Genomic DNA, 115,343 nt, shown 5'->3' with positions numbered 1-115,343 from the left:
GATAGCTCGAAAAGAGAGTGGTGAAATATGAGACGGTTCACATAACGCGGTTCCCCGTTGCTCTATCCGATCACAATTTCCGGAGGACAAGTCTGCATCGTCGCGAGACCCGGGAGCGCGGGAGCTGAAAGAGCCATCAGTAAACAAGTTGTCCCGCGTCTCGCCGACATCAGATCTATCCACTCATACCATGTTTTGCCCACGTGAATTCCCGAAGCGCGAGCAAGCAATCAGCAGGATCGGACAAGGCAGCGCGGCTTTGGGAAAGACGCCGGCGCTGCACCAGACCTAAAACCTGGCCATGCCGCTCGCGCCGGAGGCCAAGCCATGTCCGAACTTCCCACCCCCGCTGCAACACCCGCCGCGGTCGTCGATGCATTGAAGGCGGTCGCAGGCAATCCGCCGAAGGTGCGCGCGAGCTTCGCCAAGGGTCGATGTGTGCGCGGGACCTATGCCCCGTCCGATCGCGCGGCAGAGATTACGCGATCGCTGAGCTTCACCAGGCCCTCGCGCGTGCTGGCGCGCTTCTCCGTTGGCGGCGGCAATCCCGGGGTGACCGACACCAACAATCTCGTCCTGCGCGGCTTCAGCTTCAGGCTTGGCGACGATGCCCATCGTTCGGACATCCTGACGGAAACCGCTCCGGTGCATTTTGCACGGACGCTCGACCAGATGCTCGCCTTCCTCGAGGCGCGCATCCCGGGCGCGGACGGCAAGCCTGACATCGAGAAAGTCCGGGCCTTTTCCGCGGCCAATCCTGAAACACTGAACCAGGCGAATTACGTCGCGGCACGCCGGCTGCCCGGCAGCTTTGCCGGCACGACTTATTGGGGCGTGCACGCCTTTCCCGCGACGAACGCCAAGGGTGAAACCCGCTTCATCAAGTTCAAGGTCGCGCCTGTGGGCGGTGACGTCACCTTGAGCGAGGACGAAGCGAGGGCGAAGTCGGCTGATTTCCTGCATGACGATCTCGCGCGGAGGATCGCAGCCGGCGATGTCCGCTTCAACGTGATGGCCTTGCTCGACCGTCCCGGCGATCCCACCATGGACGTGACCCTGCGATGGCCGGACGAGGACAACCGTGAGCAGGTGCGGCTAGGGACGATCGTCATCACCAGCCTCGAGGCCAACGAGGCCTGCGACGGCTCCATCTTCAATCCCGCCAATCTTGCCGACGGCATCGGCCATCCGCCGGACGAGATCTTTGCGGCGCGCCGCACGGCCTACACGATCTCGCTGGCGAAGCGCCGGTAAGTTCAAGTCTTGTCCCGTCCGCCATCCGTTTCGCGGCGCCATGCGCCCGGACTGACGCCGACGATGGACGAGAACACGCGCGTGAAATGGCTCTGATTGGCAAATCCGGCCGATATGGCAATCTCGGACAACGGCAGGTCGCGAACTGTCATAAGTTGCTTGGCCGCCTTGACGCGCTGCTGAAGCAGCCATTGATGCGGCGGCAGTCCGGTGGAGATCCGGAACGCGCGTGAGAAGTGGCTGACTGACAGACCAAGCTCGGTCGCGATCAGCTGCAGCGCGATCTTGCCCGAGAGATCGGAATCGAGCCGGTCACACGCACGTTTCACCTGCCATGGCGCGAGACCGCCGCGGCTCGGTTCTGCGGCTGGCTTCAGCCCACCATAGGTCTGGGCGACATGGGCGGTGAGCGCAAGCATCATGTGATCGACGAAAAGCTGGTTGGTCTCGTCGGGCCGGCACAGTCCTTTCCGCAAGGAGGCACCGACATGTCGAACGACCTCGTCGTCATGACCGACACCTGGCTCGTAGCTGAGCTCGCCAACGCGCGGCCCGCCCGGTTGCCTGGCAATGCCGTTGAGCGCCGAGCGCGGCAAATAGAAGAAGAGCGAGTGAAACGGCTTGTCGATCACATAGCGCGGGTCGCGCTTGAGGTCGTACAGATAGGTCGCACCTGCGCGAACATCCGCCTTGGTGACACAGCGGCCCTCCTCCCAGCATTCGCAATCCGGATAGTCGCGGAGTTTCAGGCTGAGGAGATAGGCATCTTCCGCAGCCAGGGAACCGGAAATATCCGGCGTCGGATCGTCATTGCGAACCTCGGTGACCGCGAGCTCGGCGCTGTGCAGCGAACGCGTGATCAGGACCGGTGCTTGCTTGGAGCGAAGGCCCTGCCCGAGCCTCTGCCCGTAGACGCCTGCTTGTGTCATTCTAGTAAATCCATCCGTAAAGGCACGCCTTCGCCAGCCTTCCCGAGATCCGCGCATTATCGGAGATCGACGGCCAACGGTCCAGCTGCAGGCATAGCACGAAGCTGGCGCGGCCGGCCGTCGCACCGGGTCGCGACGCGATGATTTCATTGTGATTTCAGCGTGATGTCACAGGCCCGGCAGGGCGAAAGACAACACCGTTGACCTGCCCGGCAGATCGCTGCGCGACCTCATCGTGCATTTTGGAAAGGATTTGCGGCCTGCGCACGTCAGTTGGACCATTCCTCGCCCCAGATCTGGACGACGTGGCCCGGCGACACCTCGCGATATTGCCGAACGGGTGGCTGGAAGTCGGCCGCGCGCACCGGGCTTCTGATCTCGTCGTTCGCTACCTCGCGCCTGGTGCCGCGGCGCGCTGGATCGGGCACCGGCACGGCCGCCATCAGCTTCTTCGTATAGGGATGCTGCGGATTGCCGAACAAGGCCGCGCGCGGACCGGTCTCGACGATCTCGCCGAGATACATCACCGCGACGCGATGGCTCATGCGCTCGACCACAGCGATATCATGGGAAATGAAGAGATAGGCAAGTCCCATGCTGGCCTGAAGATCGAGCATCAGATTGACGACCTGCGCCTTGACCGAAACATCGAGTGCCGAAACCGCTTCGTCCGCGACGATCAGCTTCGGTCCGAGCGCGAGCGCGCGGGCAATGCAGATGCGCTGGCGCTGGCCACCGGAGAATTCGTGCGGAAAGCGCGCGGCCATGTCGGCGGTGAGACCAACGCGAACGAGCAGGTCGGCGACCTTCTCCCGCGCCTGCGACGCCGTGGCGAGCCCGTTGGCGAGCAATGGGGCCGCAATCGCCGTTCCCACCGACATGCGCGGGTTGAGACTCGCGAACGGATCCTGGAACACGATCTGCATCTGCTTGCGAAAGTCACGCAAGGTGCGGGGGTTCATGGCCAGCACATCCCGCCCGTCGACCAGAACGGTGCCGCTGTCCGGCTCCGTCAGCTTGAGAATGGAGCGGCCCGTCGTCGACTTGCCGCAGCCGGATTCGCCGACCAGCGCCAGCGTCTCCCCGGCGCGCAAGGAGAAGGAGATGTTCTCGACCGCATGGACGCGGCCCGAGACCTTGCCGAACAGGCCCGAGCGGATTGGAAAGCGCGTCGTGAGGTTGGAGACCTCGAGCAGCGGTCGCTCGGCAATCGAGACCGTATCTGGCGTCTCCGCCGGCTCGTCGGAGGTCCCCGTCACCTTGTCCACGATCGGAAAGCGCATCGGCCTGGGGCGGCCGTCCATTGAGCCGAGGCGCGGCACGGCCGCGAGCAGCGAGCGGGTATAGGGATGCGAGGCTGAAGCAAAGATGCGCGCGGTCGCGTCAGTCTCCACCGCCTGGCCGCCATACATCACCACGGTGCGGTCCGCGATCTCGGCAACCACGCCCATGTCGTGGGTGATGAAGAGGATCGACATCTCCTCTTCCTGCTGAAGCTCCTTCAGAAGCTCCAGGATCTGGGCCTGGATCGTGACGTCGAGCGCCGTGGTCGGCTCATCCGCGATCAGCAACCTCGGCTTGCAGGCCAGCGCCATCGCGATCATCACGCGCTGGCGCATGCCGCCGGAGAAGCGATGCGGATGCTCGTGGAAGCGCGATTTCGCCGCGGGGATGCGAACACGATCGAGCAGGCGGATGGTCTCGACCTCCGCCGCCGCACGCGACAGGCTGCGGTGCTGGATCAGTGCTTCTGCAATCTGGAAGCCGATGGTCAGCACCGGATTGAGGCTCGTCATCGGCTCCTGGAAGATCATGGCGATGTCGTTGCCACGAACATCCTTCATGCTCGCTTCGGGCAGCGTCAGCAGGTCGCGACCGGCAAGCCGGACGCTGCCTTCGACGCGACCGTTGTCCTTTGGAATGAGCCGCATGATCGAGAGCGCGGTGACGCTCTTGCCCGAACCGGACTCGCCGACGATCGCCACCGTTTCTCGCGAGGCGACATCGAACGATACGTCGCGGACGACGGGACTCCATTGCCGTTCGCGCATGAAGGACGTCGTCAGGCCGGAAACCGACAGCACCGGCGACCGCGCGTTGGCAGCGACGTGGTCAGGCACGCTTGCGCCGCTGCTCATGCATACCCCCTAAGGCCTGCCGCGGAGACAGCGCGCTCCCTCCCCCGCTTGCGGGGGAGGGTTGGGGAGAGGGTATCTCCGCAGTCGAGAACCCCCAAGAGGAGAGAACCCTCACCCGCGCCTTCGGCGCGACCTCTCCCGCAAGCGGGAGAGGTAAGAGGACCGCGTGGCTGGATCGATGTCACCATCATCATCGCATCCTCAGTAACCGCGCTTACGATCGACACGCCCCGGCAATTCTTCACCGCGGCGGTGGCGCGCGATCACATCCAGCACGAAATCGACCGCCGTATCCGGCGTGGTCATGCTGGCATTGTGCGGCGTGACCAGGATGCGCGGATGGCTCCAGAAAGGGTGACCCGCAGGCAGCGGCTCCGGCTCGGCGACATCGAGGACGGCACCCGACAACGCGCCGCTGTCGAGCGCTGCGAGAAAGTCGGCTTCGACCAGATGCGGGCCTCGCCCGACGTTGACGAGCGACGCGCCGCGCGGCAGGCGCGCGAACAGATCCGCGTTCAGGATGCCGCGGGTCTCATCGGTCAAAGGCAACAGGCAGACGAGAATGTCGGTCTGCGCAAGGAAATCCGGCAACGTCTCCATGCCTGCGCAACAGGCGACGCCCTCGATCTCGCGCGGCGAGCGATTCCAGCCGAGAAGTGGAAAATCGAAAGCTCTGAGCCGTTCGAGCACGGCCTGGCCGAGTTGGCCGAGGCCCATCACGCCGACGCGCCGACGTTTGGCCGGCGTGATCCGGATCTCGCGCCAGACCTGTTCCTTCTGCTGGGCAATGAAGGGCAGGAGGTCGCGATGCAGCGCGAGCACCGCCATGGTGACGTATTCGACCATCGTCTCGGCAATGCCCGGCTCCAGCATGCGCACCAACGGAATGTGCGGCGGAACTTTTGACGCGTCGAACTGGTCGACGCCCGCACCGACCGAGAAGACGAGCTCGAGATTTGGGAAAGTCGTCGCGATGTCGTCCGGCGGCACCCACGCCACGAGATAGCGGACGTCAGCGGGATCGCCGATGTCGGGCCAGAGCCGGAACGGCACATCGGGCGCGCGCTCGGCGAAGAAGCCCGCCCACTCCCCGCCGCGAACCATGTTGGCCTTGTAGAGAAGCGTCATGCCGCAAAACCCTCAGAACGGGCTGACCGGCGCGAGCCGGCGGCCATCAATCAGGCGCTTGTGGCTGTAGGCCGCGGGATCGACCAGCGGCGTCGCTCCCGTCACGATGTCGGCGGCGAGCTTGCCGGCCGCAGGACCGATGCCAAAGCCGTGGCCGGAGAAGCCGGTAGCGAGGAAGAAGCCGGGCATGGCGTCGACCGGCGAGATGACCGGGATGGTATCCGGCGTGCAGTCGATCGTGCCGCCCCAGGCTTCCGCGATCTCGATGTCCTTCAATTCAGGATTCGACTTGATCAGCGAAGCCAGCGCGGCATTGACCAGCGACATGTCAGGCGCGGGATCGCGCACGCGCTCGGTCTCGAACGGCGACGGCTTGTCCAAGCTCCAACTGGTGCCCCGCGTGAGCTGGTCGAAGAAGGATTTGCCGAATGACAGTTTCAACCCGTTCTTGCGATGCAGATAGGTCGGCCAGAAGGTTCGCGCGTAGCGGAACAGATCGGGCGACAGTTCGACCGTGCCGCGGTTGCGCAGCGCCAGCGTAAAGCCGCCGTCGAGGCGGCGGCGGATGCAATAGAAATCGGTGCCGAGCGCACCGGAGGTAATCTCCGGCCCGGGCGTGGTCCGGCACGCGGTCGCATTGACAAGGCCGATCGGCAACTCGATGCCGTGGCGGCGGCAGAATAGCGACGACCAGGCGCCGCCGGACAGCAACACCGATTGCGTGCGAATGGTGCCCTTCTCGGTGACGACGGCGCTCACCCGTCCGCCCTGCGTTTCAAGTCCACGCGCGGCGCAGCCCTGATGAATGGTGACGCCGTGTTTTCGCGCGGCGGTGGCAAGCGCAGGCACGGCCATCGAGGGCTCGGCGCGCCCGTCGCTCGGCGTGTGCAGGCCGCCAACCCATTTTTCGGCGTTGCCGGGCAGACGCTCGGCGACCTCCGCCGGCGTCAGGACCGTGGAGTGGACCTGCATCTCGCGCGCCGTTGCCGCCCATCGTTCCCAGCTGGCGAGCTCGTCCTTGCTCTTTGTCAGGAACAGCACGCCCGTGCGGCGGAAGCCGGCATCGACGCCGGCATCGTTCTGCATGTCTTCCCACAGGCGCAGCGCCTCGCGGGCCAGCGGGATCTCCTCACGCGCGCGACCCTGCTGGCGGCACCAGCCCCAATTGCGGCTCGATTGCTCGCCGCCGACATGGCCCTTCTCGACCAGGGCGACGGAGAGACCCTTCTTCGCGAGATGATAGGCTGCGGAGACGCCGATGACGCCGCCGCCAATGACGACGACGTCCACCTGCGCCGGCAGGCGTTCATCGCTGTTTATACGGGTGAGCGGCGGGGACATGGGGCACTCCAGATATTCAGTTCGATCGGAGCAAGCTTGCTCATCGCTAGTTTGCAGATCATGGGATGTTCATTCGCGGATCGAGCGCGTCGCGCAGGCCGTCGCCGAGAAAGTTGAAGCTCGTCACCGCCAGCGTGATGGCGAGGCCCGGCGCAATCGCAAGCCAGGGCGCGCTGGTAAGATAGATCTGCGCGTTGTTGAGCATGTTGCCGAGGCTCGCGGCCGGCGGCTGGATGCCATAACCGAGATAGCTGAGATAGGATTCCAGCAGGATCGACTTGGCGACGTTCAGCGTCGCCGCCACCACGATGGGCGCGATCGCATTGGGCACCAGTTCGCGGAACATGATCCGCAGGTTCGACGAGCCGAACGCGAGTGCAGCTACCGCAAACTCGCGTTCCCGCAGCGAGCGCACCTGGGCCTCGACGACGCGGGCCACCCACATCCAGGCAGTTGCCGCGATCAGCACGGTGGTGGTGACGAAGCCGGGCTCGATGAGCGCCGCGAGCGCAAGCAGCAGGAAGATGGTCGGAAAGCAGAGCATGGCATCGACGAGCCGCATCAGCACCGCGCCGATGACGCCGCCATAGAAGCCGGCGAAGGCGCCGACGGCGATGCCCACCGCCATCGCGATCACCATCGCGACGAAGCCGATCGACAGCGAGACGCGCGCGCCCATCATCAGCCGCGCCAGCACGTCGCGGCCGAGTTCGTCGGTGCCGAGGATGTGCGCGCCCGACAGCGGCGGTGCGAACCGCTTCATGATATCGATATAAGTGTCGTCGAACGGCAGCAGATAGGGACCAAAGGCCGAGCCGAGGACGAGCACCAGAATGATCACGGCGCCCGCGAGCGCGAGCCGGTGCCGGCGGAAGCGGCGCCAGGCGGCATGGCCCGGCGCGAGCTGAACGGTCGAGAGGGCTGCGCTCGTCATCGCCTAGCCCACCCGTATCCTGGGATCGACGACGGCATAGAGGATGTCGGCGAGCAGCGAGCCGATCAGCACCATGATCGCCGAGAACATCAAAATGCCCATCACCACGGGGTAGTCGCGATAGCCGATGGAATCGAGAAACAGGCGCCCCATGCCGGGCCAGGTGAACACAGTTTCGGCCACCAGCGCGCCGCCGAGCAGCGTCGGAAACTGAAGGCCGGCAACGGTGATCATCGGCAGCAGGGCGTTGCGCAGCGCATGCACGGTGAGAATGCGCCATTCCGGCATGCCCTTGGCGCGCGCGGTGCGAATGTAGTCCTGGTTGATGACCTCGAGCATCGAGGAACGCATGAAGCGGCCCCACATCGCGGTCTCGACCAGCGCCAGCACCAGGGCCGGCGCGATCAGATGATGCAGAAGGTCGAGGAAGGAGCCGTCGCCGACGGTCTCGCGGTTGCCGGCCGGCAACCAGCCGAGCTTCACGGAGAAGATATAAATCGTGACGAGTCCGAACCAGAAGGTCGGGATCGACAATGCGATCATGGCGCCGACGGTCGCGAGCGAATCGAACAGCGAATAGCGGCGCAGCGCACCGAGCACACCGATCCAGCCGCCGAGCAGCACCGCGATGATGGTCGCCGTCGCCATCAGCTCCAGCGTGGCGCCGAGGTGCGACGAGATCACCGACAGCACCGCCTCGCCGTCGCGATACGAGTGGCCCCAATCCCCCCTCAGCATCCGGCCGAACCAGTCGAGATACTGGATCGGCAGCGAACGATCGAGGCCAAGCTGCCTGGTGACGCGATCGAGATCCTCCTGCGTCATCTGCGCGGAGGCCGCGAATTGCGAGAGCGGACCGCCGGGCGCCAGATGCAGAATGGCGAAGCCGATCGCGGACACGATCACCAGCAACATGATCGCCTGCGCCAGGCGATTGGCGACGTAACGGGCCATCTCAGGCGATCTCGCGCACCTGAACCATCAGGCCCAATACCATTCGCGGATGTTCCAGCAGTTGATCGACATGTTGATGTTGGGGCGGAAACCTTGCAGCCCTTCCTTCACGCCTTCGGCGATGAAGCCCTGGAATAGCGGCAGGATCGCGAGGTCGTCGCGGATGAGCTTCTGCAGAGTGCCATAGGTCGTCTTGCGCTGCGCCAGATCGAACTGCTTGGCACCTTCTGCGAGAAGCCGATCGGCCTCCGGGTTGCGATACTGATAGGTGTTGTAGCCGCGGCCACCCTTGGCAGGAATGGCGCCGGAGCCGAAGCGGGGCGTCACGTCGGGGTCGCTGCCGAGCATGAAATTCACCCCCACGATCACCGAATTGAATTTCGATTGCTGCCAGAAGTCGCCCCAGATCACCGCGGCCGGCATGTTGTTCACGCGCATCGCGGCACCGATCGCGCGCCAGTCCTGGATCAGCAATTGCTGGGTCTGCTCGCGCACCGCATTGCCCGACGTCGTTGAATTGGTGAATTCGAGCTTGACGCCGCCCTTCTCGCGCACCCCGCCAGAGCCACGCACCCAGCCGGCCGCATCGAGCAGCGTGTTGGCCTTGGCCGGATCGTATTTGTGCTGCGGCAGCCCCTGCTGGAATGACCAGGCCTGCTGCGGCACGAAGCTTTCAGTCTGCGTCGGCAAGCCGTAGTTCAGCGCGTCGATGATCGCTTGCTTATTAATCGCGAGATAAAGCGCCTCGCGCACGGTGCGGTCCGCCAACGCGCCGAACTCCAGATTGGGAGCGATGTGCTCCACCGACGACGTCGAGGAGACGAAGATCTTGCGCCCCTTCAGCGTCTTCGCCTCCTGCACGAAGTTCGGCAAAATGCCTTGCAGGCCGGTGTAGTCGACCTGCCCGGTGCGGAACTGGGTGTAGAGCACGGTCAGGTCGGGAATATACTTGAACACTACGCGCTCAACGTAAGGTCCCTTGCCGTGATAGCCGGTATGGGCATTCAGCTGAATGTGGTCGCCGGGCACGCGCTCGCCCCAGCGAAACGGTCCGGTACCGACGGGCGCATTGTGGAACGGCGAGGCGTTCGGATCTGTCACCTTCTCCAGGATGTGCTTGGGCACGATGAAGGTCAGCGATCCCAGGATCGACATGTAGGGCGAATAGGGAGCTTCCATGCGCCAGTGAACCTCGTCGGGCGCGACGACCTTGATGTCCTTCACGAGACTATGGCCGACGCGGCTGCGCGCGCGGAAATCGGGATTGTTGATCAGCTCGAGCGAGAACTTCACGTCCTCGGCCGTGAACGCCGTGCCGTCGTGCCATTTCACGTCGCTGCGGAGCTTGATCTTCCAGGTCAGGCCGTCGGCCGACAGGCCGCCATTCTCGATGGTCGGGACTTCGCGGGCGAGGTCGGGAACGAACTTGCCGTCGGGATCGATGAACCAGAGCGGCGAGAACACCTGCCACCAGATGCCCTGATCGACTTCGATGCCCGGCATCAGGGGATGAAAGACCGTCGGCTCCTGCGACAGCGCCGCGATCACCTGCCCGCGCGGCTTGTCCGGCGGATTGGTCGGGCGTTCGGTCTGCGCAAACGCGTGGCCCGAAAGCGTCCATCCCGCCGCGGCGCCCGCGCCGAGCTGAAAGATCTGACGGCGGTTCGGATTGCCGAGATGCAGTGCCCCAACGCCGAACTTCCCGGTGTCGTCCGCCATGACCACTCTCCGTTTTCGCACGCGGCACCGTCTCCCGCGCCCCCGAGATCCCCGGCAAAAGGACAGGAGTGGGCTTTAGTGCTTCTAAATTTTTCTATCAAAAGTTCATCACGACTAAATACAGCTGTCAATCGGATTGGTAGGATGCGCGACCTTTTCACTCCGACTGAAGCTCCAGACCGCCATTGTCCGGGGCTGAGATGATGTATGGGAGAGCGACATGGATGGTCGCGGCGAGATCAACGATCCGAAGGATGCACCGGCGATCGAGGCCGACGATGCGGTCGACCAGCGCCTCGGCGAGACCGTGCGGCTGCTGCGCCAGCGTGCGGGCCTGTCGATCCAGGACGTCGCCAACAAGACCGGCCTCTCCAACGGCATGATCAGCCAGCTCGAACGCGCGCGTGCCATGCCGTCGATCCGCACGTTGCGCCTGCTCAGCATCGCGCTCGACGTTCCGATCTCCTATTTCTTCGAGACCACCGATCCCGCCGACGTGCAGCGCTACATCGTGCGCAAGAACAGCCGGCGCCTGCTGCGGCTCACCGCCAGCGGCGTCGTCAAGGAAGCGTTGACGCCGGCAGACAAAGGCCAGCTCGAACTCTACGAGCTCACGCTCAATCCCGGCGCCTCGTCCGGCACCGACTTCCTGCAGCACACCGGCGAGAAGGCGGGCTATATCCTCTCGGGCAGCCTGCGGCTGTGGCTCGACAACCAGGCCCATCTGCTCGAGGCCGGCGACAGCTTTCGCTTTCCGAGCATCGTGCCGCACATGTTCGACAACCCGACCCAGCAGACGGCACGCGTGATCTGGGTGACGACGCTGCGCCAGACCGATTCGCCGGCAGGTTGAAGCGCCGGCCTACCCGGTACCACCGCAAATTGCCCCTCGACGCCGCCGCGCGGAATCTGTAGCTCACATCTGTAGCTCAGGTGGAGCCGGTCATTGACAGGGCGGACACGAGGGTCTGCGACTGACGCGTTGGTGTGAGACCATGAAACTCAGGGGGCTTCTGACACTCGCGATGGCCGCGCAGGTCATCGTGACCGCGGCGGCTCTCCTCGTCTCCTATGCCGCGATCGGCACCGGGTTCGGCATTGCCCAGATCGTCGCGCTGCTCGCAAGCGGCGCCATTGCGGCCCTGCTGGCTCGTCTGTGCACGCGCGCGATCGAAACGGCGCAGGACAAACGCGCCGCCGCGCAACTGACCGAGCAGGCGCGGGCCAGCGCACAGCTGACGCAAGCCGTCATCAAGACCGCGCTCGATGCCTTCGTCCAGACCGACCAGAACGGCATCGTGCTGGAATGGAGCATTCAGGCCGAGGCCCTGACCGGATGGACGCGCAAGGAGGCGCTCGGCACCGACGTCGTCAACCTCCTCATCGCCGAGCCGCTGCGCGACGGCTTCAGGCAACGCATGATGCGGCTGCTGCCGGAATTGTCGGATACGCCGATCGGCATCCGGTTCGAAGCGACCCTGCTGCACCGAAACGGCGATGACATCCTGATCGAGGCGTCCAGCACGGCGCTCCACCTCGGGGGACGCACCCTCATCAACAATTTCGTCAAGGACGTCACGCGGAAGCGCGCCGCCGAGGAGCAGCTGATCCAGGCCCAGAAGATGGAGGCTGTCGGCCAGCTCACCGGCGGCATCGCGCACGAATTCAACAACATGCTCACCGTGATCACGGGCACGATCGAGATCCTCGCCGACGCAGTGAAGGACAATCCGCCGCTCGCCACCATCACCAAGCTGATCAGCGACGCCGCCGACCGCGGCGCCGCGCTGACGTCGAGCCTGTTGTCCTTTGCCCGCAAGCAGGCGCTCAAGCCGGCCGAGAGCGACATCAACGAACTGCTCGAAGAGCTCGCAAAGCTGCTGCTGGCAACCTTCGACAAGAAGATCGAGATCGTGACCCGGCTCGACGGCAACGTCTGGCTCGCCCTGGTCGATCGCGGCCAATTGAGCTCGGCGCTTCTCAACCTCGCAATCAACGCCCGCGACGCGATGCTGGATGGCGGCAGACTGACGTTGACGACGCGCAACGTCGTGTTCGGCGTCCGCGAGGCGGTGGCGGTCGGGGCCGGCTATGCCGGCGACTATGTCGAGATCGAGATCGCCGACACCGGCACCGGCATTCCGCCGGCCATTCTGGAGCGAATCTTCGATCCCTTCTTCTCGACCAAGGACGTCGGCAAGGGCACGGGGCTCGGGCTCAGCATGGTGTTCGGATTCATCAAGCAGTCCGGCGGCGGCATCAAGGTCGCTTCCGAGGAAGGACGCGGCACGACTTTCACGATCTACCTGCCGAAGGCGGAGGCGAGCACGCTTCGCCCCGCCGGCTATGACGAGCGCAAGGTCGTGGGTGGGACGGAAACCATTCTTTGTGTCGAGGACGACCGCGACGTCCGCCAGTACGTCACGGTCCAGCTCGAAAGCCTCGGCTACAAGGTCATCCCGGCCGCCAATGCGGCCGAGGCGCTCGCCATCGCCGCCGAAGGAACGCCCTTCGACCTGCTTTTCACCGACATCGTGATGGCCGGCAGCTTGAATGGACGAGAGCTCGCCGACGAGATGGTGGCTGCGCGCCCCTCGCTGCGGGTGCTATTCACGTCGGGCTACGCCTACGACGCCCCGCATGCGCAGGGACGCGCCACCAAGGGCGCGCCGCTTCTGACAAAGCCCTACCGCAAGGCCGAGCTCGCGCGCATGCTGCGCCGCTCTCTCGACACCGCCGTCGACGACGCGGGCGATCCGATCCCGACGCCCTATTCCGTGCAGGCCGATCTCGAAGGCTTTCTGCGCAGGCAGGCCGCTGAACGCGACAGGCGGTAGGGCGCGTCTTGCGCATGGACAGCGCATGGCTGCTGCGCAACACTCCGTCTCGGTTACAATCCCATTGGAGGCGAGCCATGACTGCACTCGAAAAGGGCATCACCGCGAACGGTACGGGCTATGGCGGCAAGACCTGGAACATCCTCGGCCAGGTCTACTTCCCGAAGGCCGTCACCGAGTCCACTTTCGCGTTCGAGACCAACAGCGATCCTGGCCAGTTCGTGCCGGTGCACATCCATCCGACCCAGGACGAATTCATCCTGGTGCAGGAAGGCACGCTCGACCTCAAGCTCGACGGCAAATGGGTCAAGGCCCATGCCGGCGATCTCGTGCGCCTGCCGCGCGGCATCCCGCACGGCTATTTCAACAAATCCGACAAACCGGCCCGCGCGTTGTTCTGGGTCTCGCCGATGCAGAAGCTGGAGGCGCTGTTCAATCAGCTCCATGACCTGACCGACCCGGCCGAGGTCGTGCGCATCTCGGCGCTGCACGAGGTCGACTTCCTGCCGCCCGAAGCCAACGACTAGGCTACGATCCCCCGACCGACGAATCGTTGGGGGAACCGGCCATGACTGCACGACGTCAACTCCTCGCCATCATCGCGGCGCTTGGACTGCTCCTTACGACGTTCGTTCCGAGCCAGGCGCAAACGCTCACGGCCAGGCAAGCGGAAGCGGTTGCGACCTACGAGCGTGCGCTCGGCGATTTCAAGGCAATCCTGGCCGAGCGGCGGCGCCAGATCGAGGCGAAGCAGCCGCTGCCGAACCTGCCGGGCCAAGCGCTGTATCTGGCACGCGTCGCCGTGATCAGTGCTTACAAGGATCTCACCGACGCCATGCCGTCCCGGATCGGCAGGCCCAACAAATTCGAAATTCCTCCAGCCTATTTCGACGCCGATATCGAACCGTTGATCGACGAATACTCAATACTGTTCGACATCATGGAAGCGCCGCCGGCGGGCGCGCAGAACTCGGCGACGCCGTTCAAGGACGTGGTCGATCTCGCGGTCGCGATCGCACGCGCGAAGGGGCTGGCGCCTGACCACGCCGAGGCCGCGGGCCGGATCAGCCTCGGGCTGTTCTTCGCCGAAACCAACGGCAAGCAGAACGTCCGCAACGGACGCTCGAACACCTATATGGGCAGCTTCCAGACCGGCCCGTCCGAGGACCGCAACGGCCGCAGGAAGTGGGAAGCCATCAAGGGCGAGATCGCGGCGGCCGATCCCGGGTTGAGTGCGCGCGACGACAAGGAGGAGGCGCGGGCCAGCGGTACCGATCATCGCTTCAATCACTGGACCAACGTACGCGATGGCCTGATGAACTCGCATGCGGATGTTTTCCGGGAGATCCCAGGAATCGTGAAGACGCTGCCCGACCGGATCGAGCAGATGAAGCTGTTCGAGCTGATCCAGATCATTCCTACGCCGACACGGTCGGCGCTCAAGTCCGGCGATCTCCTGAACTACAGGGTGTCCAGTCCGACGATCATGAAGCACCTGCGCAACAACAGCATCTTCGCATTCGGACAGGCCGACCGGGCGCGCACCTCGGCAAGCTTCCGCGAGATCCTTGGCGCAATGTGGCTGTTCAAGCGGAAATTCGAGAAGGCGATGGCGAAGTATGCGGAGATCAAGCCGCGCTGAGGATTACACCCCTACTGGATGCGCACTAGTCCTCCGGCTTGTAGCCGTCCGTCAGCATCTTCAGGAAGGTGATGATGTCGGCTTCGTCCGTTGCACCTGATAGCGTGCCATCGCAACCATCGCCTCCGCGATCACGAGCCGCTGACTATCAGCGCAACCGCCCTGAAGGCGCGCATTTTGGCGGAGGGCTGTCAAAGCCGCTTGGTGAAATGATAGCGACGAATGCCACCACCCACGGTCTTGTTGCTGGCGGCATCGGCAATCTCTTCGCGCTCGCTTCGGTATCCAGAGTTTCGATACAGCGCCAGCGCGTCCTGCTGAAGCTCCGACGTACTGAGTTGCAGTTGCTGCCGATTTCGCCGACGGCATTCATCCTCCGCGAACGCCAGCATCTTTCGCGCAATTCCCTGGCGGCGCAGGCCGGGAGCGACGTACATGCGCCGCAGCTCCATCGCATGCTCGCCTGAGGCCTCCAGACCGAACATGCCGACGATCTCGTCGTCGGCAACGGCGACCCAGAAACCGCCGTTCCGGCTTGCATAGTAATCCGCGAGCCGATCGATCTCTTCGGCGAGAGAGTGGACGATATAGCGTTCAAACGCCTCCGCCATATGCGCTGGTGCCAATAGACGATTCACCCGGACGAACAGCTCGCGCACGGCAGCAGCATCAGGCGGTGCAAAGGCGCGAATCTCAATCTCTCTTGTCATGGAGGCGCTGCCGCCGCTACTCTGTCCTTATCGGCGTGTCCTTCAGGCCATTGCTGTCATACGCCTTGCGCAAGGTGCCGTTCGTCACCGCCTCGTTCATGAACTTGGCGACGAAGGTCAGCGCTTGGGGATGGCCGAGCGGGACGGCGACCGCGGTGACGGTCTTCTTGAAGGTCTCGTCGAGCACTCGCGTGCCCGGAATCTTCTGCGCCATCTTGTTGAGCTGGTCGCGCGACAGCGCGAAGGCGTCGATCTCGCCGCTCTTCAGGAGGCCGAAGATTTCGTCATAGGTCTGGTAGCCCGTGACCTTCGCATTCTTCAGATGGGCAACCGCGCCGCGCATGGTGGTGGTGGCGTTGACGGCCGCGACCTTGATGCCCACCTGGTCGAGCGTGGCGAAATTGGTGACGTTCGAGCCTGATTTGACGATGTAGGTGGCATCCGCGACCTCGTAGATCGGACCGAACGTCATCCTGCTCTCGCGCTCGGGATCCTTGGGGAGCCAGGTGACGTCCCAAGCACCTTTTTCAAGAGTGCCTTTCGATGCGGCATCGGTGATCTGGCCGGAATTCTGGTGCACGACATATTCGACGGGCACGCCGAGCTGGGCGGCCATCTCCTTGCCGAGATCGACCGGAACGCCGGCATAGCCGGCTTCGGTTTTGGTGGACCAGAACGCGCCGCCCGCCGGGCTGATCGCGATCGCGACCCGCAGCCTGCCGGTCGGCGCGATCTCGTCCTTCAGGCCATCGGCTAGCGCGGGCATGGCAACCGCCGCGGCGAGAACGAGGCCGGCAAGGACCGATTTAAGCACCGACTGGAGAGGCGTGGGCATGTCATGATCTCCCGACCTTTTCTTCTTTTATTCTTCTCTTTTTTGTCCCGACCGCTTCGCGCGCCGTCGCTCAGCCTGTGATATAATTCTGGTCGATCGTGCGCGCGATGAAAAGCGGTTTGTGATGGCAAAACTGCCAAAGGCCACAGCGCAGTCTGCAGTGCAACGCCGACGACTGCCATGGCTATGGTGTTCCACGTCCGGGCATTTGTTGATAGCCTCCCGCCCCGACAGACAGCAACCGGGGGCCACCGAATGACCTGCGCGAATCCCGCATCTCCCGCTCGAAGCAACGGAGCGTGGAGACATGTCGGGCGGGCACTGGCCGCCGCGGTGGCCGTGGCCGCACTCACCGGCTGCGAGGACAAGAACAGTTTCGTCGCCCCGCCCCCGCCCAAGGTGGACGTGGCTACGCCCGTACAGCGCCCGGTGACGCGGTATGTCGAGGCCACCGGCAACACCGCGCCGGTCAAGAATGTCGATCTCGTCGCGCGCGTGCAGGGATTCCTGCAATCGATCGACTACCAGGACGGCGCGTTCGTCAAGCAGGGCACCCAGCTTTTCACGATCGAGCCCGAAACCTACAAGCTCAAGCTCGACCAGGCGCAGGCGGCCGAGGCCGGCGCGCAGGCCTCGCTCCGGCAGGCGGAAGCCGACTTCAAGCGGCAGAGCGATCTCGTGCAGCGGCAAGCGGTCTCGCAAGCGACTTTGGACAGCTCGACTTCGAACCGCGACAACGCACAGGCCAACCTCCAGCAGGCCCAGGCCAACACCCGCCTCGCCGAAGTCAACTACGGCTACACCAAGGTGAGCGCACCATTCGACGGCGTCGTCAGCGCGCATATGGTCTCGATCGGCGAGCTCGTCGGGGTCTCCTCCCCGACTCAACTCGCCTCCATCGTCGCGATGGACCCGATCTATGTGAATTTCACCGTCAACGAGCAGGACGTGCTGCGCATCCGTGCCGAGGCCTCCCGCCGGGGGCTCACCGCCGCCGACATGAAGCAATTTCCGATTCAAGTCGGCCTGCAGACCGAGGCCGGCTATCCGCACGAGGGCAAGCTCGACTATGTCGCCCCGACCCTCACCCAGTCGACCGGCACGCTCGCGGTACGCGGTCTCGTCCCGAACGACAAGCGGGTGCTGCTGCCCGGCTATTTCGTCCGCGTCCGCGTGCCCTTCACCCAGGAGAAGAACGCCCTCCTCGTTCCCGACACCGCGCTCGGCAGCGACCAGGGTGGCCGCTATCTCCTCGTCGTCAACGGCGACAACGTCGTCGAGCAGCGCAAGGTGCAGATCGGTCCCGTCGACAACGGCCTGCGCGTCATCGAAAGCGGCTTGAAGCCGGAGGACCGCTTGGTGACCGCAGGACTGCTGCGGGTGATTCCGGGCCAGAAGATCGATCCGCAGGTGACGAAGATCGAGCAGCCGCAGGCGTCTGCCAAGTAAGTAGGAGCGCCTGCCATGATCTCAAAATTCTTCATCGAGCGGCCGGTCCTCTCGAACGTCATCGCGCTGTTGATGATCCTGATCGGCGGCGTCGCGCTGTTCAACCTCGCGATCGCGCAATATCCCGACGTGGTGCCGCCGACGGTGCAGGTCACGACCCGCTATCCCGGCGCCAGCGCCAAGACCGTGATCGACACCGTGGCACTGCCGATCGAGCAGCAGGTCAACGGCGTCGAGGACATGCTCTATATGCAGTCCTACAGCGGCTCCGACGGCACCTATACGTTGACCGTGACGTTCAAGATCGGCACCGACCTCAACTTCGCGCAGGTGCTGGTGCAGAACCGCGTCTCCAGCGCGCTGTCGCAACTGCCCCAGTCCGTGCAGAACCAGGGCATCACTGTCCAGAAGAAATCGACCTCGATCCTGCTATTCGTGACGCTGACCTCGCCCGACAAGACGTTCGACAGCCTTTATTTGAGCAACTACGCCACCATCAACCTCCGCGACGAACTCTCGCGCCTGCCTGGCGTCGGCAACGTCACCGTGTTCGGCGCCGGTCAGTATTCGATGCGGGTGTGGCTCGATCCGAACAAGCTGCAGGTCCGTGGCCTGGTGCCGCAGGACGTCATCCAGGCGATCCAGCAGCAGAGCCAGCAGGTCTCGGCCGGCCAGGTCGGTGCGCCGCCGACGCCGCCGGGCCAGGCGTTTCAGTACACACTCAACGTCAACGGCCGGCTCGACGACACCACCGAGTTCGAGAACATCATCGTCAAATCGGGCACCAGCGGCGACGTCACGCGGGTGCGCGACGTCGGCTGGGTTGAGCTCGGCGCGCAGACCTACAGCCAGATCTTCTCGCTAAACAAGCAGCCGGCCACCGGCATCGGCGTGTTCCAGTCGCCGGGCGCCAACGCGCTCCAGGTCGAACAGGCCGTCGAGAAGAAGATGGCGGAGCTTGCGAAGGCGTTCCCGCAGGGCATGAAGTACGACACGCCGTTCGACACCACCAAATTCGTGCAGGCCTCGGTGCACGAGGTCTACATGACGCTGATCGAGGCCGGCCTGCTGGTGCTGGTCGTCATCCTGGTGTTCCTGCAGGACTGGCGCGCGATGCTGGTGCCGGCGACCACTGTGCCGGTGACCATCATCGGCGCCTTCGCCGCCATGGCGGCGCTCGGCTTCACCATCAACATGTCGACGCTGTTCGCGATCGTCCTCGCGATCGGCATCGTCGTCGACGACGCCATCGTCGTGGTGGAAGGCGCGGCCCACAACATCGAGCAGGGCATGAACGGCCACGACGCCGCGATCAAAGCAATGGACCAGTTGTTCGCGCCGATCGTCGGCATCACGCTGGTGTTGATCTCGGTGTTTTTGCCGGCGTCGTTCCTCGCCGGGCTCACCGGCCGCATCTATTCGCAATTCGCGCTGGTGATCGCGGCGACCGCGCTTCTGTCCGCCATCAACGCGGCGACGCTGAAGCCGACGCAATGTGCGCTCTGGCTGCGGCCGACAGTGCCGCCCGAGCAGCGCAACTTCTTTTATCGCGGCTTCAACGCGGTCTATAACCGCGTCGAGCGCGGCTACATCCGACTGATCGGCGTGCTGTGCAGGAACAGCACGATCTCGGTCGCGATCGCACTGGTGCTGATCGTGATCGGCGGCTATGGCCTGTCCCGCGTGCCGACCGGCTTCCTGCCGATCGAGGACCAGGGCTATCTGATCGCCGCCGTGCAACTCCCTGACGGTGCCGCGCTGGAGCGGACCCAGAAGGTGCTCGACAGAGCGAGCGAGCTGATCAAGGACACGCCCGGAGTCCAGCAGGTCATCACCATCGCCGGCATCTCCGCGCTCGACAACAGCGCCAGCCTTGCCAACGCCGGCGTCGCCTACATCATCCTGAAGGACTGGGACGCGCGCAAAGGACCGGGCGAGGATCTGCGCTCGCTGGTCTACGGGCTGAACGACAAGCTCGCGGTCATCATGGAGGCGCGCACGCTGGTGCTGCCGCCGCCGCCGATCCAGGGCATCGGCAACGCGGCCGGCTTCTCGATGCAGGTCGAGCTGCGCGACGGCAACAGCGATTTCGCCAAGCTCCAGGCCATCACGGGCGCGATGGTCAGCAATGGCCAGAGCCAGAGCGCGCTGCAGCGCGTCCAGTCCTCGTTCCGCTCTTCGGTGCCGCAATTCAACGTCGAAATCGACCGCATCAAGACCCAGACGCTGCATGTCACGACGGACCAAGTGTTCGCGGCGCTGTCGACCTATCTCGGCTCGTCCTATGTCAACCAGTTCAACAAGTTCGGCCGCGTGTTCCAGGTCTACACGCAAGCCGATCCGGCCTTCCGCGTCACCGAGCGCGACATCGCCAACATGATGGTGCGCAACTCGAACGGCGACATGATCCCGATCGGCACGGTCGCCACGATCACGCCGGCCACCGGTCCGTCGCTGATCAGCCTCTACAATCTCTATCCGTCCTCAACCGTCATCGGCCTCCCCGCGCAGGGCTACTCCTCCGGCCAGTCGCTGAAGCTGATGGAGGAGATCGCGGACAAGACGCTGCCGCCGGGCACCGGCTACGAATGGACCGCGATGTCCTATCAGGAGAAGGCCGTCTCCAACCAGATCTACTGGGTGTTCGGGCTCGCCATGCTGCTGGTCTATCTCGTGCTCGCCGGCCAGTACGAGAGCTGGTACGCGCCGATCTCGGTGATCCTGGCGGTGCCGCTGTCGTTGCTCGGCCCCATGCTGATCCTCAATGCCCTGAAGATCGACAACAACCTCTATTGCCAGATCGGCCTGATCCTGCTGATCGCGCTGTCGGCCAAGAACGCCATCCTGATCGTCGAGGTCGGGCTCGAGCTGCACGGCCGCGATGGCAAGCCGGTGCTGGAATCCGCGATCGAAGCTGCGCGCGCCCGCTTCCGCCCGATCTTGATGACGTCGTTCGCCTTCATCCTCGGGGTGGTGCCGCTGGTGATCGCGACCGGCGCCGGCGCCAGCGCGCGGAAGTCGATCGGCATCACGGTGTTCTCGGGCATGCTGGCCTCGACCTGCCTTGCGGTGCTGTTCGTGCCGGCGTTCTTCGTGGTGGTGCAGCGGTTCGAGAATTGGCGTGCGTCGAAGAAGATTCCGAAGGCGGTGGCAGTGGCCGAGGTGAAGTCCTAGGCTTGCTCCGCAGCCACCTGCCGCGCCTCGCCGCTTGAGACCAGAAGCACCGAGACTTTTGCCTGCCTGAGCACGGCGTCGGCGACGCCACCGAAGGAGAGGTGATCGGCCTGGATGCGATCGACGCCCATCACCACGAGATCGACGTCAGTGGTCTCGATCTCGCGCAGGATCGCCGCTTCCGGCGCCCGGTTCGCGCGCAAGGTCGTGGTGATGTCGACCTCGTAGCGGGCGGCAAGATCGCTGGCGTCCTTCAGGATGCCGGCCTCGTGACTCAGACCCCGAGAGGCCCCGCGTTGCGCGCCCTTGTCGCGCGTCGTCGCGACATAGATCACCCGGAGCGAGCCTGATCCCGCCTGCGCCAGCGCGACCGCGACCTCCGCGCCGCGCTTGGAGACGCCGCTGCCGGAGACCGGAACGAGGATGTTGAGCGCCTCGGGCACCGGCTGCTTTAGGTGCTTGCCCTTGGCCGCCACGATCGCGAGCGGTCCTTCGAACTTCGCTGCGATGTCCTCGATCTTCCTATCGAAGCGATCCTTGGCGGCAGCAACCTTGTCGACGCCGATGACCAGGAGATCGAAGCCCTTGCGCGCTTCGTCGGCGATGGCCTCGCCGAGCTCCGCACGCTTTGCCCGGGTGACGACATCGACGCTGCCGGCGTCGCCATCGCCATGGGCGGAGACGGTCTCGGCGGCCTTCTTCACCACGGCTTCGGGGCTCTCCTCCTCGTCGCGTCCCTTCTCCTGATCCTTGGCGCGCTTGCCGATGTGCAGCACCGTGATCGGCAGACCGCGCATGCCGGCGATCAGGCCGGCAATGTGGGCGGCGAAGGTGGCGTTGACACTTTCGTCTACTGCCAGCAAGGGACGTTCGAGATTGGCGACGAAGCCGCGCTTCTCGAACTCTTCGCGCTCCAGGCGCTCTTGCTCCTCCTCGTTCATCGGCAGCTTCGCCAGCGCCGCACGCAGCATCGGCGGCATCGCCATCGTGGTCACGATCGCCATGGTCACGATCATCGTGAACAGGTTCTGGCTGAGCACGCCGATCGAAAGACCGATGGTGGCGATGATCACCTCGGTCGAGCCGCGCGCGTTCATCCCGCTTGCGAGCGCCAGCGACTCCCGTGTGTTCAGCCCGCCCACGGTTCCGCCGACGAAGGCGCCGCCGAACTTGCCGACACTGGCGATCACGACCAGCAGGCCGGTGAGCATCAGCAGATGGGGATCGCGCAGCACCGTGAGGTCGGCGCTCAAGCCGGCCAGACCGAAGAACACCGGCATGAAGAAGCTGGATATCAACCCGCGCAGGCGCTCGTCGATCTGCCGCGTCAGGATCGGGGACTCGCCGACCAGAATGCCGGCGACAAAGGCGCCGAGCACGGTGTGAACGCCGATCAGATGCGTGATCAGCGCCATGGCGCACATCATCAGCAGGATCACCGTGATGACCGGCGCGGTGCTGACGAGATTGTCGTTGGCCCAGCGGATGAGCTGGAACGCGAGGCGGCGGCCGATGGTGAAGCTGATGGCGAGGAAGGCGAGCGTGCCCAGCACGGCTTTCGCCACCGAGGCGATATCCAACGCCCCCTGCGAGGCCAGGCTGAAGATGACCGCGATGATGATCCAGCCGATGGTGTCGTCGATGACGGCGGTGGCGACGATGATCTGGCCGACATTGCGGCGCATGAAGTTCATCTCGCGGACGACCACTGCGACGATCTTCACCGAGGAGATCGACAGCGCCGTGCCCATGAACAGCGACGCAACCAGGCGGGCTTGGGGATTCGGCAACAGCGTGTCCGGCAGGAACTCGCCGAGCGCGAAGCCGCAGGCGAAGGGCACGAGGATGCCGGCGATCGAGATCGCGATCGCGGCCTTGCCGACCTTCCTGACCAGCTTGAGGTCGGTCTCCATGCCGGTCAGCAGCAACAGCAGCAGGATGCCGAACTGGGCGATGCCGTCGATCATCGCTTTTTGCTCGGGCGTCTTGGGGAAGATCGCGTGCTGCGCGTCAGGCCAGACCCAACCGAACAGCGACGGCCCGAGCAGGATGCCGGCGAGCAATTCGCCGATCACCGAGGGCTGGCCGAGGCGCTGCATGATCTCGCCGAGACCGCGGCCGACCGCGATCAACAGCACGATCTGCGCCACCAGCAGGAATTCGGACGGACCGGCCGATTTGCCGCCCTCGGCACTGGCCGCAATTGTGGTGAGGACAAGCGCCGCGGGGGCAAGGCCGACCGTTCGGAGCAGGCTCCACTGCATGCAGGATTCTTCCCCCTTCGTCTGGTCCGGCGAGGTGCCGGGATGACGGGGATAGAACCCGCGGCAGGCAACCGGAGTTCCTTGAGTTCGCGGCCGGGTAAGGGGACAACACCAAAAAACGCGAAAACAACCCCATGCACAGTAGGGATGAGGTTGAAAAGACTGAAGAAAAATTTTGTCTCTGCGAAACTCAAATTTCGTCTTTGCCGAAAATCACTTGCTCCGTCGGGCAAAACACTGGCATGATGGCATCATGAGTGGTCTGCGCAGGGTGCCTCCTCATCCCCCGTCATGGCGCCCCCCGCCAACAAAACCACCCGGCCGCCGCTTAAATATTCTGTATTGCTTCGCTAGGCGCTAATTCACGACGTGGAGAGAGCCGCGCGCCTCACGCCGATCCCTCACACCGCCTGCGGTGTCCTGATCTCGCGCGGGAGAATGATCGCGGCTGCGATCGCGAGCAGGCAGAGTGCGGCGAAGGCATGCAGCATGGTGACGAAGCCGCCCTGCTCGTAGAGCCAGGCGACCAGGCCGACCGAGGCGCCGGCCGCGGTGAAGCCGATGAAGTAGCGCACGGCATAGGCGCGCGAGCGCCATTCCTCGCTGGTGTATTTGCCGACCATGGCGTCGTTGACCGTGACCTGCCCGAACGCGCCCATGACGATGCCGATCGAGACCAGGATCAGCGGCAAATTGGACAGGCTCGCGGCCAGATACAGGAACGGCGCCAGCATGAAGGACAGCGGCAGCGCCACCGTCTTCAGCGAATAGCGGTCGAGCAGCCGGCCGATCGTGTATTGCGTCATCGCGCCGAACACGTAGACGCAGGCGGCAATAACACCAAGCAGCGCCGGGCTTTTGGTGAGATCGGCAAGCCGCTCCGCGAACAGCTTTGGCAGCGCCACGGTGACGGCGTTGAACGTGGTGGAAATCGCGATCACGACGATCAGCAGCGACAGGATCACGCGCCACATGTCCTGCTTGGCGACCCGCGCCTGCGCTGCCGCCTGCTTCGAGCCCTTGCGGTCCTCGTGCACGACCATCATCGCAAAGGCGATGCCGATCAGGATGGTGACGATGCCGGGTACGATGAAGGCGAAGCGCCAGCCGAGATATTGGCCGATCACGCCTGTGACCAGCGCCGATGATGCGACGCCGAGATTGCCCCAGACGCCGTTGATGCCCATCTCGCGGCCGAGCCTGTCGGCGTAGGAGACGATCATTGCGGTGCCGACGGGATGATAAATCGAGGCAAAAATGCCGATCGCGAACAGCGCCGCGCCGAGCTGCGCCTGCGTCTGCACGAACCCGACCGAGATCATGGAGGCGCCGATGCCGACGAAGAAGATCAGCATCATGTGGCGGCGGCTCCAGCGGTCCCCGAGCCAGCCGGTGAGCAGCGAGCCCGCGCCAAAGGCGACGAAGCCCGGCGTCGCATAAGGCAAGAGTTCCGAATAGGCCATACCGAGCGCCGGTCCCATGATGATCACCGCGGCGGCGAAAATCAGCATCGCGTAATGGTCGATGAAATGGCCCGCGTTGACGAAACTGATCACCCGGCCGGGGCTGTTCATTCCGAATCCTCTCCTGCTCCGAAATGAGTTATATGTCGGGCGAGTGACGGGATGCCGCCAATGACTGTCGTCGAGACGCCAATCCTCCGGGCGGTCCGGAGCAATCATCGCTCGCCCGCGGGCGTGCATCTGGTCGCGCGCGACTACCCCAAGGGCATGCGGATCGATCCGCATATGCACCGCGAGGCACAGCTGATCTATGCCGCCAGGGGCACCATGCAGGTGACGACGCCCGGGGGGCGCTGGCTGGTGCCGCCGGACCGCGCGGTCTGGGTCCCCGCCGGGCTCCAGCACGCCATCGATCTGCTCGCCGACATCGAGATGCGCACGCTGTATTTCGACCTCGCCTGGCTGAAGCGCGAGCAGCGCCATGAGGGACTGACCAGGGAATTCGTGGTGCGGGTGTCGCCGCTGCTGAACCAGGCGATCCTCGCGCTGTTCGACGCCCACAATACCGAGGAGCGGACCGATCTGCTGGTTCGCCTGGTGATGCTGGAGCTGGTCCAGGCTGAGGATTCCGCGACCTTCGTGCCGCTGCCACACGAGCCGCGCTGCCGGCGCGCGGCCATGATCGTACTCGACGATCCCACCGGCCTGCACGACATCGACGCGCTGGCGCGCGAGGTCGGAACCTCCGCGCGCACGCTGTCGCGGCTGTTTTCGACAGAGACGCAGCTGAGCTTCAAGAGCTGGTGCCAGCGCGCAAGAATCGCGGCGGCGATCCAGCGGCTGTCGACGGATGCCAATGTATCGGTGAAGCAGCTCGCGACCCAGCTCGGCTATGCCAGCGTGCCGGCGTTTTCGGCCGCGTTCCGTCAGGTGACGGGACGGACGCCGACGGAGTTTGCCACACACTCCGTGTCATCGCCCGGCTTGACCGGGCGATCCAGTACTCTGGGACGGCGCGGCTAGAACCGAAAAGCCGCGGCGTACTGGATGCCCCGGTCAAGCCGGGGCATGACAGCTTTCTTTGGGTTTTCGAACCGCCCGCCCCCGCTAAACTTGCCAAAATCCCCCGCTTGATTGTGATCGGCTTCCGCCCAAATCCCGTGTAAGATTCCCGCACCGCACAAACCTGACACGAAAGCCCCGATGGCCAACGCTTTCTTCTCCGACCTGCTCACCACCATCTCCGAGCGTGGCCGCACGCTGCTTCGCCGCGGGGATTCTGCCGACACCAAGCCGGACGCCGATGGATTGATCGAGCTCTGCGGCGCGCTGCTGTCGGGTCGGGGCGAAGCGTCGGGCACCGCCATGGCGCGTGAGGTGCTCGACATCTACCAGGATTTGGATGCGGCGGGACGTCGCGCCTTTTTCGAAGCACTGGTGCGCGATTTCGGTCCGGATCGGGAACGCCTGTCCAAGGCGATCGAGACATGGCGCGCCAAGCCGGCCGACGAGGATGCCAGCGCGCTTCATTTCGCCTCCGAGCCGCGCCGCCAGGAGCTGATCCGCCGCCTCAACCGCGCACCCGGCGGCACCGGCGATCTCGTCAAGATGCGCGCCGACCTGCTCGACATGATGAACGGGCACGCCGATCTCGCCGCACTCGATCGCGACGTCTCGCATCTTCTCTCGTCATGGTTCAACAGGGGGTTTCTCGTGCTGCGCAGGATCGACTGGTCGACCCCGGCCAACATCCTCGAAAAGATCATCCGTTATGAGGCCGTACACGAGATCAGCGACTGGGACGATCTGCGCCGCCGCATCGATCCGGTCGACCGCCGCTGCTACGCCTTCTTCCATCCCGCGATGGTCGACGAGCCCCTGATCTTCGTCGAGGTGGCGCTGACGGAGACGATCCCCGGCGCGATCGCGCCGCTGCTCGCGGTCGACCGCCCCTCCGTCCCGATCGAGCGCGCCCGCACCGCCGTGTTCTACTCGATCTCCAACACCCAGCGCGGTCTCGGCGGCATCTCTTTCGGCAGCTTCCTGATCAAGCAGGTGGTGGAGGAGCTGCGCCGTGAATTGCCCAAGCTCGACAATTTCGTGACGCTGTCGCCGGTGCCGGGCTTCATGCCATGGGTGAAGCAGGACAAGGATTTGCCGCTGTCGGACGAGGACCGCGAGATCCTGAAGCGCCTCGACGATCCCAAATGGTTCGAGAACCCCGAGACCACGACACTGCTACGTGGCGTGATCGAACCCCTCGCGGCGCACTACTTCCTCAAGGCACGCACGCCGAAAGGCAAGCTGATCGATTCCGTCGCGCGCTTCCATCTCGGCAACGGCGCCCGCCTCGAGCGCATCAATTGGTTAGGCGATCTCTCGCCCAAGGGGGTGCGCGAGTCCGCCGGCGTGATGGTCAACTATCTCTACCGCCTCGACGACATCGAGAAGAACCACGAAGCCTACGCCAATGACGGCGAGGTCGTGGCCTCGAGCGCGGTGAAGAAGCTGCTGAAGGGCGAAGGGCGGCGGCTGCTGGACATGCGGCTGTCGTAGCGACATTCGGCTCACGGCACATCGTCAAGGCGAACCCAGCCGACGACGCTCTCTCCGCCGACATTGCGAGGAGCTCTGCGACGAAGCAATCCAGACTGCCTCCGCGGAAAGATTCTGGATTGTTTCGCTGCGCTCGCAATGACGGAGATTGTGGCGACACCTCGCGCAATCCCAGCAATTCGCCCGCAGCAGCCGAAGCGCCCGTCGAAGCGCTCCCCTCTCGCCACCGTCATTGCGAGGAGCCCTTGCGACGAAGCAATCCAGACTGCTCCCGTGGAAACACTCTGGATTGCTTCGCTGCGCTCGCAATGACGGAGTGTGTGGCGCGGCCGTCGCGCCCCTCGCGTTGCGCTACTCCGCCAGCGCCTTCATCTCCTTGTAGAGATCCGATTTGCCTTCGAAGCCGATGCCCGGGAGATCGGGCATGGTGATGTGGCCGTTCTCGACGCGGACGCCGTCGGGGAAGCCGCCGTAGGGCTGGAACAAATCGGGGTAGCTCTCGTTGCCGCCGAGGCCTAAGCCGGCTGCGATGTTGAGCGACATCTGGTGACCGCCGTGCGGGATGCAGCGGCTCGGCGACCAGCCATGGGTTTTCAACACTTCAAGGGTGCGCTGGTATTCGCATAGGCCGTAGGACAGCGCGCAATCGAATTGCAGCCAGTCGCGGTCCGGGCGCATGCCGCCGTAGCGGATCAAATTGCGGGCGTCCTGGTGACTGAACAGGTTTTCGCCGGTCGCCATCGGTCCCGGATAGAATTCGGCGAGGGCTGCCTGCAGCGCGTAGTCGAGGGGGTCGCCGACTTCCTCGTACCAGAACAAGGGATAATCCCGCAGCATCTTGGCGTAGGCGATTCCGGTCTCGAGATCGAAGCGGCCGTTGGCATCGACGGCGAGCTGCGCGTCGTTGCCGATCTCTTTCAGCACCGCCTCGATGCGGGTGCGATCGTCCTCGATATCGGCGCCGCCGATCTTCATCTTCACGACGTTGTAGCCGCGATCGAGATAGCCGCGCATCTCGCCGCGCAGCATCGAGAGGTCCTTGCCCGGATAATAATAGCCGCCGGCGGCGTAGACGAACACGCGCGGATTGGCTTTGACGCCGTGACGCTCAGCCAGCAGGCGGAAAAGCGGTTTCCCTGCGATCTTCGCCACGGCATCCCACACCGCCATGTCGATGGTGCCGACCGCGACGGAGCGCTCGCCGTGGCCGCCCGGCTTCTCGTTGGTCATCATCGCACCCCAGACCTTGTCGGGGTCGAGATTGTCGCCGGCCGCATTCAGCAGCGATTTCGGATCGGCCTCCAGGATGCGCGAGGCAAAGCGCTCGCGGATCAGGCCGCCCTGCCCGTAGCGGCCGTTGGAGTTGAAGCCGTAGCCGACGACGCGCTTGCCGTCGCGCACGACGTCGGTGACGACCGCAACCAGGCTCGTCGTCATCTTGGTGAAATCGATATAGGCGTTGCGGATCGGCGAAGAGATCGGTTTCGTGATCTCGCGGACGTCGACGATGCGGACGGACATGGGGGACCTCTTGCTTTCGTCATTGCGAGCGTAGCGAAGCAATCCAGAAATGCATCCGCGGAGACAGTCTGGATTGCTTCGTCGCAAGGGCTCCTCGCAATGACGAGGAGAGAGCGCTCGCGATGACGGGTGGAGAGAGCGCGCTCCTACTTCTTATCCCTGAAATACGGCTCGACCGGGCCGTGCACCTTGATGGTCAGCGGGTTGCCGTGGCGGTCCTTGGCGTTGCCGGCGGTGACGCGGACCCAGCCTTCGCTGATGCAGTACTCCTCGACATTGGTCTTCTCGACGCCCTTGAAGCGGATGCCGACGTCGCGCGCCAAAATGTCCGCGTTGTAATAGGGGCTGCTCGGATCGACCGAGAGGCGGTCCGGAAATTCGTCGCTCATGATTGTCTCGCTCATAACAGGGTCTCGATTTGCTGCCGTAATCCTTCGGGCCGCGCGGTCGGCGCATAGCGCGAAACCACCTTGCCGGCGCGATCCACCAGGAATTTGGTGAAATTCCATTTGATGGAGGCGCCCAGCAGGCCGGATTGCTGGCGTTTCAGGTACTTATACAACGGATGCGCATTGCTGCCGTTGACGTCGATCTTCTCGAACAGGGGAAAGGTGACGTCGTAGTTGGTCGAGCAGAACGCCTGGATCTCGCTCGCCGGCCCAGGCTCCTGCGCACCGAACTGGTTGCAGGGAAAGCCGAGCACCGAGAAGCCGCGCGGATTGAGATCGCGATGCAGATCCTCCAGCCCGCGATATTGCGGCGTGAAGCCGCATTTGCTCGCGGTGTTGACGATCAGCAGCACCTGCCCCTCGAAGCGGCGCATGGGCACTTCTTCGCCGAGAAGCGAGTTGGCCTTGAAGTCGTAGATCACGGACATCGCTAACCCACGGGATCGATTGGCGACGGCGGCACGCCGCCCGCCTCGATCGCCTCGCCTGCGAGCAGACAGAGATCCTCGCGATAGCGGCCGGACACGATGTGCACGCCGACCGGCGCCTTGCCGACGAGGCCGGTGGAGACCACGAGGCCCGGCAGGCCCATGAAGGGAGTGGCGATCTGCGGCAGTTGCGCTTCCCAGACCCGCTTAAAGGATTCCTCGTCCTTGCGGTCGAGATGATCCGGGAACGGCAGCTCGCCGGAGACCGGTGTCAGCAGCACGGCATAGGTCTCGAAGAACAGCATCCAGTCACGGGTCAGCGTGGCGCGGCGGGTCAATGCCTTGGCGTAATTCGCCTGGTCCATCGGCGTGACCCTGGCGCGGTTGCCGCGCAGGCACGCCAGCGCGCCGGGATCGCCCTCACGCTCGGCCATCTCGAGCTGCGCCTCATAGCCGTCGCCGAGCCAGAGCTTGATCTGCCACTCGACCGCTTCGCGCATCGGCGGCGTGTTCTCGATCACATCGACCGTCCAGCCCGCACGCTCCAGGCGCTTGCCGGCATCGGTCACGGCTGCCTTCACCTCCGGTGTGGTCGCAAGGCCGTCCGGATTGAGACACAGCGCGGCGCGCTTCGGCCGCGCGGGGCCTTCCAGCGGCGCGGGCACGAACCAGGGATCGCGGATGTCGCGGGCCGACATGGCCGCGAGCGAAATCCTGATGTCGTTGACGGTGCGCGCCAGCGGCCCCGACACCGCCATGATCTGCGGCCCGATCGGACGCTCCGGCAGGGCCGGATTGAAGGCGGGGATGCGGCCGAGCGTCGGGCGCAGGCCATGCACGCCGCAGGCATAGGCGGGATAGCGGATCGAGCCCGCAATGTCGGTGCCATGGGCGATATGGCCGATGCCGGCCGCGACCGCCGAACCGGCGCCGCCGGACGAGCCGCCCGGCGTGAGCGAGGCATCGCGGGGGTTCTTGGTGTCGCCGTGGACCAGATTGGTGGTGAACCAGCGATAGGAGAAGGCCGGGCAATTGGTGCGCCCAAGCAGAACGGCGCCGGCTTTGCGGAAATTGGCGACCACCGGATTGTCCTCGCGCGCGATCAGGTCGCGCTGGAGCTTGAGGCCGTTGGTGGTGGCAAAGCCCTCCTGGTCGACATTGGCCTTGATGGTGACGGGCACGCCGGCGAGCGGGCCTGGGTCCTCGCCCCTGGCGATGGCGGCATCGACGGCGTCGGCCTGCTTGAGCACGTCCTCGGGCCGGTGGTCGATCACGGCGTTGAGCTGGGGATTGACGGCGTCGAGCCGGGCGAGGCCGGCCTGCGCGGCCTCCCTGGCGGAGACCTTTTTGGTTTTGACGAGGGTGGCGAGGTCGGCGGCCGACAGGCGCCAGAGATCTTGCATGGCTTGCTCCGTTTAACCGGCGTCTTTTAGCCCCGGGAACGCGGCAAAGCCATGCGGATTTCGCAGGGGCGAAGGGCGAGAGCCGGGTGACGCCTCATTCGCCGTCATTGCGAGCGAAGCGAAGCAATCCAGAGTGCCTCCGCGGAAGCAGTCTGGATTGCTTCGTCGCAAGGGCTCCTCGCAATGACGGGGAAAGAGCGGCGGACCTCTAATGCCGGGTGGCAGACTGGTCCGGGATGTCCAGCAATGCCTCGGTGAAGGGGAATTCGAGCACGATCTCGCCTTCGCGGTCGGTAACTTCGATCACGGCCTCAAGCAGGGCCGGCTGGGTGCCTTCCGATCTCAGCACCTCCAGAATCATCTGGCGGGCAACCTCCCAGGCACGGTCGGGATTGCGCAGATCCTCTCCCTCAGGATCCACGATCAGTTCGTTGCCGATACGGGTGTTGAAGAAATATCTGGGCATCACGAAGTTCCAGTTGGGTCGCCTGTACCGGATTGAAAGCTGCACTGCACTCACAACTGCTTTATCAGGACAGGGTTCGCGACCGAATGCGCCGAGCGCAGGGCCGCATCACCAGAAAGTACTGTTCCCCACGCTTTTTTCGCGGCGCAATATGCCCGTCCTCGGGAAAATTTCACTGGCGAACTTTTGTGCTCGCAGTAACTTAGCCCCGGGCGGATACGTCCGAAATCTCGAAAATGGAGAGCCGAAATGGCCTGGAAAGCCCCGAAGATCGTCGAAGTGCCCTGTGGCATGGAAATCAACATGTATGTGAGCGCTACCCGCAAGTAAGCGGTTGGTGAGTTCGCGTTCTGCGCAGGTGGATCTTTCGGTCACGATGCATGTCCGGAAGACAGGATTTGTGTTGGCGTGAGGTCCACCTCGCGACATTGCCTCCAGGAGACGGATCATGCTTCGCGTCGTCGTCCTGGGCGCCGCAGCCGGCGGCGGAGTGCCGCAATGGAATTGCGGCTGCGAGGGCTGCCGGACGGCCCGTGATAACGGCCAAGAGCTGCAACGGACCCAAGCCTCGGTCGCCTTCACTGGCGACGGCGAGCACTGGTTCTTGATCAACGCCTCCCCCGACCTCCGCCAGCAATTGAATGCGACGCCACAGCTGCATCCGAAGGCAGGCGCGCTGCGCCATACGCCGATCGCAGGCGTGATCCTGACCAACAGCGAAGTGGACGCGGTGGCAGGCCTGCTGTCGATGCGCGAGGGCTCGCCCTTCACGGTCTATGCGCATGAGAAGGTGCTGGCGATCCTGAAGGCCAACAGCATCTTCAACGTGCTGAACGAGAAGAACGTGCAGCGCCAGCCGGTCGGCATCAACGAGCCGTTCGAGCCGCGGCTGCCGGACGGGGCGCGCTCAGGACTTGAGGTGCTGCCCTTCGCCGTTTCGGGCAAATCGGCCTGGTACCTGGAAGGCAAGGCGCATCCGGGCGGCGACACCGGCGAGGGCGATACGCTGGGGCTGAAGATCACCGACAAAGCGACCGGCAAATGCTTCTACTTCATCGCCGCCTGCGCCGAGGTCACCGACGCGCTCAAGGCCGAGATCGACGGCGCTGCGCTGGTATTCTTCGACGGCACGGTGTGGCAGGACGACGAGATGATCAAGGCTGGGCTTAGCCACAAGACCGGCAAGAGCATGGGCCATGTCGCGATGTCCGGCGACCACGGCGCCATCGCGCGGCTCGCCGACCTCACACTCGACAGGAAGATATTTCTGCATATCAATAACTCGAACCCGGCGCTGCTGCCCGCTTCCCCCGAGCGCAAGGCCGCTGAAGCGGCGGGCTGGCAGATACCCGCCGACGGAACGGAGATCGTGCTGTGAATGCCGCGTCACTGACTGGAATGACCGCGCTCTCGGTCGGCAAGGACATCAGGCTCACTAGCGCCGAGGAGCTGGAGGCGGCGCTGCGCCATATCGGGGCGACGCGCTATCACAGCCTGCATCCGTTTCATAAGCTCCTGCACGGCGGCAAGCTGAACAAGGGTCAGGTCCAGGCCTGGGCGCTGAACCGCTACTATTATCAGAGCACCATCCCGATCAAGGACGCGGTGGTGATCTCGCGCTTCCGCGACCGCGCCACGCGCGTGGAATGGCGCCACCGCATCGAGGATCATGACGGCGATATCGGCTCCGAAGGCGGTATCGAGCGCTGGCTGAAGCTGACCGACGGCCTCGGGCTGGACACGGCTTATGTGGAATCGACCGAGGGCATCCTGCCCGCGACGCGCTTCGCGGTCGAAGCCTATGTGCACTATTGCCGCGAGAAGTCGCCGCTAGAGGCGATCGCCTCCTCGCTCACCGAATTGTTCGCGCCGAACCTGCACGAAGAGCGCATTGCCGGCATGCTGGAGCACTATGACTTCGTCAATCCTGACATCATGAGCTACTTCAAGCGCCGCCTGGCACAGGCGCCGCGCGATGCCGGCTTTGCGCTCGACTATGTCAAGGCGCATGCCACCACGCCCGAGCAACGCGCGTCGGTCTGCAACGCACTGATCTTCAAGACCAGCGTGCTGTGGGTGCAGCTCGACGCGCTCCAACACGCCTATGTCGAGGGCCACATTCCGCCGGGCGCGTTCGTGCCCCAAGAACACCAAAAAGCGAGCTGAGGAACAACCGATGGCGGGGCCGCGTCACATCAGCGTCAGCGAGACCAGCCGGCCGGTGCTGCCGCGGCACGCCAAGCTGAAATATGACGAGACGCGAAAAGTCTGGGTGATCCTCGCGCCCGAACGCGTACTGGCGCCGGACGAGATCGCGGTCGAGGTCTTGCAGCTCTGCGACGGCGAGCGCAATGTCGGCGACATGTCCGACCAGCTCGCGGCAAAATACGCCGCGCCGCGCGAGGCGATCCTGGCCGACGTCATCGTCATGCTGCAGGATCTCGCCGACAAGGGCTTTCTCACGGAGGCCCGGGAGAAGACGTCATGAGCGATGTGCTCGGCAATCCCACCATTCCGCCCGACGCCAGTGACAGCCTCGCGGTGCTGGAGAAGAGCCGCTCGACGGCGGAGACGTTCGGCATTCCGCTCGCCGTGCTGCTCGAGATCACCCACCGCTGCCCCCTGCAATGCCCCTATTGCTCCAACCCGGTCGAGCTCGACCGCTCGGGCAAGGAGCTGACCACCGAGGAATGGAAGCAGGTGCTGAGCGAGCTCGCCGAGATCGGCGTGCTCCAGGTGCATTTCTCCGGCGGCGAGCCGACGGCGCGCAAGGACCTCGTCGAGCTGGTCAAGCATGCCAGCGACGTCGGCCTCTACACCAACCTCATCACCTCGGCCGTGCTGCTGACGCGCGAGCGGCTGAGCGAGCTGGCCGATGCCGGGCTCTGCCACGTGCAGATCAGCTTCCAGGGCGTTGAAGAAGGCTTGGCCGATCGCGTTGGCGGTTACAGAGGCGGGCACCGCAAGAAGCTCGAAGTGGCAAAATGGACGCGCGAGCTGGACCTGCCGCTCACCGTGAACGCGGTGATGCACCGGCAGAACCTGCACCAGCTGCCTGAGATCATCCAGATGTCGATCGATCTCGACGCCGACAGGCTCGAGGTCGCCAATGTGCAATATTACGGCTGGGCGCTGAAGAACCGCGCCGCGCTGATGCCGACGGTGGCGCAGCTCGACGAGTGCACCCGCATCGTCGAGGAGGCGCGCGAGCGGCTGAAGGGCCGGCTCACGATCGACTATGTCGTGCCCGATTATTACGCGCTGCGGCCGAAGAAGTGCATGGGCGGCTGGGGCCGGCAGTTCTTCAACATTTCGCCGGCCGGCAAGGTGCTGCCCTGCCACGCCGCCGAGAGCATCACCGGGCTCGACTTCGAATCGGTACGCTCCAACCATTCGATCGCCTGGATCTGGCAGAACTCGGACGCCTTCAACCGCTATCGCGGCACCGGCTGGATGAAGGAGCCGTGCAAGAGTTGCGAATTCCGCGAGATCGATTTCGGCGGCTGCCGCTGCCAGGCCTTTGCGCTGACCGGTGACGCTGCCAACACCGATCCGGCCTGTGCGCTGTCGCCGCTGCACGAGACCATCTTCAAGCAGGCCGAGCGCGAGGCCGAGGGCGAAACCAACCGCTTCGTCTATCGCAATTTCGCCGGTGGCACTCTGGAATCCGGGAATGATGCCTGACGCCGACGCGGCCAGCTCAGTCAAGCGCGCCGATCCTTTTGCGCCGCTGACCTCCGAAACGCTCGACGTCGGCGACGGCCACGAGCTCTATGTCGAGAGCGTCGGCCGCGCCGACGGAATCCCCGCGGTCTACCTGCATGGCGGCCCCGGCAGCGGCTGCCAGCCCGACCACCGCCGGCTGTTCGATCCCGACCGTTTCCATGCCGTGCTGTTCGACCAACGCGGCTGCGGCCGCAGCCGTCCGAAGGGATCGCGCGAGCACAACACCACGCAGCATCTGATCGCGGACATGGAAAAGATCCGCGAGAAATTCGGCGTCGCGCGCTGGATGGTGGTCGGCGGCTCCTGGGGCGCGACGCTGGCGCTGGCTTATGCGCAGGCGCATCCCGCGCGCGTCTCCGGGATTGCGCTCCGTGCGACGTTTCTCGGCACGCGTGCTGAAGTCGAGATCGCCTTCACCTCGCGCCTGTCGCAATTCTACCCCGCGCTCTACGAGGATTTTCTCAGCGTGCTGCCGCTCGAGCAGCGCGCGCGGCCGGTGGAAGCCTATTATCGCCGCATCCTCGATGCCGATCCGGCCGTGCATGGCCCGGCATCGCGCGCCTGGTACGATACCGAGCGCGCCTTGTCCGAGCACAAGGCGGCCAAGACCCGGCTGGACCTGGCGTCGCTGAACGTCTGGCGCACATTGCCGGCGACGCCCTTCATGGAGGCGCATTATTTCGTCCAGGACAGCTTCATGACGGAGAACGAGTTGTTGCGGAACGCCGGCAAGCTCGACGGCATTCCCGGCATCATCGTCCAGGGCCGCTACGATCTGTTGTGCCCTCCCGAGACATCGCAGGCGCTCGCGAAAGTGTGGCCGGGTTCCGAGATTCGCATCGTGGAAGAAGCCGGCCATTCGCTCTATGATACCGGCGTGCGGGACGCGGTCATGAAGTCGATCGCAGATATCGCTTCGAAGATTTCGCGATAGCGGGACAAGAAAATGCCACTCGCCGGGAAGGGCATGTTGCTCACGTCGATGAACATCGACGTTTCAGATGAAGCCGATTTCAATCGCTGGTACGATCGCGAGCATCTGGAAGAGCGCGTCGCGATCGAGGGATTCCTCGAGGCGCGGCGCTATCTCGCGCACGCCGCAAATCCCAAATATCTCTCGCTGTATTCGACCGCGACGCTCGACGTGCTCGATAGTCCCGCCTACCGGGCGCGGCTCGCCAATCAGACCGAATGGTCGCGGCGCAGCATGGCGCATTTCAAGGACATGCTGCGCGTGGTCGCCCGCATCACGATCAGCAACGGCACCGGCCGAGGCGCGGCGCTCGGCCTCGTGCGGTTGCGACCGACGCCGGACAATGCGGCCGCGTGGCGTGACGCACTGCAAGAACGGCTGGCGCCGGAAAAGCACGACGGCATCATCTCCATGCATCTGCTCGAAAGCGAGCCGGAATTGTCGGGCGCGACCGCGGACATTCCGGCAGTGCGCAACGAAGGCGCACGCGACTGGTTCGTGCTGATCGACGGCACGCATGTCGGCGCGGTCTCGGCCGTGATCGCCGCGCGCTTCACCGGCCCTGCCGCCTCGCCATTCCCGCTTCCCGTGTCGGTCGGCACCTACAGCCTGATGTGGGACCTCGCGAAGAGCGACATCGCGCGCAACTAAGACGCATCGCAACATGTTGCACCGCCGCATACTGCGCGCGGCAATTAATGATGTGCGCGCTGGGCTCCCATGAAAGCCGGTGATCACCCAAATTTGCCGTTGTACTTCGGACCGGTTCTAATAAGCTAACCCAATGACGTCATTCAGAAACCAGATCGCCGCGCGTTAGCGTTCGCCAAGCTCAAGAAAAGGCCGCCGGGTCTTTGAGCCTGCGCGGACAGGGTAGGAATGAAACCGACCGACATTGCGGCCCCCGACTACTTTCACAAAGTGGTCGATTGCCAATGGGCCTGTCCTGCGCACACCCCCGTTCCCGAATACATCCGACTGATCGCCCAAGGCCGCTACAGCGACGCCTATATGATCAACTGGAAATCGAACGTGTTTCCCGGAATTCTGGGACGCACCTGCGATCGTCCATGCGAGCCGGCGTGCCGCCGCGGACGCGTCGAGGAGACCCCGGTCGCGATCTGCCGCCTGAAGCGCGTCGCCGCCGATTTCAAGGACGACATCACGCAACGCCTGCCGCGGCCGTCGGCCAAGAACGGCAAGCGCGTTGCCTTCGTCGGCGGCGGTCCCGCTTCGCTGACGGTGGCCCGCGATCTCGCCCCGCTCGGCTATCACTGCACGGTGTTCGACGGCGATCCACGAGCCGGCGGCATGATGCGCTCGCAGATCCCGAAATTTCGCCTGCCGGATTCAGTCATCGACGAGGAGACCGGCTACATCCTGGGTCTCGGCGTTGACTTCAAGGGCGGCCACCGCATCGAAAGCATGAAGGCGCTGCTCGCGGAGAAGTATGACGCGATCTTCGTCGGCTCCGGCGCACCGCGCGGACGCGAGCTCGACATCCCCGGACGCAAGGAAGCAGCCGCCAACGTCCATATCGGCATCGACTGGCTGTCCTCGGTCTCGTTCGGCCATACCGACAAGATCGGCAAGCGCGTCATCGTGCTCGGCGGCGGCAACACCGCGATGGATTGCTGTCGCACCGCGCGTCGCCTCGGCGGCGAAGAGGTGAAAGTGGTCGTGCGCTCCGGCTTCGAGGAAATGAAGGCCTCGCCCTGGGAGAAGGAAGACGCGCTTCACGAGGACATCCCGATCCTCAACTTCCTCGTGCCCACAGCCTTCGTCCACGACAACGGCAAGCTCACCGGCATCACCTTCCAGAAGGTGAAGGCCGAATACGACGCCAAGGGCCGCCGCAACCTCGTGCCCTCGGGCGAGCCGGACCAAACCATCGAATGCGACGACGTGCTGGTCGCGGTCGGCCAGGAGAACGCCTTTCCCTGGATCGAGCAGGACTGCGGGATCGAGTTCGACAAATGGCACATGCCCAAGGTCGATCCGCAAACCTTCGTCTCGACCAACCCGAAAGTATTCTTCGGCGGCGACGCCGCGTTCGGGCCGAAGAATATCATCTGGGCGGTGGCGCAGGGCCATGATGCCGCGCTGTCGATCCACAAGATGCTCTCGGGCGAGGACGTCACCGAGCGTCCATTGCCGGAGGTGCACATCTCCTCGCAGAAGATGGGCATCCACGAATGGAGCTATGACAACGACATCTCCAACGACAAGCGCTACAAGGTGCCGCATCGCGACAAGGTGATCGCGCTGAAGGACATCCGCACGGAGGTCGAGCTCGGCTACGACGTCAAGCTGGCGCTGGGCGAGGCCGAGCGCTGCCTGAACTGCGACGTCCAGACCGTGTTCTCGACCTCGCTCTGCATCGAGTGCGACGCCTGCGTCGACATCTGTCCGATGGACTGCATCACCTTCACCGACAATGGCGAGGAAGGCGATCTCCGTCAGCGCCTGAAAGCGCCCTCGCTGCATCCGGACCAGGATCTCTATGTCTCGAGCGACCTCAAGACCGGGCGCGTGATGATCAAGGACGAGGATGTCTGCCTGCATTGCGGGCTGTGTGCCGAGCGCTGTCCCACCGGCGCCTGGGACATGCAGAAATATTTGATCGAGATGACTCACGCAGGTTCAGCATGTCCGACAAAAAGCCGATCAGCAGCGTAAACGACTTCGTCGTCCGCTTCGCCAACGTCAACGGATCGGGCTCGGCCAGCGCCAACGAGATGTTTGCGCGCGCGATCCTGCGCCATGGCGTTCCGGTGAGCCCCCGTAACATCTTCCCCTCCAACATCCAGGGCCTGCCGACCTGGTACGAGGTGCGGGTGACCGAACAGGGCCATCTCGGCGCCCGCGGCGGCGTCGACATGATGGTGGCGATGAACCCGCAGACCTGGGACAAGGACGTCGCCGGCATCGAGCCCGGCGGCTATCTGTTCTACGATTCCACCAAGCCGATGCCGTCAACGAAATTCCGCGACGACATCACCGTGATCGGTGTTCCCCTGACCGCGATCACCAACTCGACCTACACCGATCCGCGCCAGCGCCAGCTGTTCAAGAACATCATCTATCTCGGGGCGCTCTCGGCGCTGCTCGACATGGACCCGAAGCTGATCGAGCAGCTGATCGGCGAGCAGTACAAGCGCAAGGAGAAGCTCTTGTCCTCCAACGTCCACGCGCTGCATCTCGGCCGCGACTGGGCGCTGCAAAACCTGAAATGTCCGACCGGGCTGCGGGTGAAGAAGTCCGACAAGGTCGGCGACCGCATCTTCATCGAGGGCAACAGCGCCGCCGCGCTCGGCGCCGTCTATGGCGGCGCCACGGTGTGCGCCTGGTATCCGATCACGCCGTCCTCGTCCGTGGCCGAGGCTTTCACCGCCCACTGCAAGAAGTACCGGCACGATCCGGAAACCGGCAAGGCGAAATACGCGATCGTGCAGGGCGAGGACGAGCTCGCTTCGATCGGAATCGTGATCGGCGCCTCCTGGAACGGCGCGCGCGCCTTCACCGCGACCTCCGGCCCCGGCATCTCGCTAATGACCGAGTTCATCGGCCTGTCATATTTTGCCGAAATCCCGGCCGTGATCATGAACATCCAGCGCGCCGGTCCCTCGACCGGCATGCCGACCCGCACCCAGCAATGCGACATCATCGCCTGCGCCTATGCTTCGCATGGCGACACCAAGCATGTGCTGCTGTTCCCTGAAGATCCCGCCGAGGCGTTCGAGTTCGCAGCCGCGGCTTTCGATCTCGCCGAGCGGCTCCAGACCACGATCTTCCTGATGCTCGACCTCGACATCGGCATGAATCACCGGCTCTGCCGTCCGCTGAAATGGGACGACGCCAAGCAATATGACCGCGGCAAGGTGATGACCGCGGAGATGCTGGAGGAAGGCCGCGATTTCGGCCGCTATCTCGACGTCGACGGCGACGGCATCCCCTACCGAACCTATCCCGGCACGCATCCGACCAAGGGCTCATATTTTACCCGCGGCACGTCGCGCGACCGCTATGCGCGTTACTCCGAAGAAGGCTCGGTCTACGCCGACAACATGCAGCGGCTGATGCGCAAGTTCGAGACCGCGCAGGATTTGGTGCCGCGGCCGCTTCAGGCTAATGCGGAACGGCCGACCAAATACGGCGTGATCTATTTCGGTTCGACTACGCCGGCGATGGACGAGGCGATCGGATTGTTGGAGGCACGAGGCCATCAGCTCGATCGCCTGCGCATCCGCGCCTTCCCGTTCCACTCCAGCGTGGCGAGCTTCCTCGCCGAGCACGATTTCGTCTACGTGGTCGAGCAGAACCGCGACAGCCAGCTGCGCCAGCTCATCGTCAACGAAAACGGCATCGACCCGGTGCGGCTGGTGCCGATCGTGCACTACGACGGCTCGCCGATCACCGCCCGCTTCATCGCAAAAGCCATTGGCGACCACCAGGATCACCTCAAGGTGACCCCGCTCCGCAAGGCAGTGTCATGATGGTAAGGCGCAGGCATCGGATGCAATCACCTCTCCCCGCGTGCGGGGAGAGGTCGGATTGCGCAGCAATCCGGGTGAGGGGGACTCACCACGAGTCGAGCTCGTCGAAAGAGCCCCTCACCCCGACCCTCTCCCCGCGAAGAGCGGGGAGAGGGAGCAGAGAGAGACGGTCATGACCTACATCGCAAAGCCGAAATTCCACCATCCCGGGCTGAAGAAGAACGAGCTCGGCTACACCCATCGCGACTACGAAGGCAAGATCTCGACGCTGTGCGCCGGCTGCGGCCACGATTCGATCACGGCCTCGATCATCGAGGCCTGCTATGAGCTTTCGATCGAGCCGCACCGGGTTGCGAAGATCTCGGGCATCGGCTGCTCGTCGAAGACGCCGGACTATTTCCTCGGCAATTCGCACGGCTTCAACTCCGTGCACGGCCGCATGCCCAGCGTGCTGACCGGCGCCAATCTCGCCAATCGCGACCTGATCTATCTAGGTGTCTCCGGCGACGGCGATTCCGCCTCGATCGGCTTCGGCCAGTTCGCCCATTCGATCCGGCGCGGGGTGAACATGACCTATATCGTCGAGAACAACGGCGTCTACGGCCTGACCAAGGGCCAGTTCTCGGCGACCGCCGACCGCGGCTCGAAGTCCAAGAAGGGCGTCACCAACACCGACAACGCCATCGACCTCGTCGCCATCGCGCTGCAGTTGGGGGCGACTTTCGTCGCGCGCTCGTTCTCCGGCGACAAGACCCAGCTCGTGCCGCTGATCGCGGCCGCGATCCGCCACAAGGGCGCGTCGTTCATCGACGTCATCAGCCCCTGCATCGCCTTCAACAATCATGCCGGCTCGACCAAGAGCTTCGACTATGTTCGCGAGCACAATGACGCGGTGAACCGGCTCGACGTGCTGGTCGGCCGCGATCCGATTGCGGTGGATTACGCACCGGGCACGGTGCAAATGGTCGAGCAGCATGACGGCAGCAGGATCGCGCTGCGCAAGATCGATGCCGACTACGATCCGCATGACCGGCTCGGCGCCCAGACCTTCCTGCAAAAGCACGCCGCAAAGGGACAGATCGTCACGGGGCTGCTCTACGTCGATCCCGACGCGGAAGATCTGCACGAGCATCTCAACACGGTCGAGACGCCGCTCAACACGCTGGAAGCGGACACGCTCTGCCCGGGCTCGGCGATGCTGGACAAGTTCAACGCCAGCCTGCGGTGATCGCTACCGCGCCGCAGCCGGCTGCCGGACGCGTATGGTGATCTTCTCCGACACGATGGGCGGCTCGAACGGATAGTGCTTGGCATCGCCCAGCACGAGTTGGAGCGTATGCGTCCCGGGCGGAAGCTCGAGAAGCGTTTCGGTCTGCCCTGCCCCGAAATGCAGATGCGACTTGTCCTGCAGGATCGGCTCCTTGGGATCGATGGGGTCGTTGACGTCGATCAGCAAATGATGGTGACCGGCGTTCTGATACTCGTCGCCGGCATGGGTCACTCCCATGTTGCGCAAGCCGAACCGGACCCAGAATCCGCCGCGGACCTTCTGCCCGTCATGCGGGGTGATGAAATAGAGCTTGGCGTCCTTGGGCGCTGCCTTGCCCTGCGAAAAGGCCACCCCCGGGAGCAATGCGAGCGCCGCCGCCAGCGCGACGCAACGAAGGATCTGCATCAAACCAACTCCTCCACTCAAGGGCTGAGCGCCACGCGGAATCCGTGCGTCGGATAACGAACGTTGGTGTCGTAGCCATCGCGGTTGGACGGCCGCACATATCTCGAATCGTTCTTCCAGGAGCCCGAGCGCAGGACATGAGCGCTGCAGTCCCCGCTGCTCCATGCCGAGCCGTCACCGGGCGCGCCCTGATAGGTCTTATGCCAGCAGTCCTCGACCCATTGATCGATACCGCCGCCCATGTCGTGGAGCCCGAACGGATTAGGCCTGAAGCTGCCGACCTTCGCCGGTTGCTCGGCCGCGAGATCACCGCAATCCTTGCAACCGGCCATGCCCGGCTGCAGCTTGTCGCCCCACCAATATTTGGTCTGCGTTCCGCCCCGCGCGGCATATTCCCATTCGGCTTCGCTCGGAAGCCGATAAGTCTTCTTCGTCGCCTGAGCGAGATAGGCCGCATATTGCTGCGCGTCGGTCCAGCTCACATTGCTGACCGGCGCATCGTCCTTGCCGATGGCCGTGAAGCCGCACGCCTTTGCAGCGGCGCACTCATTCCATTCCTGCACGGTCACCGGATATTTTCCGATCGAGAACGGCTTGACCGCCACCTGATGGACGGGACGCTCGGTCGGATCGTCATTGCTTCCCATCGCAAAGCTGCCGCCGCGAATGGCGACCATCTCGGGTTCGCGGACGGCCGTTGCCGATTGAGTTGGCGCCGGAGCGGGCGACGGAGATGACGAAGCCGACGAGGGAGAAGGCTGCGGCGTCTGCGGCGCTGCTTCGCGCGACGGAGGCTGCGGGCTCGGTGATGCGGCAGGCGAAGCGGTGGGAGAAGCGGTGGGCCCGGTGGCCTGCTCGCTCACCCTGCCCGGTGTCTGAGCCAGCAGATACCACAGCACACCGGCGGCAATCACCGACAGCGTGATACCCAGGAGAAAGATCAGAGTATTCTCGCGCCGCCCCCGCGTCCTGCCGACCGCGTCTGCATCCGGCAGCACTTTATAGACGCGCACGGGATCGGTGATGTTCTTGACCTTGCGGTCCCCGAGCGACTCGTAACCGCACACGACCTTGTGCTTGATCTGCTCGTAGATCGCGCCGGAGATAAAGACCTGGCCTGGCTCGGCGATGCCCTCGATGCGCGTGGCGATGTTGACGCCGTCGCCGTAGACGTCGTCCGGCTCCACGATGACATCACCGAGATTGACGCCAATCCGGTACTCGATCCGAGTGTCCTTCGGAAGCGAGGCGTTGCGGCCGATGAGATTCTGCTGGATGACGATGCTGCATCGGACGGCCTCGACCGGACTGTCGAAAATCGCGATGAAGCCGTCGCCCGTCGTCTTCACCAGACTTCCATTGTGCTCGACGATGCTGGGCTGGATGAGATCCCGCTCGATCCGCTTGACGCGGACGTGCGTGCCCTCCTCGTCGGCCTGCATCAGGCGGCTGTAGGAAGCGATGTCACCGACAATGATGGCCGCGAGGCGACGAGGCATAGGGCCGTGCGAAGGCGGCTCGTCATTCCCGGATCTGAAGCTGCGAATTTCGCCCATTGCGGGGACTCCACAAACTTACAAAGGCAGACCCCAACCTACGACTGCCAAAGGCGATCGTCTGTGAAGGCTATCACATCGACGAAATCGGGCAATGTCCGTGGGGATCGCAGGAGTCGAGTTCCGAAAGGCGAAGGCGTTACATCGAATGAACCTTTATGACCCCACCGATGACTAACGCCCCGCGTGGAACTAATCACCTCGCTCCGCCCTGCGATGCTCGTGTCATTGATGTGCGAACCATGAACGCGTCGCACCGGGTTCGCGTCTAAAGTACAGCTCAGTTGCTGCACGCGAGGCCATCATGAAGTCTTTTCTCGTTGCTGCCGTCTTCCTTGCCGCGCTCGGCGGCGCCGCTCAGGCCGAGGAGGCCGACGATATCCGTGAGGCCAGCAAGGCCGAAGCCGAGACCTTCAACGCGCGCATGTATGCGGGCGTACCCGGCAACAAGGCCTATGCCTGCTTCGTGCGGCGCTACGATGCCGAGCACCTGGCGCGTCATCCGAAGCAGAAGGTCGCCGCGATGAAGCTGCTGATCTCGGCGGAGATGGACACCGAAGACAAGCAGCTCCACAACTCCTTCCGCCTCGGCTTCAGATATCGTCACCGCTCCGGCGATTTCGATTCCAGCGGCTCCTGTCATCACGCCGTGTTCACCAAGGACGGCACCGAAATCCGCCTCGGTTGCGGCGTCGACTGCGAGGGCGGCGGCATCGGCGTCGCGCTCTCGAAGGACGACAAATCGGCGATCGTGCGGCTGGCGCGGGTCAGGGTCTGGCAGAACAACAAGCCGGACGACGATGCCGAACTGTCACTGGTCGCCGGGGCCGACGACGGGATTTTCCGCCTAGATCGAACGGACAATAAGGAATGCGCCTCGCTCGTGACCGACCGCAAGGAACTCGCCGCGCTCCGCCACAAATGATATGTGTCCGGCGCAATCGAGGGAGATCGTCATGAACCGCCGGAATATGTTGTGGAGCGCCGTCTCAGGCCTGGGCGTGGCGCTTGGCGCCTCCAGCGCGAAGGCCGCGACGGACGCCGGCACGGGCAACAAGCTGAAGGTGGTGTATCATTTGAGCGATGCCGAGAAGGTCAACTTCGTCCTCGGCAACATCCAGAACCACATCGACGGCGTCGGCGGCTCCGACCATGTGACGATCGCGCTGGTGATCCACGGCCCGGCACTGAAGGCGTTTCACTCGGCGCAGGCCAACCCTGACATCAGCAAGCGCGTCGGCGATTTTTCGAAGGATGGCGTCGAGCTTGCCGCCTGCGGCAACACGATGAAGGCGCAGAACGTCACGCTCACGGATCTCCTGCCGGGCTTCGTCAGCGCGGAGAAGGGTGGCGTCGTCCGTTTGGCCGAGCTCCAGTCGCAGGGTTATCTCTATCTGCGGCCGTAGGTAGCAGCGAAACTGGTGGGCTCCCTCCCCCGCTTGCGGGGGAGGGTCGGGGAGAGGGTGTCTCAGCAATCGAGAACCCCCAAGAGGAGAGAGCCCTCACCCGGCGCTGCGCGCCGACCTCTCCCGCAAGCGGGAGAGGTAAGAGGAGTTTGCGGGATCGCTTCCACACCACTTCCCACTTGACACATCCATAACTCCACGGTTATGAATATACCCATAACTTACAGGTTATGGATTACATGCCCGCCGCCGCTCACGACCTTCTGTTCAGGACGCTCGCCGACCCCACCCGTCGGGCGATCTTCGAGCGATTGTGCCGCGAGGGCGAACAGACGGTCGGGGCCCTGACGGCACTGTCGGGCGTGTCCCAGCCGGCGGTCTCAAAACATCTCGGCGCGCTGAAGCAGGCTGGCCTCGTGCGCGACCGGCATCAAGGACGGCAGACGCATTACAGCGCCCAACCCGGCGCGCTCAATCCGCTGATCGACTGGACCAGCCAGATGGCCGGATTCTGGCAGAACCGGCTCGACGCGCTCGACGATCTCCTGAAGAGGATGGACCAATGAACGAATCCGCGACCGAAACCCGATCTGTCGTCGTCGAGCGCGAATTTGCCTTTCCGGCAGAGCGGATCTGGCGCGCGCTGACGCAGCCGCATCTGATCGAGGAATGGCTGATGAAGAACGACTTCAAGCCGAACGTGGGCCACCGCTTCAACCTTCGCGGCGAATGGGGCGGCGTGCTGGACTGCGAAGTCCTCACCATCGAGCCGCAGAAGACGCTCGCCTACACCTGGAATTTCTCGCACGAGGACGCGGCGTTCGATCTCAAGAGCGTCGTGACCTTCACGCTGACGCCGACGGGCGCAGGCACTCATCTGCGTGTCGAGCAAGCGGGCTTCAGCCCGGCGCAGAAGCAGGCATTTGGCGGCGCGCATGCCGGCTGGAAGCAGTTTCTCACCAAGCTGGACGAGCTGCTGGCCAAGGCAGACTAGCTCGGCCGCCGGCCTTCATTTCGATCATCTCAAGAGGAGGTTTCATTGACCGGAAATATGTGGATTCGACAGATCCATCGCTGGCTGTCGATTGCTTTCACGCTGGCCGTCATCGCCAACATCGTCGCCCTGACGATGCAAGTCCAGGCGACGTGGATCGGCTTGCTCGCCTTCGTCCCATTGATCCCGTTGCTTGCGACCGGGCTCTACATGTTCGCGCTGCCATATCTCGGCCGCGGCCGCGGCGCCCGACAAGAGGCGTGAGCATGAAGAAGGCCGTGACCGCGAAAACCAGCAGCGCGACGAAGACGAATGGCGCTTCGCCATCCAGAATGATCGACGGCAGGATCAAGGAGCTCGGCGACTGGCGCGGCGACATGCTCGGGCGAATCCGCGGCCTGATCAAGGAGGCCGACCCTGATGTCGTCGAGGAATGGAAGTGGCGCGGCGTTCCGGTGTGGGAGCACGACGGCATCATCTGCACCGGCGAGACCTACAAGGCCGTGGTGAAGATGACCTTTGCCAAGGGCGCCGCGCTGGACGATCCCGCCGGCCTGTTCAACTCGAGCCTCGACGGCAACGTGCGCCGCGCGATCGATATTCGCGAAGGCGACAAGATCAACGAGAAGGCGTTGAAGGCGCTGATCCGCGCAGCCGTGGAGCTGAATGCGTCGAAAGCCAAGAAGAAGCCGGCGAAGAAGCGATCGACTTAGAGCACGATTGATTCACGTTGATCGCTTTAGCAGCCGCGGACTGGCTGCAACCTCTCCCGCTTGCGGGAGAGGTCGGCGCGTAGCGCCGGGTGAGGGCTCTATCCTCTGGGGGAATCCCGCTGCGGAGACACCCTCTCCCCACCCCTCCCCCGCAAGCGGGGGAGGGAGCGCAGCTCCCTGGCAGAAGCCACAAGGCTAATCTCATCGCGCTCCGGAAGCTGCCCCGCCCTCACGCCACCGCCGAGATCGGCCGCGGGCTCACGACGTATTCGCGCAGCACCTTGTCGTTGGAATCGACCTCGATCAGTGCGACATCGTAGGTCCAGAGATCGGCGAGATGCTGGAGCACGCGCTTGGCGTCGGTCTCGTTGAGCTGCGCGCCCTTGATGACATGGTGATGCAGGATCAGCCGCCGGTCGCCGGAGAGATCGACGTCGACCACCTCGATATTCGCGTCGATGTAGCCGACATCGTGCTGCCGTGCCAGCTCGCGCCGGACACGGCGGAAGCCGCGCTCGTCGTGAATGGCGTCGACCCGGATGCCGGCGCGCTCCTCGGGATCGTCATGCAGGTGGAACATGCGGAGATGCCGCATCAGCTTCGGACTCAGGAACTGGGCGATAAAACTCTCGTCGCGGTAATTGGCCCAGACGTCGCGCAGCACGCCCATCACGTCGTTCTTGCCGGCGATGTCCGGGAACCACTCGCGGTCCTCGTCTTCCGGCCGGGTGACGATGCGCTCGATGTCCTGCATCATGGCGAAGCCGAGCGCATAGGGATTGAAGCCGGAAAAGCGCTGGTCGTCGAATTCGGGCTGGAACACGACGTTGGTGTGCGACTGCAGGAATTCGAGAAAATTGCCGTCGCTGATGCGGCCCTGCTGATGCAGCTTGGTCATGATGCGATAGTGGACGTAGGTCGCCGTCCCCTCGTTCATCACCTTGGTCTGGCTCTGCGGATAGAAATATTGCGCGATGTGGCGGACGATGCGCAACAGCTCGCGCTGCCAGGGGGCCAGCCGCGGCGCGCTCTTCTCGAGGAAATACAGCAGGTTTTCCTGCGGCAGGCCGAGCAGCTTGCGGCGCCGTTCGACGCTGAGCGCGGACCGGGTCTTGCTCTTTCCCGCCGGCACGGTGCGCCAGAGGTCGTTGAAGACCTCCTCCTCATGCTGGCGGCGGCGCCCTGCCCGCTTCTCTTCGGCGCGGAGATCGAGCTTCTTCTTGCCGGGATAGCGGTCGATCCCATGCGACATCAGCGCATGCGCGGCATCGAGGGTGCGCTCGACCTCGACGCGGCCGTAGCGATCCTCGCATTGCATGACGTAGTTCTTGGCGAAATCCAGATAGTCCAGGATGCCGTCGGCGTCGGTCCACTGCTTGAACAGATAGTTGTTCTTGAAGAAGTGGTTGTGGCCGAAGGCGGCGTGCGCGATCACCAGGGTCTGCATCGTCGCCGTGTTCTCCTCCATCAGGTAGGAGATGCAGGGCGAGGAGTTGATCACGATCTCATAGGCAAGTCCCATCAGGCCCTTGCGGTATGAGGCCTCGTGATACGCGAAGTGCTTTCCGAATGACCAGTGCTTGTAGAACAGCGGCATGCCGACCGACGAATAGGCGTCCAGCATCTGCTCGGCGGTGATGACTTCGATCTGGTTCGGATAGACGTCGAGCCCGAGATCTTTCGTCGCCACCTCCTCGCAGGCATCCGTGATGCGCTGCAAGGTGTGAAAATCCCAATCGGCGCCTTCGAACAAGCGTTCTGTCATGGAGCGGCTTTCTCCTGGGCAGTGTCGCGGCGCTGAAACAGATCGTGGAAGACCGGAAAAATCTCGCTGCGCTCGCTGACCTTGCGCATCGAGAGCGGTGCGCCGCTGTTGCGCAGGCGCTCGTAGAGAGTCCAGAGCGAGGAGTCAGACAGATCGAAAGCGCTGCCGCCGGACTCGCCGACCTCGAGATAGGCAAAGAACTGGCAGACCGGCAGGATCTTGTCGGTCAGCAGCATGCCCGCGAGCTCGCCGTCGGAATAGGAATTGTCGCCGTCGGAGGCTTGGGCGGCGTAGATATTCCAGTCCGACGGGCTGAAGCGTTCGCGCACGATCTCGTGCATCGCCTGCAGCGCGCTGGAGACCAGCGTGCCGCCGGAAGCCGGGCCGTAGAAGAAGGTCTGCTCGTCCACCTCCTCGGCGCGATCGGTGTGGCGGATGAAGACGATGTCGACATGCTTGTAGCGGCGCTTCAGGAACACGTAGAGCAGCATGTAGAAGCGCTTGGCGAGATCCTTCATGTGCTCGGACATCGAGCCCGACACGTCCATCAGGCAGAACATCACGGCCTGGGCAACGGGCTTGGGCACCGTCTCGAAGCGGCGGTAGCGGATATCGAGCGGATCGATGAAGGGAATGCGCTTGGACTTCGCCTTCAGTTTTTCGAGCTGGGCCATCAGCACCAGACGCTCGTCCTCGTCCGCGCAGGCGGCGATGGCGGCTTCCAGCTCTTCGATCTCCTCCTTGCTGGGACGCTTGAGCGCGATACGGCGCGCCAGTGCGCGCCGAACCGTCCGGCTCACCGAGATGTTGGATGGCGAGCCCGACGTGGTGTAGCCGGCGCGCTGGATGCCCTCGCTCTCGGTGTGCGCGATCTTGCGCTTGGCAAGGTCGGGCAATTCGAGATCGTCGAGAAAGAGATCGACGAATTCGTCGCGGCTGAGCACGAAACGGAAGGCGTCCTCGCTGTCGCCTTCGCCCGGTCCGGAATCCTTGGCGCTGCCCTGGCCCGAGCGCTGGAGGTAGTCGCCCTCGATGAACTTCTTGTTCCCGGGCAACACCATGTCGCGCGTTCCGCCGTCGCGGCGGAAACGCGGCTCATGCATGCCGTCGAGCGGAATGGTGACCTCGCCACCCTCCAGGACGTCCTTGATGTCGCGTTCCTGCGAGGTCTTCTTGACGGCGCCCTGCACCAGGGATTTGGCCCGACGCAAGAACCGCTGCCGGTTCTCGAGACTCTTGCCGCCTGGATTCAGGCGCCTGTCAATAATGTGAATCGGCACTTTTCCATCCGCCTCAACCGGCCTGCTTCACGCGCATGTACCATTCGACGAGCCGGCGAACCTGACGCTCGGTGTAGCCGCGCTCCACCATGCGTGCGACGAACTCGCCGTGCTTCTTCTCCGTCTCGCCGTCCTTCTTCGACCCGAAGGAGATGACCGGAAGCAGGTCCTCGACCTGGGAGAATATCCGCTTTTCGATCACATCGCGAATCTTCTCGTAGGAGATCCAGGTCGGATTCTTGCCGCCGTTCTGGGCGCGCGACCGTAACGAGAATTTGACCACCTCGTTGCGGAAATCCTTCGGATTGGCGATGCCCGCCGGCTTCTCGATCTTGGTCAGCTCCTGGTTCAAAAGCTCGCGATCCAACAGCTGGCCGGTGTCGGCGTCCTTGAAATCCTGGTCCTCGATCCAGGCATCGGCGTAGTCGACGTAGCGGTCGAACAGGTTCTGGCCGTAATCCGAGTAGGATTCGAGATAAGCCTTCTGGATCTCGTTGCCGATGAACTCGGCATAACGCGGTGCAAGGTCCGCCTTGATGAATTCGAGGTAGCGCTTCTCGACTTCCTCGGGCAGCTGCTCGCGCTTGATCGATTGCTCCAGCGCGTACATCAGATGCACGGCGTCGGCGGCGACTTCCTGCGGATCGTGGTTGAAGGTCGCAGCCAGGATCTTGAAGGCAAAGCGGGTGGAAACACCGTCCATGCCCTCGTCGACGCCGGCGGCATCGCGATATTCCTGGACGCTGCGCGCCTTCGGATCGGTCTCCTTCAGGCTCTCGCCGTCGTAGACCCTCATCTTGGCGTAGGTCGTGGAATTTTCGTGCTTGCGCAGGCGCGACATCACCGAGAACCGCGCCAGCGTTTCCAGCGTCGCGGGCGCGCAAGGCGCGGCCGCGAGCTCGGAGCCCTGGATCAGCTTCTCGTAGATCTTCTGCTCCTCCGTGATCCGCAGGCAGTACGGCACCTTGATCACGCAGATGCGGTCGATGAAGGCCTCGTTGTTCTTGTTGGCCTTGAAGCTCGACCACTCGGCTTCGTTGGAGTGCGCGAGGATGACACCGGTGAACGGAATCGCGCCGATGTTCTCGGTGCCGATGTAGTTGCCTTCCTGCGTCGCGGTGAGCAGCGGATGCAGCATCTTGATCGGCGCTTTGAACATCTCGACGAACTCGAGCACGCCCTGGTTGGCGCGATTGAGGCCGCCGGAATAGCTGTAGGCGTCGGGATCGTTCTGCGCGTAGGTTTCGAGCTTGCGGATGTCGACCTTGCCGACCAGAGAGGAGATGTCCTGGTTGTTCTCGTCACCCGGCTCGGTCTTGGCGATGCCGATCTGGCGCAGCCGCGACGGCTGGATTTTTGCGACTCGGAACTGGGAAATGTCGCCGCCGAAGGCTTCCAGCCGCTTGTAGCACCACGGGCTCATCAGGCCGGTGAGACGGCGGCGTGGAATGCCGTATTTCTCTTCCAGCATCGGGCCGAGCTGATCCGGATCGAACAGGCTGAGCGGACTTTCGAACACGGGCGAGAGCTCGTCGCCAGCCTTGAGCACGTAGATCGGATGCACTTCCATCAGCGACTTCAGCCGCTCGGCGAGCGAGGATTTGCCGCCGCCGACCGGACCGAGCAGATACAGGATCTGCTTACGCTCTTCGAGGCCCTGCGCCGCGTGACGGAAGAAACCGACGATGCGCTCGATGGTTTCTTCCATGCCGTAGAAGCCGGCGAAGGCCGGATAGGTGCGGATCGTGCGGTTCAAAAAAATACGGCCAAGGCGTGGGTCCTTGGCCGTGTCAATCGTCTGGGGCTCACCGATCGCTGCTAGCAGTCGTTCGGCCGCGTTCGCGTATTTCATGGGATCGCTTCGACACGATTCCAGATATTCCGCCATCGACATGTCGTGTTGGCTTCTCGCCTCGAACGACTTAGCGAAAGCGTTGAATAGAGAATCGTTGTACATGATCCCTCTCCGCGTGAGTTCCGCTACACAATTGAACGAAAGCAGCGACCGGACCGTTCCTTAGCGCCACTCTCGAATCAGCGTGAGCACATGACGATCATTCGACACCCGGGCGCCTTCTCGGCGCAACGCACAACGTAGGCACAGGGTGAGTTACGAACAGGCACCTGCCTGATATTTGAGCGAATCTTTGTCTATATTGGCTCATTTCCAGAAAATGTCACTCGCTCGCAACATCCGGGCGTTACCGGGGATGCGTTCATCCGGCCTCGCATCATAGCGGTCTGCGAACGGCGATCTTATGACGCTTGTGCGGCGAAGCCTTGCGTGCCGCGTTCATCTTCCTGCTGCAATGCGGTGCGCGGACCGCCGGCGGCGTGATAGTCGCGGCAAGCGCGCAGCAGTGTATCAAAATCGGTCGCTAGGCCCTCCGACCGGATGACGATGCGATCGTCCCTCACGGAGCGGGCCAAGCCGCGGATGCTGCAGAGCTGCCGCTGCAAGGCCGGCGTCGGCGTCAGCACGATCACCTTGCGCCCGCGGCGTTCTTCAGCCGAAATCTCCGCGATAGAGTCCCACAGCAGAAATTCATTGCCGATGCGGAGATCGCGGATGCCATAGGGGGTGACGATCACCACCGATCCCCGCTCGGCGGGGAGCATCCAGATCAGCCGACCGGTCATCACGGCGAACACCACCACGCCGGCAGAGCCGACCGTCGCGTCGTAATCGCCAAAAGCGCTCGACCAGCCCAAGGCGAGCGTTGCGCTGAGCAGCGTCATGGCGAAGCCCGCTACGACCAGCAGCCGCGTTTGGGTCGTACACGGACCGATTTCGAGATCGTGGGACGCATCGACGCATCCGGTCGACGTGACCGACTGGGGGCTGTCTGTGACAGCGAGCGCCAGACGGTCATGATGTGCTTGCATGCTTTCCCCCAGCATGGCCATTCGCGACCGAGCCACGATGCATCAGCCGGACCGGAATCCGCTGATGAGTACTCCGCGCAGCCGCTAGCGGCGAGGCGAGACAGCTGGCGTTACACAACAAGGCCCCGACCGATTCCTCACGGCCAACGACCTTTTTACGCAACTCGGCTCCCTTTACGCGGATCGCCATGATCGCGACGGAGTTACACTGGAGGATATGACGCCCATACCCTTGATTGGTTCCCTCAAGGAAGCATGTAAGCTAGAGGATAGCGCGTCAGGACCGGCGCGGAAACCCCTCGCCCGCAGGCTTGGAGATAAATTAGCATCATGAATCCCGTCAAAGAACTGGAAAAGCACGGACAAGCCGTCTGGCTGGACTTCCTGGCCCGCGGCTTCATCGCCAAGGGCGACCTGAAGCGGCTGATCGACACCGACGGCGTCAAGGGCGTCACCTCCAACCCCTCGATCTTCGAGAAAGCGATCGGCAGCTCGGACGAGTACGACGCGCCGATCGGCAAGGCGTTGAAGCGCGGCGATCGGTCGGTCGCCGACCTGTTCGAGGCCGTCGCGGTCGAGGACATCCAGAACGCCGCCGACGTGCTGCGCCCGGTCTACGACCGCCTCAAGGGTGGCGACGGCTATGTCAGCCTTGAAGTCTCGCCCTATCTGGCGATGGACACCGCCGGCACGGTCACCGAGGCGCGGCGGCTCTGGAAGGACGTCAACCGCAAGAACCTGATGGTGAAGGTGCCGGCAACGCCGGAGGGCCTGCCGGCGATCGAGACCCTGATCGGCGACGGCATCAGCATTAACATCACGCTGCTGTTCTCCAAGGCAGTCTACCTTCAGGTCGCCGAGGCCTATCTCGCGGGCCTGGAGAAATACGTCGCCGGTGGCGGCGACCCCTCGCATGTCGCGAGCGTGGCCAGCTTCTTCGTCAGCCGCATCGACAGCATGGTCGACAAGCAGCTCGACGAGAAGATCGCTCGCGCCAACGATCCGTCCGAGAAGGAGCGGCTGGCCGCGCTGAAGGGCAAGGTCGCGATCGCCAATGCCAAGGTCGCCTATCAGGATTACAAGCGCCTGTTCTCAGGTCCCCGCTGGGACAAGCTCGCCGCCAAGGGCGCCAAGCCGCAGCGCATGCTGTGGGCGTCGACCGGCACCAAGAACAAGGATTACAGCGACGTCCTCTATGTCGAGGAGCTGATCGGCCCCGACACCATCAACACCGTGCCGCCGGCGACGCTCGACGCATTCCGTGACCACGGCAAGCCGCGCGACAGCCTTGAAGAAAACCTCGACGACGCCCGCCGCGTGCTGGAAGAGCTGGAGCGCTCCGGCGTCTCGCTCGATGCCATCACAGAGGAGCTCGTCAAGGACGGCGTCAAGCAGTTCGCCGACGCCGCCGACAAGCTCTATGGTGCGGTCGCCCACAAGCGCGCCACCGTGCTCGGGCCCGCGATCGACCGCCAGCTGCTCTCGCTCGGCGACGGTCTCGGCAAGGCCGTGGCCAAGAGCACCGAGGAATGGCGCGCGTCGGCCAAGATCCGTAGGCTGTGGCAGCGCGACAAATCGGTCTGGACCGGCACTGACGAGGACAAATGGCTCGGCTGGCTCGACAGCGCCGCCAAGGCCGATGTTGCCGACTATGAGGATTATGCCAGCCGCGTGAAAGGCCAGAAATTCTCCGACGCCGTCGTGCTCGGCATGGGCGGATCAAGCCTCGGGCCGGAGGTGCTGGCCGAGACCTTTGGCAAGAAACCCGGGTTCCCGAAGCTGCACGTGCTGGATTCCACCGATCCGGCGCAGGTGCGGGCGATGGAGGCCAGGATCGACATCGCCAACACCGTGTTCATCGTCTCAAGCAAGTCCGGCGGCACCACCGAACCGAATGCGATGAAGGATTATTTCCACGAGCGCGTCACGCAGGCGGTCGGGCCGAAGGTCAAGACCGGCCATCGCTTCATTGCGGTCACCGATCCCGGATCGTCGCTGGAGAAGGCGGCGAAGACTCTGAGCTATGCGCGCATCTTCCACGGCGAGCCCTCCATCGGCGGACGCTATTCGGTGCTCTCGCCGTTTGGCCTGGTGCCGGCGGCAACCGCGGGCATCGATATCAAGACCTTCGTCAAGCATGCGCTTGCCATGGCCCGCTCCTGCGGACCGGACGTGCCGCCAGCCGAGAACCCTGGCGTGCAGCTTGGCCTTGCCATGGGCCATGCAGCGCTCGAAGGCCGCGACAAGGTGACGATCCTGTCGTCGAAGAGGATCGCCGATTTCGGCGCCTGGGCTGAGCAGCTCATCGCGGAATCGACCGGCAAGGATGGCAAGGGTCTGATCCCGATCGACGGCGAGCCGCTGGGCGAGCCTGCGGTCTACGGCAATGACCGGCTCTTCATCGACATCCGTATCGAGGGCGAAGCAGACGCCGCCCATGACTCGCAGCTTGCTGCGATCGAAGCGGCCGGTCATCCCGTCGTGCGCATCGTGATGAAGTCGATCGACCATCTCGGCCAGGAGTTCTTCCGCTTCGAGATGGCAACGGCGGTGGCGGGCAGCATCCTCGGCATCAACCCGTTCGACCAGCCGGACGTGGAAGCGGCCAAGATCAAGACCCGAGAGCTCACCGCGTCATTCGAAAAGACCGGCGCGCTGCCGGCCGAGCAGCCGGTGGTCAGCACCAATGAGGCCGATCTCTACACCGACGAGACCAACGCCGCGGCCCTGCGCGCCGCCGGCGCCAACGGCGACCTCACCTCATGGCTGAAGGCGCATCTGTCGCGCTCCAACCATGGCGATTATGTCGCCCTGCTCGGCTACATCGCGCGCGACAAGGCGACGATCGACGCACTCCAGACCATGCGGCTCGAAGTGCGCGAGAAGCGACATGTCGCAACCTGCGCCGAGTTCGGACCGCGTTTCCTGCACTCGACAGGACAGGCCTACAAGGGCGGCCCCGACAGCGGCGTGTTCCTCCAGATCACCGCCGACGATGCCAGGGACCTGCCGGTGCCGGGCCAGAAGGCCAGCTTCGGCGTCATCAAGGCCGCGCAGGCGCGCGGCGACTTCGACGTGCTCACCGAGCGCGGCCGGCGCGCGCTGCGGGTCCACCTGAAGGGCGGGCTCAAGAAGGGTCTCGCGGCGCTCAATGCCGCGCTCAACGACGCACTGAACTAAGGGAATTCCTCAAATGCAACTCGGCATGATCGGCCTCGGCCGGATGGGCGGCAACATCGTTCGCCGCCTGATGCGCCACGGCCATTCGACCGTGGTCTACGACAAGGACGCCAAGGCCGTCGCCGGCCTTGCCGCAGACGGCGCGGTCGGCTCGGCGACGCTCGAAGAGTTCATTGCGAAACTGGAGCGGCCGCGCGCGGCGTGGGTGATGCTGCCGGCCGGCCACATCACCGAGACCACGATCGACACGATCGCGGGCGCGATGCAGGAAGGCGACGTCATCATCGACGGCGGCAACACGTTCTGGCAGGACGACGTCCGCCGCGGCAAGGCGCTGAAGCAGCGCGGCATCCACTATGTCGACGTCGGCACCTCCGGCGGCGTCTGGGGCCTCGACCGCGGCTATTGCATGATGATCGGCGGCGAGAAACAGGTGGTCGATCGGCTCGATCCGATCTTCGCCGCGCTCGCGCCCGGCGCCGGCGACATTTCGCGCACGGAGGGACGTGAGGGCCGCGATCCCCGCATCGAGCAGGGCTACATCCATGCCGGCGCCGTCGGCGCCGGGCATTTCGTCAAGATGATCCACAACGGTATCGAATACGGCCTGATGCAGGCCTATGCCGAAGGTTTTGACATCCTCAAGAACGCCAACATCGAGGCCTTGCCGGCGGATCATCGTTACGATTTCGATCTCGCCGATATCGCCGAGGTGTGGCGGCGTGGCAGCGTGATCCCGTCCTGGCTGCTCGATCTCACCTCGACGGCGCTCGCCGATAGCCCGGCGTTGACGGAATATTCCGGTTTCGTCGACGATTCCGGCGAAGGACGCTGGACCGTGAACGCGGCGATCGACGAGGCCGTGCCGGCCGAAGTCCTGACCGCGGCGCTGTTCGCACGGTTCCGTTCCCGCAAGGAACACACCTTCGCCGAGAAAATTCTCTCAGCGATGCGAGCCGGCTTCGGCGGCCACAAGGAGCCGAAGCAGCCGGCTGCTTCGAAGCCGAAATAGCAATTAGCAGAGCGAAGGCCAATAGTTCGTGACAAAAGACCCGCAAGCCAAGCGCAAGCCGGAAAATTGCGCCTTCGTCATCTTTGGTGTCACCGGCGACCTCACCCATCGGCTGGTGATGCCATCGCTCTACAATCTGGCGGCCGAGCATCTGTTACCGGAAAAGTTCTGCGTGGTCGGCGTCGCCCGCCGGGGCCAGTCGGACGACGAGCTGCGCGACAGCCTGTTGAAGGGCTTGCGCCAGTTCGCAACCCGGCCGGTGGACGACGACATTGCCAAGAAGCTGCTGGAATGCGTGACCTTCGTCGAAGCCGACGCAAAGGATCCGCCATCCTTTGATCGCCTGCGCGAGCATCTGGATTCCCTGGAATGCGCGCAGGACACCGGCGGCAACCGGCTGTTCTACCTGGCGACCCCGCCGGCCGCGTTCGCGCCGACCGCGCGCGAGCTCGGCCGCACCGGCATGATGAAGGAGAACGGCGCGTGGCGGCGGCTGGTGATCGAAAAGCCGTTCGGCACCGACCTCGCCTCCGCGCGCGCGCTGAATGGCGAGCTGCTGAAGATCATGGACGAGCACCAGATCTACCGGATCGATCACTATCTCGGCAAGGAGACGGTGCAGAACATCCTGGTGCTGCGCTTTGCCAACGGCATGTTCGAGCCGATCTGGAATCGCAACCATATCGACCACATCCAGATCACGGTGGAGGAAAAGCTCGGCGTCGGCCATCGCGGCGGCTTCTACGATGCCACCGGCGCGCTGCGTGACATGGTGCCGAACCATCTGTTTCAGCTGATGTCGCTGGTCGCGATGGAGCCGCCGGCGCGTTTCGACGCCCATTCCGTGCGCTCCGAGAAGGCCGAGATTCTGACCTCGATTCAGCGCCCGAGCGAAGAAGAAGCGCTGAAGAGCTCGGTGCGCGCCCAATATCTGTCGGGGCGCATCGGCGACGATGAGATCCCGGACTATCGCAAGACCGAGGACGTCAAACCCGGCAGCACCACCGAAACCTATGTCGCGCTGAAACTGATGATCGACAATTGGCGCTGGGCCGGCGTGCCGTTCTATTTGCGCACCGGCAAGGCGCTCGGCCACAAGCGCACCGAGGTCGCGATCAAGTTCAAGCAGGCGCCGCTGTCGATGTTCTCAGGCACGGCTGTCGATCGTCTCTCTCAGAACTTCCTCACGATCGGCATCGCACCGACGGAGACCATCGAGCTCCAGTTCAACGCCAAGATCCCGGGGCCGAGCGTCACCATCGACGGCGTCGAGATGAAGTTCCGCTATGGCGACTATTTCCGGGCCGATCCCTCGACCGGCTACGAGACGCTGATCTACGACTGCATGATCGGCGACAACATCCTGTTCCAGCGCGCCGACGGCATCGAAGCCGGATGGGAGGCGGTGCAGCCGTTCCTGGATGCCTGGAAGAACGCGGGCAGCAACGGCATCGAGACCTATCAAGCCGGCAGCGACGGCCCCGCCTGCGCCGATGAATTGCTCCGCCGCGACGGCCGAAGCTGGCGTAAGTTTTCGTGACGGCGATGGCCGGACAGCCGAAGCTGATCGTCGCGGCCGACGCCGAGGCTCTCGCCCGGGCCGCGGCCGAACGGGTGATGGCGCGAATCGCGGCCAATCCCGGGCGCATCGCGATCTGCCTGACCGGCGGCTCCAGCCCGAAGAAGCTCTACCAGCTGCTGGGCAGCGAGGCCTGGCGCGAAAAAATCCCGTGGGAGCGCGTGCACTGGTTCATCGGTGACGAGCGCTTCGTGCCCGAAAGCGATCCCCTCAACAACATGGCGGTCGCGCGCGCGACCTTTCTCGATCGCAACGCGCCCTCCGGCCATGTTCACCCGATCCCGACGACGGCTGACACCCCCGATCAGAGCGCCGAGGCCTATGCGCGCGAGCTGCAGGCTTTCTACGGCGCGGAAAGCCTGGATCCGGCACGGCCGCTGTTCGACATGGTTTTGATGGGCGCAGGCCCGGACGGCCACACCGCTTCGCTGTTCCCGGGTTATCCTGCGATCGAGGAGACGAGACGCTGGGTGGTCGGCGTCCCCAAGGCCAATGTTGCCCCCTTCGTGCCGCGGGTCTCGCTCACCCTGCCCGCGCTGGCGTCCTGCCGCGAAATGCTGTTCGAGATTGCGGGGCACGACAAGCAGCCGATCTTGACGCGCCTCCTCAATGGCGAGACTCTGCCGGCTGTACGCGCGCGCTCGAATGGCGAGACCGTCTGGCTGGTCGACCAAGCCGCGCTTCCGGGGGGAATTCGTGACGGGCGTTGAAGCACCTTGTGCATTGATCGTGATGGGCGTGTCGGGTTCGGGCAAGAGTACGGTTGCAAAAGCGCTGGGCGAGCGCCTCGGCTGGCGATTCAAGGACGGAGACAGCTTTCATCCCGCCAGCAATGTCGAGAAGATGCGGGCCGGCCATCCCCTCACCGACGAGGACCGCTGGCCCTGGCTCAACGCCATTGCCGACGAGATCGCGCGGGTCTGTGACAAGGGCGAGCACGTGATCATCGCCTGCTCGGCGCTAAAGCATACTTATCGGGACGTGCTGCTGCGCGGACGCGACGACGTCCGCTTCATATTCCTGCGGGGCACGAAGGAGCTGATCGCCGCTCGCCTTGCGCAACGCAAGGGGCATTTCATGCCGCCCGGCCTGCTGACGAGCCAGTTCAACACGCTGGAGCCGCCCGAGGCTGGCGAGCACGTGATCACCGTCTCGATCGACGAATCCGTGGAAGCGATCGTGGACGGCGCGGTGCGACAGCTGAAACTGGGCGGCGCGAAACGCTGAGGCCAAACACCCAAGGGATTGTCATGACAAAAATCTCGCTCGTCGTCTCCGACGTCGACGGTACGCTGCTGACGAAGGACAAGACGCTGACCGACCGCGCGAGGTCCGCGGTACAGCGTCTGCACCAGGCCGGCATCGGTTTCACGATTACGTCGAGCCGGCCCGCGATCGGCATGCGCTTCCTGATCGAGCCGCTGGCGCTCTGGCTGCCGGTCGGCCCGTTCAATGGCTCCTCGATCGTCGACCCCGAGATGAATCCGGTCGAGCAGCATTTGATTCCGGCCAGCGCGGCCGAGCGGTCCCTGCAAATTCTCCGAGACTTCGGCGCCGACATCTGGCTGTTCACCACCGACAAATGGCTGATCGACAAGCCTGATGGCCAATACGTCGCGCATGAGCAGCACACGATCCGCTCCGACCCGACCATCGTGACGGACTTCTCGCCCTACCTTGCGAGCGCCTGCAAGATCGTCGGCGCCAGCGCCGATGCGGTGGGCCTCGAAGCCTGCGAGAAGGCGATGCAGAAGGCGCTCGGCAGCGAGGCGATGGCGGTGCGCTCGCAGACCTATTACCTCGACATTACCCCGCCCGGTTTCGACAAGGGCACATTCGTGCAAGCCATGGCCAAGCGCCTCGGCATTTCAACGGACGCAGTGGCCACCATCGGCGACATGCAGAACGACCTCGCGATGTTCCGCGTCAGCGGCACCTCGATCGCCATGGGTAACGCCGCCGACAACGTCAAGGACCAGGCCACCCACGTCACCGCGTCCAACGAGCAGGACGGTTTTGCGGAGGCGATGGAGATGATCTTGAAGCGGAACGGGGTCGCCTAGGTCACTACTTCGACCGCTGCATCGCGGGCTTCTCGCTGCCCTGCCTTGCCGCCGACAGATTATGCGCGGTGTTGACCAGCGCGATATGAGTCAGCGCCTGCGGGAAATTGCCGGTCTGACGCTTGGCGCCTGAATCATATTCCTCGGCCAGCAGCCCGACATCATTCGCGATCCCGACCACGCGATCGAACAAGGCTTGCGCCTTGTCGAGATCGCCCGCCAGCACATGGGCATCGGCCAGCCACAGGCTGCAGGCGAGGAAGGCGCCTTCGAGCGGCGGCTGCCCCGCAGGCACCTCGCGGGGATCGTGCCGCAGCACGAAGCCGTCAGGCATCATGTGCTTTTCCATCGCCACTATGGTGCCGCGAATGCGCGGATCCGACGCTTCCAGGAAGCCGACGGCCGGCAGCAGCAGCACGCTGGCATCGAGCAGCTTCGAGCCGTAGGACTCCACGAAGGCATTCTCCTCCGTGTCGAAGCCCCGGTTGCAGACGTCGCGATGAATGGCGTCGCGCAAGGTGCGCCAGTGCAGCAGCGGCGCCTTGAAGCCGAAGGTCTCGGCGCTCTTGATGCCGCGGTCGAAGGCGACCCAGGTCATCACCTTGGAGAAGACATAGTGCTTCGGCTCTCCGCGCCGCTCCCAGATGCCGTGATCGGGCTGGTCCCAGACTTCGGCGAGATGCTTGAGCACGGCGCATTCCAGCGCCCAGCTCTCGTCGTCGAGCTTGAGCTTGGCCATCCGCGACTGATGGAAGGCGTCGATCAGTTCGCCGTAGACGTCGAGCTGGAGCTGCGCATGCGCGGCATTGCCGACGCGCACCGGCTGGGCGCCCTCGTAGCCGTCGAGCCAACCGGCTTCCCATTCCAGCAGTCGCCGCTGGCCCCAGATGCCGTACATGATCTGCATGTTCGACGGTGAGCCTGCAGCCGCCCGCAACAGCCAATTGTGCCAGGCCGAGGCTTCCTCGGTGTAACCCGAGTTCATCAGCGCCAGCAGCGTGAAGGTGGCATCGCGCAGCCAGCAGAAGCGGTAGTCCCAATTCCTGGCGCCGCCGAGCTTCTCCGGCAAGGAGGTGGTCGGCGCCGCGACGATGCCGCCGGTCGGACCGAAGGTCAGCGCCTTGAGTGTGATCAGCGAGCGTACGATCAGGTCGCGATAGTCGCCATCGCGATTACAGTGGCTGCACCAGTCCTGCCAGAACTTTTCCGTCTCCTGCAGCGCGAGCTCCGGGTCGATCGGTGCGGGTGGCTCGAGATGCGAGGGGCCGTAGGTCAGCACGAACGGCACGGTCTCGCCCGCCTTCACCTCGAAATCGGAAACCGTGGTCAGATCCTCACCGCGGATCTTCGCCGGCGTCCGCAGCACGGTCATGTCCTGCCCGGCGACCGCCAGCAGGGAATGGTCGATTCGCCGCACCCACGGGATGTCGACGCCGAAGCCGAAGCGGATGACGAGCTCCATCCGCATCTTCACCGTGCCGCTGACGCCGCGGACCAGCCGCACGATGTCGGAGGCCTTGCCGCGCGGCGGCATGAAGTCGATCAGCGCAACGGTGCCGCTCTTCGTCTCAAAGCGCGTCTCGAGGATGAGGGTGTCGCCGAGATAGCGGCGCGACGTCGCGGTGACGTCCTCGCTCGGCGCGATCAGCCAGCGGCCGTTCTTGTGCGTGCCGAGGAGCGCTGCAAAGCAGGCGTCGGAATCGAAGGCCGGCCAGCACAGCCAATCGATCGAGCCGTTGCGGCCGACCAGCGCCGCGGTCTCGCAGTCGCCGATCAGCGCATAGTCCTCAATCCTCTGAGACAAGGTCGTACGAGCCTCGAAAACGGCACCCTTGGAGCCCCGGCGATCAACGCCCGCCGGGCAACGAGCGTTCCCGTGTCGCGGCCTTCAAAGCCGCGAGATCGACTTTCGAGGCAATCTTGTCGAGCGTCACAGGCAGGCGCTGGCGCCAGTTCGGATGCTCGTCGATCGTACCGGGAATGTTGGGCTGGTCGATCACCCCGAGCAGATCCTCCAGCGACACCGCAAGCAGCCGCGACGGCGTGCGCGACAGGAAGGCGAGCACCGAATAGACATCATTGGCACGGATGCCGTTGGCGCGCAGGATCTCGTCGAGCAGGCCGAGCGCATCCCAGCGGGCCTGATCGTTCTCGCCGGGATCGAGCCCGAGCGAGCGCTTCATCCTGAGATCGCTGAATGAGCGCCAGCCGGCATAGGTCGACAAATCATGCGTGTTCAGCGTCACCAGCGCGTTGGGCCGGTAGTGATCGACGGGCCGGAAATGACCGGCATCGTCGCGCTCGAACATCATGACGAGGTAGGACCAGATGCCGAAATCCTGCATGGTCTCGCGAAAACCTTCCGGCACCGTGCCGAGGTCCTCGCCGATCACGATGCACTTATGGGCCGCGCTCTCGCGCGCCACAGTCGCCAGCAGCGCCTCGAACGGCATTTGCACATAGGCGCCGTTGTCGGGCTTGAAGCCGCGCGGCACCAGATAAAGTCGCTTCAGGCCCAGCACGTGATCGAGACGGATGGCCCCGGAATGGCGCATTGAAGCCGCGAGCATATCGGCGAATGGCACGAAGGATTGCGCCTCCAGGCCGCCGGCATTGAAGCCGGCGAGGCCCCAATCCTGGCCGATGGTATTGAGCACGTCCGGCGGCGCGCCGACGGCGAGATGACGGGAGATCGCCCCCTGCTCGTTCCAGGCATCGAAGCCGTTCGACTGCACGCCGACGGCAACGTCGAGATAGAGCCCAACCCGCATGCCGAGCTGGCCGGCCAGCTCCTTGGCGGCATGCAACTGACTGTCGGCCGTCCATTGCACGAATTCGACGAACTCGACCTCGTGCTTGTCTGGGCCATTGCGCAGCTCGGCGCATTTCGTCTCGTCCGGCTTTTGCCATTCCTCCGGCCATTCCCACCACGGCGCCGCGAAGCGATGACGGAGCACCTCGAAGCAGGCAAAGCGGGACAACAGCGGCGCGCGAGCCGCGCGGAAGGCGTCGAACTGGTTGCGGCGGACGCCGCTCGCGGTTTTGACGAAGCTGTCGAAGGCGGCGCGGAGGCCGAGCCATTTCAAGGCCGCCATGTCGGGATAGGGCACGCGATCGCCGTCACGGAGCCGCGCGGCGGTCGCGGCCGCGTCGGGGACGAGGTCGGGGGAAAATTCCGGGATCGCCTCGACGTCGATATAGAGCGGATTGAGAAACAGCCGGCTGTTCGGCGAATACGGACTGCAATCGGCCGGATGGTCGTCGAACAACACATGCAGGGGATTGAGCCCGACGCCGTCGGCCCCCAACTGCTTGGCGAGCCGGACGAGACCGGCGAGGTCGGTGAAATCGCCGATGCCCCAATTGCGGTCCGAGCGGACGCTGTAGAGCTGCACGGCAAGCAGCCAGCCGCGGTCGAAATCGCCGCCAAAGGCCCGCTCCGGCGCCACGATCATCGGCACCTCTTCAGTCACGCCTTCGGCATCGGTCAGCGTCAGGCGGTGATAGCCGAGCGGCAGGCCGGCGGGCCAGGCAATCACGGGCTCGCGCGTCTCACCTTGCGCGATCAAATTGCCGTTGCCGGTCATCTTCCATTTGAGCGGCGGCGCACCGATCGTCACCAATTCGGTGCGCGGATGGCCCAAGGCGCGTACCACCACGGGCCCGCTGACGAAGCGGTAAACCCGCTTTTCCGGCAAGGCGTCGAGGATGGATTTGAGGGCCACGGGATCGGTGACCCGCAGCTTTCCGAGGGCATCGACGAATTCGGATTGAACGCCCTTGATCCGGGCTTGAGCTAAAAGATCCATTCGGCACGCAGCTTGCAGGCCATTTTTTGGCCGGGGGCATCGATTTTAACGAGGTCGCGGAAGAGGTTAGTCAGGGTCAACTCGCAAGCCGCGCCTGCCGTTCCCCAGGGAACCAATGACACACAAGCGGCTTTCTATAGTGGTATCAAGCGTAGGTTCCCGGCAAGGGAAACGGGCTCCTGCTTTCTTGTCAATGGCATCACCGTGAACAAGACAATTCAAACTGTCGAGAGTGCCGCAGCGGGCAGCACTTTCCTCATCGAGGACGTCTATCCCCTGATCGACGGCGGGCGCTTCCCCGTGAAGCGGATCGCGCGCGAACCGGTCGAGGTCTGGGCCGACATCTACCGGGACGGCGACGCCGTGATCGGCGCAGCGCTGATCTGGCGACAGGAGCAGGACCGCGAATGGCAGAGCGAGCCGATGATCCCTCACGGCAATGACCGCTGGTCCGGCGCGTTCACACCGGTCGAGCCCGGCAAATATGTCTATGCGATCGAAGCCTGGACCGACGAATTCGCCACGTGGTCGCACGCGGTCGCGCGCAAGCAGCGCTCCGGTGCCGATGTCAGTCTCGATGCGATCGAGGGCGCCGGCCTTCTGACCAAGGCGCATGGCGCGCAGCAGGACGCCGCCGCCGTCATCGTCAGGCAATGCGAGGACTATCTTCAGACCGGCGACGTTGCCCCGCTGCTGGCAACCGAGCTCGGCGCAGCCATGGCCGAGAGCCAGTCGCGGCCTGATCTCACGCGCTCGGCGGTATTCCCACTGTTCGTCGACCGCGACAAGGCACGCTTCGGCGCCTGGTATCAGATGATGCCGCGCAGCCAGAGCGTGGTGCCAGGACAGCATGGCACGCTCCGCGACTGCATCGCGCGCGTGCCCGACATCGCCGCGATGGGCTTTGACGTGCTCTACTTCACGCCGATCCATCCCATCGGCCGCACCCGGCGCAAGGGCCGCAACAACACGCCGGTGGCGGCCGAAGGCGATCCCGGCTCGCCTTATGCGATCGGCGCCATCGAGGGCGGGCACGATGCGCTGCACCCCGAACTCGGCACAATCGAGGATTTTCGCGCGCTGGTCGCGACCTGCCTGGAATACGGCCTCGAACTCGCGCTCGACTTCGCCGTGCAATGCTCGCCGGACCACCCTTGGCTGACGCAGCATCCGGAATGGTTCAAATGGCGCCCGGACCGCTCGGTGCGGACGGCTGACGGGCCCTATTCCGATATCGTCATCCCCGATTTCACGTCCGTCGACCGGGCTGGACTGTGGAACGCGTTTCGCGACGCCATGCTGTTCTGGATCGACCACGGCGTCACCATCTTCGCCATCGACAATCATGACACCGCGCCGCTCGCCTTGTGGGAGTGGCTGATCCGTGACATCCGCCGCCGGCATCCCGAGGTGATCCTGTTCTCCAAGACGTTTGCGCGCCCGAAGCTGATGAAGGGGCTTGCCAAGCTCGGCTTTGCACAATCGTTCAGCTATTTCCCCTGGCGCACGGCGAAGTGGGAGCTGGAGCAATATCTCGGCGAGCTGACGCGCTATCCCGAACGTGATTTCTATCGGCCGAACCTGTTCGTGAATACGCCCGATCTCTTGCCCTATCATCTCCAGGGCGGCGAGACCTGGGCGTTCAAATCGCGCCTCGCGCTGGCGGCGACGCTGTCCGGCAATTACGGCGTCTACAGCGGGTTCGAGTTGCTGGAGCATGACGCGATCCCCGGCCGCGAGGAATATCTCGATTCTGAGAAATACCAGGTCAGGCAGCGCGACTGGAACAAGCCCGGCAACATCAAGGCCTACATCACGGAGCTCAATCGCATCCGCAACGAGAATGCTGCGCTTCACCAGACCGCGAACCTGCGCTTCCTCGGCATCGAAGACGGCGAGACGATCGCCTTCGTGAAGGAGGCGACCGGCCCGGCCAACGTCGTCGTCGCCGTGGTTGCACTGTCGCGCGACGTGCGCGAATTCTGGTTGCCGCTCGGCGACGTCACGGTTGACGCCGGCGGGCAGCGACACCATGTGTCGGCACTCGAAAACCTCCTCACCGGCGAACAGGCCCGCATCGAATGGGGCGGGATCAGGTTGCGTATCGATCCCGAGCGCGATCCGGCGCTACTGTTCCGCTGCCTGGCGTAAGGGCGCACGCCATGAACGTATTGTCTTCCGTCGACACCAAGAAAGCCGAGGCTGCCGAGATCGTGGACGAGCTCTGGTACAAGGACGCGATCATCTATCAGCTCCACGTCAAGGCGTTTGCCGACAGCAATCAGGACGGCATCGGCGACTTCGCCGGGCTGACCGAGAAGCTGCCTTATCTCCAGGAGCTCGGCGTCACCGCGCTCTGGCTGCTGCCGTTCTATCCTTCGCCCGGCCGCGACGACGGCTACGACATCGCCGACTACGGCGCGGTCAATCCCGATTTCGGGACGATGAAGGATTTCAAGCGCTTCATCCAGGAAGCGCAGAAGCGCGGGCTGCGCGTCATCACCGAGCTCGTCGTCAACCACACCTCGGACCAGCACAATTGGTTCAAGCGCGCGCGCCGCAGCCCTCCGGGCTCGAGCGCCCGCAACTGGTATGTCTGGAGCGACACCGACCAGAAATACCAGGGCACCCGCATCATCTTCACCGACACCGAGAAGTCGAACTGGACCTGGGATCACGAGGCCGGCGCTTTCTACTGGCACCGCTTCTTCTCGCACCAGCCGGATCTCAATTTCGACAATCCGCGCGTCGTCAGCGCCCTGATCCAGGTAATGAAGCGCTGGCTCGATGCCGGTGTCGACGGCTTCCGTCTGGACGCCATTCCCTATCTCTGCGAGCGCGAAGGCACCTCGAACGAGAACCTTCCCGAGACGCATGCCATCATCAAGCGGCTGCGCCACGAGCTGGATTCCTACTCCAAGGGCAAGCTGCTGCTGGCCGAGGCCAATCAATGGCCGGAGGACGTGCAGGAATATTTCGGCCGCGGCGACGAGTGCCACATGGCCTACCACTTCCCGCTGATGCCGCGCATCTACATGGCGATCGCCCAGGAGGACCGCTTCCCGATCACCGACATCCTGCGCCAGACGCCGGACATTCCCGCGAGCTGCCAATGGGCGCTGTTCCTGCGCAACCATGACGAGCTGACGCTGGAGATGGTGACCGACGTCGAGCGCGACTACCTGTGGACCACCTACGCCAACGATCCACGTGCCCGCATCAATGTCGGCATCCGCCGGCGCCTCGCGCCGCTGATGGACAACGACCGGCGCAAGATCGAGCTGATGAACTCGCTGCTGCTGTCCTTCCCGGGAACGCCGATCATCTATTACGGCGACGAGATCGGGATGGGCGACAACATCTATCTCGGCGACCGCAACGGCGTGCGCACGCCGATGCAGTGGAGCCCGGACCGCAACGGCGGCTTCTCGCGCTGCGACCCGGCCCGCCTCTACGCGCCGCTGATCATGGATCCGGTCTACGGCTACGAATCGGTGAACGTGGAGGCGCAGTCGCGCAGCCTGTCCTCGCTGCTCAGCGCGACCAAGCGCCTGATCTCGGTGCGCAAATCGACGCTCGCCTTCGGCCGCGGCACCATGACCTTCATCCGCCCGGCCAACCGCGCCGTGCTGGCCTACGTCCGGCAGTACCGCGACGAGGTGATCCTCTGCGTCGCCAATCTGTCGCGGGCGGCCCAGGCGACCGAGCTCGATCTGTCGCCCTGGAAGGACCGTATCCCGCAGGAGATGCTCGGCCGCACGCGTTTTCCGGCGATCGGCGAACTGCCCTATATGGTCACGCTGGGGCCCTATGGCTTCTACTGGTTCCAGCTCACCGAGCGCGACAAGTCCGAGCCGGTGACGCCGCGCGCGGTGCCGGAATTCGAGACGCTGGTGGTGCCGGTGAACTCGACCTGGGTGTCGCTGGCGCGCGAGCGGGGCGTGTTCGAGCACGAGGTGCTGCCGGGATTCCTGTCGCGCACGCGCTGGTATCCCGAGCACAATCCCAAGCACATCAAGCCGACGCTGACCTCGGCGGTGCCGTTCTGCGACATCGGCGACAACAGGCCTTGGATCGCGTTCTTCGAGGCGGCGCAGGGCGATGTCACCACGCGCTACGTGCTGCCGATGCAGATCGAATGGGTGCGCTTCGACCGCGAACGCTTCAATCCCAGGGCGCTCGCCGCCGTGCGTCAGGGCGCCCGCGAAGGGACGCTGCTGGATGTGGCAACCGAGCAGATCTTCATTGGCCTGTTCCTGCGCAATCTGTCGCAGAACCTGGTGGTGGAAGAAAACAATCTGCGGCTGGAGTTCAAGGCGACCAGCCGGTTTGCCGAGTACACCATCAAGGAGCCCGAACGCATCCGCGCGATCGAACAGTCGAACAGCACCGCGCTGGTCGACAACCAGTATGTCGCCAAGATCTATCGCCAGCTCGAAGCCGGTATCAATCCCGAGATCGAGATCGGCTCCTACCTCACGGAAATCGCCCGCTTTGCCAATACGCCGGCACTGCTCGGCAGCGTCGAACTGGTCGAAGACGACCGTCGCAGCGCAGTCGGCGTGCTGCACGCCTATGTCGAGAACCAGGGCGACGGCTGGGGCGTCACTGCGGGCTATCTCGACCGCTATATCGACGAGCAGCGGGTGCTGCCACCGGGCGAGATGCCCCGCGAGACCCAGGAGCAAGCGCCCTATCTGCACTTCATTACACAGATCGGTCGACGGCTCGCCGAGCTGCATGTGGCTTTGGCCGCCGCAAAGCCCGGCGATCTCGCGCCGGAGCCGATTGGCTCCGCACACATCAAGCGCTGGTCATCCGAGCTCAAGGCACGGGCCGAGCGGATTTTCGAGCGGCTGGCCGCCAGCACCGACGGCCTGCGGGAGGCAGATCGGCCGCTGATCAATCAGCTCGCCGCGGAGCGCGCGTCCCTGTCCGGCCGGCTCAGCGCGCTACTACCTGCCGAGATCGGCGGGTTGAACATCCGTCATCATGGCGACTTCCGCCTCGGGCAAACTCTGATCGTGAAGGACGATATCTTCATCATCGACTTCGACGGAGATCCGCGTTTGCCGCTGGCGGAGAAGCGGCGCAAGCTGCCTGCGGCGCGCGACGTTGCCGGCCTGATCCGCTCGATTGATCTTTCGGTTAACGCGGCGCTCCACCGCGCGCTCACGGGTGCTTCCGACGAACAGGGCCGGCTTACGGCTGCGCTCGACGAATGGCGCGAGCGCACCACCGCGACGTTCCTCACCGCCTACCGCGAAGCCATGACCGATCGGCGGCTGTGGCCGGAAGATCCGCAATCCGCGGCAGGCCTGTTAAGGTTTTTCCTGCTTGATCAAGCGTTCGAGGAAGTAGAGTACGAGCTGTCCCACCGGCCTGAGGGGCTCCATGCGCCGCTGTCCGGACTGCTTCGCATTCTGTCCAGTATCGAGAGCGAAGCCCATGCCTAAACTCCCTGCCGAGGCCTATGCGATCATCGAGGGTCGCCACTCCGATCCCTTCCACTATCTCGGGCTGCATCCCGAGGGCGACAAGAGCGTGGTGCGCGCGTTTCTTCCCGATGCTTCCAATGTCGAGGCGGTGGGCGAGCACGGCGAGGTGGCGAAGCTCGATCGCGTCCATGATGCCGGCCTGTTCATCGGCGCTCTGCCGAACGGCGCGAAGCACTACCAGCTCCGCGCGAAGTTCGGCGATAACGTCATCGAATTCGAGGACACCTATCGCTTTCCGCCGATCCTGACCGATTTCGACCTCTATCTGCTCGGCGAAGGCACGCACCAGCGCCTTTACGACAAGCTCGGCGCGCATCCGATGCGGCTCGACGGCATCGATGGCATCGGCTTCGTGGTGCTGGCGCCCAACGCCCGCCGTGTCTCCGTGGTCGGCGACTTCAATTTCTGGGACGGACGGCGCCATCCGATGCGGGTGCGCGGCGCGGGTTATTGGGAATTGTTCATCCCGCACGCCAAGGCGGGCGACCACTACAAGTTCGAAATTATCGGACCGCATGGCCATCTGCTTCCGCTGAAGTCCGATCCGATGGCCTTTGCAAGCGAGGTGCGGCCGAAGACCGCTTCCATCGTGTTCGACGAAGCACATCTGCCCCGGCCGCGACCGGCACCCGACGGCATCAACGCGTTGTCCGCGCCGATGTCGATCTACGAGGTCCATCTCGGCTCGTGGCGGCGCAAGAACGGCAATGAATGGCTGACCTATCGCGAACTGGCCGAGCAGCTGCCGGCCTACGCCCGCGACATGGGCTTCACCCATCTCGAATTCCTCCCCGTGAGCGAGCATCCTTTCGACGGCTCATGGGGCTATCAGCCGACTGGCCTGTATGCGCCGACCAGCCGCTTCGGCACGCCGGAGGATTTTGCCGCACTGGTCGATGCCTGCCACCGCGAGGGCGTCGGCGTGCTGCTCGACTGGGTGCCCGGCCACTTCCCGGACGATCCGCACGGGCTCGGCAGCTTTGACGGCACAGCGCTGTACGAGCACGCCAATCCGCTCCAGGGCCGGCATCTCGATTGGGGTACGCTGATCTACAATTACGGCCGCACCGAAGTCACGAACTTCCTGGTGTCCAACGCGCTGTTCTGGCTCGAGCGCTACGCGATCGACGGACTGCGCGTCGATGCCGTCGCGTCCATGCTCTACCTCGACTACAGCCGTCCGCCCGGCGCGTGGATTCCGAACCAGCATGGCGGCCGGGAGAACATCGAGGCGATCGCGTTCCTGCGCCGCTTCAACACCGAGCTGTTCGCACGTTTCCCGCAGGCGACCACGGCCGCCGAAGAGTCCACCGCCTGGCCGCAGGTCTCGCGCCCGGTCGAATTCGGCGGGCTCGGCTTCGGCTACAAGTGGAACATGGGCTGGATGCACGACACGCTGAACTACATCAGCAAGGATCCGATCCACCGCAAGCATCATCACGGCGACATCCTGTTCGGCCTGCACTACGCCTTCTCGGAGAACTTCGTCCTGCCGCTGTCGCATGACGAGGTCGTGCACGGTAAGCGCTCGATCCTGGGGCGCATGCCCGGCGACGAATGGCAGCGCTTCGCGAATTTGCGCGCCTATTACAGCTTCATGTTCGGCCATCCCGGCAAGAAGCTGCTGTTCATGGGCGCCGAGATCGCACAAAGCCGCGAATGGAATCACGACCAGTCGCTCGACTGGCACTTGCTCGAGTACAAGCTCCATTCAGGCATCCAGGCGCTGATCCGCGATCTCAACCGGCTCTATCGCGCGGTGCCCGCGCTGCACCAGATGGACTGCGAGCAGGCCGGTTTCGAATGGTTGATCACGGACGACGCCAACCGCAACGTGTTCGCATGGTTGCGCAAGGGATTTGACGAGCACGCCCGGTGCATGGTGATCGTCAACTTCTCACCCAACGTCTATCGCAACTACCGCGTTCGCGCGCCCCTCAGTGGCAAGTGGAAGGAAGTGTTCAACTCCGACTCCGCCCATTACGGCGGCAGCAATGTCGGCAATATCGGCGAAGTCCACGCCGTCAATGGCGAGCTCCGCCTCACCATTCCGCCGCTCGCCGCGATCTTCCTCGTTCCGGAAAGCTGAACGATGCGCCTGACTGCTGGATCGCCCGCACGCCTCGGCGCAAGCTGGGACGGACGCGGCACCAATTTCGCGCTGTTCTCCGCCAACGCGCAGAAGGTCGAGCTGTGCCTGTTTGACATGCAGGGCCGCCGCGAACTCGAGCGCGTCGAGCTGCCGGAGCGCACCGAGGATGTCTGGCACGGCTATCTCAACGACGTCTCGCCCGGCCAGCTCTACGGCTACCGCGTGCATGGCCCCTACGAGCCCGAACAAGGCCACCGCTTCAACGCCAACAAGCTCCTGCTAGACCCCTATGCCAAGCGGCTTTCCGGGCGGCTGGTCTGGAGTGACGCGCATTTCGCCTATCGCACCGGAAGCCCGCGCGAGGATCTGTCGTTCGACCGGCGCGACAACGCGCGCGGCATGCCCAAGGCTGTCGTCGTCGACGAGACCTTCAACTGGGGCCGCCGCGAGATCCGGCCCAACATTCCCTGGGAAGACACCATCATCTACGAGGCCCACGTCAAGGGACTGACACAGAAGCGCGACGACGTCCCGCCGAATTTGCGCGGCACCTATGGCGGCCTGTCCTCGCCGGCGATGATCGAGCACCTGAAGAAGCTCGGCGTCACCACCGTTGAGCTCCTGCCGGTGCACAGTTTCGTCGATGACCGCATCCTGGTGGAGAAGAAGCTCGCCAATTACTGGGGCTACAACACCTTGTCCTTCTTCGCGCCCGAGCAGCGCTACGCCCAGGACAACGCCCTCGATTCTTTCCGCACCACCGTCGCACGCCTGCACGATGCCGGCATCGAGGTGATGCTCGACGTCGTCTACAACCACACCGCCGAGGGCAATCACCTCGGCCCGACGCTGTGCTACCGCGGCATCGACAACGCCTCCTATTACTGGCTGAACCGCGAGAACCCGCGCTACTACGACGATTTTACCGGCTGCGGCTCGTCGGTGAACCTCACCCATCCGCGCGTGCTGCAGATGGTGATGGATTCCCTGCGCTACTGGGTCGAGGTCTGCCACGTCGACGGCTTCCGTTTCGACCTCGCCACCACGCTGGCGCGCGGGCCGAACGGTTATGATCGCGGCAGCTCGTTCCTGACCGCGATACGCCAGGACCCGGTGCTGGCGAGCGTCAAGCTCGTCGCCGAACCCTGGGACCTCGGCCTTGGCGGCTATCAGGTCGGCGCATTTCCTTCACAATGGTCGGAGTGGAACGACCGTTATCGCAGCGCTATGCGCCGCTACTGGAGCGGCGAAGGCAGCCTGATCGGCGACATCTCCAGCCGCATGACGGCGTCCTCCGACCTGTTCAACCACGACGGACGGCGGCCGCGCGCCAGCGTCAACCACATCACCGTGCATGACGGTTTCACCCTCGCCGATCTCTTCAGCTACAACGAGAAGCACAACGAGGCCAATGGCGAGGACAATCGCGACGGCTCCAACGACAACCACAGCAACAATTGCGGTGTCGAGGGCCCGACCGACGATCCCCAAATCGTCAGCTTGCGCCGGCAGCTTCGCAAGAACGTACTGGCTTGCCTCATGTTGGCGCAGGGCATTCCGCTGATCCTCGCCGGCGACGAAGTCGGGAATTCGCAATCAGGCAACAACAACGCCTATTGCCAGGACAACGAGGTTGGCTGGGTCGGCTGGGACAATCTCGGCAAGGACGGCGACGACATGGTCGATTTCGTCGCCGAGCTCGCCGATATCCGCCGCCGGTTCTCGCAGCTTCGCAGCCATCGCTGGCTCGACGGCCGCCCCAAGGACGGCATCTCCTACGGCGCGCTGTGGCTGACGCCGGCCGGCGACGAAATGACGGAAAGCGACTGGAAATTCCCGGAAGGGCGGTTCCTCTCCTATGTGATGGGGCCGATGGAACCGGGCAGCGCCGCGATCTTTATCGTACTCAACGCAGCCCCCGAAGAGATCGCATTCAAATTGCCAAAATTGACCGAATACAAGAGCTGGCAGCAAATCCTGAACACGACCGACGCCAAGCTGAACACGGTCGACTTCCTGCCCGGAAGCGACAGCAAGGCGCCGCCGCGCTCCGTGCTCGCTTTCGCGGGGGCGCTATGAGGCCATCCTTCGGCGCGAGGCCGACGAAGGACGGCGTGTCGTTCCGGCTATGGGCACCTGCCGCGCGCCGTGTCGATCTCCTGCTCGACAGACGACACGCGATGCAGCGCCGGCAGGATGGCTGGTATGTCGCCGAGATTGCCAATCTGCCCGTCGGCAGCAACTACAAATTCAGGATCGACGACGCGATCGACGTGCCCGATCCGGCGTCTGCATTCCAGCCCGACGACGTGTTCGGCCCGAGCGAGGTGATCGATCATGACGCCTTCGCCTGGCGCACGCCCGATTGGCGCGGGCGTCCCTGGGAAGAGACGGTACTGATCGAGACGCATGTCGGCACCTTCACTGCGGAAGGTACCTATCGTGCCATGATCGACAAGCTCGATCATCTCGTCGCGACCGGCATCACCGCGGTCGAGCTGATGCCGCTGGCCGACTTCGCCGGTCGTCGCGGCTGGGGTTATGATGGCGTGCTGTGGTACGCGCCCGACAGCGCCTATGGTCATCCCGATGATTTGAAGACGCTGATCGACGAAGCCCATCTGCGCGGGCTGATGATGTTCCTCGACGTCGTCTACAATCATTTCGGCCCCGAGGGAAATTACCTCGGCCGCTACGCGCCGGCCTTCTTCACCGACGCGCACACGCCATGGGGCAGTGCGATCGATTATCGCGTGCCGCAGGTTCGCGCTTTTGCCGTCGAGAACGCGCTGTCGTGGCTCAGCGACTATCGCTTCGACGGCCTGAGGCTTGATGCCGCCAATCACATCATGGCGATCCCCGGCGAGCAATCGATGCTGCAGGACCTCAGCGTCGCCGCGGGCGAGCTGGCCAAAGCGACGGGGCGGCATATCCATCTCGTGCTGGAGAATGGCGACAACCGCGCGAGCCTGCTCGACGCCGCGCAGGAGCCCCCGAACGGCAAATATCGCGGCCAGTGGAACGACGACTACCACCACGTCTGGCACGTGATGCTGACGGGCGAGCTCGCCGGCTATTACGCGGACTATCAAACGCCGCGGCTCGATCTCGCACGCGCGCTCGCCTCCGGCTTCGTCTATCAGGGCGAGATCTCGGAATTCTGGGGCAAGAAGCCGCGCGGCGAGAACAGCGGCGAGCTGCCGCCGGCAACCTTCATCAATTTCCTGCAAAACCACGACCAGATCGGCAACCGGCCGCTCGGCGACCGGCTCGAAAGCCTGGCATCGCCCAAGCAGATCGAAGCAGCACTCGCGGTGACCCTGCTCGCGCCGATGGTGCCGATGCTGTTTCAGGGCGAGGAGTGGGGCTCCACCGTGCCCTTCCCCTTCTTCTGTGACTTCCAGGGCGGACTGGCTGATGCCGTGCGCAAGGGGCGCAGGCAGGAATACGCCTGGGCCTATGAGACGTATGGCGACGAGGTGCCCGACCCGCTCGATCCGGCAACGCTGCAATCGGCCGTGCTCGACTGGAGCGGCCACACGCCGGAGCAGGATGCACGCCTCGCGCTGGTGCGGGAGCTGCTCGCACTCCGCCACAAGGAGGTCGCGCCACGACTGAAAGGTGCGCGCTTCGGTGATGCCGCCGTGGCCGATAGCGGGCTGCTCACCGCACATTGGCACATGGGGGATGGCGCGACGTTGCGCCTCGTGGCCAATCTCTCCGACAAGGACGCCGCATATTCCGACGACGGTGTGGGGACCCTGATCTGGGGCGGCGCGACCGGCGATCGGCTTGCGCCCTGGTCGGTGGTCTGGCGCCTCGGAGGTTGACATGCCTCCAGCCATTCCTCTCGCAACCTACCGGCTTCAGCTCACCGCGGATTTCGACTTCGACAAGGCCGCCGCGGTGGTGCCCTATCTGAAGGCACTGGGGATCACGCATCTCTACACCTCGCCGGTGATGAAGGCCCGCAAGGGCTCGACCCACGGCTATGACACCGTCGATCACAGCCAGTTCAATCCGGAGCTCGGCGGCGAGGCCGGCTTCGCGCGGCTGAGCGAGGCGCTGACGCGACACGACCTCGGCCTCATCATCGATTTCGTACCGAACCACGTCGGCGTTCACTTTGCCGACAATCCCTGGTGGCTGGACGTGCTGGAATGGGGCCAGGCCTCGCCGCATGCCGTCTCCTTCGATATCGACTGGGATCAACTGGCTTTCCGCGCCCGTGGCGGCGTGCTGCTGCCGATCCTCGGAGCGTCCTATGGCGAAGCGCTCGAGAGCGGCGATATCGAGCTGCGCTACGATCCCAACGAAGGTAGTTTTTCCGCTTGGTATTTCGAGCATCGATTGCCGATCGCGCCGGAGCGCTATGGCGAGATGCTGCGGATGATCGTGAAGGAAGCCGACGCCGCCGAAACCGAGGCCGGCAAGCGCCTGCTGTCGCTGGCGGCCCGCTACACGGGACTGCGCCGCCCCAACCGCAAGGAAGCGCCCGGCTTCAAGGCGGAGCTCAAAGAGATCGCAGGCAGCGCCGATATCATCGCGCGCGGCCTTGGCGCCTATCGCGCCGCCAAGGACCGCCCCGCGCAGACGCTGGCGCTGCATCATTTGCTGGAGCGCCAGCACTACAAGCTCGGGCACTGGCGGCTTGCCTCCAGCGACATCAATTATCGCCGCTTCTTCGACGTCAACGGGCTCGCCGGCATGCGCGTCGAGGATCCCGGCACGTTCGCCGCCACGCACCGGCTGGTGAAGCAACTCATTGCCGACGGCAAACTGCAGGGCATCCGGCTCGATCATATCGACGGCCTGCGCGATCCCGCGCAATATTGCCAGCGGCTGCGCCGGCTGGTGCGCGACGCTCAGGGCACCACAAAGCCGTTCTATACGGTGATCGAGAAAATCCTGTGCGAGCACGAGCGCCTGCCGCATTTCGCCGGCGTCCAGGGCACCACCGGCTATGAGTGGATGAATGCCATCACCCACGTTCTGGTCGACCCCAAGGGGCTGGAGGCGCTGGACGAGACCTGGCGGCAGATCAGCAACCGGCCGCCGCGGCTCGCGCCTTATGTCAAGGACGCCAAACGGCGCGTGCTGGAGACACTACTGACCAGCGAATTCACGGTTCTGACGCGCCTGCTTGCACGCATCGCCAACGGGCACTACTCCACCCGCGACTTTTCCGCCGACAGCCTGCGGCAGGCGCTCGAGCTCTACGTGCTGCATTTCCCGGTGTACCGCACCTATTTGACGACAAGCGCGCCGACCGCGAACGATCGCAAGCTGATCGACGACACCATCGAGGCCGCTCGCCAGGAATGGTTCGCCGCAGACGAAGGCATTTTCGACTTCCTGCGCGACGCCCTCACCATGGACCTGCTCAAGCCCGGCCGTCCCCCGCACAGCGCCCCGCGCGTGCGCCGCTTTGCGCTGAAGGTGCAGCAATTCACCGGGCCGATGATGGCGAAGTCGCTGGAGGACACTGCCTTCTATCAATTCCACCGGCTGCTCGCCCTGAACGAAGTCGGCGGCGATCCCGCGAGCAAGGGCCTCACCATTCCCGCTTTCCACGAGACCATGCAGGCCCGCGCCAGGGAATGGCCGCAAGGGATGACGGCGACCGCCACGCACGACACCAAACGTGGCGAGGACGCCCGCGCGCGGATCGCTGCCTTAAGTGAAATTCCCGGCGAATGGACCAGCGCCGTGGCACGCTGGAAAGTCCTGAACGCGCCGCACCTCGCGCTCGACGGCAATCTGCGCGCTCCGTCGGCAACGTTCGAATACATGCTCTATCAGACGCTGCTCGGCGCCTGGCCGCTTGTAGAGACGGCCGATGCCGGTTTCGTCGCGCGTATCCAGGCCTATGCGCTCAAGGCCGCGCGCGAGGGCAAGGAGGAGACCAGCTGGCTCAACCCGCACGAGGCCTACGAGAGCGGCGTCAAGAGCTTCATCGCGAAGATCCTCGATCCCGCGCAATCAGGCGAGTTCCTGGAGGCGCTGCAAACCCTGGCTCGCCGCGTCGCGCTGCTCGGCGCGCTGAACGCGCTGAGCCAGCTCACGCTCAAGGCGACTCTGCCGGGCGTGCCCGATTTCTATCAGGGGACCGAATTCTGGGACCTGTCGCTGGTCGATCCCGACAACCGCCGCCCGGTGGATTTTTCCGCGCGACACGCGGCGCTGGGCACGCTGGACAATCCGGATTGGAATCACCTGATCAAGAGCTGGCCGGACGGCCAGCTCAAGCTGGCCTGGACGCGGCACCTGCTCAAGCTGCGCAACGAGTTGTCCGACGTCTTCGCGCGAGGCGACTACCAGCCGCTTCAGGTGCGGGGCGCACATGCCGACCATGTCGTGGCCTTTGCCCGCCGCCACGGCCGCACTGCTGCGATCGTCATTGTCGGGCGCCACTTCGCACCTTTCACGCAAGCAGGACGCGAATGGCCGGCGCTCGATGAGGCCGACGCCACCATCGACGTCACGGGCTACAGCATGCCAGGTTTCGCCGGCAACGATCTGCCGCTCGCGCAGGCGCTTCGCGGTTTTCCCGCTTCGGTCATCCCGGCGCGCCCCGTGGACGCGGCGAAACCGGTGCGACAGCGCACCCGCGCTTGAACGCTAGCTCTTCCCGTCTTTGCCCAACAGCAGCTGGCCGCGTTTGCGGATCGTGGCCTGTGCCATCTCGGCAAAGCGCTGCAACAGCCAAGGCAGCACCACCTGCACCTTGACATGATCGTCGGCGACATCGACCTGGCCGCTCGCAATCTGCCCCAGCGCGCGGATGCGGAAATTCATGCTGTCGCCGTTCCAGCGCTCCTCCTCGACCTGCATCACCGGAATGCTGGCGGCAGCACGGCCGAGCCCGGTCTTGAGCCGGCGTACCGCCTCCTCGCGGCCGAGGCGGTGGGGAATAGAGATGACAAGCGGTGCTGACATGGCTCTGCCCCGTTAGTGATTGAACCTCACATAATCATGCCCACCGGTACCACAAAGGTTCCATGCAAGTTGCGCGTGCACCCCGTGTTTCATAGGCGGAACTATAAAACCTGCGGCAAGTTGCCCTCGCACAACGGGACAGGTTGCAAGAGACCCTTCAACGAAGGGCTGGAGGAGATTTGGCATGTCTATCGGTACGATCATTCTGATCATTTTGGTCATCGCGCTGCTCGGCGGCTTCAGCGGCATCGGCGGCGGCCCGTTCTACGGCACCGGCTATTACGGCGGCGGCGGTCTCGGGCTCGTCATCGTCATCCTGCTGATCCTGCTCCTGCTGGGACGGATCTAGCCGGGTTCGGTAGGGTGGGTTAGCCGCAAGGCGTAACCCACGTTTTTTCTCTCCGTGTCAACAGAAGTGGTGGGTTACGCTTCGCTAACCCACCCTACTTCGTTTTCCCGGCGAGCTTCTTGATCGCGGCCTTGATCGACACGGCCGCATCGTCATAACCATCCCACGCCTTCGACCGCGGCAGCAGCCCCGGCACCGTCCGCAGCGTATAGCGCTTCGGATCGAGATCGGTCTTCACCTGCGCCCAGGTGAGCGGCATCGACACGGTGGCGCCGGCGCGCGCACGCGGCGACAGAGGGGCCACCGCCGTCGACATGCGGTCGTTGCGCAAATAGTCCAGGAAGATCTTTCCGTTGCGCAGCTTCTTCGACATGTTGAGCAGATAGCGCTCGGGAGCGTCGTCCGCCATCCACTGGCAGACGCCTTGCGCGAAGGCCTTGGCCTCTTTCCAGCTCACCTGGTCGCGCGCGCCATGACGCAAGGGCACCACGACGTGCAGGCCCTTGCCGCCGGTGGTCTTGCAGAAGCTTTCCATGCCGATGTCGGTCAGCCGCTGCCGCATCTCCTTGGCGGCCTCGACGACCTCGGCGAAGACGACGTCGGGCGCCGGATCGAGATCGAACACCAGCCGGCCCGGGGTATCGTAGGCGTAGGGCGCGCAATTCCAGGGATGCAGCTCGACACCGCCGATCTGCGCCACCGCGGCGAGCCCCTCGATGCGGTCGATCTGCAAATAGGGTTTGCGATCGCCGGAGACCCTTGCGAGCTCCAGAAGATTCGATGTCCCCTGCATGGCGTGACGCTGGAAAAAGCATTCGCCCTTGATGCCATCGGGGGCGCGGATCAGCGAGCACGGCCGACCCTTGAGATGCGCGATCATCCATTCGCCGACGGCTTCGAGATAGCGCGCGAGGTCCAGCTTGGTGACGGGATCGCCATTGCCATCGTCCGGCCAGAGCTCCTTGTCCGGCTTGGAGATGACGACTCCCATCACTTCGGCACTGCCGCCGGCCTGGGCCGTTCGTGCGCCGGTCTTCGCTTTCGCGCGCGGCTTCGTCGAGGGCTCGGCAAGCTCGGTATCGACCGGTGTCTCCGCCTCGACCTCCTCCGCCGGCTTGTCCTGCCGCAGACCCTTGAAGGCGGCCTGGCGGATATTGCCGTCGGCGGTGAAGCCGGCGAACTCGATCTCCGCCACGAGCTCCGGCTTCAGCCAGTGCACCTCGCGCGTCTTTTTCGGTGCGTTCTTGCCGCCGAAGGGGCTTTGCTTGGCCTCCATGGCCTTCAAGGACGGCATGATGCGCTTGACCTTGTCCGCACCAAAGCCGGTGCCGACCATGCCGACGAACGCGAGATGGTCACCGCGGTGCACGCCGGCCATCAGCGAGCGGAATTTGCCATTGGTGGTCTTGTAGCCGCCGATCACGACCTCATGGCCGGCGCGGCATTTTGCCTTGGTCCAGCTTTCCGTCCGCCCCGAACGATAGGGCGCGTCGAGCTTCTTCGACACCACGCCCTCGAGCTCGAGCTTGCAGGCCGATTGCAGCACGGCGTCGCCGCCGCTTTCGAAATGCTCGACATAGCGAATCTGGCTCGATTTGCGCTTGCGCGCTTCCAGCAGCTCCTGCAACCGCGCCTTGCGCTCGCCGAGCGGCAGCCGGCGGTAATCGAGACCTTCCGCAAACAACAGGTCGAACGCAAAGAAGATCAGCTCCTCGGTCTTGCCGTCCGACAGCGCCGCCTGGAGCGACGAAAAGTTCGGTGCCCCATTATGGTCGAGCGCGACGATCTCGCCGTCGATCATCATGTCCGGTAACGCGCCTGCTTCTTTCGCGATGCTCGCGAATTTTTCGGTCCAGTCGAGGCCTTTGCGCGTCTTCAACGTCGCCTTGCCGCCCTCGACCCGCAGCTGCACGCGGTAGCCGTCGAACTTGATCTCGTGGCACCAGCCATCGCCGCCCGGCGGGCGCTCGACCGACGTGCAGAGCTGCGGCGCGACGAAGTCCGGCATCTCCGCCGCGTTCTTCGCGGTCGTTGCGGTCGTGGCTTTCTTCTTTGCCGTCCTGCCGGCCTTCAACGCCGCGCGCGGCGCCGGCTTGACCGTGCGCCCTTTCGCCTCGTCCGCCCGATCGGACTGCCAGACCGCGTCGGCCTTGGCCTTGGTGCCCTTCGCCAGCATGAACGGTTTTGGCGCGCGCCCCTTGCCTCCGGCGATCTGCTCCATCGCGCGCCCTGAGGCGACCGACTTGTCCTCCTCGAGAATGTCGTTGTCTGCGCCCTCGCGAACATATTCGTCGCGATGCTTGATCAAGAGCCAATTGGTCCGTTTGCCGCCGGTGCGATCGTTGCGCATGCGCACCAGGACCCAGCTGCCGTGCAGCTTCTCGCCATGCAGTGTGAATTTCAGATCGCCCTTCTTGAAACCGCGTTCGGGATCTTCGGATTCCCAGGTGCCGCGGTCCCACAGCATGACCGTGCCGCCGCCGTACTGGCCTTCCGGAATCGTGCCCTCGAAGTCGCCATAGTCGAGCGGATGGTCCTCGACCTCGACGGCCAGCCGCTTGTCGTGCGGATCGAGCGAGGGCCCTTTCGTCACCGCCCAGGACTTGAAGACGCCATCGAACTCGAGCCGCAGATCGTAGTGCAGCCGCGAAGCGTCATGCTTCTGGATCACGAAGCGCCGTTGCTTCGATGGCGCCACCGCGGCCTTGCCCGACGGCTCCGGCGTCTTCTCGAAATCACGTTTCTGTCGATACTTCGATAGCTTTTGCAGCACGGCTGGTCCCGGATTCTCTTTCGGCGTGGAAGCCTATCACGGCCCGCATCCCACCCGGAACCAAAACCCCGCGGGACGGTTGGGGTTCCAAAATGACTCGCAGACGCTGGAGAACGGAATGGCACCGCGCGCCTATTGGAAGGGAACGTTGAAGCTCTCGCTGGTCAGTTGTCCCGTTGTGCTTTATCCGGCGACCACCGCGGCCGAGAAGACGCGGTTTCACATGATCAACCGCGAGACCGGAAACCGATTGAAGCAGCAGATGATCGACGCCGAGACCGGCGACGTCGTCGAGAGCGACCAGAAGGGCCGCGGCTACGAGCTGCGCAAGGGCAAATATGTCGAGATCGAGCCGGAGGAGCTCGAAGCGGTCCAGATCGAGAGCAACCACACCATCGACATCGAGAGCTTTGTGCCGAGCGACGAGATCGACCAGCGCTACCTCAACCATCCCTACTACATCGCGCCCGACGGCAAAGCCGCGGTCGATGCCTTTGCCGTGATCCGCGACGCCATGAAGGACCAGGATCGCGTCGCGCTCGCCAAAATCGTGCTCACCAATCGCGAGCACATCATCGCGATCGAGCCGCTCGGCAAGGGACTGCTCGGCACCACGCTGCGTTTCCCCTACGAACTGCGCGACGAGGACCAGTTCTTCGACGACATCAAGAGCCCGAAGATCACCAAGGACATGGTTGAGCTCGCCGGCCATATCCTCCAGACCAAGGCCTCCCATTTCGATCCGAGCAAATTCAAGGACGACTACGAGAACGCGCTGAAGGCCCTGGTGAAGCGCAAGGCCAGCGGCAAGACAATCGAACTGCCGGAGCCTGAGGAGAAGCCGAGCAATGTCGTCAGCCTGATGGATGCGCTGAAGCAGAGCTTGAAGGGACGCGGTGGGAAGAAGACGGCGGCGAAGTCCCATGCGCGCCGAGCATCGGGGCGAACCAGGGCCCCAAAGAAGACGCATCGGTCGACGGCGCGGCAGAGGAAGGCGGGCTGAGGAGACTGCTCGCCTAATTCTAGATCTCGTAGGGTGGGCAAAGCGGAGCGTGCCCACCATTATGCGCACTGCGACCGAAATGGTGGGCACGGCGCTTTGCGCCTTTGCCCACCCTACAAGTGTCTCTGGAACGTCAATCCCCCGCCTTCAACCGATAGCCGATGCCCGTCTCCGTCAGCACATATTGCGGCCGTTCCGGATCGGCCTCGATCTTCTGCCGGAGCTGGCGGACATAGACGCGCAGATATTGCGCGTCGGTCAACTCGTCCCAGAGCTCCCTCAGCAGGAAGCGGTGAGTGAGCACCTTGCCGGCGTGCTGCACCAACACACGCAGGAGGTCATATTCCTTCGGCGACAGTTTGACGTCGCGCTCGCCGACCTTCACGATCCGGCGCACCAGATCGACCGAGAGATCGCCGGCACGAAACACCGGGCGTTCGCCCTGGATCTGAAGCTGGTGCCGCAGCGCCGCGCGCAGGCGCGCCAGCAGCTCGTCCATGCCGAACGGCTTTGTCAGGTAATCGTCGGCCCCGAGATCGAGCGCCTCCACCTTGCCGGCCTCGTCGCCACGGCTCGACAACACCACGATCGGCACCGCGTCATTGCGGGCGCGGATGGTACGCAACAACTCATGGCCCTGGATGTCGGGAAGGCCGAGATCGAGGATGATCAGCGCGGGGCCCTCGCTGAGCTTCTCCAGCGCGGTCTTGCCGTTCGACGCCTCCAGTATCTCATAGCCTTGCGTCGAGAGCCCCATCCGCAGCAATTTGCGGATCGGCGGCTCGTCGTCGATGACCAGCACCTTGATCGGGGCTGCGCTCATGCGGCGGTATCCAATGCGTGGGTCGGGGCCGGAATGGGCAGGCGGATGGTCAGAACCGCGCCGCTCCGGTCGCTGCGATTCGCGGCCGAGATCGTGCCATGCATCGCCTCGACGAAGCCGCGGGAGATGGCGAGCCCGAGCCCGGTGCCGGGACGGACATGGTCGCCCTTCTGCGCGCGATAAAACTTGTCGAACACGCTCTCGAGCTCCTCCGACGGAATGCCGTCGCCCTCGTCGGCAATCTGGAGCACCACATGATCGCTGTCGCGCCGGCTGCGGATCGAAACCGTGGCGTGGGGCTGCGAATATTTGGCGGCGTTGTCGAGCAGGTTGAACAGCACCTGCTCGAACAGCACCGCATCGAGCTGGAGCATAGGAAGGTCTGCGGCCAACTCCAGCTCCACCTTGTGGGCGGTGAGGATCTTGGCTGCCCGCCGGAGCGCGCTGCCGACGATCTCTCCGAGATCGTGCAACGCAGCGTTGGGCACGATGGCGCCGGATTCGAGCTTGGTCATGTCGAGCAGATTGGCGATGAAGCGGTTGAGCCGTTCGGATTCGTCGATGACCGTCGCGAGCAGGTCGCGCTTCTCGGTGTCGGAGAGGGCGCTGGCGAGATCGCGCATGGTCGAGGCCGCACCCAGCACGGATGCGAGCGGCGTCTTCAGGTCGTGTGAAATCGACGTCAACAATGCGGAACGCAGCCGCTCGGATTCGACGGAGCGCTTGACGCGATCGACGTCCTCGACCAGCAGCACGCGCTCGATCGCCAGCGCGCCCTGGTCGACCAGCGCATCGAGCAGCCGGCGCTGGTCAGGCGTCAGCAAGGGACCGGTGCGGTCGTCGTCGATGCCGATCACGCCGATCGGGCCGCGCCCGGTGCGCATCGGCAGGAACAGCCGTTTTGCACCCGGCAGCGTGTCCGAGCCGCGGCCTGCAGGGCGGTCGTTGCTCCAGGCCCAGTTGGCGGCGGCAAGATCGGCCTGATCGAGATCGTCTTCGGGGGGATAGCCCGACTTCACCGTGAGCAGGCCGTCCTCCGGCAACAGCAGCACCACGCGGACTTTCAGCATCAGCGCGATCTGGTAGGCGGTCGCCCACAGCACGTCGTCGAGCGTGCCGGTACCGGCGAGCTTGCGGCTGAATGCATAGAGTTGCTCGGTGGTCCGGATGCGACCGATCGCAGCATCGGCCTGGGTGCGGACCCGCCCCGCGACGTTCGACACCACGAACGCAATCAGCATGAAGAAAAAGAACGCCGCGACATTGGTCGGATCGGTGATGGTGAAGGTATAGACCGGCGGCAGAAAGAAGAAATTGTAGGCGAGTGATGCCGCGACACTCGCAAGTAACGACGGCCACAATCCGTAGCGCACGGCAACGGTCACCACGGCGGTCAGGAACATCAGGTCGACGTTCTCAATGCCGAAATACGGCTTGATGGCCACGGCAGCAGCGAGGCCAAGTGCGGTGATCCCGAGAGCCTTCAGATAGGGCCGCGCATCGAACGGCTCCGATCGCGTTGCGGTCTGCACCGCCGTCTTTGGCGCCGGCTCGCTCGTGAGCTCATCGCCAGGGATGACATGCACGCTGATGTTCCCGGCGCGGCGCACCAGATCGTGCACGACGGAGCCGCGCGTCATCTCGAACCAGAGCGAGCGCGTCGACTTGCCGATCACGATTTGGGTGACGTTGTTGCCCTGCGCGAAGTTGACGACGTCGTCGGCGAGGCGGCGGCCGACGCCCGGAACCGTCAGCGCCTCACCGCCAAGCGATTCCGCGAGCCGCAGCGTATCGGCCAGTCGGTCGCGCTGCTCGTCGGAGAGCTGGAGCGAGCGCCGCGTCTCGATCGAGACCGCGATGAACGGCGCGTGCAGCCGGTCGGCCAGCCGCTTGGTGTAGCGCACGAGGCTGGCAGCACGCGGATCTTCGCTGACGCAGACGAGGATGCGCTCGCCTGCGGCCCAGGGACCGGCGATCGCGTTCGCCTGCATGTGAGTGAGCAGCTGCTCGTCGACCCGTTCGGCCGTGCGCCGCAGCGCGAGTTCGCGCAGCGCGGTCAGGTTGCCCGGCGAGAAATAATGCTCCAGCGCCCGCTCGGCCTGCCTGGGGACATAGACCTTGCCCTCTTTCAGCCGCTGGATCAGGTCGTCGGGCGTGAGGTCGATCAGCTCGATGGCGTCGGCGCGATCGAACACCGAATCCGGCACGGTCTCGCGCACCCGCACATGGGTGATCTGGGCGACGACGTCGTTCAGGCTCTCGATGTGCTGGATGTTGACGGCGGTGTAGACGTCGATGCCATGGGACAGCAGTTCTTCGACATCCAGATGGCGCTTTGGATGGCGACTGCCGGCGGCATTGGTGTGGGCGAGCTCGTCGACCAGCGCGATTTTCGGCCGGCGCGCGATCACGGCGTCGAGGTCCATTTCCTCGACAGTCTGGCCGCGATAATCGAGCTTCTTGCGCGGGATCACTTCCAGCCCGCGCACCAGCGCCTCAGTCTCGGCCCGGCCATGGGTCTCGACGAAGCCGACCACGACGTCGATGCCTGACTTGCGCCTGGCGTGGGCGCTTTGCAGCATCTCGTAGGTCTTGCCGACGCCGGGAGCGGCGCCGACGAAGATCTTCAGCTTGCCGCTCACGCCCTCCTCCCGGCGCGCGGCTTCCAGCAGCGCCTCGGGCGAAGGACGTTGTTCGGGATCGCGGCGCTCTCGGACCATCAGGTCAATATAATCATCCGCGCGGACCTAGCCTAGACTACTTCGTGGCACGATCGAGCGCGAGATTGAGAGCCAGCACATTGACCCGGGGCTCGCCGATCAGGCCGAGCAGGCGGCCCTGGATGTTGGAAGCCACCATTTGCTTGACCTGATCCTCCGGCACGTTTCGCGCCTTCGCTACGCGCGGCACCTGGAATTCCGCCGCTTCCGGCGAGATATCCGGATCAAGGCCGCTGGCCGAGGTCGTCACGAGGTCGACCGGCACGGCGACATTGGGGTTCTCGCCCTTGAGCTTGTCCACATCTTCCTTCAGCCGGTCGGCCAGCGCCTTGCTGGTGGGACCGAGATTGGAGCCACCCGAATTGGCGGCGTTGTAGGGCGCCGGTACCGTCTTGGTCGAATCGTTCGGGTCCGACGCCACTGTCGCCGAGAGGCGACCGTGGAAATATTTGTCGTCCTTGAACTCCTGCCCGATCAGGGCGGAGCCGACCACCTTGCCGTCCTTCTCGATCAGGCTGCCCTGCGCCTGCGCGGGGAAGATCGCGCCAGCAATAGCGGTCATCGCGAGCGGATAGGCAAGTCCGGTGATGGCGGTAAGCACCAGCAGCAGGACGATGGCGGGGCGGATTTCTCTGAGCATGTGTTTCTCCTATTTCTCCGTCATTGCGAGCGAAGCGAAGCAATCCAGAATCTTTCCGCAGAGGCAGTCTGGATTGCTTCGTCGCTTCGCTCCTCGCAATGACGGGTTAAGCCAGGTGCAAGGCAACGACCACGAGATCGATCGCCTTGATGCCGATGAAGGGAATGACGATGCCGCCGAGGCCGTAGATCAGCAGGTTGCGCCGGAGCAATGCGCCGGCCCCGACCGCGCGATAAGCGACGCCCTTGAGCGCCAGCGGGATCAGCGCGATGATAACAAGCGCGTTGAAGATGATCGCCGACAGGATAGCGCTCTGCGGGCTCGACAGGTTCATGACATTGAGCACGTTGAGCTGGGGGTAGAACGCCAGGAACATCGCCGGGATGATCGCGAAATACTTCGCGACGTCGTTGGCGATCGAGAACGTGGTCAGCGCGCCGCGCGTCATCAACAGCTGCTTGCCGATCTCGACCACCTCGATCAGCTTGGTCGGGTTGGAGTCGAGGTCGACCATGTTGCCGGCCTCGCGGGCTGCCTGCGTGCCGGTGTTCATGGCGACACCGACGTCGGCCTGAGCGAGCGCCGGCGCGTCGTTGGTGCCGTCGCCGCACATCGCCACCAGCTTGCCCTTGGCCTGCTCGTCCCGGATCAGCTTGAGCTTGTCCTCCGGGGTTGCCTGCGCCAGGAAGTCGTCGACGCCGGCTTCCGCTGCAATCGCGGCGGCCGTCATGGGATTGTCGCCGGTAATCATGACGGTGCGGATGCCCATGCGCCGCAGCTCGGCAAAGCGCTCGCGGATGCCGCCCTTGACGATGTCCTTGAGCTGGATGACGCCGAGCAGCCTACCGTCCCTGGCGACCGCCAGCGGCGTGCCGCCGGCCTTCGAAATGTCGTCGGCAATGGTCTGGATCTCGCGACCGATGTCCGAGAGCCCGGCGGGCTGGATGGAACGAGCCGTGTTGCCTGAGGCGACCACCAGCGGTGCACCACCACCGACATAGTTGAGGATGGCATCGACGGCGCCCTTGCGCACTGACGAGCCGCCGGCGTCGACGCCGCTCATGCGGGTCTGCGCCGTGAACGGGATGAAGGTGGCTCCCAACTCGGCCATGTCGCGGCCACGGATGCCGTATTTCTCCTTGGCCAGCACCACGATCGAACGGCCCTCCGGGGTCTCGTCGGCAAGCGAGGCGAGCTGGGCCGCGTCCGCGAGCTCCTGCTCGGTGACGCCGCGCACCGGGCGGAAGGAGGTCGCCTGGCGGTTGCCGAGTGTAATCGTTCCGGTCTTGTCGAGCAGCAGCGTGTCGACGTCTCCGGCGGCCTCGACGGCGCGGCCGGACATCGCCAGCACGTTGAAGCGGACCAGGCGGTCCATGCCGGCGATGCCGATTGCCGACAGCAGCGCGCCGATCGTGGTCGGGATCAGCGTCACGAACAGCGCGACCAGCACAACCACCGAGATCGAGCCGCCGGCATACGCCGCGTAGCTCGGGATGGTGACGGTTGCGAACACGAAGATGATGGTGAGGCCGGCCAGCAGGATGTTGAGCGCGATCTCGTTCGGGGTCTTTGCTCGTTCAGCGCCCTCGACCAGCTTGATCATGCGGTCGATGAAGGTCGAACCTTGCGCTGCCGTGATCCGCACGCGAATCCAGTCGGACAGCACCTGGGTGCCGCCGGTCACCGCCGAACGGTCGCCGCCGGATTCGCGGATCACGGGTGCGGACTCGCCGGTGATGGCGGCTTCGTTGACGGAAGCAACGCCCTCGATCACCTCGCCATCGGAGGGGATGGTATCGCCGGCCTCGACCAGCACGATGTCACCAACCTTGAGGCTGGTCCCCGGCACGAGATTGAAGGCCAGGCCGGCGCCGGTCAGCAGCTTGGCCTGGCTCTCGGTGCGGGTCTTGCGCAGCGATTCCGCCTGCGCCTTGCCACGGCCTTCGGCCACCGCTTCGGCGAAGTTGGCGAACAGCACCGTGAACCAGAGCCAGACGATGATCTGGAAGGTAAAGCCGAGATTCCCACCGCCCGTGACGAGATCGCGCAGGAAGATCACAGTGGTGAGCGCGGCCACGATCTCGACCACAAACATCACGGGATTCTTGATCATCAAGCGCGGATCGAGCTTGGCGAAGGACGCGCGGATCGCAGGCACGACGATCTTGGGATCGAGCATCGCCGAGACGGACGCGCGTTTTTGCAGTTTCATGGTATCCATGGAGGTCACTCCGAACAGTCAGAAGGCGGTCGATCAGAACACTCGCTGGTCAGAACACTTGGCCGGCGTTCATCGCGAGATGCTCGACGATGGGACCGAGAGCGAGGGCCGGGAAGAAGGTCAGGCCGCCGATGATCAGAATCACGCCGACAACGAGGCCGACGAACAGCCCGCCCGTGGTCGGGAGGGTGCCCGCGGACGGCGGGATCGATTTCTTGGCGGCCAGCGAACCCGCAATCGCCATCGCCGGGATGATCATGAAGAAGCGGCCGACGAACATCGCGCTTGCCAGCGTGAGGTTGTAGAAGAAAGTGTTGCCGGTGAGGCCTGCGAAGGCCGAGCCGTTGTTGCCGGTCGCCGAGGTGAAGGCGTAGAGCACCTCGGTGAAGCCGTGCGGCCCGGCATTCGCCATTGAGGCGACCGCCGCCGGATAGACCACGCCGACCGCGGTCCAGCCGAGGATCATCAGCGGCAGCACCAGGATCGCGAGCATCGCCATCTTGACCTCGCGCGCCTCGATCTTCTTGCCGACATATTCCGGCGTGCGGCCGACCATCAGGCCCGCCACGAAGATCGCGAGGATGACGAACAGCAGCATGCCGTACATGCCGGCGCCGACGCCGCCGACAATGACTTCGCCGAGCTCGATGTTGATCAGCGGAATCATGCCGCCGAGTGCGGTGAAGCTGTCATGCATGGCGTTGACCGCGCCGCAGGAGGCGGCCGTCGTGATCACGGCGAACAGCGAGGACGCGACGATGCCGAAGCGGACCTCCTTGCCCTCCATATTGCCGCCGGTCAGCCCGAGCACGTGCATGGTCGAAGTGCCGCTAGCTTCCGCCCAATAGGTGACGGCGACCCCAGCGACGAACAGCACGCCCATCACGGACAGGATTGCCCAGCCCTGGCGCTGGTTGCCGACCATGCGGCCGAACACGTTGGTCAGCGCCGCGCCGAGCGCGAAGATCGACAGCATTTGCACGAAGTTCGACAGCGCGGTCGGGTTCTCGAAGGGGTGCGCGGCGTTGGCATTGAAGAAGCCGCCGCCATTGGTGCCGAGCATCTTGATCGCGACCTGCGAGGCGACCGGGCCGACCGCAATGGTCTGCTTGGCGCCTTCGAGCGTTGTCGCATCGACATAATCGCCAAGCGTCTGCGGTATGCCCTGCCAAACCAGAAACAGCGTGTAGACGATGCAGATCGGCAGCAGGACGTACAATGTGCAGCGGGTGACATCGACCCAGAAATTCCCGACGGTGCGTGCCGACGCACGCGAGAAGCCACGGATCAGCGCCACCGCCAGCGCGATGCCGGTCGCCGCCGACAAGAAATTCTGGTGCGTCAGGCCGAGCATCTGCACGAGATAGGACAGCGTGCTCTCGCCGCCGTAGTTCTGCCAGTTGGTGTTGGTGATAAAGGAGATCGCGGTGTTGAAGGAGAGATCCTCGGCGACCGCGGCCTGGCCTGCTGGATTGAAGGGCAGGATCGCCTGCAAACGCATCACGCCGTAGATGATGAGGAAGCCACCGACATGGAACAGCAGCATGGCGACCGTATAGGTCAGCCAATGCTGCTCGCGCTTCTCGTCGACGCCGGAGAACCAGTAGATGCCGGCCTCGATCGGACGCAGCACCGGCGACAGGAAGGTCCGCTCGCCGTTGAACACGCTCGTCATGTACCAGCCGAGCGGCTTTACGAGCGCGACGATAATGACGCAAAAGAGAATGATCTGGAGCCAACCGATCATAGTCATGAAATCAACCCTTCAGGCTTCGTGAGCACGGTCAGAATCGCTCGGGCCGCAGCAGCGCGTAAGTGAGGTAGAACAGGAGGCCGAGCGAGACGACGCCAGCGAGCGAATAATCGAAGATCATGGTCCGCTCCCTCAAAGCCGTTCGCAGGCGTAGGTGTAACCGATCGCGAGCGCGAAGAAGGCGAAGCCGAGCGCCAGCATCAGAATGTCCATCATGGAGATACTCCTCGTTGCGCCCTTGATTTCGGCGCAACCGTTTCTCGGGAGACCCGGTCGGCGCGTGAAAGGAAATGCCGGTGCATTCCACGGCGCCTACCGGGACTTTTGACCGGGCTGAAGTGCCATCGCGGTCATAGGTTTTCGAGACGAAGGCCGTGGCGAAGTTATAGGAATCTCATAAAGGGCCGGGGCTGACGGCGTGGTCGGACAACGCTCGCGAGGCACATCACATCGTCGTCCCGGCGAAGAATGGCGCGCCACCGCCCCATCCCACACTTATGAAATCCCTATATCTCCCGCCCCGTCCCCATCTCGTTTTCAAATGCCCTTTTCGCCATCTTGGAGAGGCCGGCCGACTGACCGACGCCAACTCCAGGAGGCCTGACATGACCGCCGCACGCCGACACCACGAACTGCCGTCACTCAGCGACCGCTTGCGCAACACGCAAGTGATGACGCGGCCGTTGATGCTCGACATCATCGCGCACGTCTGCCGCCGCTTCCCTTCGCTTGGACCAAGCGAACGCACCGCACGCATCATGCGCCTGATCGATGTCGAGGCCTGGGCCGATGCCACGCTGGCGCTGGTAGAGCTGGAGCTGCCGCTATGGCAGGTCCGCCGCATCGCCTATGACGAGGGCGAATGGCACTGTGCGCTCTCGCGCGAACGCGAGTTGCCGGACTGGCTCGACGCCGCGGTCGAGGCCAGCCACGTCGATCTTTCGCTGGCGCTGCTGTCGGCTTTCATCGAGGTCGAGGCATTGGCCCTGGAAGTTTCGCGTCCGAGCGTTCCCACTGTTCGTCCCGCGTCTGACCCGCTCTATGAGCCGGTCGGCTGCGAAAATTTCGGCTAGTCCGCCGCTTGTCATCACAGTCGTGGCGCGCAGCCTCGGAGCATAAGCCCTCAGGCGCATCGACCGCGAATTGACCATGGCTGCCTACGGGGCGAGCAACCGGCTCCGTGGCCAAGAGGCACGGCTAAAAGGCGTGGCCAAAAACACTCGGCCGATCTGGCGCAGTTTCACGGAACCGTGTAGATCGGTTTCATGAGCATCAGCAACGTCAACGTGGTCGCCCATCCCCTGGTCCAGCACAAGCTCTCCCTGATGCGGGAGAAGGACCGCTCGACCAAGAGCTTTCGCGAGATCCTGAACGAGATCGGGATGCTGCTCGGCTACGAGGTGACGCGCGACCTGCCGCTGGAGCTGGTCGATATCGAGACGCCGATTTCGCCAATGCGGGCGCCCAAGATCGCCGGCAAGAAGCTCACGCTGGCGCCGATCCTGCGCGCCGGCGTCGGCTTCCTCGACGGCATGCTGGCGTTGATGCCCTCGGCGCGCATCGCCCATATCGGGCTCTACCGCGATCCCGAGACGTTGCAGGCCGTGGAATATTACTTCAAGGCGCCGCAGGACCTGTCGGACCGCACCGTGATCCTGATGGATCCCATGCTGGCGACCGGTAACTCGGCCTGCGCCGGCGCCTCGCTGCTGAAGGCGCGCGGCGCCCGCGACATCCGCTTCGTCTGCCTTCTGGCCGCGCCTGAAGGCATCGCGCAGTTCCAGAGCGAGCATCCCGACGTGCCGGTCTGGACCGCCGCGATCGACGAGCGGCTCAACGACCACGGCTACATCGTGCCGGGGCTGGGCGACGCCGGCGACCGGATGTTCGGCACCAAGTAGACAGGTTCGCGCGATCGGGTTAGTCCGGTTGCCATGAGCGCTAACGAATTTTCGCTGCAATCGCTGATCCGGACCGAAGCCGCCGCCGACCCGGCCTTCGTGTTCGACGGCACGCCGGTCTCGCGCGCGGAATTCTCGGATAAGATCGAGCAGACCGCCGCCTGGCTTGCCGCGCGCGGTATCGGCAAGGGCGATGTCGTCGCGGTCTGGCTGGTCAACCGGATCGAATGGATCCCGCTGCTGTTCGCGGCCGCCCGGCTTGGGGCAATCGTCGCCGCCGTCAATACGCGCTACCGCAGCGCGGAGGTCGCGCATCTCCTGAAGCTGTCCGGCGCCCGTCTGATGGTGATCGAAGCCGCGTTCCGCTCGATCGACTTTGTCGCTATTCTCGCCGACATTGCGAAGGACGAGGTGCCTGCGCTGCGAGAGATCGCGGTGGTCGGCGCGGATGAGATTCCCGCCCAATGGCCCTGCGTGCGCCTCGATGCCTTCGAGAAGCGCTATCCGCCTGCCCCGCCTGCTCAGGATGATTTCGATCTGCCGGTTCTGCTCTACACGACATCGGGCACCACCAAGGGACCGAAGCTTGTCGCGCATTCGCAGCGAACGTTGGCCACGCACGCCGCCTCCGTTGCCAAGGCGCTCAAACTCTCGCCACAGCGCCATGCGCTGCTGGCCATGCTGCCGTTCTGCGGCACTTTTGGCATGACGAGCCTGCTCGGCTTCGTCGCAGCGGGCGCGACCGTCCATGCGCTCGACGCCTTCGAGGCCGCGCCGGCGCTGAGGCTTCTCCGCGAGTGCGGGATCACGCATGCCTTTGGCTCGGACGAGATGTTCCGCCGCATCCTCGCCCTCACCGAGGCGCCGCATCCGTTTCCGCATCTCGAAGTCTGCGGCTTTGCCGCGTTCCAGCCCGGCTGGCGCGAGTTCGCTGCCGAGGCCGAGGCGCGCGGCATGCCGTTGCACGGCCTCTACGGTTCGAGCGAGGTTCAGGCGCTGTTCTCGATCGCACGCTCGAGTGACGCCTTCACAGATCGCATCGAGGGCGGCGGCTGGCCGATGTCGCCGGAGGCCAAGGTCCGTGTGCGCGACACCGAGACCGGCGAGCTCGCGGCTTCAGGTGTCTCAGGCGAGATCGAGATCAACGCGCCGTCGCGCTTCCTGGGCTACTACAACAATCCCGACGCGACGCGCGACGCCATCACCGCGGATGGCTTCTTCCGCACCGGCGATATCGGCCGGCTGCGCGGCGACGGCTCCTTCGTGTACGAAACCCGCGCGGGCGACGCCATGCGGCTCGGCGGCTTCCTGGTCGCGCCCGGCGAGATCGAAGACGAACTCAAATCGTGCGCTGGTGTGGCCGACGCCCAGGTCGTCGCGGTCGATTTGAAGGGAAGCGCCCGCTGCGTTGCCTTCGTGATCCCCGCCCAGCAACCCCACGAGCCGCCGCGGCAGGACGCGTTGATCGCGCGCCTGCGCGAGCGGCTCGCCGGCTACAAGGTCCCGGCGCGGATCTATGTCGTGGAGGCCTTCCCCGTCACCGACAGCGCCAACGGCGTCAAGATCCAGCGCGCCCGGCTTCGAGCCATGGCGATGGAGCGGATCGCTGCCGAATAACGTCTATGGGCTTCGCTTGGAGGCGACCATCGCAGCGCCCCACAATGGTGCGCGCTCAAGCCTAGTATGACTTGGCCAGCCCCAGCACCTTTTCCGCAATGAAGCTGAGCGCAAGCTGCGGACTGACCGGCGCGATGCGCGGGATCAGCACCTCGCGCAAATAGCGCTCGACGTGGAACTCCTTGGCATAGCCGAAGCCGCCATGGGTCATCACCGCCTGCTCGCAGGCATGATATCCGGCTTCGCCCGCAATGTATTTCGCGGCATTGGCGGCGCCACCGCAAGGCATGCCCTTGTCGTATTGCCAGGCGGCCGACATCACCATCAGCCAGGCCGCCTCGAGCTCCACCCAGTTGACGGCCAGCGGATGCTGAATGCCCTGGTTCTTGCCGATGGGCCGGTTGAACACCACGCGGGTCTTGGCGTATTCGGTCGCGCGCGACAGTGCGAGCTTGCCGAGACCGACGGCTTCCGCTGCGATCAGAATGCGCTCCGGGTTCATGCCCTCGAGGATATACTGGAAGCCTTTGCCTTCTTCGCCGATGCGGTCTTCCATGGGGATCTCGAAATCCTCGAAGAACAGCTCGTTGGAATCGACGACCTTGCGGCCCATCTTCTCGATCTCGTGGACCTTGATCCTGTTGCGATCGAAGTCCGTATAGAACAGGCTCAACCCATGCGTCGGCGAGCGCACCTCCTCCAACGGCGTGGTGCGCGCCAGCAGCAGGATCTTGTGCGCGACCTGCGCGGTCGAGATCCACACCTTCTGGCCGTTGACGATGTAGCGGTCGTTCTTGGCCACCGCGCGGGTCTTGAGCTGGGTGGTGTTGAGGCCGGTGTTGGGCTCGGTCACGGCAAAGCACGCCTTCTCGCGGCCCTCGACCATCGGCGGCAGCATGCGCTTGCGCTGTTCCTCGGTGCCGAACACGACCACGGGATTGAGGCCGAACACGTTGATGTGCACCGCGGATGCGCCGGACATGCCGGCGCCGGATTCCGCGATGGCGCGCATCATGATCGCGGCTTCGGTGATGCCGAGCCCGGAACCGCCGTAGGCCTCCGGCACGCAGATGCCGAGCCAGCCGGCGTCGGCGAGCGCCTTGTGGAAGTCGTGCGGGAAGCCGCCGTCGTGGTCCTTCTTCAACCAATAAGCATCGGGAAAGTCTTCGCAGATCTTCGCGATAGCGTCGCGAATGGCCTCCTGCTGATCCGTGAGCGCGAAATCCATGATGGTCTCCTTGCTGGGAGCCGCGCCCGCGCAATCTCCCGCCTCTTCGCGTTTCCCATGCGAAGGCCGTGGCCGATGACTGTACCCGGACGTTCCCTCGCTTGCGTTCTTTAGCTTGAAAAACCGGGTACAGATACGTGAATTTGCCTGCCAACTGTGTGTACCATGCATGGGATCATGCGGCGCCACGGTGTGAACGCGCCGTTATTTCGCAGGGAGGAAGACCGCGATGGCCGGACTTTATTTCGAGGAGTTTTCGGTGGGCCAGGAGTTCAGGCATCCCCTGACGCGGACCGTCACGGAGATGGATAACACCATGTTCAGTCTGCTGACGCTCAACCCGCAGCCGCTGCACATCGACGCGCATTTTTCGGCCCAGACCGAGTTCGGCCAGCGCATTTTCAACAGCCTTTGCACCCTCGGCATCATGATCGGCATGACGGTCTATGATACGACCATGGGAACCACCGTTGCCAACCTGGGCATGACCGACGTCACTTTTCCGAAACCGGTCTTCCATGGCGACACTTTGCGGGCGACGACGAAGGTGCTTTCGTTGCGGGAATCCAAATCGCGCCCCAAGGCGGGCATCGTCGAGTTCGAGCACCACGCTCTCAACCAGAACGACGAAATCGTCGGCAAATGCCGCCGCATGGCGATGATGCACAAGAGGCCGGTCTGATGCGTTCGATGCTGTTCGTGCCGGGCGACTCCCCGCGCAAATTCGAGAAGGCCAGCGAAGGCAACGCCGACGCGCTGATCATCGACCTCGAGGATTCGGTCGTCACCGACAAGAAGCCGGAGGCGCGCGGGTTGACGTTGGCGATGCTGAAGGGCCGCAACAAACCCCATCAGCTCTATGTCCGCGTCAACGCGCTCGACACCGGCATGACGCTCGCCGACCTCGCCGCGGTGATTCCAGGCAAGCCCGACGGCATCGTGCTGCCGAAATCGCAGGGCGGCGACGACGTTCGGCAGGTCGCGACCTGGCTCGAAGCTTTGGAGGCTGCGGCTGGCATCGCCATCGGCGCAACGCGCATCGTCTGCGTCGCGACCGAAACCGCAGGATCGATCTTCGGGCTCGGCGGCTACAAGGGCTGCTCTCCTCGCCTCGCGGGCCTGATGTGGGGCGCGGAGGATCTCTCGGCCTCGCTCGGCGCTACTGAAAAGGCCTCAGGCGGCGTGTTCCACAGCCCCTATCGCTTGGCGCGCGATCTCTGCCTGATGGCGGCCGCCGCGGCCGAGGTCGCGCCGATCGACACCGTCTACACCGACATCGACAATCTGGCGGGGCTCGAACAAGAAACGCGCGCGGCGCGGCGTGACGGTTTTTCGGCGAAAGCGCTGATCCATCCCAAGCACGTCGACGTGGTCAACGCGGCGTTCGAGCCGACCGAGGCCGAGCGCAGTTGGGCCGAGAAGGTGATTACGGCGTTCGCGAACAATCCGAACTCCGGCACGCTACGCCTCGACGGCCAGATGATCGACAAGCCGCATCTTCGCGCAGCGATGAAGATCCTCGGCCAGAGCTAGAGCAGGACGCCGCGCTGCGACAAGGGATCGAGGCCACTCTCAGCGTCGTCGTGACCGGGCTTGTCCCGGCCATTCACGGGCTTCCACACAACCGGCGCCCAAGAACGTGGATGCCCGGGACAAGCCCGGGCATGACGAAGCGAAAACGTCTCGCCCCTCAGGTTACGCAGTTGGGGAGAGCGGAAGCCCGCCGCTAGACGATCTTGATCGACATGTCCGGCAAGCCGTCGAGCTTGCACAACAGCACGTCGCCCTTCACGACCGGACCGACATTCTCGGGCGTGCCGGAATAGATGATGTCGCCGGCCTTGAGCTCGAACGCTTCCGACAGCTTTGCGATCTGCTCGGCCACACTCCAGATCATCTTGCTGAGATCCGAGCTCTGCTTCACTGTGCCGTTGATCGCGAGCGAGATGGCACCCTTGTCGAAATGGCCGGTCTTGCTGGCCGGGTGGATCGGGCCGAGCACCGCGGCGTGGTCGAAGCTCTTGCCGATCTCCCAGGGCTTCTTCTCCGCGGCCATGCCGTTCTGGAGATCGCGCCGGGTCATGTCGAGGCCGAGCGCGTAACCATAGACGTGGTCGAGCGCCTTCTCGGCCGGGATGTTGCTGCCGCCGGATCTCAGCGCGGCGACCAGCTCGACCTCGTGGTGATAGTTCTTGGTCAGCGACGGATAGGGATGATTGGCGACCTCGCCGATCGCGACGTTCTGGATTGCGTCGGTCGGCTTCTGGAAGAAGAACGGCGGCTCGCGGTTCGGGTCCGAGCCGCGCTCGATCGCATGCGCCGCGTAGTTGCGCCCGATGCAGTAGATGCGTCGGACCTGGAACACCTGGGTTTCGCCGACGATCGGGATGGTGACCATCGGCACTGGAAAGATCGGCTTCGGCCCGGTCTGCGCCGCAGCCGGCGCAACTTCCGCGATCGAGACAGCACCTGCGGCCGCGGCAATTGCGAGCAGCTCTCGTCGCGTTGGTGAGATCTCTTTCATGTTTTGTGCTCCCTTTTTATGTTCGTTGGGCGCATCATGCGCGCCGACCCGCCTGATAATCAATATTCAGTATGCCAGCAATGCTGCACCGGCACGTCCTCTGATCGACGAGAACAGGCCACCTGCAGCCGCGCCTTCCAAACCGGCTCCCTTTCGCCACTAGCATGGAACTTGCATAAATTCTGGGCGACATGGATGCCGCATGAACCTCATCAGCCTCGATATCCGCATGCTCCGGTCGCTGATCTCCGTGGTCGAGACCGGCAGCATTACCGAGACCGCGCGGCGGCTGGGCCGCACCCAGCCGGCGATCACCCTGCAATTGCAGCGGCTGGAGGAGCTCACCGGCAAGCAATTGTTCGAGCATGCCGGGCGCCGGCTGACGCTGAGCGAGGACGGCACCACGGTTCTCACCTACGCCAAATCCATCCTGCGGTTGCATGACGAATTGATTTCGCAACTGGCGTCGCAGGAGATCGAGGGTCAGGTCGTGCTCGGCACGCCCGACCTCTATGCGGCCTTCATGCTGCCGCAGATCCTCAGCGTGTTCCGAAAATCCTTCCCGCGCGTCCAGGTCGAGCTCAATTGCGCGCTCTCGACGCCGCTGGTGGGCCTCGTCAAGCGCGGCGATGTCGACATCGCGCTCGTCACCCGCATGAATGATTTTACGGGCGGCCAGGTGGTACGGCGCGAGCAACTGGTCTGGATGACCGGCGAGCAGTCCGCCGCGCACCAGGAGCGGCCCATTCCGCTGGCGTTGCTGCCGCCCGGCAACATCTATCGCGACTACGCGATCGAGACGCTGGAGCGCGCGAATTTGCGCTGGCGCATCGCTTGCGTCAGCGAAAGCGTCGGCGGCCTCCAGGCGGCGGCCTTCGCCGGCATGGCCGTGACCGTACTCGGCCGCAGCGCCCTGGTGCCGGCAATGCGCGAGATCGGCCCGAACGAGGGCCTGCCGCCGCTGCCGAAGATCGAGCTGCTGCTCTACAAGTCGAGCGGCGCGACCTCGAAGGCGGCAACCGCCTTGCACGATTATCTCGCGCACTATCTGCGCCTCGACGAGGAGCTCAGCGGCCGCGGCGATCCGATCGAGCTGTCCTGAGCTTCATGCCTTCGCGCGCGCCGGCTTTTCGCGGAGCGCCAGTGACGGCCAGAACGCTGCCCAGGGCTGCGCCGCTTCGAACGTAGCGGCGATGCGGAAGATCGTGGGCTCGTCGAGCCAGGCAGCGACGATCTGCAAGCCGATCGGCATTCCCTCGCGATCGAAGCCGCAGGGCAGCGTCGCGGCCGGTAGGCCGGCGAGATTGATCGGCCAGGTGAAGGGCGACCAGCCGAGATGCGGATCGACCTTCCCGCCGTCGATCGTCTCGACGCCGAGACGGCCGGCCTCGAACGCAGTCACCGCGACGGTCGGCGTCACCAGCGCATCGACGCGCTCGAAAAGCTTCAGGAAGCCGCTGCGAGCCTGGCCGCGGCGATACCCCGCTTCGATATAGTCCGTGCCGCTGTAGCGCCGACCGGCACTGATGACGTCAAGATAATCTGCTTCGGAGCTGGCGAGATCGGCCGTGGTCTTGCTCGCGACAGCCGCCGCCTGTTCGGTAAAGGCGATCGGCTTCAGCGTGTGCTCGAGGATGCCGGGATCGAGGCCCGGACCATCCATGGTGACCTGCGCGCCGCAGGCATCGAGAATGGCCAACGCCTTGCCGAACGCCGCGCGCACATCGGGGCTGACGGCGGCGTAGCCGAGATCGACGCTGGCGCCGATACGAATGCCGTTCAACGGCGCCGCCTTCGTATCAAACCGCCGCGCCGCCACCGGCAGGCTCGCGGGATCGCGCAGATCGTAGCCGGCGATGATCTCCAGCGTCAGCGCGGCATCCGCGACCGTGCGCGTGATCGGCCCGGTATGCGCGAGCGAGCCCCAGGACGGTGGCGAGAAGCCGGGTGAACGCGGCACCAGGCCAAAGGTCGGCTTGAGGCCGAACACTCCGCAAAAAGACGAAGGCACGCGGATCGAGCCCACGCCGTCCGTTCCGATCGCGATCGGACCGCAGCCGGCGGCAACGCCCGCCGCCGCGCCGCCGCTCGATCCGCCACTGGTGCGACCGGGGTTCCAGGGATTGCGCGTGGTGCCGGTGACCGGGCTGTCCGCCGTCAACTTGTAACCGGACTCGCAGGTCGTGGTCTTGCAGGTGACGATTGCACCCGCCTCCTTCAGCGCCAAGACAACGGCCGCGTCGACATCGGGCACGAATGCCTTGTTCATCGGCGAGCCGCCATGGGCCGGCACGCCTGCAACAAAGACCAGGTCCTTGATCGTCACAGGTATACCGGCGAGCGGCCCCTTGGCCTCGCCGGCGCGCATCTCCCTGGTGAGACGATCGGCCTCCGCCCTCGCCTGCTCGTACATCGGCGTCACCACCGCGTTGCAGGCCCCATTCGTCACCTCCAGGGCGGCAATGGTGTCGTCGACGACATCGCGCGGAGTGAACGCCTTGCGCCGGTAGCCGGCCAGGATCTCGATTGCGGAAAGCGAGCCAAGGCCAGTCGGCGCCGGCGGGAAGGCCGCTCGGCCAAAACCATCAGTCATCATCAACCCTAAAGTACTAGCTGAGCGCCGCGTCGACGGCGCGCTTGGCCATGACCGTGACGAGATGCGCACGGTAGTCGGCTTCGGCATGGATGTCGGAGGTGAGACCCTCGGTGTCGATCTTGATCGCCGCGATCGCGGACGGATCGAAACTTCGAGACAGCGCATCTTCCATCGGGGGAACGCGGAATACGCCGGAGCCCGCTCCGGTCACGGCCACGCGAACGCCATCGGCGAATTTCGCGACGAACACGCCGACCAGCGCATAGCGCGACGCTGGCGCCTTGAACTTGGCGTAGCCCGCCTTGAGCGGTACGGGAAAGCGGATCGCGGTGATGATCTCGCCAGGTTCGAGCGCGGTCTCGAACAGGCCGCGGAAGAACCCGTCGGCCGCGATCTCGCGCGTGCTGGTGACGACGGTCGCGCCAAGGCCCAGCACACCTGCCGGATAATCGGCCGCCGGATCGTTGTTCGCGACCGAACCGCCGATCGTGCCGCGGATGCGCACGGCGGGATCGCCGATCATCGACGCCAGCGCGGCGAGACCGGGAATCTTTCCCTGCACCAGCTTCGAGGCGGCCACCACCGCGTGTGGCGTCATCGCACCGATGGTGATGGTGGCGCCGCCGTCGGTGATGCCCTTCAGATTCCCGAGCTTCGACAGGTCGATCAAGGCAGGCGGGCTGGCCAGCCGCTGCTTCAGCGTCGGGATCAGCGTCATGCCGCCGGCGACGAGCTTGCTGTCCTCGATCGAGGTCAGCAGTTTGGCAGCGTCGGGAATCCGGTCCGGCTGGTGATAGGCAAACGGTTTCATGATTGTCCTCCCTATTCCGCAGCGACCGGCAGCGATGCATTCTGAAGCAGGCGCCAAATCCGGTTCGGCGTCGCCGGCATGTCGACATGGGTGACGCCGAGATGCGACAGCGCATCGACCACCGCGTTGATGACCGCAGCCGGCGAACCGATGGTGCCGACCTCGCCGCAACCCTTCACGCCCATCGGCGTGTGCGTGCACAGCGTCGAATGGGTCGAGATGTTCATCATCGGCATGTGGTCGGCGCGCGGCATGCAGTAGTCCATCAGCGAGCCCGATAGCAGCTGGCCCGAGCCCTCGTCATAGACCGCGTTCTCGTACAGCGCCTGACCGACGCCCTGCACGATGCCGCCGTGCAACTGGCCCTCGACGATCATCGGGTTGATGACCGTGCCGACGTCGTCGACCGCGGTGTAATTGACCAGCGTCACCGTGCCGGTTTCCGGATCGACCTCGACCTCGGCGATGTGACAGCCGCCGGGATAGGTGAAGTTGACGGGATCGTAATAAGCCTGCTCCTCGAGTCCCGGCTCCAGCACTTCGAGCGGATAGTCGTGCGGCACGTAGGCGGCGCCCGCGATCTCCTCGAACGTCTTCATGCGGTCGGTGCCTGCGACCGAGAATTTTCCGGCCTCGAACTGGATATCCATCTCGGCCGCTTCAAGCAGATGCGCCGCGATCTTCTTGCCTTTCGCGACCACCTTGTCGGTCGCCTTCGACAGCGCCGCGCCGCCAACCACCAGCGAACGCGAGCCATAGGTACCCATGCCGAACTGCACGCGATCGGTATCGCCAAACACGATGTCGACATTGTCAAACGCGACGCCGAGCTTTTCCGAGACGATCTGCGCGAACGTCGTCTCGTGGCCCTGGCCGTGATTGTGGGTGCCGATCATGACCGTGACCTGGCCGGTCGGATGCACCCGCACCGTGGCGCTCTCATAGAGCCCGCCGCGCGCGCCCAATCGTCCCGCGAAGCGCGACGGTGCGAGGCCGCAGGCCTCGACATAGGTCGAGTAGCCGAGCCCGCGGAATTTGCCCCTGCGCGCCGACTCCGCCTTGCGGATACCGAAGTTCTTGACGTCGGCCGCGACAAGGGCGCCGTCGAGACACCCCATCGGATCGCCGGAATCGTATTGCACCAGCACCGGCGTCTGATACGGGTAGGCCTCCTTCGGAATCATGTTGCGTCGGCGAATCTCGACGCGGTCGATCCCCATCTCGCTGGCTGCGACGTCGACGATTCGCTCCAGCACGAAGGTCGCCTCGGGACGGCCGGCGCCGCGATAGGCGTCGACCGGAACGGTGTTGGTGAACACCACCTTCACGTTGCAGTAGATTGCTGGCGTGGTGTAGACGCCGCCGAGCAGCGGCCCGTAGAGATTGGTCGGGATGTTCGGCCCGAAGGTCGAGAGATAGCCGCCCATATTGGCGAGCGTGTTGACACGGAAGGCCAGAAACTTCCCGGTCTCGTCCAGTGCAAGCTCGGCCTCGGTGACGTGATCGCGGCCGTGACGATCGGAGACGTAGCCTTCCGACCGGCTCGCGACCCATTTGATCGGCCGCATCACGCGCTTGGCGGCCCAGGTGATCACGGCCTCCTCGCCGTAGTGGAACTGCTTGACTCCAAAGCCGCCGCCGACATCGGGCGCGACCACGCGCAGCTTGTGCTGCGGAATGTTCAGCACCAGCGCGCCCATCAGGAAGCGTACGACATGCGGGAACTGGCTGGTGGTCCACAGCGTGAAGCGATCCGTGCCGGGCTCGTATTCGGCGATCGCCGCGCGCGGCTCCATTGGGTTGCCGATCAGCCTGTTGTTGACGAGGCTGAGCTTTGCGACATGCGCCGCTTTCCGGAACGCAGTCTCGACCGCGGCCTTGTCGCCGAGCTCCCAATCGCAACAGAGGTTGTTCGGCACGTCGTCGAACAATTGCGGCGCGCCGGGCCGCACGGCTTCGAGCACGCCGACCACTGAGGGCAGCACCTCGTAATCGACCGTGAGCAGTTCGGCCGCCGCGCTGGCCTGCGCCGGCGTCTCCGCGACGACGAAGGCCACCATGTCGCCGACGAAGCGCACCTTGCCCTGCGCCAGCATCGGGAATGGGGGCTCCTTCATCGGCACGCCCTTGGCATCCGAGATACCCCAGCCGCAGGGCAGCGATCCCAGCTTGTCCGCGGCGGCATCCTCGCCGGTCAGGACCGCGATGACGCCGGGCGATGCGAGCGCCGCACTCTTGTCGATGCCGCGCAGGATCGCGTGTCCGTGCGGCGAGCGCACGAACACACCCGCCGTCATGCCGGGACGCTTGATGTCGGAGACGTAATTGCCGCGGCCGGTGAGGAAGCGCTGGTCCTCTTTCCGTTTTGGCGAAGCGCCGATCCCGATCACATTGCCCATGGTCACTCTCCCCTGGCGGCGTTCATGGCGGCAGCGCCAGCCATGACCGAGACGACGATGTTCTGATAGCCGGTGCAGCGGCAGATATTGCCTTCAAGGCCATGGCGGACGTCGACTTCCGTCAGATCCGGCTTCTCGGTCGCAAGCGCCACCGCTGTCATCAGCATACCGGGCGTGCAAAAGCCGCATTGCAGGCCGTGATGCTCGCGAAACGCTTCCTGCATCGGATGCAGCTGGTTCGAACCGGGCGCTCCATGAAGCCCCTCGATAGTGAGGAGCGTCGCGCCGTCGAGCGCGGGCGCGAGCAGTGTGCAGCTCTTCACCGGCAGGCCGTCGAGGTGCACCACGCAGGCGCCGCACTGGCTGGTGTCGCAGCCGATATGGGTACCGGTGAGGTTGAGCCGCTCGCGCAGCAGCTCGGCGACTAGCATCGCCGGTTCGACATCGACAATGGTTGGCCGTCCGTTGAGTGTGAAGGATATCTGCACGATCATACTCCTGTGCGCGACGGGTCTTTAGGCGAGTGGAAGCGCGCTGCCGGTGGCCCATGTGGCCATCACGACGTCGCCGACGGTGAACGGATCCGCGAAGAAAGTCTTTTCCGGCACGTAGGCGACGAACGCGTCGTCCGGCACGGTGTCCAGCATGACCTTGACGAAATAGCCCTGGTATTCGATCGCGAGCACACGACTCGGCAGCAACGTGGTGCAGCCCGGCGGTAGTTCCCTGCCCGGCCGGACCAGCGCGACATCGTCGCGGCGCACGGCGATATCGATCTTGTCACCGACGCTCACCGTGGACCGCGCCTGAAGCGGGACCTCGATGCCATCAGGCGCGGCCTGCGCGAGCGTAAAGGTCGAACCGTTGACCTTCTCGACCCGCCCCGACAGCACGTTCTGCCCGCCCATGAACTCAGCGACGTAACGATCGTGCGGATGGGCATAGACGTCGCGGGCCGCGCCCGCCTGCTTGATCCTGCCCTGCTCCATCACCACCACCAGATCGGCGAGCGCGATCGCCTCGAGCTGGGTATGGGTGACGTGGATGAAGGTGATACCGAGCTCCTGCTGCATCCGCCTGAGCTCCTGGCGCATCTGCACGCGGAGCTGCTCGTCCAGGGCGGACAGCGGTTCGTCGAGCAAGAGTACCCTCGGCTCGGTGATCGCGGCGCGCGCCAGCGCCACACGCTGCTGCTGGCCGCCGGAGAGCTGCGCCGGCAGGCGGTCGGCGAATTGCGTCAGCCGCACCTTCTCGATCATGGCATCCGCAGCGCGCAGGCGATCAGCCTTCGACATGCCGCGCACGCGCAAGGCGAACGCGATGTTGTCGCGCACGGTGAGATGCGGGAACAGCGCGTAGGACTGGAACATCATCGCGGTGCGCCGCTGCACCGGCGCAAGACCGACGACGTTCTGCCCGCCGATCACGATCTCGCCGGCGGTCGGGTCCTCGTGGCCGGCGATCATGCGCAAAATCGTGGTCTTGCCGCAGCCGGAGGGACCGATGAAGCAGCAATAGGCGCCGTCGGCTATCTTGAGATTGACACCGTCCACCACATTGGTGACGCCGTCAAAGCTCTTGCAGACGCCCGCCAGTTCGATATCGCCGCGATCACTCTTCATTCTCAGCTCAACCCTTTGTGCTGCTGCCGCGCTTTTTCTGGATCAGCACGATGCTGCCCAGGCTTGCGCCGATCACGATGAAGGAGACGATCGTCGTCACCGTCCCGAGCGCATAGAGTGAGGGGGACGTGACGTTCAGCGTCATGCTCCATATCTCCAGCGGCAGCGTGTTCAGTGAGCCCGCGGTCTGGAGGCTGCGCGCAAACTCGTCGTAGGAGAGCGTGAAGCCGAACAGCGCGACCGCGACGAGGCCGGGCGCCAGCACCGGAATCATCACCAGCCGGATCGATTGCCAGCGGCTGGCGCCGAGGTCGTAGGCCGCCTCCTCCCAGACATGGTTGAAGCGCGACATCACCGCGAACATCACGAGCACGCCGAACGGCAGCGTCCAGGACAGTTGCGCGCCGAGCGCCGAGGTGTACCAGCTCGCATTGAGCCCGAGCGCCTGGAACAACAGACCGGTGCCGAGGCCGAGCACGAGACCCGGCGCGACCAGGCTGCCGATCATCATGTAGAACACGACGGTGTCGCCGCGAAAGCGCTTGCGAAAACCGAGCCCGGCGAGGAACGAGACCACCACCGTGATAACAGTGACAATGACGGCGAGCTTGATCGAGCGGTCGAACGAGCCCTTGACGTCACCGGTCCGCACCTGGGTGAAGAGATCGACGAACCAGTGCAGCGAAGTGCCCTTCATCGGGAACACGAGGCCGCCGCGGATGTCCTGGAACGACAGGACGTAGATGCAGAACATCGGGCCGTAGAGCGCGATCACATAGAACGCAAACAGCGTTGCCAGGACGTAGAACGTCCACGGCCGGCCGCCCTTGCTCGGCGCAATCGCCTTTGTCGCCGGCGCGATCGTCTTTGACACATCGGTTTTGGACATGTCGGCGAGAACCGCGCTCATCGCGTGATCTCCTGCCTGATGTCGACGGTGCGCAGGATCAGCGAGACGATCGCGACCAGCACCAGCGTCAGCAACACTGCGCTGGCCGCCGCGCTCGGATATTGCAGCACGCCGACGTCCTCGTAGAACGCGCTCACCACCGAAGCCGAGCCGCCGCCGGACATCACCTTGACCACGAAGAAATCGCCCATCACGATCGAGACGACGAAGATGGTGCCGAGGGCGATGCCGCTCTTGGACATCGGCACCACGATCAGGCGCATGATGTCGAAACGGCTGGCGCCTGCATCAATCGCGGCCTCGATCAGCTTCTTGTCGATCCGCGCCATGGAATTGAAGATCGGCACGATCATGAAAATGGTGAGCTGGTGGACATAGGCGATGACGACCGCTAGGTCCGAGAACAGCAGCACTTCCAGCGGCTGGGGGATCACGCCAAGCCCCAGCAGCGCCTGGTTGATCAGGCCTTCCTTGCCGAGCAGCGGAATCCAGGAAATCATCCGGATGATGTTCGAGGTCCAGAACGGCACCGTGCAGAGCAGGAACAGGCCAATCGCCAGCAACTGGTTGCGGACGTGGAAAACCAGGAAGTAGGCGACGAAGAAGCCGATGATCAGTGTGAAGATCCAGGTCAGCACCGTGAATTTGATGGTCGCGAGATACAGCTTCAGCGTCAGCGCCGAATGCAGCACCTCGACATAGCTTGCGAGCGTGAGGCCCGGCGTCAGCCCGCCAAAGCCGTCGGTGGCAAAGAAGCTCGCGGCCAGCACGACCAGGATCGGCGCCACGAAGAACGGCACGAGCACCAGCACGAGCGGAGACACGTAGAGCCAGCCGGCGAGATTTGCGCGTGGTGAGGTTTGAGCTGGACTAAGAGCTGGACTAAGGCTTGGCTGCATGTCGGCAAACGCCTCGAACTCGGTCATTTGGCACCGGCGCATCGCCACGCCGGCGCTTCGTTCACGTCAGGAAAAGCAGGTTTCAGGCCACCTTGAAGTCGTTCCAGCGCTTGTTCATGTAGGCGGCTTCGTCCATCAGCGTATTCCAGCAGGAGATGTTCTTGACGCGGTCGAGGAACGAACCGCCGTCGCGCTTGGTGCCCGCCTTCTCCATCGCAACGCCATAGGGATCGTTGACCACCTCCGGCGCGGGCTGGCCCTCGTACCAGAACGCCCATTCGGCCGGCGTGAGGAATTTCTTCGCAGTCGAAGGCACCGGGCTGTAATAGCCGTAGCGCGCGACGAAGCCGCCCTGCCAGCCCGACAGATACCAGTTGAGATATTCGTAGGCCGCGTCCAGCTTCTTGCCGGAGAGATGCTTCATCAGGCCCATGCCGTTGCACCAGCCGCGATAGCCTTCCTTGCCGTTCTTGATGTTGACCGGCGCGTAGACGCAGGGGATTTCTTTCACGCGCACCGCGGCAACCGCCGGCGACCACATCGACTGGATGACCACTTCGCCCGCCGCCATCAGCTGCACCGACTGGTCGAAGGTAGTCCAGGTCGCGCGGAACTGGCCCTGCTTCTTGAGCTCGATCAGCTTGTTGCAGGTGAAGTCGATCTCCTCCTTGGTCATGTTGCCCTTGTTGCCGTACTTGATCAGCCCGGCGCTTTCGAAGCAGAGCGCGGCGTCCATGATGCCGATCGCGGGCACGTCGAGGATCGCGGCCTTGCCTTTGAATTTCGGATCGATCAGATCCTTCCATTCCGTGACTTCATGGCCGACGAGGTCGGGGCGGTAACCGATGGAGTCGGCGTTGTAGACCTGCGGCAGGAAGGTCGCCCATTCGGTCACGCCGTCGTTCAGATCGGTCGAATCGGGCTTGGCGATATACATGGCCTCGTAGGGCGAGATGCCCTGGCGCGGGATCTTGTGACCGTCGATCTCCCCCTTGGTGAAGATCGGCAGGATGTTGTCGAACTCCTTGATCTTCTTGACCTCGATGCCCTGGATCACGCCGCGCTTGGCGGCGAGCTTGGCCTGCCAGCCCTCGAGATCGGCGATATCGACCGTATTAGGCTGGCTTATGAAGCGGTTGATGGCAGCGGAGGTGTCGAGGTTCTGCATCGTCACCTTGAAGCCGAGATCCTTGGCCGCCTGGTCGCCGATCGCCTTCACCACCGAATAGGACACGCCGACATGGCGCAGCTCGATGTCCTTGATCTCCTGCGCCCAGATGGTTGGGAATCCGCGGATCGCGTCCGATCCTGCGGCAGCGCCGGCCACCGCCGCAGCGCCCTTCAACAGCGTGCGTCGGCTCAGCTTTTTCGCAGACCTGTCGCTCGTCCCCGCCGGATTGGCAGTGGATGTCCCCTTGTCCCTGTCAAGCATGGCAACCCTCGTTGGCTACGATGAACGCTGCGCACCGGTCGCCATTGACCGGCTGCGGATGTGACCAATTGCGCAGGAGGCTATGGGCGGGATGTTGTGAAGTAAAATTGGAAGTAAAAATTCGCTGCATAAACGCGGCTAATGGTTCGCCCCGCTGCACCGGCTTTTGGCAGCGCGCATAAGAAGGCGTCAAGACGTGCATACAAAACGATGGCTTCGAACGTGCGGGCCCGTTCGCGCGGCAGACGTGATGAAGGCGGCCCTCAGGACCTGAGCTGGTCCCGCGCCGTTTCCGGCGCCACCAGTGTGGCGATGATGGTGACGATCGACAGCGCGATGATGTAGACCGACACGGCCCAATAAGAACCCGCCCATGCCAGCAGTGCTGTCGCAATCAGCGGCGAAAAGCCGCCGCTCAGCGCGGCGGCAACGTTGGCTCCCAGCGATGCGCCGCTGTAGCGCACCTGGGTGCGGAACAGCTCCGGCATGAAGGCCGCCTTCGGCCCGAACAGCAGCGCATGCGTCAATGTCATCGTGACGACGAGCGCGAGCGTGATCAGCGCCGGATCCCTGGTGTCGAGGAACCAGAACAACGGAAACGCCAGCGCCACCGAGAACACACCGCCGGCGAGATACAGCGCCTTGCGGCCGAAGATGTCGGACAGCCAGCCTGCGAGGGGCAACGTCGCGAGCTCGACGAGCGCGGCATAGACCACCGCATTGAGGATCACCTGCCGCGGCAGGCCGAGCTGCGTCGTGGTATAGACCACGGTGAAAACAGTGAGGAGATAAGCAAGCCCGACTTCGGACACCGTGATGCCGATCGCGAGCAGGAAGCTGCGCCAGTCGCGGCGCAGGACTTCCAGCGCCGGCTGCGCCAGGACCTCCTTGCGCTCGAGCACCTCCTTGAAGTGCGGCGTCTCCGCGAGTTTCAGCCTTACGATGAAGCCGACGCCGACGAGCAGGATGCTGATCAGAAACGGCACGCGCCAGCCCCAGCTCAAGAAGTCCGCTTCGGGCAGCTGCGTCATCAGACCGAAAATGCCGGTGGACGCGGCGACTCCGACCGGGAAGCCGATCTGCACCAGACTGCCGTAGAAGCCCCGGCGGTTGCCGGCGTGCTCGGCCACCATGACCACCGCCCCGCTCCACTCGCCACCGAGCCCGATGCCCTGGACGAAGCGCAAAATGACGAGGAAGATCGGCGCCCAGACGCCGATCTGACTGTAGGTCGGCAGGCAACCGATCAGGAACGTGCCCAGTCCCATCGCGATCATGGTCGCGACCAGCATCTTCTTGCGGCCGACCCGGTCACCATAATGCCCGATGATGGCACCGCCAATCGGCCGCGCGACAAAGCCGACCGCATAGGTCGAGAACGCCGCCAGCGTGCCGACGAAGGGATCGAAGCTCGGGAAGAACAGCTTGTTCAGCACCAGCGCCGCCGCCGTGCCGTAGATCAGGAAGTCGTACCACTCGATAGCCGTGCCGAGCGCGCTCGCCCACACCACATGCGCCGTCGTCGATTTCTCCGCCGCAGTGGAGACCCCCGATGCTGCCGTCATTGCCGCGCCCCAAGATTCCTGGGCGCCATCATGGCCAATCGCGATGGCGGTTGCAACTTGTCCGGGCATAGTCGTCGACGAGGATCACAGTGGGTGACAATTGCGCGCTACTGCTTCAGCACCGTCATTGCGAGGAGCCCTTGCGACGAAGCAATCCAGAATCCCGCCGCGGAAAGAACCTGGATTGCTTCGCTTCGCTCGCAATGACGTTGTTGAAACAGTCGCGTGCGCCGCTCCGCAACCTCTTCGCGGCCTTCACGGAACCTGCATCCCTTTATTCGCCATTGACAAACTTATTCAACATTATCTAACTTGCTCTCACAATAACCAGCCGCGCCAAGCGGCCCATAAACGAGAGGGAACGACGATGAGAGGGCTTTTGGCCTGCGCTATGCTCGGGGCCATGACTTCGGCTGCCATAACCACCGTTGCGAACGCGCAAATCTCCGACGACGCTGTGCGGATCGGCGTGCTGACGGATCTGTCGAGCTGGGGCCGCGACAACAGCGGGCCAGGCTCCGTGGAGGCCGCGAAGATGGCGGTGGAGGAGTTCGGGCCCACCGTGCTCGGCAAGCCGATCGAGATCATCAGCGCCGACCATCAGATGAAGACCGACGTCGGCGTGCAGATCGTGCGCGGCTGGTTCGACAACGGCAAGGTCGATGCCGTCGTCGACATTCCCAATTCCGGCATCGCGATCGCCGTCCACAACATGGTGCGCGAGCGCAACAAGATCGCGCTGCTGTCAGGCCCCGGCGCGAGTTCGTTGACCGACGAGCTTTGCAGCCCGAACACCGTGCACTTCACCTATGATACCTACGCGCTGTCGAAGGTGACGGCCTCCGCCGTGATCAAGGAAGGCGGCAAATCCTGGTACTTCATCACCGCCGACTACGCCTTCGGCCAGCAGCTCGAGAAGGACGCCACGCGCTTCATCAACGAGATGGGCGGCAAGGTTTTGGGTGGCGTGAAGCACCCGACCAATACGGCCGATTTCTCCTCCTTTGCACTCCAGGCGCAAAGCTCGAAATCGGACGTCGTCGCCTTCGCCAATGCAGGCCAGGACACCGACAATGCGATCAAGCAGTCGGGCGAGTTCGGCCTGGTCCAAGGCGGCCAGAAGCTGGTCGGCCTCTTGATGTTCGACACCGACGTGCACGCGATCGGGCTCAAATCCGCGCAGGGCACCTACATGACCACTGCGTCGTACTGGAACATGGACGAGGCGACCCGCGCATGGTCGCGGAAATTCTACGAGCGCACCAAGGTGATGCCGACCATGATCCAGACCGGCGTCTACGGCTCGGTGCTGCATTATCTCAAGGCCATCAAGGCCGCCGGCACCGATGATCCCGCCAAGGCGATGGCCAAGATGCGCGAGCTGCCAATCGAGGATACATTCGTTCATGGCGGACGCTTGCGCGAGGACGGCCGCGTCATTCGCGACATGTATCTCGCCAAGGTGAAAACGCCAGAGCAGTCCAAAGAACCCTGGGATTATTTGGAGATCATCAAGACGGTGAAGGGCGAGGACGCCTTCCGCCCGGTCTCCGAATCCAAATGTCCGCTGCTGAAGAAGTGAGGCCTGCATGACCGGCAACGAGCGCAACGCAATTGAGATTTACGAGTGCGATGTGCTCGTGGCCGGATCTGGCTGCTCCGGCATGTCGGCCGCGATCACCGCGCGCTATCGCGGTCTCGACGTCCTGATCGTCGAGAAGGAGCCGCGCTTCGGCGGCACCACCGCCCGCTCCGGCGGCTGGTTGTGGATTCCCGGCACCTCGCTGGCAAAGGCCTACGGCATCGAGGAGACGCCTGAGCAGGCCCGCACCTATCTGCGGCACGAAGCCGGCAACAACTTTGACGCCGCGCGCGTCGATGCATTCCTGAGCGCCGGGCCCGAGGCGGTCGATTTTTTCACCAGCAAGACCGCGCTCCGTTTCGACATGCCGCTGGTGTTCCCGGACTACCACGCCGAGGCGCCCGGCGGCGCCCAGGGTGGCCGTTCGATGGTGGCACGCCCGTTCGACGGCCGCGAGCTCGGCGACCAGATTAAGACCCTCGGCATGCCCCTGCCCGAGCTGACCGTATTCGGAATGATGCTTGGATCCGGCAAGGACATCGTCCATTTCATGCGCGCGACGAAGTCGCTGAATTCGGCGGTCTATGTCGCAAAGCGCCTGTCGCGGCATCTGATGGACGTGCTGCGCTATGGCCGCGGCATGACGCTGACCAATGGCAACGCATTGGCCGGGCGCCTCGCGAAATCCGCACAGGATTTTAAGATTCCGATGTGGCTGTCCGCGCCGGTACGCGAGCTGACGGTCGAGAACGGCACTGTCACCGGCGCCATCGTCGCCCGCGAGGGACGCGACGTCCGCATTCGTGCCAGACAAGGCGTCGTGCTCGCCTGCGGCGGTTTCCCGCATGATGTCGAACGGCGCAAAAAGCTGTTCCCGCACGCGCCGACTGGGAACGAGCATTTTTCGCCGGGACCGACCGGCAATACCGGCGACGGCCTGCGCCTTGCGGAAAGCGCCGGCGGACAGGTCGAGGACCGGCTGCCGAACGCGGCAGCCTGGGTCCCGGTCTCGGTCACCAAGCGCAAGGACGGCTCAAGCGGTGTGATGCCGCATTTCATCGACCGCGCCAAACCCGGCGTGATCGCGGTGATGCGTGACGGCAAGCGCTTTGCCAACGAGGGCAATTCCTATCACGACTTCGTCCAGGCCATGGTGAAGGCTGCGAAGCCCGGCGAGGAGATCGCGGCCTATCTCGTCTGCGATCACCAGACGCTTCGGAAGTACGGCCTCGGCTGCGTGCCGCCATTCCCGATGCCGCTAGGTCATCACCTCAAGACCGGCTATCTCATGCGCGGCGAGACGCTGGAGGCGCTCGCGGCAAAGGCGGGCATCGACAGCATGGCGTTCGTCGAGACCGTCAAGCAGTTCAATGCGACCGCACCACAGGGGCATGATGCGGCCTTCGGCAAGGGCTCAAAGGCCTATAACCGCTACCAGGGCGATGCGCTGCACGGCCCGAACCCGTGCGTCGCGCCCATCGAGAACGGTCCGTTCTACGCCATCAAGATGGTGGTCGGCGATCTCGGCACCTATGCCGGCATCGTCACCGACGAGAACGCGCGGGCGCTGGATGCAGAAGGACGGGTCATTCCGGGGCTCTATGCCGCCGGCAACGACATGGCGAGCATCATGGGCGGCAATTATCCCGGTGCCGGCATCACGCTTGGGCCGGCGCTGACCTTCGGCTACATTGCCGGCCGTCATCTCGCCGACAGCGCCGCCAAGCGCAACGCGGCGTAAGCCACGCCAGGAGGCGCATGAAGAGAGAAAGCCGCGGCATCCAGTCGATCGAGGTCGGCGGCGAATTGCTCCGCGCGCTTGCGAGAAGCGGCGGGCCGATGATGCTGCGCGATCTCGCGCGCGAGGCCGGCATGACGCCGGCCAAGGCGCATCCCTATCTCGCCAGCTTCTCCCGCATCGGCCTGATCGAGCAGGACGAGACCACCGGCCGCTACGAGATCGGCGCGCTGGCGCTGGAGCTCGGCCTGATCAGCCTGCGCCGCCTCTCCGGCGTGCGTATCGCCGGACCGAAGATCGCGGCGCTCGCGAGTCAGATCGGGCACGCGGTGTCGCTGGCGGTCTGGGGCACGCATGGTCCCACCGTGGTGCAGTTGGAGGAGCCCGGCCAGCCGGTGCACATCGTGATGCGGGCCGGCTCGGTGATGGCCCTGCTGGAGACCGCGACCGGCCGCGCCTTTGCCGCCTTCCTGCCGGAGAAGACCATCGACGCCGCACTCGAAAGCGGCCTCGATCGTCACGGCGTCGGCTATAACCCGAAGCGGCCGATCAAGGGCGTGAAGCTCGCTGACATGCTCACCGAAGTGCGCAAGCACGGCCTCGCCCGCGCGCTCGGCGACCCCCTGCCCGGCGTCAATGCGTTCGCCGCGCCGGTGTTCGACCATTCCGGCCATGTCGCACTGGTGATCACCGCGATGGGGCCGGAAGGCACGTTCGATGCCCGCTGGGACAGCGCGATCGCCCACGCGCTACGCGACTGCGCCGGCGGGATCTCGAAGCGGCTCGGTTACGGGATGACGGTTGCGGCGGAGTGAGGTTGCCTGCAACCACCGCTGTCATGCCCCGCAAAGGCGGGGCATCCAGTACGCCGCGGCCCATCGGCCCTGTCGCTGCTATCTCGGAGTACTGGATCGCCCGGTCAAGTGTTTAGACCGGAGACATAGCTGACGCTTGTTCGGACACATCACTGACAGGTTGGCCATTGGTCAAGTCGATTGATG

At 64.2% G+C, this 115,343-nt stretch carries 91 protein-coding genes; 48 read left to right on the top strand and 43 right to left on the bottom strand.

What is annotated here, in order from left to right:
* The first annotated feature begins 327 nt into the window (after positions 1-327).
* Positions 328-1,254 (top strand): catalase family peroxidase, encoded by a 927-nt coding sequence (locus AC0L3A_RS13820; RefSeq protein WP_473254563.1) that lies wholly within the window; start codon positions 328-330, stop codon positions 1,252-1,254.
* Positions 1,255-1,256: 2 nt separating this feature from the next.
* Here the strand turns inward: AC0L3A_RS13820 and AC0L3A_RS13815 are convergent, their stop codons facing one another.
* From AC0L3A_RS13815 to AC0L3A_RS13785, 7 genes are all read right to left on the bottom strand, one after another.
* Complete coding sequence (locus AC0L3A_RS13815; RefSeq protein WP_473254562.1) at positions 1,257-2,183, bottom strand: AraC family transcriptional regulator; 927 nt, start codon at positions 2,181-2,183, stop codon at positions 1,257-1,259.
* A 269-nt stretch (positions 2,184-2,452) separates the two neighbouring features.
* A complete protein-coding gene (locus AC0L3A_RS13810; RefSeq protein ID WP_473254561.1) occupies positions 2,453-4,321 on the bottom strand; it encodes an ABC transporter ATP-binding protein in 1,869 nt (622 codons plus the stop codon).
* A gap of 201 nt (positions 4,322-4,522) precedes the next feature.
* Positions 4,523-5,449, bottom strand: coding sequence for a 2-hydroxyacid dehydrogenase (locus tag AC0L3A_RS13805; protein WP_473254560.1), 927 nt, complete (start codon positions 5,447-5,449; stop codon positions 4,523-4,525).
* A 12-nt stretch (positions 5,450-5,461) separates the two neighbouring features.
* Positions 5,462-6,790, bottom strand: a complete 1,329-nt coding sequence (locus AC0L3A_RS13800; protein ID WP_473254559.1) for an NAD(P)/FAD-dependent oxidoreductase — start codon at positions 6,788-6,790, stop codon at positions 5,462-5,464.
* A 58-nt stretch (positions 6,791-6,848) separates the two neighbouring features.
* Positions 6,849-7,724 carry an ABC transporter permease gene (locus tag AC0L3A_RS13795; RefSeq protein ID WP_473254558.1) on the bottom strand — a complete coding sequence of 292 codons (876 nt, stop codon included), beginning with the start codon at positions 7,722-7,724 and terminating at the stop codon, positions 6,849-6,851.
* A gap of 3 nt (positions 7,725-7,727) precedes the next feature.
* Positions 7,728-8,678, bottom strand: a complete 951-nt coding sequence (locus AC0L3A_RS13790; RefSeq protein ID WP_219684265.1) for an ABC transporter permease — start codon at positions 8,676-8,678, stop codon at positions 7,728-7,730.
* Between the two features lie 27 nt (positions 8,679-8,705).
* Positions 8,706-10,397 (bottom strand): peptide ABC transporter substrate-binding protein, encoded by a 1,692-nt coding sequence (locus AC0L3A_RS13785; RefSeq protein ID WP_007595606.1) that lies wholly within the window; start codon positions 10,395-10,397, stop codon positions 8,706-8,708.
* Positions 10,398-10,617: 220 nt separating this feature from the next.
* Here AC0L3A_RS13785 and AC0L3A_RS13780 point away from each other — a divergent pair, with 220 nt between their 5' ends.
* From AC0L3A_RS13780 to AC0L3A_RS13765, 4 genes are all read left to right on the top strand, one after another.
* Entirely contained in the window at positions 10,618-11,250 is a 633-nt protein-coding gene (locus AC0L3A_RS13780) for a cupin domain-containing protein (RefSeq protein ID WP_007595614.1), read from the top strand.
* 142 nt (positions 11,251-11,392) lie between these two features.
* Entirely contained in the window at positions 11,393-13,234 is a 1,842-nt protein-coding gene (locus AC0L3A_RS13775; RefSeq protein WP_473254557.1) for an ATP-binding protein, read from the top strand.
* Positions 13,235-13,311: 77 nt separating this feature from the next.
* Positions 13,312-13,761, top strand: a complete 450-nt coding sequence (locus tag AC0L3A_RS13770) for a cupin domain-containing protein (protein WP_007595617.1) — start codon at positions 13,312-13,314, stop codon at positions 13,759-13,761.
* 41 nt (positions 13,762-13,802) lie between these two features.
* Positions 13,803-14,876 (top strand): hypothetical protein, encoded by a 1,074-nt coding sequence (locus AC0L3A_RS13765; RefSeq protein WP_219684268.1) that lies wholly within the window; start codon positions 13,803-13,805, stop codon positions 14,874-14,876.
* A 191-nt stretch (positions 14,877-15,067) separates the two neighbouring features.
* Here AC0L3A_RS13765 and AC0L3A_RS13760 read toward each other — a convergent pair whose 3' ends face one another.
* Together AC0L3A_RS13760 and AC0L3A_RS13755 are read right to left on the bottom strand one after the other, a co-directional pair.
* Entirely contained in the window at positions 15,068-15,586 is a 519-nt protein-coding gene (locus AC0L3A_RS13760) for a GNAT family N-acetyltransferase (RefSeq protein ID WP_473254556.1), read from the bottom strand.
* Positions 15,587-15,602: 16 nt separating this feature from the next.
* Positions 15,603-16,421, bottom strand: a complete 819-nt coding sequence (locus tag AC0L3A_RS13755; protein WP_473254555.1) for an ABC transporter substrate-binding protein — start codon at positions 16,419-16,421, stop codon at positions 15,603-15,605.
* 255 nt (positions 16,422-16,676) lie between these two features.
* Here AC0L3A_RS13755 and AC0L3A_RS13750 point away from each other — a divergent pair, with 255 nt between their 5' ends.
* Both AC0L3A_RS13750 and AC0L3A_RS13745 read left to right on the top strand, forming a co-directional pair.
* Complete coding sequence (locus AC0L3A_RS13750) at positions 16,677-17,870, top strand: efflux RND transporter periplasmic adaptor subunit (RefSeq protein WP_473254554.1); 1,194 nt, start codon at positions 16,677-16,679, stop codon at positions 17,868-17,870.
* 15 nt (positions 17,871-17,885) lie between these two features.
* Positions 17,886-21,044, top strand: a complete 3,159-nt coding sequence (locus AC0L3A_RS13745; protein WP_473254553.1) for an efflux RND transporter permease subunit — start codon at positions 17,886-17,888, stop codon at positions 21,042-21,044.
* On the opposite strand, the gene AC0L3A_RS13740 is transcribed toward AC0L3A_RS13745, so the two are convergent.
* The gene (locus AC0L3A_RS13740; RefSeq protein ID WP_473254552.1) at positions 21,041-23,308 is read right to left on the bottom strand and encodes a cation:proton antiporter domain-containing protein; all 2,268 of its coding nucleotides are present in this window, start codon (positions 23,306-23,308) and stop codon (positions 21,041-21,043) included. The two genes, AC0L3A_RS13745 and AC0L3A_RS13740, sit on opposite strands and share 4 nt — an antisense overlap.
* A 401-nt stretch (positions 23,309-23,709) precedes the next feature.
* Complete coding sequence (locus tag AC0L3A_RS13735) at positions 23,710-24,882, bottom strand: MFS transporter (protein WP_354128911.1); 1,173 nt, start codon at positions 24,880-24,882, stop codon at positions 23,710-23,712.
* Between the two features lie 60 nt (positions 24,883-24,942).
* Here AC0L3A_RS13735 and AC0L3A_RS13730 point away from each other — a divergent pair, with 60 nt between their 5' ends.
* Positions 24,943-25,794 (top strand): AraC family transcriptional regulator, encoded by an 852-nt coding sequence (locus AC0L3A_RS13730; protein WP_007595640.1) that lies wholly within the window; start codon positions 24,943-24,945, stop codon positions 25,792-25,794.
* Between the two features lie 180 nt (positions 25,795-25,974).
* Entirely contained in the window at positions 25,975-27,327 is a 1,353-nt protein-coding gene (locus AC0L3A_RS13725; RefSeq protein ID WP_007595642.1) for a malonyl-CoA decarboxylase, read from the top strand.
* 351 nt (positions 27,328-27,678) lie between these two features.
* Here AC0L3A_RS13725 and tarD read toward each other — a convergent pair whose 3' ends face one another.
* From tarD to AC0L3A_RS13700, 5 genes are all read right to left on the bottom strand, one after another.
* On the bottom strand, positions 27,679-28,848 hold the full coding sequence (gene tarD, locus AC0L3A_RS13720) for a D(-)-tartrate dehydratase (RefSeq protein ID WP_007595649.1): 1,170 nt from the start codon (positions 28,846-28,848) through the stop codon (positions 27,679-27,681).
* Between the two features lie 146 nt (positions 28,849-28,994).
* The gene (locus tag AC0L3A_RS13715; RefSeq protein WP_007595651.1) at positions 28,995-29,252 is read right to left on the bottom strand and encodes a DUF3297 family protein; all 258 of its coding nucleotides are present in this window, start codon (positions 29,250-29,252) and stop codon (positions 28,995-28,997) included.
* Complete coding sequence (locus AC0L3A_RS13710) at positions 29,249-29,725, bottom strand: glutathione peroxidase (RefSeq protein WP_007595653.1); 477 nt, start codon at positions 29,723-29,725, stop codon at positions 29,249-29,251. Before AC0L3A_RS13710 ends, AC0L3A_RS13715 begins: the two co-directional genes overlap by 4 nt.
* Before the next feature lie 2 nt (positions 29,726-29,727).
* The gene (locus AC0L3A_RS13705) at positions 29,728-31,128 is read right to left on the bottom strand and encodes an amidase family protein (RefSeq protein WP_007595655.1); all 1,401 of its coding nucleotides are present in this window, start codon (positions 31,126-31,128) and stop codon (positions 29,728-29,730) included.
* A gap of 208 nt (positions 31,129-31,336) precedes the next feature.
* The gene (locus AC0L3A_RS13700) at positions 31,337-31,594 is read right to left on the bottom strand and encodes a DUF6894 family protein (protein ID WP_007595657.1); all 258 of its coding nucleotides are present in this window, start codon (positions 31,592-31,594) and stop codon (positions 31,337-31,339) included.
* Between the two features lie 249 nt (positions 31,595-31,843).
* Here AC0L3A_RS13700 and pqqA point away from each other — a divergent pair, with 249 nt between their 5' ends.
* From pqqA to AC0L3A_RS13650, 10 genes are all read left to right on the top strand, one after another.
* A complete protein-coding gene (gene pqqA, locus AC0L3A_RS13695; protein ID WP_007595659.1) occupies positions 31,844-31,924 on the top strand; it encodes a pyrroloquinoline quinone precursor peptide PqqA in 81 nt (26 codons plus the stop codon).
* Positions 31,925-32,042: 118 nt separating this feature from the next.
* Entirely contained in the window at positions 32,043-32,972 is a 930-nt protein-coding gene (gene pqqB, locus AC0L3A_RS13690) for a pyrroloquinoline quinone biosynthesis protein PqqB (RefSeq protein WP_354129559.1), read from the top strand.
* Entirely contained in the window at positions 32,969-33,760 is a 792-nt protein-coding gene (pqqC, locus tag AC0L3A_RS13685) for a pyrroloquinoline-quinone synthase PqqC (RefSeq protein WP_473254551.1), read from the top strand. The genes pqqB and pqqC overlap by 4 nt, the downstream gene beginning before the upstream one ends.
* 10 nt (positions 33,761-33,770) lie before the next feature.
* Positions 33,771-34,082 (top strand): pyrroloquinoline quinone biosynthesis peptide chaperone PqqD, encoded by a 312-nt coding sequence (gene pqqD / locus AC0L3A_RS13680; RefSeq protein ID WP_354168225.1) that lies wholly within the window; start codon positions 33,771-33,773, stop codon positions 34,080-34,082.
* Complete coding sequence (gene pqqE / locus AC0L3A_RS13675; protein WP_473254550.1) at positions 34,079-35,278, top strand: pyrroloquinoline quinone biosynthesis protein PqqE; 1,200 nt, start codon at positions 34,079-34,081, stop codon at positions 35,276-35,278. Before pqqD ends, pqqE begins: the two co-directional genes overlap by 4 nt.
* Complete coding sequence (pip, locus tag AC0L3A_RS13670; RefSeq protein ID WP_473254549.1) at positions 35,268-36,254, top strand: prolyl aminopeptidase; 987 nt, start codon at positions 35,268-35,270, stop codon at positions 36,252-36,254. Before pqqE ends, pip begins: the two co-directional genes overlap by 11 nt.
* A 12-nt stretch (positions 36,255-36,266) precedes the next feature.
* Entirely contained in the window at positions 36,267-36,944 is a 678-nt protein-coding gene (locus AC0L3A_RS13665; RefSeq protein WP_473254548.1) for a hypothetical protein, read from the top strand.
* Between the two features lie 228 nt (positions 36,945-37,172).
* A complete protein-coding gene (locus AC0L3A_RS13660) occupies positions 37,173-38,972 on the top strand; it encodes an FAD-dependent oxidoreductase (RefSeq protein ID WP_007595682.1) in 1,800 nt (599 codons plus the stop codon).
* The gene (locus tag AC0L3A_RS13655) at positions 38,942-40,789 is read left to right on the top strand and encodes a 2-oxoacid:acceptor oxidoreductase subunit alpha (protein ID WP_473254547.1); all 1,848 of its coding nucleotides are present in this window, start codon (positions 38,942-38,944) and stop codon (positions 40,787-40,789) included. The genes AC0L3A_RS13660 and AC0L3A_RS13655 overlap by 31 nt, the downstream gene beginning before the upstream one ends.
* Before the next feature lie 172 nt (positions 40,790-40,961).
* A complete protein-coding gene (locus AC0L3A_RS13650; RefSeq protein ID WP_007595686.1) occupies positions 40,962-42,017 on the top strand; it encodes a 2-oxoacid:ferredoxin oxidoreductase subunit beta in 1,056 nt (351 codons plus the stop codon).
* Positions 42,018-42,020: 3 nt separating this feature from the next.
* Here AC0L3A_RS13650 and AC0L3A_RS13645 read toward each other — a convergent pair whose 3' ends face one another.
* Positions 42,021-42,464, bottom strand: a complete 444-nt coding sequence (locus AC0L3A_RS13645) for a DUF4399 domain-containing protein (RefSeq protein ID WP_007595687.1) — start codon at positions 42,462-42,464, stop codon at positions 42,021-42,023.
* Positions 42,465-42,481: 17 nt separating this feature from the next.
* Complete coding sequence (locus AC0L3A_RS13640) at positions 42,482-44,020, bottom strand: SUMF1/EgtB/PvdO family nonheme iron enzyme (protein ID WP_473254546.1); 1,539 nt, start codon at positions 44,018-44,020, stop codon at positions 42,482-42,484.
* A gap of 304 nt (positions 44,021-44,324) precedes the next feature.
* Here AC0L3A_RS13640 and AC0L3A_RS13635 point away from each other — a divergent pair, with 304 nt between their 5' ends.
* From AC0L3A_RS13635 to AC0L3A_RS13610, 6 genes are all read left to right on the top strand, one after another.
* Positions 44,325-44,945, top strand: a complete 621-nt coding sequence (locus tag AC0L3A_RS13635) for a hypothetical protein (RefSeq protein ID WP_473254545.1) — start codon at positions 44,325-44,327, stop codon at positions 44,943-44,945.
* 31 nt (positions 44,946-44,976) lie between these two features.
* A complete protein-coding gene (locus AC0L3A_RS13630; RefSeq protein WP_473254544.1) occupies positions 44,977-45,426 on the top strand; it encodes a DsrE family protein in 450 nt (149 codons plus the stop codon).
* A gap of 239 nt (positions 45,427-45,665) precedes the next feature.
* Positions 45,666-45,992: an ArsR/SmtB family transcription factor gene (locus tag AC0L3A_RS13625; RefSeq protein WP_007595691.1), complete on the top strand. Its 327-nt coding sequence runs from the start codon at positions 45,666-45,668 to the stop codon at positions 45,990-45,992.
* Positions 45,989-46,420 carry an SRPBCC family protein gene (locus AC0L3A_RS13620; RefSeq protein ID WP_007595695.1) on the top strand — a complete coding sequence of 144 codons (432 nt, stop codon included), beginning with the start codon at positions 45,989-45,991 and terminating at the stop codon, positions 46,418-46,420. Before AC0L3A_RS13625 ends, AC0L3A_RS13620 begins: the two co-directional genes overlap by 4 nt.
* Positions 46,421-46,465: 45 nt before the next feature.
* Complete coding sequence (locus AC0L3A_RS13615; RefSeq protein WP_007595696.1) at positions 46,466-46,684, top strand: hypothetical protein; 219 nt, start codon at positions 46,466-46,468, stop codon at positions 46,682-46,684.
* A 2-nt stretch (positions 46,685-46,686) separates the two neighbouring features.
* Entirely contained in the window at positions 46,687-47,133 is a 447-nt protein-coding gene (locus AC0L3A_RS13610) for a DUF1801 domain-containing protein (protein ID WP_473254543.1), read from the top strand.
* Between the two features lie 229 nt (positions 47,134-47,362).
* Here AC0L3A_RS13610 and AC0L3A_RS13605 read toward each other — a convergent pair whose 3' ends face one another.
* From AC0L3A_RS13605 to AC0L3A_RS13590, 4 genes are all read right to left on the bottom strand, one after another.
* The gene (locus AC0L3A_RS13605) at positions 47,363-48,898 is read right to left on the bottom strand and encodes a SpoVR family protein (RefSeq protein WP_007595700.1); all 1,536 of its coding nucleotides are present in this window, start codon (positions 48,896-48,898) and stop codon (positions 47,363-47,365) included.
* Positions 48,895-50,172, bottom strand: coding sequence for a YeaH/YhbH family protein (locus tag AC0L3A_RS13600; protein WP_198288307.1), 1,278 nt, complete (start codon positions 50,170-50,172; stop codon positions 48,895-48,897). Before AC0L3A_RS13600 ends, AC0L3A_RS13605 begins: the two co-directional genes overlap by 4 nt.
* 19 nt (positions 50,173-50,191) lie before the next feature.
* Entirely contained in the window at positions 50,192-52,135 is a 1,944-nt protein-coding gene (locus tag AC0L3A_RS13595) for a PrkA family serine protein kinase (protein WP_007595704.1), read from the bottom strand.
* Positions 52,136-52,434: 299 nt separating this feature from the next.
* A complete protein-coding gene (locus tag AC0L3A_RS13590) occupies positions 52,435-53,064 on the bottom strand; it encodes a hypothetical protein (protein ID WP_007595706.1) in 630 nt (209 codons plus the stop codon).
* Between the two features lie 330 nt (positions 53,065-53,394).
* Between AC0L3A_RS13590 and AC0L3A_RS13585 the strand changes: the two genes are divergently transcribed.
* From AC0L3A_RS13585 to AC0L3A_RS13560, 6 genes are read left to right on the top strand one after another with little or no spacing between them, the layout of a single operon-like run.
* Positions 53,395-56,244 carry a bifunctional transaldolase/phosoglucose isomerase gene (locus AC0L3A_RS13585; protein WP_007595713.1) on the top strand — a complete coding sequence of 950 codons (2,850 nt, stop codon included), beginning with the start codon at positions 53,395-53,397 and terminating at the stop codon, positions 56,242-56,244.
* Positions 56,245-56,257: 13 nt separating this feature from the next.
* Complete coding sequence (gnd, locus tag AC0L3A_RS13580; protein ID WP_007595714.1) at positions 56,258-57,256, top strand: phosphogluconate dehydrogenase (NAD(+)-dependent, decarboxylating); 999 nt, start codon at positions 56,258-56,260, stop codon at positions 57,254-57,256.
* Positions 57,257-57,284: 28 nt separating this feature from the next.
* Positions 57,285-58,796: a glucose-6-phosphate dehydrogenase gene (zwf, locus tag AC0L3A_RS13575; protein WP_007595715.1), complete on the top strand. Its 1,512-nt coding sequence runs from the start codon at positions 57,285-57,287 to the stop codon at positions 58,794-58,796.
* Positions 58,797-58,801: 5 nt separating this feature from the next.
* The gene (gene pgl / locus AC0L3A_RS13570; RefSeq protein WP_354127279.1) at positions 58,802-59,545 is read left to right on the top strand and encodes a 6-phosphogluconolactonase; all 744 of its coding nucleotides are present in this window, start codon (positions 58,802-58,804) and stop codon (positions 59,543-59,545) included.
* Positions 59,532-60,062 carry a gluconokinase gene (locus AC0L3A_RS13565; protein ID WP_473254542.1) on the top strand — a complete coding sequence of 177 codons (531 nt, stop codon included), beginning with the start codon at positions 59,532-59,534 and terminating at the stop codon, positions 60,060-60,062. The genes pgl and AC0L3A_RS13565 overlap by 14 nt, the downstream gene beginning before the upstream one ends.
* 23 nt (positions 60,063-60,085) lie before the next feature.
* Positions 60,086-60,898 (top strand): HAD family hydrolase, encoded by an 813-nt coding sequence (locus AC0L3A_RS13560; protein ID WP_473254541.1) that lies wholly within the window; start codon positions 60,086-60,088, stop codon positions 60,896-60,898.
* A 4-nt stretch (positions 60,899-60,902) separates the two neighbouring features.
* Here AC0L3A_RS13560 and AC0L3A_RS13555 read toward each other — a convergent pair whose 3' ends face one another.
* Positions 60,903-62,702, bottom strand: a complete 1,800-nt coding sequence (locus AC0L3A_RS13555) for a glycoside hydrolase family 15 protein (protein ID WP_473254540.1) — start codon at positions 62,700-62,702, stop codon at positions 60,903-60,905.
* 43 nt (positions 62,703-62,745) lie between these two features.
* Entirely contained in the window at positions 62,746-64,707 is a 1,962-nt protein-coding gene (malQ, locus tag AC0L3A_RS13550; RefSeq protein ID WP_219681170.1) for a 4-alpha-glucanotransferase, read from the bottom strand.
* 204 nt (positions 64,708-64,911) lie between these two features.
* Here malQ and AC0L3A_RS13545 point away from each other — a divergent pair, with 204 nt between their 5' ends.
* Genes AC0L3A_RS13545 through treY form a run of 6 tightly spaced genes read left to right on the top strand, consistent with a single transcriptional unit; the run spans position 64,912 to position 78,915 of the window.
* A complete protein-coding gene (locus tag AC0L3A_RS13545; protein ID WP_473254539.1) occupies positions 64,912-66,858 on the top strand; it encodes a maltotransferase domain-containing protein in 1,947 nt (648 codons plus the stop codon).
* 11 nt (positions 66,859-66,869) lie between these two features.
* Complete coding sequence (gene treS / locus AC0L3A_RS13540; RefSeq protein WP_219681174.1) at positions 66,870-70,163, top strand: maltose alpha-D-glucosyltransferase; 3,294 nt, start codon at positions 66,870-66,872, stop codon at positions 70,161-70,163.
* A complete protein-coding gene (gene glgB, locus AC0L3A_RS13535) occupies positions 70,156-72,294 on the top strand; it encodes a 1,4-alpha-glucan branching protein GlgB (RefSeq protein WP_007595727.1) in 2,139 nt (712 codons plus the stop codon). Before treS ends, glgB begins: the two co-directional genes overlap by 8 nt.
* A 3-nt stretch (positions 72,295-72,297) precedes the next feature.
* Positions 72,298-74,376: a glycogen debranching protein GlgX gene (gene glgX, locus AC0L3A_RS13530; RefSeq protein ID WP_007595729.1), complete on the top strand. Its 2,079-nt coding sequence runs from the start codon at positions 72,298-72,300 to the stop codon at positions 74,374-74,376.
* Positions 74,373-76,127 carry a malto-oligosyltrehalose trehalohydrolase gene (treZ, locus tag AC0L3A_RS13525; RefSeq protein WP_473254538.1) on the top strand — a complete coding sequence of 585 codons (1,755 nt, stop codon included), beginning with the start codon at positions 74,373-74,375 and terminating at the stop codon, positions 76,125-76,127. The genes glgX and treZ overlap by 4 nt, the downstream gene beginning before the upstream one ends.
* A gap of 1 nt (position 76,128) precedes the next feature.
* The gene (gene treY / locus AC0L3A_RS13520; RefSeq protein ID WP_473254537.1) at positions 76,129-78,915 is read left to right on the top strand and encodes a malto-oligosyltrehalose synthase; all 2,787 of its coding nucleotides are present in this window, start codon (positions 76,129-76,131) and stop codon (positions 78,913-78,915) included.
* 3 nt (positions 78,916-78,918) lie between these two features.
* Here treY and AC0L3A_RS13515 read toward each other — a convergent pair whose 3' ends face one another.
* Positions 78,919-79,236 carry a polyhydroxyalkanoic acid system family protein gene (locus AC0L3A_RS13515; RefSeq protein WP_473254536.1) on the bottom strand — a complete coding sequence of 106 codons (318 nt, stop codon included), beginning with the start codon at positions 79,234-79,236 and terminating at the stop codon, positions 78,919-78,921.
* Between the two features lie 184 nt (positions 79,237-79,420).
* On the opposite strand from AC0L3A_RS13515, the gene AC0L3A_RS13510 reads away from it, so the two are divergent.
* Complete coding sequence (locus tag AC0L3A_RS13510) at positions 79,421-79,585, top strand: DUF3309 family protein (protein ID WP_007595743.1); 165 nt, start codon at positions 79,421-79,423, stop codon at positions 79,583-79,585.
* Between the two features lie 94 nt (positions 79,586-79,679).
* Here the strand turns inward: AC0L3A_RS13510 and ligD are convergent, their stop codons facing one another.
* Positions 79,680-82,358, bottom strand: a complete 2,679-nt coding sequence (gene ligD, locus AC0L3A_RS13505; RefSeq protein ID WP_473254535.1) for a DNA ligase D — start codon at positions 82,356-82,358, stop codon at positions 79,680-79,682.
* 118 nt (positions 82,359-82,476) lie between these two features.
* Between ligD and ku the strand changes: the two genes are divergently transcribed.
* Complete coding sequence (gene ku, locus AC0L3A_RS13500; RefSeq protein WP_007595745.1) at positions 82,477-83,361, top strand: non-homologous end joining protein Ku; 885 nt, start codon at positions 82,477-82,479, stop codon at positions 83,359-83,361.
* 133 nt (positions 83,362-83,494) lie between these two features.
* On the opposite strand, the gene AC0L3A_RS13495 is transcribed toward ku, so the two are convergent.
* The 6 genes from AC0L3A_RS13495 to AC0L3A_RS13470 form a co-directional block, all read right to left on the bottom strand.
* Complete coding sequence (locus AC0L3A_RS13495) at positions 83,495-84,184, bottom strand: response regulator (RefSeq protein WP_219681184.1); 690 nt, start codon at positions 84,182-84,184, stop codon at positions 83,495-83,497.
* Complete coding sequence (locus tag AC0L3A_RS13490; RefSeq protein ID WP_473254534.1) at positions 84,181-86,904, bottom strand: DUF4118 domain-containing protein; 2,724 nt, start codon at positions 86,902-86,904, stop codon at positions 84,181-84,183. The genes AC0L3A_RS13495 and AC0L3A_RS13490 overlap by 4 nt, the downstream gene beginning before the upstream one ends.
* Before the next feature lie 37 nt (positions 86,905-86,941).
* Positions 86,942-87,544, bottom strand: coding sequence for a K(+)-transporting ATPase subunit C (locus AC0L3A_RS13485; RefSeq protein WP_007595748.1), 603 nt, complete (start codon positions 87,542-87,544; stop codon positions 86,942-86,944).
* A 106-nt stretch (positions 87,545-87,650) separates the two neighbouring features.
* Positions 87,651-89,765 carry a potassium-transporting ATPase subunit KdpB gene (gene kdpB, locus AC0L3A_RS13480; RefSeq protein ID WP_354168281.1) on the bottom strand — a complete coding sequence of 705 codons (2,115 nt, stop codon included), beginning with the start codon at positions 89,763-89,765 and terminating at the stop codon, positions 87,651-87,653.
* A gap of 49 nt (positions 89,766-89,814) precedes the next feature.
* Positions 89,815-91,518: a potassium-transporting ATPase subunit KdpA gene (gene kdpA, locus AC0L3A_RS13475; RefSeq protein ID WP_473254533.1), complete on the bottom strand. Its 1,704-nt coding sequence runs from the start codon at positions 91,516-91,518 to the stop codon at positions 89,815-89,817.
* Between the two features lie 31 nt (positions 91,519-91,549).
* Complete coding sequence (locus AC0L3A_RS13470) at positions 91,550-91,639, bottom strand: K(+)-transporting ATPase subunit F (protein ID WP_007595755.1); 90 nt, start codon at positions 91,637-91,639, stop codon at positions 91,550-91,552.
* Between the two features lie 484 nt (positions 91,640-92,123).
* Between AC0L3A_RS13470 and AC0L3A_RS13465 the strand changes: the two genes are divergently transcribed.
* The 3 genes from AC0L3A_RS13465 (at position 92,124) to AC0L3A_RS13455 (ending at position 95,036) form a co-directional block, all read left to right on the top strand.
* Positions 92,124-92,591, top strand: coding sequence for a hypothetical protein (locus AC0L3A_RS13465; protein ID WP_354168286.1), 468 nt, complete (start codon positions 92,124-92,126; stop codon positions 92,589-92,591).
* Positions 92,592-92,783: 192 nt separating this feature from the next.
* The gene (upp, locus tag AC0L3A_RS13460; protein WP_354127265.1) at positions 92,784-93,419 is read left to right on the top strand and encodes a uracil phosphoribosyltransferase; all 636 of its coding nucleotides are present in this window, start codon (positions 92,784-92,786) and stop codon (positions 93,417-93,419) included.
* 33 nt (positions 93,420-93,452) lie between these two features.
* Positions 93,453-95,036 (top strand): AMP-binding protein, encoded by a 1,584-nt coding sequence (locus AC0L3A_RS13455; RefSeq protein ID WP_473254532.1) that lies wholly within the window; start codon positions 93,453-93,455, stop codon positions 95,034-95,036.
* A 61-nt stretch (positions 95,037-95,097) separates the two neighbouring features.
* Here the strand turns inward: AC0L3A_RS13455 and AC0L3A_RS13450 are convergent, their stop codons facing one another.
* The gene (locus AC0L3A_RS13450) at positions 95,098-96,264 is read right to left on the bottom strand and encodes an acyl-CoA dehydrogenase family protein (protein ID WP_007595760.1); all 1,167 of its coding nucleotides are present in this window, start codon (positions 96,262-96,264) and stop codon (positions 95,098-95,100) included.
* Positions 96,265-96,493: 229 nt separating this feature from the next.
* On the opposite strand from AC0L3A_RS13450, the gene AC0L3A_RS13445 reads away from it, so the two are divergent.
* Positions 96,494-96,946, top strand: a complete 453-nt coding sequence (locus AC0L3A_RS13445; protein WP_473254531.1) for a MaoC family dehydratase — start codon at positions 96,494-96,496, stop codon at positions 96,944-96,946.
* On the top strand, positions 96,946-97,797 hold the full coding sequence (locus AC0L3A_RS13440) for an HpcH/HpaI aldolase/citrate lyase family protein (RefSeq protein WP_473254530.1): 852 nt from the start codon (positions 96,946-96,948) through the stop codon (positions 97,795-97,797). Before AC0L3A_RS13445 ends, AC0L3A_RS13440 begins: the two co-directional genes overlap by 1 nt.
* 193 nt (positions 97,798-97,990) lie before the next feature.
* Here the strand turns inward: AC0L3A_RS13440 and AC0L3A_RS13435 are convergent, their stop codons facing one another.
* Positions 97,991-98,788, bottom strand: a complete 798-nt coding sequence (locus AC0L3A_RS13435; RefSeq protein WP_473254529.1) for a fumarylacetoacetate hydrolase family protein — start codon at positions 98,786-98,788, stop codon at positions 97,991-97,993.
* Between the two features lie 202 nt (positions 98,789-98,990).
* Here AC0L3A_RS13435 and AC0L3A_RS13430 point away from each other — a divergent pair, with 202 nt between their 5' ends.
* Positions 98,991-99,890, top strand: a complete 900-nt coding sequence (locus tag AC0L3A_RS13430) for a LysR substrate-binding domain-containing protein (protein WP_354127261.1) — start codon at positions 98,991-98,993, stop codon at positions 99,888-99,890.
* Between the two features lie 3 nt (positions 99,891-99,893).
* Here AC0L3A_RS13430 and AC0L3A_RS13425 read toward each other — a convergent pair whose 3' ends face one another.
* The 9 genes from AC0L3A_RS13425 to AC0L3A_RS13385 all read right to left on the bottom strand — a co-directional run bounded on the left by AC0L3A_RS13425 (position 99,894) and on the right by AC0L3A_RS13385 (position 111,022).
* Positions 99,894-101,381: an amidase gene (locus AC0L3A_RS13425; protein WP_473254528.1), complete on the bottom strand. Its 1,488-nt coding sequence runs from the start codon at positions 101,379-101,381 to the stop codon at positions 99,894-99,896.
* Positions 101,382-101,397: 16 nt separating this feature from the next.
* Complete coding sequence (locus AC0L3A_RS13420; RefSeq protein ID WP_219681210.1) at positions 101,398-102,195, bottom strand: FAD binding domain-containing protein; 798 nt, start codon at positions 102,193-102,195, stop codon at positions 101,398-101,400.
* Between the two features lie 11 nt (positions 102,196-102,206).
* Positions 102,207-104,594, bottom strand: a complete 2,388-nt coding sequence (locus AC0L3A_RS13415; protein WP_219681212.1) for a xanthine dehydrogenase family protein molybdopterin-binding subunit — start codon at positions 104,592-104,594, stop codon at positions 102,207-102,209.
* Between the two features lie 2 nt (positions 104,595-104,596).
* Entirely contained in the window at positions 104,597-105,088 is a 492-nt protein-coding gene (locus AC0L3A_RS13410; RefSeq protein WP_473254527.1) for a (2Fe-2S)-binding protein, read from the bottom strand.
* 21 nt (positions 105,089-105,109) lie between these two features.
* Complete coding sequence (locus tag AC0L3A_RS13405) at positions 105,110-106,216, bottom strand: ABC transporter ATP-binding protein (RefSeq protein WP_007595769.1); 1,107 nt, start codon at positions 106,214-106,216, stop codon at positions 105,110-105,112.
* A 7-nt stretch (positions 106,217-106,223) separates the two neighbouring features.
* A complete protein-coding gene (locus AC0L3A_RS13400) occupies positions 106,224-107,126 on the bottom strand; it encodes an ABC transporter permease (RefSeq protein WP_007595770.1) in 903 nt (300 codons plus the stop codon).
* Entirely contained in the window at positions 107,123-108,052 is a 930-nt protein-coding gene (locus AC0L3A_RS13395) for an ABC transporter permease (protein ID WP_473254526.1), read from the bottom strand. The genes AC0L3A_RS13400 and AC0L3A_RS13395 overlap by 4 nt, the downstream gene beginning before the upstream one ends.
* 55 nt (positions 108,053-108,107) lie before the next feature.
* The gene (locus AC0L3A_RS13390) at positions 108,108-109,457 is read right to left on the bottom strand and encodes an ABC transporter substrate-binding protein (protein WP_007595773.1); all 1,350 of its coding nucleotides are present in this window, start codon (positions 109,455-109,457) and stop codon (positions 108,108-108,110) included.
* A gap of 263 nt (positions 109,458-109,720) precedes the next feature.
* The gene (locus AC0L3A_RS13385) at positions 109,721-111,022 is read right to left on the bottom strand and encodes an MFS transporter (protein ID WP_473254525.1); all 1,302 of its coding nucleotides are present in this window, start codon (positions 111,020-111,022) and stop codon (positions 109,721-109,723) included.
* A gap of 367 nt (positions 111,023-111,389) precedes the next feature.
* Between AC0L3A_RS13385 and AC0L3A_RS13380 the strand changes: the two genes are divergently transcribed.
* From AC0L3A_RS13380 to AC0L3A_RS13370, 3 genes are read left to right on the top strand one after another with little or no spacing between them, the layout of a single operon-like run.
* Complete coding sequence (locus tag AC0L3A_RS13380; protein ID WP_354127254.1) at positions 111,390-112,604, top strand: ABC transporter substrate-binding protein; 1,215 nt, start codon at positions 111,390-111,392, stop codon at positions 112,602-112,604.
* A gap of 7 nt (positions 112,605-112,611) precedes the next feature.
* The gene (locus tag AC0L3A_RS13375; RefSeq protein WP_473254524.1) at positions 112,612-114,345 is read left to right on the top strand and encodes an FAD-dependent oxidoreductase; all 1,734 of its coding nucleotides are present in this window, start codon (positions 112,612-112,614) and stop codon (positions 114,343-114,345) included.
* 17 nt (positions 114,346-114,362) lie between these two features.
* Complete coding sequence (locus tag AC0L3A_RS13370; protein ID WP_354127252.1) at positions 114,363-115,157, top strand: IclR family transcriptional regulator; 795 nt, start codon at positions 114,363-114,365, stop codon at positions 115,155-115,157.
* Positions 115,158-115,343 lie beyond the last annotated feature (186 nt).

This window comes from Bradyrhizobium sp. MI1.3 (assembly GCF_055811695.1).
Note: the sequence above shows the minus strand (reverse complement) of the source record. Positions and strands in the feature narration are given on the sequence as shown.

What these genes read in the sequence shown, in the direction of transcription:
- pqqB (WP_354129559.1), top strand. Translation starts at nt 32,043, where the DNA reads ATGCTTCGCGTCGTCGTCCTGGGCGCCGCAGCCGGCGGCGGAGTGCCG.
- AC0L3A_RS13490 (WP_473254534.1), bottom strand. Translation starts at nt 86,904, where the DNA reads ATGGTCCGAGAGCGCCGCGATCCCGAACAACGTCCTTCGCCCGAGGCG.
- AC0L3A_RS13470 (WP_007595755.1), bottom strand. Translation starts at nt 91,639, where the DNA reads ATGATCTTCGATTATTCGCTCGCTGGCGTCGTCTCGCTCGGCCTCCTG.
- AC0L3A_RS13805 (WP_473254560.1), bottom strand. Translation starts at nt 5,449, where the DNA reads ATGACGCTTCTCTACAAGGCCAACATGGTTCGCGGCGGGGAGTGGGCG.
- AC0L3A_RS13760 (WP_473254556.1), bottom strand. Translation starts at nt 15,586, where the DNA reads ATGACAAGAGAGATTGAGATTCGCGCCTTTGCACCGCCTGATGCTGCT.
- pqqE (WP_473254550.1), top strand. Translation starts at nt 34,079, where the DNA reads ATGAGCGATGTGCTCGGCAATCCCACCATTCCGCCCGACGCCAGTGAC.
- AC0L3A_RS13620 (WP_007595695.1), top strand. Translation starts at nt 45,989, where the DNA reads ATGAACGAATCCGCGACCGAAACCCGATCTGTCGTCGTCGAGCGCGAA.
- AC0L3A_RS13560 (WP_473254541.1), top strand. Translation starts at nt 60,086, where the DNA reads ATGACAAAAATCTCGCTCGTCGTCTCCGACGTCGACGGTACGCTGCTG.
- kdpA (WP_473254533.1), bottom strand. Translation starts at nt 91,518, where the DNA reads ATGACTATGATCGGTTGGCTCCAGATCATTCTCTTTTGCGTCATTATC.
- AC0L3A_RS13440 (WP_473254530.1), top strand. Translation starts at nt 96,946, where the DNA reads ATGCGTTCGATGCTGTTCGTGCCGGGCGACTCCCCGCGCAAATTCGAG.
- AC0L3A_RS13665 (WP_473254548.1), top strand. Translation starts at nt 36,267, where the DNA reads ATGCCACTCGCCGGGAAGGGCATGTTGCTCACGTCGATGAACATCGAC.
- AC0L3A_RS13820 (WP_473254563.1), top strand. Translation starts at nt 328, where the DNA reads ATGTCCGAACTTCCCACCCCCGCTGCAACACCCGCCGCGGTCGTCGAT.
- AC0L3A_RS13635 (WP_473254545.1), top strand. Translation starts at nt 44,325, where the DNA reads ATGAAGTCTTTTCTCGTTGCTGCCGTCTTCCTTGCCGCGCTCGGCGGC.
- AC0L3A_RS13750 (WP_473254554.1), top strand. Translation starts at nt 16,677, where the DNA reads ATGACCTGCGCGAATCCCGCATCTCCCGCTCGAAGCAACGGAGCGTGG.
- AC0L3A_RS13785 (WP_007595606.1), bottom strand. Translation starts at nt 10,397, where the DNA reads ATGGCGGACGACACCGGGAAGTTCGGCGTTGGGGCACTGCATCTCGGC.
- AC0L3A_RS13630 (WP_473254544.1), top strand. Translation starts at nt 44,977, where the DNA reads ATGAACCGCCGGAATATGTTGTGGAGCGCCGTCTCAGGCCTGGGCGTG.
- AC0L3A_RS13640 (WP_473254546.1), bottom strand. Translation starts at nt 44,020, where the DNA reads ATGGGCGAAATTCGCAGCTTCAGATCCGGGAATGACGAGCCGCCTTCG.
- AC0L3A_RS13740 (WP_473254552.1), bottom strand. Translation starts at nt 23,308, where the DNA reads ATGCAGTGGAGCCTGCTCCGAACGGTCGGCCTTGCCCCCGCGGCGCTT.
- AC0L3A_RS13650 (WP_007595686.1), top strand. Translation starts at nt 40,962, where the DNA reads ATGACCTACATCGCAAAGCCGAAATTCCACCATCCCGGGCTGAAGAAG.
- AC0L3A_RS13800 (WP_473254559.1), bottom strand. Translation starts at nt 6,790, where the DNA reads ATGTCCCCGCCGCTCACCCGTATAAACAGCGATGAACGCCTGCCGGCG.
- kdpB (WP_354168281.1), bottom strand. Translation starts at nt 89,765, where the DNA reads ATGGATACCATGAAACTGCAAAAACGCGCGTCCGTCTCGGCGATGCTC.
- AC0L3A_RS13375 (WP_473254524.1), top strand. Translation starts at nt 112,612, where the DNA reads ATGACCGGCAACGAGCGCAACGCAATTGAGATTTACGAGTGCGATGTG.
- AC0L3A_RS13370 (WP_354127252.1), top strand. Translation starts at nt 114,363, where the DNA reads ATGAAGAGAGAAAGCCGCGGCATCCAGTCGATCGAGGTCGGCGGCGAA.
- pip (WP_473254549.1), top strand. Translation starts at nt 35,268, where the DNA reads ATGATGCCTGACGCCGACGCGGCCAGCTCAGTCAAGCGCGCCGATCCT.
- AC0L3A_RS13455 (WP_473254532.1), top strand. Translation starts at nt 93,453, where the DNA reads ATGAGCGCTAACGAATTTTCGCTGCAATCGCTGATCCGGACCGAAGCC.
- glgB (WP_007595727.1), top strand. Translation starts at nt 70,156, where the DNA reads ATGCCTAAACTCCCTGCCGAGGCCTATGCGATCATCGAGGGTCGCCAC.
- AC0L3A_RS13495 (WP_219681184.1), bottom strand. Translation starts at nt 84,184, where the DNA reads ATGAGCGCAGCCCCGATCAAGGTGCTGGTCATCGACGACGAGCCGCCG.
- AC0L3A_RS13780 (WP_007595614.1), top strand. Translation starts at nt 10,618, where the DNA reads ATGGATGGTCGCGGCGAGATCAACGATCCGAAGGATGCACCGGCGATC.
- AC0L3A_RS13660 (WP_007595682.1), top strand. Translation starts at nt 37,173, where the DNA reads ATGAAACCGACCGACATTGCGGCCCCCGACTACTTTCACAAAGTGGTC.
- upp (WP_354127265.1), top strand. Translation starts at nt 92,784, where the DNA reads ATGAGCATCAGCAACGTCAACGTGGTCGCCCATCCCCTGGTCCAGCAC.
- AC0L3A_RS13655 (WP_473254547.1), top strand. Translation starts at nt 38,942, where the DNA reads ATGTCCGACAAAAAGCCGATCAGCAGCGTAAACGACTTCGTCGTCCGC.
- AC0L3A_RS13425 (WP_473254528.1), bottom strand. Translation starts at nt 101,381, where the DNA reads ATGACTGATGGTTTTGGCCGAGCGGCCTTCCCGCCGGCGCCGACTGGC.
- AC0L3A_RS13380 (WP_354127254.1), top strand. Translation starts at nt 111,390, where the DNA reads ATGAGAGGGCTTTTGGCCTGCGCTATGCTCGGGGCCATGACTTCGGCT.
- AC0L3A_RS13715 (WP_007595651.1), bottom strand. Translation starts at nt 29,252, where the DNA reads ATGAGCGAGACAATCATGAGCGACGAATTTCCGGACCGCCTCTCGGTC.
- AC0L3A_RS13385 (WP_473254525.1), bottom strand. Translation starts at nt 111,022, where the DNA reads ATGACGGCAGCATCGGGGGTCTCCACTGCGGCGGAGAAATCGACGACG.
- AC0L3A_RS13405 (WP_007595769.1), bottom strand. Translation starts at nt 106,216, where the DNA reads ATGAAGAGTGATCGCGGCGATATCGAACTGGCGGGCGTCTGCAAGAGC.
- AC0L3A_RS13790 (WP_219684265.1), bottom strand. Translation starts at nt 8,678, where the DNA reads ATGGCCCGTTACGTCGCCAATCGCCTGGCGCAGGCGATCATGTTGCTG.
- glgX (WP_007595729.1), top strand. Translation starts at nt 72,298, where the DNA reads ATGCGCCTGACTGCTGGATCGCCCGCACGCCTCGGCGCAAGCTGGGAC.
- AC0L3A_RS13745 (WP_473254553.1), top strand. Translation starts at nt 17,886, where the DNA reads ATGATCTCAAAATTCTTCATCGAGCGGCCGGTCCTCTCGAACGTCATC.
- AC0L3A_RS13420 (WP_219681210.1), bottom strand. Translation starts at nt 102,195, where the DNA reads ATGAAACCGTTTGCCTATCACCAGCCGGACCGGATTCCCGACGCTGCC.
- tarD (WP_007595649.1), bottom strand. Translation starts at nt 28,848, where the DNA reads ATGTCCGTCCGCATCGTCGACGTCCGCGAGATCACGAAACCGATCTCT.
- pqqD (WP_354168225.1), top strand. Translation starts at nt 33,771, where the DNA reads ATGGCGGGGCCGCGTCACATCAGCGTCAGCGAGACCAGCCGGCCGGTG.
- malQ (WP_219681170.1), bottom strand. Translation starts at nt 64,707, where the DNA reads ATGGATCTTTTAGCTCAAGCCCGGATCAAGGGCGTTCAATCCGAATTC.
- AC0L3A_RS13605 (WP_007595700.1), bottom strand. Translation starts at nt 48,898, where the DNA reads ATGACAGAACGCTTGTTCGAAGGCGCCGATTGGGATTTTCACACCTTG.
- AC0L3A_RS13625 (WP_007595691.1), top strand. Translation starts at nt 45,666, where the DNA reads ATGCCCGCCGCCGCTCACGACCTTCTGTTCAGGACGCTCGCCGACCCC.
- AC0L3A_RS13725 (WP_007595642.1), top strand. Translation starts at nt 25,975, where the DNA reads ATGGCCAACGCTTTCTTCTCCGACCTGCTCACCACCATCTCCGAGCGT.
- AC0L3A_RS13770 (WP_007595617.1), top strand. Translation starts at nt 13,312, where the DNA reads ATGACTGCACTCGAAAAGGGCATCACCGCGAACGGTACGGGCTATGGC.
- AC0L3A_RS13765 (WP_219684268.1), top strand. Translation starts at nt 13,803, where the DNA reads ATGACTGCACGACGTCAACTCCTCGCCATCATCGCGGCGCTTGGACTG.
- AC0L3A_RS13815 (WP_473254562.1), bottom strand. Translation starts at nt 2,183, where the DNA reads ATGACACAAGCAGGCGTCTACGGGCAGAGGCTCGGGCAGGGCCTTCGC.
- AC0L3A_RS13795 (WP_473254558.1), bottom strand. Translation starts at nt 7,724, where the DNA reads ATGACGAGCGCAGCCCTCTCGACCGTTCAGCTCGCGCCGGGCCATGCC.
- AC0L3A_RS13445 (WP_473254531.1), top strand. Translation starts at nt 96,494, where the DNA reads ATGGCCGGACTTTATTTCGAGGAGTTTTCGGTGGGCCAGGAGTTCAGG.
- AC0L3A_RS13450 (WP_007595760.1), bottom strand. Translation starts at nt 96,264, where the DNA reads ATGGATTTCGCGCTCACGGATCAGCAGGAGGCCATTCGCGACGCTATC.
- AC0L3A_RS13395 (WP_473254526.1), bottom strand. Translation starts at nt 108,052, where the DNA reads ATGACCGAGTTCGAGGCGTTTGCCGACATGCAGCCAAGCCTTAGTCCA.
- AC0L3A_RS13595 (WP_007595704.1), bottom strand. Translation starts at nt 52,135, where the DNA reads ATGTACAACGATTCTCTATTCAACGCTTTCGCTAAGTCGTTCGAGGCG.
- AC0L3A_RS13590 (WP_007595706.1), bottom strand. Translation starts at nt 53,064, where the DNA reads ATGCAAGCACATCATGACCGTCTGGCGCTCGCTGTCACAGACAGCCCC.
- AC0L3A_RS13410 (WP_473254527.1), bottom strand. Translation starts at nt 105,088, where the DNA reads ATGATCGTGCAGATATCCTTCACACTCAACGGACGGCCAACCATTGTC.
- AC0L3A_RS13710 (WP_007595653.1), bottom strand. Translation starts at nt 29,725, where the DNA reads ATGTCCGTGATCTACGACTTCAAGGCCAACTCGCTTCTCGGCGAAGAA.
- treS (WP_219681174.1), top strand. Translation starts at nt 66,870, where the DNA reads ATGAACGTATTGTCTTCCGTCGACACCAAGAAAGCCGAGGCTGCCGAG.
- pqqA (WP_007595659.1), top strand. Translation starts at nt 31,844, where the DNA reads ATGGCCTGGAAAGCCCCGAAGATCGTCGAAGTGCCCTGTGGCATGGAA.
- AC0L3A_RS13415 (WP_219681212.1), bottom strand. Translation starts at nt 104,594, where the DNA reads ATGGGCAATGTGATCGGGATCGGCGCTTCGCCAAAACGGAAAGAGGAC.
- AC0L3A_RS13610 (WP_473254543.1), top strand. Translation starts at nt 46,687, where the DNA reads ATGAAGAAGGCCGTGACCGCGAAAACCAGCAGCGCGACGAAGACGAAT.
- pgl (WP_354127279.1), top strand. Translation starts at nt 58,802, where the DNA reads ATGGCCGGACAGCCGAAGCTGATCGTCGCGGCCGACGCCGAGGCTCTC.
- AC0L3A_RS13585 (WP_007595713.1), top strand. Translation starts at nt 53,395, where the DNA reads ATGAATCCCGTCAAAGAACTGGAAAAGCACGGACAAGCCGTCTGGCTG.
- AC0L3A_RS13435 (WP_473254529.1), bottom strand. Translation starts at nt 98,788, where the DNA reads ATGAAAGAGATCTCACCAACGCGACGAGAGCTGCTCGCAATTGCCGCG.
- AC0L3A_RS13645 (WP_007595687.1), bottom strand. Translation starts at nt 42,464, where the DNA reads ATGCAGATCCTTCGTTGCGTCGCGCTGGCGGCGGCGCTCGCATTGCTC.
- AC0L3A_RS13390 (WP_007595773.1), bottom strand. Translation starts at nt 109,457, where the DNA reads ATGCTTGACAGGGACAAGGGGACATCCACTGCCAATCCGGCGGGGACG.
- AC0L3A_RS13400 (WP_007595770.1), bottom strand. Translation starts at nt 107,126, where the DNA reads ATGAGCGCGGTTCTCGCCGACATGTCCAAAACCGATGTGTCAAAGACG.
- AC0L3A_RS13515 (WP_473254536.1), bottom strand. Translation starts at nt 79,236, where the DNA reads ATGTCAGCACCGCTTGTCATCTCTATTCCCCACCGCCTCGGCCGCGAG.
- AC0L3A_RS13430 (WP_354127261.1), top strand. Translation starts at nt 98,991, where the DNA reads ATGAACCTCATCAGCCTCGATATCCGCATGCTCCGGTCGCTGATCTCC.
- AC0L3A_RS13705 (WP_007595655.1), bottom strand. Translation starts at nt 31,128, where the DNA reads ATGCAAGATCTCTGGCGCCTGTCGGCCGCCGACCTCGCCACCCTCGTC.
- AC0L3A_RS13465 (WP_354168286.1), top strand. Translation starts at nt 92,124, where the DNA reads ATGACCGCCGCACGCCGACACCACGAACTGCCGTCACTCAGCGACCGC.
- gnd (WP_007595714.1), top strand. Translation starts at nt 56,258, where the DNA reads ATGCAACTCGGCATGATCGGCCTCGGCCGGATGGGCGGCAACATCGTT.
- AC0L3A_RS13735 (WP_354128911.1), bottom strand. Translation starts at nt 24,882, where the DNA reads ATGAACAGCCCCGGCCGGGTGATCAGTTTCGTCAACGCGGGCCATTTC.
- AC0L3A_RS13700 (WP_007595657.1), bottom strand. Translation starts at nt 31,594, where the DNA reads ATGCCCAGATATTTCTTCAACACCCGTATCGGCAACGAACTGATCGTG.
- treZ (WP_473254538.1), top strand. Translation starts at nt 74,373, where the DNA reads ATGAGGCCATCCTTCGGCGCGAGGCCGACGAAGGACGGCGTGTCGTTC.
- treY (WP_473254537.1), top strand. Translation starts at nt 76,129, where the DNA reads ATGCCTCCAGCCATTCCTCTCGCAACCTACCGGCTTCAGCTCACCGCG.
- AC0L3A_RS13485 (WP_007595748.1), bottom strand. Translation starts at nt 87,544, where the DNA reads ATGCTCAGAGAAATCCGCCCCGCCATCGTCCTGCTGCTGGTGCTTACC.
- ku (WP_007595745.1), top strand. Translation starts at nt 82,477, where the DNA reads ATGGCACCGCGCGCCTATTGGAAGGGAACGTTGAAGCTCTCGCTGGTC.
- AC0L3A_RS13510 (WP_007595743.1), top strand. Translation starts at nt 79,421, where the DNA reads ATGTCTATCGGTACGATCATTCTGATCATTTTGGTCATCGCGCTGCTC.
- AC0L3A_RS13755 (WP_473254555.1), bottom strand. Translation starts at nt 16,421, where the DNA reads ATGCCCACGCCTCTCCAGTCGGTGCTTAAATCGGTCCTTGCCGGCCTC.
- AC0L3A_RS13775 (WP_473254557.1), top strand. Translation starts at nt 11,393, where the DNA reads ATGAAACTCAGGGGGCTTCTGACACTCGCGATGGCCGCGCAGGTCATC.
- AC0L3A_RS13810 (WP_473254561.1), bottom strand. Translation starts at nt 4,321, where the DNA reads ATGAGCAGCGGCGCAAGCGTGCCTGACCACGTCGCTGCCAACGCGCGG.
- AC0L3A_RS13730 (WP_007595640.1), top strand. Translation starts at nt 24,943, where the DNA reads ATGACTGTCGTCGAGACGCCAATCCTCCGGGCGGTCCGGAGCAATCAT.